The sequence below is a fragment of the Bacillota bacterium genome (genome assembly GCA_040757205.1).
Lineage (GTDB): Bacteria > Bacillota > Desulfotomaculia > Desulfotomaculales > Desulforudaceae > Desulforudis.
This window is the reverse complement of record JBFLXL010000007.1, coordinates 1-113387: the sequence shown is the minus strand read 5'-3', so window position 1 is coordinate 113387 and position 113387 is coordinate 1. Positions and strand designations below refer to the sequence as shown.

At 63.6% G+C, this 113387-nt stretch carries 105 protein-coding genes, 2 tRNA genes and 1 CRISPR repeat array; of the genes, 87 read left to right on the top strand and 20 right to left on the bottom strand.

The features are described 5' to 3' along the window. Nucleotides 1-118: 118 nt before the first annotated feature. A CRISPR array of direct repeats spans nucleotides 119-3692; the repeat unit is 37 nt; unit sequence GTTTCAATGACCGACCCGACGAAAAGGGGACTGAAAG. A gap of 178 nt (nucleotides 3693-3870) precedes the next feature. After that, the gene (locus AB1402_07055; GenBank protein ID MEW6541353.1) at nucleotides 3871-5466 is read left to right on the top strand and encodes an IS1634 family transposase; all 1596 of its coding nucleotides are present in this window, start codon (nucleotides 3871-3873) and stop codon (nucleotides 5464-5466) included. 285 nt (nucleotides 5467-5751) lie between these two features. Further along, a complete protein-coding gene (locus AB1402_07050) occupies nucleotides 5752-7545 on the top strand; it encodes an ATP-dependent DNA helicase RecQ (protein MEW6541352.1) in 1794 nt (597 codons plus the stop codon). Here the strand turns inward: AB1402_07050 and AB1402_07045 are convergent, their stop codons facing one another. After that, the gene (locus tag AB1402_07045; GenBank protein ID MEW6541351.1) at nucleotides 7546-7821 is read right to left on the bottom strand and encodes an amphi-Trp domain-containing protein; all 276 of its coding nucleotides are present in this window, start codon (nucleotides 7819-7821) and stop codon (nucleotides 7546-7548) included. It abuts the gene before it with no gap. 338 nt (nucleotides 7822-8159) lie between these two features. Here AB1402_07045 and AB1402_07040 point away from each other — a divergent pair, with 338 nt between their 5' ends. The 13 genes from AB1402_07040 to AB1402_06980 all read left to right on the top strand — a co-directional run bounded on the left by AB1402_07040 (nucleotide 8160) and on the right by AB1402_06980 (nucleotide 26799). After that, nucleotides 8160-9263 carry a DUF3866 family protein gene (locus AB1402_07040; GenBank protein MEW6541350.1) on the top strand — a complete coding sequence of 368 codons (1104 nt, stop codon included), beginning with the start codon at nucleotides 8160-8162 and terminating at the stop codon, nucleotides 9261-9263. Between the two features lie 137 nt (nucleotides 9264-9400). After that, nucleotides 9401-10030: a stage II sporulation protein M gene (gene spoIIM / locus AB1402_07035; GenBank protein MEW6541349.1), complete on the top strand. Its 630-nt coding sequence runs from the start codon at nucleotides 9401-9403 to the stop codon at nucleotides 10028-10030. Nucleotides 10031-10048: 18 nt separating this feature from the next. Beyond that, a complete protein-coding gene (locus AB1402_07030) occupies nucleotides 10049-10276 on the top strand; it encodes a hypothetical protein (GenBank protein ID MEW6541348.1) in 228 nt (75 codons plus the stop codon). A 58-nt stretch (nucleotides 10277-10334) separates the two neighbouring features. After that, a complete protein-coding gene (xerD, locus tag AB1402_07025) occupies nucleotides 10335-11222 on the top strand; it encodes a site-specific tyrosine recombinase XerD (protein ID MEW6541347.1) in 888 nt (295 codons plus the stop codon). Nucleotides 11223-11312: 90 nt separating this feature from the next. After that, nucleotides 11313-12509, top strand: a complete 1197-nt coding sequence (locus tag AB1402_07020) for a phosphopentomutase (GenBank protein MEW6541346.1) — start codon at nucleotides 11313-11315, stop codon at nucleotides 12507-12509. Then, nucleotides 12506-13828: a thymidine phosphorylase gene (locus tag AB1402_07015; protein ID MEW6541345.1), complete on the top strand. Its 1323-nt coding sequence runs from the start codon at nucleotides 12506-12508 to the stop codon at nucleotides 13826-13828. Before AB1402_07020 ends, AB1402_07015 begins: the two co-directional genes overlap by 4 nt. A 194-nt stretch (nucleotides 13829-14022) precedes the next feature. Beyond that, a complete protein-coding gene (locus AB1402_07010; protein MEW6541344.1) occupies nucleotides 14023-15081 on the top strand; it encodes a 3-isopropylmalate dehydrogenase in 1059 nt (352 codons plus the stop codon). 103 nt (nucleotides 15082-15184) lie between these two features. After that, entirely contained in the window at nucleotides 15185-17536 is a 2352-nt protein-coding gene (locus tag AB1402_07005) for an AAA family ATPase (GenBank protein MEW6541343.1), read from the top strand. A gap of 64 nt (nucleotides 17537-17600) precedes the next feature. After that, nucleotides 17601-21440: a PD-(D/E)XK nuclease family protein gene (locus tag AB1402_07000; GenBank protein MEW6541342.1), complete on the top strand. Its 3840-nt coding sequence runs from the start codon at nucleotides 17601-17603 to the stop codon at nucleotides 21438-21440. Continuing rightward, a complete protein-coding gene (locus AB1402_06995; GenBank protein MEW6541341.1) occupies nucleotides 21433-25512 on the top strand; it encodes a UvrD-helicase domain-containing protein in 4080 nt (1359 codons plus the stop codon). Before AB1402_07000 ends, AB1402_06995 begins: the two co-directional genes overlap by 8 nt. 66 nt (nucleotides 25513-25578) lie before the next feature. Further along, complete coding sequence (locus AB1402_06990) at nucleotides 25579-25731, top strand: DUF1540 domain-containing protein (protein MEW6541340.1); 153 nt, start codon at nucleotides 25579-25581, stop codon at nucleotides 25729-25731. A 173-nt stretch (nucleotides 25732-25904) separates the two neighbouring features. Next, nucleotides 25905-26351: a DUF188 domain-containing protein gene (locus AB1402_06985; GenBank protein ID MEW6541339.1), complete on the top strand. Its 447-nt coding sequence runs from the start codon at nucleotides 25905-25907 to the stop codon at nucleotides 26349-26351. A gap of 223 nt (nucleotides 26352-26574) precedes the next feature. Further along, nucleotides 26575-26799, top strand: a complete 225-nt coding sequence (locus AB1402_06980) for a hypothetical protein (protein MEW6541338.1) — start codon at nucleotides 26575-26577, stop codon at nucleotides 26797-26799. A gap of 234 nt (nucleotides 26800-27033) precedes the next feature. Here AB1402_06980 and AB1402_06975 read toward each other — a convergent pair whose 3' ends face one another. Together AB1402_06975 and AB1402_06970 are read right to left on the bottom strand one after the other, a co-directional pair. Beyond that, entirely contained in the window at nucleotides 27034-27975 is a 942-nt protein-coding gene (locus AB1402_06975) for a DUF4367 domain-containing protein (protein ID MEW6541337.1), read from the bottom strand. Continuing rightward, nucleotides 27965-28543, bottom strand: coding sequence for an RNA polymerase sigma factor (locus AB1402_06970; protein MEW6541336.1), 579 nt, complete (start codon nucleotides 28541-28543; stop codon nucleotides 27965-27967). The genes AB1402_06975 and AB1402_06970 overlap by 11 nt, the downstream gene beginning before the upstream one ends. A gap of 438 nt (nucleotides 28544-28981) precedes the next feature. On the opposite strand from AB1402_06970, the gene AB1402_06965 reads away from it, so the two are divergent. Continuing rightward, nucleotides 28982-29248, top strand: a complete 267-nt coding sequence (locus tag AB1402_06965; protein ID MEW6541335.1) for a hypothetical protein — start codon at nucleotides 28982-28984, stop codon at nucleotides 29246-29248. Nucleotides 29249-29289: 41 nt separating this feature from the next. Here AB1402_06965 and gap read toward each other — a convergent pair whose 3' ends face one another. Beyond that, on the bottom strand, nucleotides 29290-30288 hold the full coding sequence (gene gap, locus AB1402_06960; protein ID MEW6541334.1) for a type I glyceraldehyde-3-phosphate dehydrogenase: 999 nt from the start codon (nucleotides 30286-30288) through the stop codon (nucleotides 29290-29292). 257 nt (nucleotides 30289-30545) lie between these two features. Here gap and AB1402_06955 point away from each other — a divergent pair, with 257 nt between their 5' ends. The 6 genes from AB1402_06955 to AB1402_06930 all read left to right on the top strand — a co-directional run bounded on the left by AB1402_06955 (nucleotide 30546) and on the right by AB1402_06930 (nucleotide 38287). Then, nucleotides 30546-32783 (top strand): adenosylcobalamin-dependent ribonucleoside-diphosphate reductase, encoded by a 2238-nt coding sequence (locus tag AB1402_06955; GenBank protein ID MEW6541333.1) that lies wholly within the window; start codon nucleotides 30546-30548, stop codon nucleotides 32781-32783. A gap of 237 nt (nucleotides 32784-33020) precedes the next feature. Next, nucleotides 33021-33986, top strand: coding sequence for a SpoIID/LytB domain-containing protein (locus tag AB1402_06950; protein MEW6541332.1), 966 nt, complete (start codon nucleotides 33021-33023; stop codon nucleotides 33984-33986). A 287-nt stretch (nucleotides 33987-34273) separates the two neighbouring features. Continuing rightward, nucleotides 34274-34516: a FeoA family protein gene (locus AB1402_06945; GenBank protein MEW6541331.1), complete on the top strand. Its 243-nt coding sequence runs from the start codon at nucleotides 34274-34276 to the stop codon at nucleotides 34514-34516. A gap of 2 nt (nucleotides 34517-34518) precedes the next feature. Further along, nucleotides 34519-36591, top strand: a complete 2073-nt coding sequence (gene feoB, locus AB1402_06940) for a ferrous iron transport protein B (GenBank protein MEW6541330.1) — start codon at nucleotides 34519-34521, stop codon at nucleotides 36589-36591. Nucleotides 36592-36680: 89 nt separating this feature from the next. Then, nucleotides 36681-37079 carry an iron dependent repressor, metal binding and dimerization domain protein gene (locus AB1402_06935; protein ID MEW6541329.1) on the top strand — a complete coding sequence of 133 codons (399 nt, stop codon included), beginning with the start codon at nucleotides 36681-36683 and terminating at the stop codon, nucleotides 37077-37079. Between the two features lie 170 nt (nucleotides 37080-37249). Continuing rightward, nucleotides 37250-38287 carry a tetraprenyl-beta-curcumene synthase family protein gene (locus AB1402_06930; protein MEW6541328.1) on the top strand — a complete coding sequence of 346 codons (1038 nt, stop codon included), beginning with the start codon at nucleotides 37250-37252 and terminating at the stop codon, nucleotides 38285-38287. Here AB1402_06930 and AB1402_06925 read toward each other — a convergent pair. After that, nucleotides 38284-39960, bottom strand: a complete 1677-nt coding sequence (locus AB1402_06925; GenBank protein MEW6541327.1) for a Na/Pi cotransporter family protein — start codon at nucleotides 39958-39960, stop codon at nucleotides 38284-38286. The two genes, AB1402_06930 and AB1402_06925, sit on opposite strands and share 4 nt — an antisense overlap. Before the next feature lie 429 nt (nucleotides 39961-40389). On the opposite strand from AB1402_06925, the gene AB1402_06920 reads away from it, so the two are divergent. Beyond that, complete coding sequence (locus AB1402_06920) at nucleotides 40390-41157, top strand: carbohydrate deacetylase (protein MEW6541326.1); 768 nt, start codon at nucleotides 40390-40392, stop codon at nucleotides 41155-41157. 9 nt (nucleotides 41158-41166) lie between these two features. On the opposite strand, the gene AB1402_06915 is transcribed toward AB1402_06920, so the two are convergent. From AB1402_06915 to AB1402_06905, 3 genes are read right to left on the bottom strand one after another with little or no spacing between them, the layout of a single operon-like run. Further along, a complete protein-coding gene (locus tag AB1402_06915) occupies nucleotides 41167-41730 on the bottom strand; it encodes a VWA-like domain-containing protein (GenBank protein MEW6541325.1) in 564 nt (187 codons plus the stop codon). After that, on the bottom strand, nucleotides 41670-42032 hold the full coding sequence (locus tag AB1402_06910; GenBank protein ID MEW6541324.1) for a hypothetical protein: 363 nt from the start codon (nucleotides 42030-42032) through the stop codon (nucleotides 41670-41672). Before AB1402_06910 ends, AB1402_06915 begins: the two co-directional genes overlap by 61 nt. A gap of 11 nt (nucleotides 42033-42043) precedes the next feature. Next, entirely contained in the window at nucleotides 42044-42922 is an 879-nt protein-coding gene (locus AB1402_06905) for a hypothetical protein (GenBank protein MEW6541323.1), read from the bottom strand. A gap of 551 nt (nucleotides 42923-43473) precedes the next feature. Here AB1402_06905 and AB1402_06900 point away from each other — a divergent pair. Both AB1402_06900 and AB1402_06895 read left to right on the top strand, forming a co-directional pair. Next, the gene (locus tag AB1402_06900) at nucleotides 43474-44316 is read left to right on the top strand and encodes a fumarate hydratase (GenBank protein MEW6541322.1); all 843 of its coding nucleotides are present in this window, start codon (nucleotides 43474-43476) and stop codon (nucleotides 44314-44316) included. 42 nt (nucleotides 44317-44358) lie between these two features. After that, nucleotides 44359-44919 carry a Fe-S-containing hydro-lyase gene (locus tag AB1402_06895; protein MEW6541321.1) on the top strand — a complete coding sequence of 187 codons (561 nt, stop codon included), beginning with the start codon at nucleotides 44359-44361 and terminating at the stop codon, nucleotides 44917-44919. Between the two features lie 11 nt (nucleotides 44920-44930). On the opposite strand, the gene AB1402_06890 is transcribed toward AB1402_06895, so the two are convergent. The 4 genes from AB1402_06890 to AB1402_06875 form a co-directional block, all read right to left on the bottom strand. Next, nucleotides 44931-45359, bottom strand: coding sequence for a hypothetical protein (locus tag AB1402_06890; protein MEW6541320.1), 429 nt, complete (start codon nucleotides 45357-45359; stop codon nucleotides 44931-44933). A gap of 63 nt (nucleotides 45360-45422) precedes the next feature. After that, on the bottom strand, nucleotides 45423-45872 hold the full coding sequence (locus tag AB1402_06885) for a DUF3795 domain-containing protein (GenBank protein MEW6541319.1): 450 nt from the start codon (nucleotides 45870-45872) through the stop codon (nucleotides 45423-45425). 57 nt (nucleotides 45873-45929) lie between these two features. Continuing rightward, a complete protein-coding gene (locus tag AB1402_06880; protein MEW6541318.1) occupies nucleotides 45930-46085 on the bottom strand; it encodes a hypothetical protein in 156 nt (51 codons plus the stop codon). A gap of 265 nt (nucleotides 46086-46350) precedes the next feature. Beyond that, nucleotides 46351-46435, bottom strand: a tRNA-Leu gene (locus AB1402_06875). 364 nt (nucleotides 46436-46799) lie between these two features. Here AB1402_06875 and AB1402_06870 point away from each other — a divergent pair. Further along, nucleotides 46800-47183: a recombinase family protein gene (locus AB1402_06870; protein ID MEW6541317.1), complete on the top strand. Its 384-nt coding sequence runs from the start codon at nucleotides 46800-46802 to the stop codon at nucleotides 47181-47183. Nucleotides 47184-47354: 171 nt separating this feature from the next. Beyond that, the gene (locus AB1402_06865; protein MEW6541316.1) at nucleotides 47355-48056 is read left to right on the top strand and encodes an endonuclease III domain-containing protein; all 702 of its coding nucleotides are present in this window, start codon (nucleotides 47355-47357) and stop codon (nucleotides 48054-48056) included. Nucleotides 48057-48058: 2 nt separating this feature from the next. On the opposite strand, the gene AB1402_06860 is transcribed toward AB1402_06865, so the two are convergent. Continuing rightward, nucleotides 48059-48250, bottom strand: a complete 192-nt coding sequence (locus AB1402_06860) for a hypothetical protein (GenBank protein MEW6541315.1) — start codon at nucleotides 48248-48250, stop codon at nucleotides 48059-48061. Between the two features lie 178 nt (nucleotides 48251-48428). Then, entirely contained in the window at nucleotides 48429-49928 is a 1500-nt protein-coding gene (locus AB1402_06855; protein ID MEW6541314.1) for a metallophosphoesterase family protein, read from the bottom strand. A gap of 161 nt (nucleotides 49929-50089) precedes the next feature. On the opposite strand from AB1402_06855, the gene AB1402_06850 reads away from it, so the two are divergent. From AB1402_06850 to surE, 11 genes are all read left to right on the top strand, one after another. After that, nucleotides 50090-51832 carry a hypothetical protein gene (locus AB1402_06850; protein MEW6541313.1) on the top strand — a complete coding sequence of 581 codons (1743 nt, stop codon included), beginning with the start codon at nucleotides 50090-50092 and terminating at the stop codon, nucleotides 51830-51832. A 64-nt stretch (nucleotides 51833-51896) separates the two neighbouring features. Continuing rightward, nucleotides 51897-52817, top strand: coding sequence for a D-alanine--D-alanine ligase (locus AB1402_06845; protein MEW6541312.1), 921 nt, complete (start codon nucleotides 51897-51899; stop codon nucleotides 52815-52817). Nucleotides 52818-52912: 95 nt separating this feature from the next. After that, nucleotides 52913-53518 (top strand): deoxyribose-phosphate aldolase, encoded by a 606-nt coding sequence (gene deoC / locus AB1402_06840; GenBank protein MEW6541311.1) that lies wholly within the window; start codon nucleotides 52913-52915, stop codon nucleotides 53516-53518. Between the two features lie 122 nt (nucleotides 53519-53640). Then, on the top strand, nucleotides 53641-54774 hold the full coding sequence (locus tag AB1402_06835; GenBank protein ID MEW6541310.1) for a tetratricopeptide repeat protein: 1134 nt from the start codon (nucleotides 53641-53643) through the stop codon (nucleotides 54772-54774). A 189-nt stretch (nucleotides 54775-54963) separates the two neighbouring features. Then, a complete protein-coding gene (gene queD, locus AB1402_06830; GenBank protein ID MEW6541309.1) occupies nucleotides 54964-55353 on the top strand; it encodes a 6-carboxytetrahydropterin synthase QueD in 390 nt (129 codons plus the stop codon). 5 nt (nucleotides 55354-55358) lie between these two features. Further along, nucleotides 55359-56021 carry a 7-cyano-7-deazaguanine synthase QueC gene (gene queC / locus AB1402_06825; GenBank protein MEW6541308.1) on the top strand — a complete coding sequence of 221 codons (663 nt, stop codon included), beginning with the start codon at nucleotides 55359-55361 and terminating at the stop codon, nucleotides 56019-56021. Further along, a complete protein-coding gene (locus AB1402_06820; GenBank protein ID MEW6541307.1) occupies nucleotides 56022-56585 on the top strand; it encodes a DUF366 family protein in 564 nt (187 codons plus the stop codon). It begins immediately after the preceding gene. Nucleotides 56586-56587: 2 nt separating this feature from the next. Beyond that, nucleotides 56588-57322, top strand: a complete 735-nt coding sequence (locus AB1402_06815) for a 7-carboxy-7-deazaguanine synthase QueE (GenBank protein ID MEW6541306.1) — start codon at nucleotides 56588-56590, stop codon at nucleotides 57320-57322. Nucleotides 57323-57352: 30 nt separating this feature from the next. Further along, nucleotides 57353-57913, top strand: coding sequence for a GTP cyclohydrolase I FolE (gene folE, locus AB1402_06810; GenBank protein MEW6541305.1), 561 nt, complete (start codon nucleotides 57353-57355; stop codon nucleotides 57911-57913). 242 nt (nucleotides 57914-58155) lie between these two features. Then, the gene (locus AB1402_06805) at nucleotides 58156-58335 is read left to right on the top strand and encodes a YpmA family protein (protein ID MEW6541304.1); all 180 of its coding nucleotides are present in this window, start codon (nucleotides 58156-58158) and stop codon (nucleotides 58333-58335) included. A gap of 14 nt (nucleotides 58336-58349) precedes the next feature. After that, nucleotides 58350-59123 (top strand): 5'/3'-nucleotidase SurE, encoded by a 774-nt coding sequence (surE, locus tag AB1402_06800; protein MEW6541303.1) that lies wholly within the window; start codon nucleotides 58350-58352, stop codon nucleotides 59121-59123. Here the strand turns inward: surE and spoVB are convergent, their stop codons facing one another. After that, nucleotides 59124-60698, bottom strand: a complete 1575-nt coding sequence (gene spoVB / locus AB1402_06795) for a stage V sporulation protein B (GenBank protein ID MEW6541302.1) — start codon at nucleotides 60696-60698, stop codon at nucleotides 59124-59126. Between the two features lie 199 nt (nucleotides 60699-60897). Between spoVB and fusA the strand changes: the two genes are divergently transcribed. Further along, nucleotides 60898-62919 (top strand): elongation factor G, encoded by a 2022-nt coding sequence (gene fusA / locus AB1402_06790; protein MEW6541301.1) that lies wholly within the window; start codon nucleotides 60898-60900, stop codon nucleotides 62917-62919. A 168-nt stretch (nucleotides 62920-63087) separates the two neighbouring features. Here fusA and AB1402_06785 read toward each other — a convergent pair whose 3' ends face one another. From AB1402_06785 to AB1402_06775, 3 genes are all read right to left on the bottom strand, one after another. Continuing rightward, nucleotides 63088-63375 carry a hypothetical protein gene (locus AB1402_06785; GenBank protein ID MEW6541300.1) on the bottom strand — a complete coding sequence of 96 codons (288 nt, stop codon included), beginning with the start codon at nucleotides 63373-63375 and terminating at the stop codon, nucleotides 63088-63090. Nucleotides 63376-63647: 272 nt separating this feature from the next. Then, nucleotides 63648-64115 carry a hypothetical protein gene (locus AB1402_06780; GenBank protein ID MEW6541299.1) on the bottom strand — a complete coding sequence of 156 codons (468 nt, stop codon included), beginning with the start codon at nucleotides 64113-64115 and terminating at the stop codon, nucleotides 63648-63650. Between the two features lie 110 nt (nucleotides 64116-64225). Next, nucleotides 64226-64301, bottom strand: a tRNA-Trp gene (locus AB1402_06775). A 156-nt stretch (nucleotides 64302-64457) separates the two neighbouring features. On the opposite strand from AB1402_06775, the gene AB1402_06770 reads away from it, so the two are divergent. From AB1402_06770 to AB1402_06535, 48 genes are all read left to right on the top strand, one after another. After that, complete coding sequence (locus AB1402_06770; GenBank protein ID MEW6541298.1) at nucleotides 64458-65612, top strand: D-alanyl-D-alanine carboxypeptidase family protein; 1155 nt, start codon at nucleotides 64458-64460, stop codon at nucleotides 65610-65612. Between the two features lie 104 nt (nucleotides 65613-65716). Further along, nucleotides 65717-66052, top strand: coding sequence for an anti-sigma factor antagonist (locus tag AB1402_06765; protein ID MEW6541297.1), 336 nt, complete (start codon nucleotides 65717-65719; stop codon nucleotides 66050-66052). A gap of 35 nt (nucleotides 66053-66087) precedes the next feature. Then, a complete protein-coding gene (gene spoIIAB, locus AB1402_06760; GenBank protein MEW6541296.1) occupies nucleotides 66088-66534 on the top strand; it encodes an anti-sigma F factor in 447 nt (148 codons plus the stop codon). Beyond that, nucleotides 66518-67291, top strand: coding sequence for an RNA polymerase sporulation sigma factor SigF (gene sigF, locus AB1402_06755; GenBank protein MEW6541295.1), 774 nt, complete (start codon nucleotides 66518-66520; stop codon nucleotides 67289-67291). Before spoIIAB ends, sigF begins: the two co-directional genes overlap by 17 nt. A gap of 88 nt (nucleotides 67292-67379) precedes the next feature. Next, complete coding sequence (locus tag AB1402_06750) at nucleotides 67380-67574, top strand: dodecin family protein (protein MEW6541294.1); 195 nt, start codon at nucleotides 67380-67382, stop codon at nucleotides 67572-67574. Nucleotides 67575-67620: 46 nt separating this feature from the next. Further along, nucleotides 67621-68082: a stage V sporulation protein AC gene (gene spoVAC / locus AB1402_06745; protein MEW6541293.1), complete on the top strand. Its 462-nt coding sequence runs from the start codon at nucleotides 67621-67623 to the stop codon at nucleotides 68080-68082. 12 nt (nucleotides 68083-68094) lie between these two features. Then, nucleotides 68095-69111 (top strand): stage V sporulation protein AD, encoded by a 1017-nt coding sequence (spoVAD, locus tag AB1402_06740; GenBank protein MEW6541292.1) that lies wholly within the window; start codon nucleotides 68095-68097, stop codon nucleotides 69109-69111. Nucleotides 69112-69129: 18 nt separating this feature from the next. After that, nucleotides 69130-69486 carry a stage V sporulation protein AE gene (spoVAE, locus tag AB1402_06735; protein ID MEW6541291.1) on the top strand — a complete coding sequence of 119 codons (357 nt, stop codon included), beginning with the start codon at nucleotides 69130-69132 and terminating at the stop codon, nucleotides 69484-69486. 285 nt (nucleotides 69487-69771) lie between these two features. Beyond that, entirely contained in the window at nucleotides 69772-71127 is a 1356-nt protein-coding gene (locus AB1402_06730; GenBank protein ID MEW6541290.1) for a TrpB-like pyridoxal phosphate-dependent enzyme, read from the top strand. Nucleotides 71128-71229: 102 nt separating this feature from the next. Continuing rightward, entirely contained in the window at nucleotides 71230-72552 is a 1323-nt protein-coding gene (gene lysA / locus AB1402_06725; GenBank protein MEW6541289.1) for a diaminopimelate decarboxylase, read from the top strand. Nucleotides 72553-72667: 115 nt separating this feature from the next. Continuing rightward, nucleotides 72668-75292: a CBS domain-containing protein gene (locus tag AB1402_06720; protein ID MEW6541288.1), complete on the top strand. Its 2625-nt coding sequence runs from the start codon at nucleotides 72668-72670 to the stop codon at nucleotides 75290-75292. Next, nucleotides 75292-75957, top strand: a complete 666-nt coding sequence (locus AB1402_06715; GenBank protein MEW6541287.1) for a site-2 protease family protein — start codon at nucleotides 75292-75294, stop codon at nucleotides 75955-75957. Before AB1402_06720 ends, AB1402_06715 begins: the two co-directional genes overlap by 1 nt. A gap of 27 nt (nucleotides 75958-75984) precedes the next feature. Beyond that, nucleotides 75985-76968 (top strand): tryptophan--tRNA ligase, encoded by a 984-nt coding sequence (gene trpS, locus AB1402_06710; protein ID MEW6541286.1) that lies wholly within the window; start codon nucleotides 75985-75987, stop codon nucleotides 76966-76968. Between the two features lie 136 nt (nucleotides 76969-77104). Continuing rightward, complete coding sequence (locus tag AB1402_06705; GenBank protein MEW6541285.1) at nucleotides 77105-77755, top strand: DUF2953 domain-containing protein; 651 nt, start codon at nucleotides 77105-77107, stop codon at nucleotides 77753-77755. After that, a complete protein-coding gene (gene ytfJ / locus AB1402_06700) occupies nucleotides 77719-78126 on the top strand; it encodes a GerW family sporulation protein (protein ID MEW6541284.1) in 408 nt (135 codons plus the stop codon). Before AB1402_06705 ends, ytfJ begins: the two co-directional genes overlap by 37 nt. Before the next feature lie 227 nt (nucleotides 78127-78353). Further along, complete coding sequence (locus AB1402_06695) at nucleotides 78354-78953, top strand: nucleoside recognition domain-containing protein (protein MEW6541283.1); 600 nt, start codon at nucleotides 78354-78356, stop codon at nucleotides 78951-78953. Continuing rightward, complete coding sequence (locus AB1402_06690; GenBank protein MEW6541282.1) at nucleotides 78947-79483, top strand: nucleoside recognition domain-containing protein; 537 nt, start codon at nucleotides 78947-78949, stop codon at nucleotides 79481-79483. The genes AB1402_06695 and AB1402_06690 overlap by 7 nt, the downstream gene beginning before the upstream one ends. 118 nt (nucleotides 79484-79601) lie before the next feature. Continuing rightward, nucleotides 79602-80318 (top strand): pseudouridine synthase, encoded by a 717-nt coding sequence (locus AB1402_06685; GenBank protein MEW6541281.1) that lies wholly within the window; start codon nucleotides 79602-79604, stop codon nucleotides 80316-80318. 54 nt (nucleotides 80319-80372) lie between these two features. Further along, complete coding sequence (locus AB1402_06680) at nucleotides 80373-80858, top strand: hypothetical protein (protein ID MEW6541280.1); 486 nt, start codon at nucleotides 80373-80375, stop codon at nucleotides 80856-80858. A 32-nt stretch (nucleotides 80859-80890) separates the two neighbouring features. Continuing rightward, a complete protein-coding gene (aroH, locus tag AB1402_06675; protein MEW6541279.1) occupies nucleotides 80891-81256 on the top strand; it encodes a chorismate mutase in 366 nt (121 codons plus the stop codon). Between the two features lie 30 nt (nucleotides 81257-81286). Beyond that, nucleotides 81287-82399, top strand: a complete 1113-nt coding sequence (locus AB1402_06670) for an HD domain-containing phosphohydrolase (protein ID MEW6541278.1) — start codon at nucleotides 81287-81289, stop codon at nucleotides 82397-82399. A 26-nt stretch (nucleotides 82400-82425) separates the two neighbouring features. Next, nucleotides 82426-83532: an HD-GYP domain-containing protein gene (locus tag AB1402_06665; GenBank protein MEW6541277.1), complete on the top strand. Its 1107-nt coding sequence runs from the start codon at nucleotides 82426-82428 to the stop codon at nucleotides 83530-83532. Between the two features lie 171 nt (nucleotides 83533-83703). Further along, nucleotides 83704-85170, top strand: coding sequence for an anthranilate synthase component I (gene trpE, locus AB1402_06660; protein ID MEW6541276.1), 1467 nt, complete (start codon nucleotides 83704-83706; stop codon nucleotides 85168-85170). Next, entirely contained in the window at nucleotides 85167-85760 is a 594-nt protein-coding gene (locus AB1402_06655; GenBank protein MEW6541275.1) for an aminodeoxychorismate/anthranilate synthase component II, read from the top strand. The genes trpE and AB1402_06655 overlap by 4 nt, the downstream gene beginning before the upstream one ends. After that, entirely contained in the window at nucleotides 85757-86788 is a 1032-nt protein-coding gene (gene trpD / locus AB1402_06650) for an anthranilate phosphoribosyltransferase (GenBank protein ID MEW6541274.1), read from the top strand. The genes AB1402_06655 and trpD overlap by 4 nt, the downstream gene beginning before the upstream one ends. Next, a complete protein-coding gene (trpC, locus tag AB1402_06645; GenBank protein ID MEW6541273.1) occupies nucleotides 86773-87549 on the top strand; it encodes an indole-3-glycerol phosphate synthase TrpC in 777 nt (258 codons plus the stop codon). Before trpD ends, trpC begins: the two co-directional genes overlap by 16 nt. A gap of 174 nt (nucleotides 87550-87723) precedes the next feature. After that, complete coding sequence (locus AB1402_06640) at nucleotides 87724-88341, top strand: phosphoribosylanthranilate isomerase (GenBank protein ID MEW6541272.1); 618 nt, start codon at nucleotides 87724-87726, stop codon at nucleotides 88339-88341. Next, the gene (gene trpB, locus AB1402_06635) at nucleotides 88341-89522 is read left to right on the top strand and encodes a tryptophan synthase subunit beta (protein ID MEW6541271.1); all 1182 of its coding nucleotides are present in this window, start codon (nucleotides 88341-88343) and stop codon (nucleotides 89520-89522) included. Before AB1402_06640 ends, trpB begins: the two co-directional genes overlap by 1 nt. Continuing rightward, complete coding sequence (gene trpA, locus AB1402_06630) at nucleotides 89519-90322, top strand: tryptophan synthase subunit alpha (protein MEW6541270.1); 804 nt, start codon at nucleotides 89519-89521, stop codon at nucleotides 90320-90322. Before trpB ends, trpA begins: the two co-directional genes overlap by 4 nt. 105 nt (nucleotides 90323-90427) lie before the next feature. After that, entirely contained in the window at nucleotides 90428-91516 is a 1089-nt protein-coding gene (gene hisC / locus AB1402_06625) for a histidinol-phosphate transaminase (GenBank protein MEW6541269.1), read from the top strand. Nucleotides 91517-91519: 3 nt separating this feature from the next. Next, nucleotides 91520-92533: a 3-deoxy-7-phosphoheptulonate synthase gene (gene aroF, locus AB1402_06620; GenBank protein ID MEW6541268.1), complete on the top strand. Its 1014-nt coding sequence runs from the start codon at nucleotides 91520-91522 to the stop codon at nucleotides 92531-92533. Between the two features lie 35 nt (nucleotides 92534-92568). Continuing rightward, the gene (locus AB1402_06615; GenBank protein MEW6541267.1) at nucleotides 92569-93663 is read left to right on the top strand and encodes a prephenate dehydrogenase; all 1095 of its coding nucleotides are present in this window, start codon (nucleotides 92569-92571) and stop codon (nucleotides 93661-93663) included. Nucleotides 93664-93975: 312 nt separating this feature from the next. Beyond that, a complete protein-coding gene (gene aroA, locus AB1402_06610) occupies nucleotides 93976-95265 on the top strand; it encodes a 3-phosphoshikimate 1-carboxyvinyltransferase (GenBank protein MEW6541266.1) in 1290 nt (429 codons plus the stop codon). Nucleotides 95266-95365: 100 nt separating this feature from the next. Further along, nucleotides 95366-96067, top strand: a complete 702-nt coding sequence (gene cmk / locus AB1402_06605) for a (d)CMP kinase (protein ID MEW6541265.1) — start codon at nucleotides 95366-95368, stop codon at nucleotides 96065-96067. After that, entirely contained in the window at nucleotides 96068-96649 is a 582-nt protein-coding gene (locus AB1402_06600; GenBank protein ID MEW6541264.1) for a lysophospholipid acyltransferase family protein, read from the top strand. It abuts the gene before it with no gap. 14 nt (nucleotides 96650-96663) lie between these two features. Then, complete coding sequence (locus tag AB1402_06595; GenBank protein MEW6541263.1) at nucleotides 96664-98712, top strand: bifunctional 4-hydroxy-3-methylbut-2-enyl diphosphate reductase/30S ribosomal protein S1; 2049 nt, start codon at nucleotides 96664-96666, stop codon at nucleotides 98710-98712. Between the two features lie 135 nt (nucleotides 98713-98847). After that, nucleotides 98848-99564, top strand: coding sequence for a DUF1614 domain-containing protein (locus tag AB1402_06590; protein ID MEW6541262.1), 717 nt, complete (start codon nucleotides 98848-98850; stop codon nucleotides 99562-99564). Next, nucleotides 99554-100747 carry a stage II sporulation protein P gene (spoIIP, locus tag AB1402_06585; protein MEW6541261.1) on the top strand — a complete coding sequence of 398 codons (1194 nt, stop codon included), beginning with the start codon at nucleotides 99554-99556 and terminating at the stop codon, nucleotides 100745-100747. Before AB1402_06590 ends, spoIIP begins: the two co-directional genes overlap by 11 nt. 18 nt (nucleotides 100748-100765) lie before the next feature. Beyond that, nucleotides 100766-101218: a DUF3189 family protein gene (locus tag AB1402_06580; protein ID MEW6541260.1), complete on the top strand. Its 453-nt coding sequence runs from the start codon at nucleotides 100766-100768 to the stop codon at nucleotides 101216-101218. Nucleotides 101219-101236: 18 nt separating this feature from the next. Then, nucleotides 101237-101620 carry a hypothetical protein gene (locus tag AB1402_06575; protein MEW6541259.1) on the top strand — a complete coding sequence of 128 codons (384 nt, stop codon included), beginning with the start codon at nucleotides 101237-101239 and terminating at the stop codon, nucleotides 101618-101620. Between the two features lie 23 nt (nucleotides 101621-101643). Beyond that, a complete protein-coding gene (locus AB1402_06570) occupies nucleotides 101644-102969 on the top strand; it encodes a DUF512 domain-containing protein (protein ID MEW6541258.1) in 1326 nt (441 codons plus the stop codon). A 136-nt stretch (nucleotides 102970-103105) separates the two neighbouring features. After that, nucleotides 103106-104425, top strand: coding sequence for a ribosome biogenesis GTPase Der (gene der / locus AB1402_06565; GenBank protein ID MEW6541257.1), 1320 nt, complete (start codon nucleotides 103106-103108; stop codon nucleotides 104423-104425). Further along, the gene (gene plsY, locus AB1402_06560; protein ID MEW6541256.1) at nucleotides 104422-105018 is read left to right on the top strand and encodes a glycerol-3-phosphate 1-O-acyltransferase PlsY; all 597 of its coding nucleotides are present in this window, start codon (nucleotides 104422-104424) and stop codon (nucleotides 105016-105018) included. Before der ends, plsY begins: the two co-directional genes overlap by 4 nt. 164 nt (nucleotides 105019-105182) lie before the next feature. Further along, a complete protein-coding gene (locus AB1402_06555) occupies nucleotides 105183-108029 on the top strand; it encodes an AIR synthase-related protein (protein ID MEW6541255.1) in 2847 nt (948 codons plus the stop codon). After that, complete coding sequence (gene purQ / locus AB1402_06550; GenBank protein ID MEW6541254.1) at nucleotides 108026-108799, top strand: phosphoribosylformylglycinamidine synthase I; 774 nt, start codon at nucleotides 108026-108028, stop codon at nucleotides 108797-108799. The genes AB1402_06555 and purQ overlap by 4 nt, the downstream gene beginning before the upstream one ends. 13 nt (nucleotides 108800-108812) lie before the next feature. Next, entirely contained in the window at nucleotides 108813-109859 is a 1047-nt protein-coding gene (locus tag AB1402_06545) for an NAD(P)H-dependent glycerol-3-phosphate dehydrogenase (GenBank protein ID MEW6541253.1), read from the top strand. 271 nt (nucleotides 109860-110130) lie between these two features. After that, complete coding sequence (locus AB1402_06540; GenBank protein MEW6541252.1) at nucleotides 110131-111279, top strand: iron-containing alcohol dehydrogenase; 1149 nt, start codon at nucleotides 110131-110133, stop codon at nucleotides 111277-111279. A gap of 96 nt (nucleotides 111280-111375) precedes the next feature. Further along, a complete protein-coding gene (locus tag AB1402_06535) occupies nucleotides 111376-112059 on the top strand; it encodes a rhomboid family intramembrane serine protease (protein MEW6541251.1) in 684 nt (227 codons plus the stop codon). A gap of 3 nt (nucleotides 112060-112062) precedes the next feature. On the opposite strand, the gene AB1402_06530 is transcribed toward AB1402_06535, so the two are convergent. Then, nucleotides 112063-112710, bottom strand: a complete 648-nt coding sequence (locus AB1402_06530) for a hypothetical protein (protein ID MEW6541250.1) — start codon at nucleotides 112708-112710, stop codon at nucleotides 112063-112065. A gap of 119 nt (nucleotides 112711-112829) precedes the next feature. Next, a complete protein-coding gene (locus AB1402_06525; GenBank protein ID MEW6541249.1) occupies nucleotides 112830-113147 on the bottom strand; it encodes a carbohydrate-binding protein in 318 nt (105 codons plus the stop codon). Nucleotides 113148-113387: the final 240 nt, after the last annotated feature.

Genomic DNA, 113387 nt, shown 5'->3' with positions numbered 1-113387 from the left:
CATCCAAAAGTGGCCGGTTAAAACCAGAATAGGTGGCCGGTTTGCTCCGGAATAGGTGGCCGGGAAAAATCGGAATGGGTGGCCGGATTACTCCGGAATAGGTGGCCGGATTACTCCGGAATACGCAACCGACCCGACGAAAAGGGGACTGAAAGTGCTCGTGAAAGCATCAACGAACCCACCGGCAATGCGTTTCAATGACCGACCCGACGAAAAGGGGACTGAAAGTCCCTGACATTTCGGTGCTAAAATTGGTGCAAACGCAGAGTTTCAATGACCGACCCGACGAAAAGGGGACTGAAAGAGGGTGTAGCCGTGACGATTTGCAATCCCCTCGAGCTGTTTCAATGACCGACCCGACGAAAAGGGGACTGAAAGACACAACATCCAGCCCACTCGTGTCCGTAAGCGGCGTTTCAATGACCGACCCGACGAAAAGGGGACTGAAAGGCCAACGCAGCCAAAACTCGGTCAACCGTTCCGTGTGTTTCAATGACCGACCCGACGAAAAGGGGACTGAAAGAAAATGCCGTGAGCAGTGACTTCAACAGAACCTCGCCAGTTTCAATGACCGACCCGACGAAAAGGGGACTGAAAGAGATTGGAGCCCGGCTTTCCATCACCGCCGAAAATGCGTTTCAATGACCGACCCGACGAAAAGGGGACTGAAAGGTTGGTCAGCTCAACAAATTACGACATCATCATTCCAGTTTCAATGACCGACCCGACGAAAAGGGGACTGAAAGGGCCGGAGCCGCCGGTCTGGCCGACACCGCCAACGGTGGTTTCAATGACCGACCCGACGAAAAGGGGACTGAAAGCTTGTCATAGCGGTGACCGGCCAACGCAGCCAAAACTCGTTTCAATGACCGACCCGACGAAAAGGGGACTGAAAGACAATCACCCCTTCTACCTCCTGACCAATTGTCTCAAGTTTCAATGACCGACCCGACGAAAAGGGGACTGAAAGAAAACCGGGACTCCTTTTCCAACTCGTTTCAAAATGTGTTTCAATGACCGACCCGACGAAAAGGGGACTGAAAGTGGAGGCGCGCCAAGTGGTCAGGCACGGCCATGTCAGTTTCAATGACCGACCCGACGAAAAGGGGACTGAAAGAGAGAGGGGCAGGGGGGGAGAGGGGGAGGCGGAGCCGTTTCAATGACCGACCCGACGAAAAGGGGACTGAAAGAAAGGCCGGAATGATGATGTCGTAATTTGTTGAGCTGTTTCAATGACCGACCCGACGAAAAGGGGACTGAAAGGCGAAACCAAGCGTCCGGGCATCGGTGCCCAGGCGGTGTTTCAATGACCGACCCGACGAAAAGGGGACTGAAAGAAACGAGGAGCCGGGGAGGGAAGGGAGACCAGGGGGTTTCAATGACCGACCCGACGAAAAGGGGACTGAAAGCGTCAGCACCACGTTGTCGGCGGTGGTCTTGGTGAACGTTTCAATGACCGACCCGACGAAAAGGGGACTGAAAGAAATCAACCACCCGAGCCCGGAAATGGCGGCGAGCGCAGTTTCAATGACCGACCCGACGAAAAGGGGACTGAAAGTTTCCGCATCCGCAATTCGCCCTTCCTGCATTGCCCGGTTTCAATGACCGACCCGACGAAAAGGGGACTGAAAGAATCGACCAATCTCTACCCGGTGATCCTGCTGGCCCGTTTCAATGACCGACCCGACGAAAAGGGGACTGAAAGCAACGGTTACTTCGGCGGCCGGGTCGAGGTCCTAAAACGTTTCAATGACCGACCCGACGAAAAGGGGACTGAAAGGCCGCAACAGCGAGTACGGCGAGTAAGGCGGTACCGGTTTCAATGACCGACCCGACGAAAAGGGGACTGAAAGGGTTTGGGTGCGCGGGCAACGCGATTTCGTGCTTGCGGTTTCAATGACCGACCCGACGAAAAGGGGACTGAAAGTAACACAAGCGGGGAGGAAGCCGAGAAGGGGCCGGGGGTTTCAATGACCGACCCGACGAAAAGGGGACTGAAAGTAGTGTGCACACTTCCCGCCGCTGGTGACAGAAAATTGTTTCAATGACCGACCCGACGAAAAGGGGACTGAAAGATGGTGTTCGTACCGGTGGGAATGCTTGGAATTGAGTTTCAATGACCGACCCGACGAAAAGGGGACTGAAAGGTCGAATTCCGGAATGGGGAATTGGTCGGAAATTTCGGTTTCAATGACCGACCCGACGAAAAGGGGACTGAAAGAATATCCCACCGTCCCTTCCCGTTTGGTGGAAAATGTTTCAATGACCGACCCGACGAAAAGGGGACTGAAAGTAGTGTGCACACTTCCCGCCGCTGGTGACAGAAAATTGTTTCAATGACCGACCCGACGAAAAGGGGACTGAAAGATGGTGTTCGTACCGGTGGGAATGCTTGGAATTGAGTTTCAATGACCGACCCGACGAAAAGGGGACTGAAAGCCATGTTCCGGATGGATTCAAAGTTCTTGTAGAGGTGTTTCAATGACCGACCCGACGAAAAGGGGACTGAAAGGCCTGACCGCCGGCCGCGGCGATAGCCGCCAGGCCCTCGTTTCAATGACCGACCCGACGAAAAGGGGACTGAAAGGGCCGCCCAGGATGAACCCACGGGCCGCCAGGCCGGTTTCAATGACCGACCCGACGAAAAGGGGACTGAAAGGGGACAGCAACGGTGTCAACGAGATAGTCGCTCGCCGGGTTTCAATGACCGACCCGACGAAAAGGGGACTGAAAGGCTTCGAGGCCGGTCGTTTCGGCCAGGCCGTGGTAAGTTTCAATGACCGACCCGACGAAAAGGGGACTGAAAGTAGATATTTATTGTCACCGTCGTCGGCCCGGCGGAAGTTTCAATGACCGACCCGACGAAAAGGGGACTGAAAGACCGTAAGCCAGGCTGACGACTGGTGCGAGAGCTGCACGGTTTCAATGACCGACCCGACGAAAAGGGGACTGAAAGTAACCGGCGACGAACCGCACCGTGACCGGATTAACGTTTCAATGACCGACCCGACGAAAAGGGGACTGAAAGGGCTAGCCGTTGAGGCACATAGTTCACTCCTGACGGCTGTTTCAATGACCGACCCGACGAAAAGGGGACTGAAAGCCGGTGTGGCTCTCACCAACCCCTGCCGCGCCCAAGGTTTCAATGACCGACCCGACGAAAAGGGGACTGAAAGCCGTGCAGAGCGCGGCGGGCATGCGCTTTGCGGCGGGGTTTCAATGACCGACCCGACGAAAAGGGGACTGAAAGTCGACAAGAAGCTCTGGCCCATTCCGATGACCGACAGTTTCAATGACCGACCCGACGAAAAGGGGACTGAAAGATTGCCTCTTTTGCTGCGCTTTCCAGAGCGCCTGGAGGTTTCAATGACCGACCCGACGAAAAGGGGACTGAAAGTAAATTCCAGGTAAATTCCAGGTTGAAAACGACTGGTGTTTCAATGACCGACCCGACGAAAAGGGGACTGAAAGGCCGAATATGCATCACATATCATCTTCTTCCAACCCGGTTTCAATGACCGACCCGACGAAAAGGGGACTGAAAGAGATAATAGCTGGTTGTACGCTTGGGGAGCTAATTCGTTTCAATGACCGACCCGACGAAAAGGGGACTGAAAGCTAGCGGAGTCTCGGTGCGTGTGACAGCGGAAACGTTGTTTCAATGACCGACCCGACGAAAAGGGGACTGAAAGTTCCAGGTGCCTTCAGTCAACCTTGTGTTTGACACCTGCACCTAAAAACCGGGTGCCACGGGACGGCCAAACCCTTGATATACCTGAGTAGGGTCTTTGAAAAATGCAAAATGGCGGTGCCACGTATTCCAGTATTTGTCTAGACAAGTGCCGTTTCCCGTGTTACAATAATGGTGTCATGTTTGCACGTACTAAGACCCTCAAGAATAAGGACGGCTCCGTCCGCCAATACCTGCAGATCGTCGAGAATCGTCGCGAGAACGGCAAGACCAAGCAAAAGGTCCTTTGTACCCTCGGCCGACTGGAAGATCTGCAGGACGGTACCCTGGACCGCCTCATCGACTCCCTGGCCAAATTCACCGAGAAAAGAGTGGTCCTAAACGGCGCCCAGGAGCTATTCGCCGCCTGGAGCAGGGAATACGGCCCGGTCATGGTGTTCCGCCGCCTGTGGGAAAAGACTGGCCTGGCCGCCATCCTGGATAACCTCGTCACCCAGACCAAGATCGAATTTAGTGTCTCCGAAGCGGTGTTCGCCATGGTCTTAAACCGCCTCATGGACCCGCAGTCCAAGATCCAGGTGTCCCAGTGGGCCCACGAGGTGGTTTGCGAGCCCCGGTTTGCCTCTCTAAAACCACACCATTACTATCGGGCGCTGGACTTCTTGGCCGAGCGCAAGGGCACCATCGAAGAACAGCTCTTTCTGATGGACACCGACCTTTTCAGCCGCAACCTGGACATCGTCTTTTTCGACACCACCTCCACCTATTTTGAAGGACGGGCGGAGGGGGAGTTGGCCCAGTACGGGTATTCCAAGGACCACCGGCCCGACCGCAAGCAGGTGCTTATCGGCCTTTTGATGACCCAGGACGGCACCCCAATCGCCCACGACGTCTTGCCGGGTAACACCAGTGACGTCAAGGCCTTTCTCCAGACGATCGAGAACTGCCGCCACCGCTTCAACATTCGCCGGGTGATCATGGTCGCCGACCGGGGCATGGTCTCCAAGAGCACCATCCGGGCCCTGGAGGAGGCCGGGTACGAGTACATCGTCGGCGCCCGGATGCGCCGGGCCAAGGAAGCCGCAGAGGTGCTGCGCCGGGGCGGCCGCTACCAAAAAGTCAGCGCCAACCTGGAGGTCAAGAGCGTGGTCGTGCTTGACGACGACATCCTGGACGAACGGCGCTACGTGGTCTGTTACAACCCGGAGGAGGCCGCGCGTGACGCCAAGGTCCGGGAGGAACTTTTGGCCAAGCTCAAGGAGAAACTGAAAGAAGACGCCAAGAGCCTGATCGGCAACTCCGGTTACCGCAAGTACCTGACCATCGACAAGGAGCACGTGACGCTAAACGAGGATCGCATCCGCGATGAAGCCCGTTACGATGGCAAGTACGTCCTGCGGACCAACACCGAGCTGCCGGCGGCCCAGGTCGCCCAGGCCTACAAGCAACTCTGGATGGTGGAGCAGGCCTTCCGGGAACTAAAAAGCCAACTGGACCTGCGGCCTATGTACCACTGGACCGACACACGCATCCGCGGGCACGTGGCGATCTGCTTTCTCGCCTTCTACCTGGAGTGCCGGCTCCGCCAGCTCCTGCAGGTCGCCCGGCCGGATCTCTCCTGCAGCAAGGTGCGGCGGGACCTTGAGAGCATCAAGGCCGTACGCCTGACGATCAACGGCAAGGACTTCATCGTCCGCACCCAGATCCAAGGAGATGCCTACTGGGGTTTCAAGGCCGTGGGCCTTCGGGTGCCATCTCAGGTAATGGAGCTATGATCACCCCCCAGGGGAAGTGTGGTGGTACGCCTCGTACTCATGCCCGCAAAGCCTTGATATGCGGGACTTTCTAAAATTGAAGTGTCAAACACGAGTCAACGAAAATTGAACCAGTGCGCTCACCGAAAATTGGACCACCTTGTCGTCAACTGCTCATTTTTTATTTCCAGTTATCTCCCCTTAGATGAGTTGCTCCCCTGGTCTGCGATGGCAAGAGGAATTGAAACTATTGAGCACCGTCCGAAAACAGCAGGACATTCCAGGTAATTGGTGTATCATGTCAGTATGGCCACGAATCCCCTTCTGCACGAAACCTTATCCCGGCGGTTCGGCTTCAATCAGTTCCGTCCCGGCCAGAAGGAGGTCATCGAAGCGAGCCTGGCCGGAGAGGATGTCCTGGCCGTCATGCCGACCGGCAGCGGGAAGTCCCTCTGCTACCAGCTCCCGTCCTTGCTGCTTCCCGGCCTCACTTTGGTGATTTCCCCCCTGATCGCCTTGATGAAAGACCAGTTGGACAACCTGCGTGCGAAGGACTTCGGCCAGGCCACCTTGCTTAACAGCCAGATCAACCCCAATGAGTACCGGCAGAGAATGCGCGGCCTTCTGAACGGTGCGTTCAAGCTGGTCTATATTGCCCCGGAGCGGCTCCGAAACAGAAGTTTTCTGGAGTTAACCAAGGAAATCCCGCTCGATCTCCTGGTGGTGGACGAGGCCCACTGTATTTCCCAGTGGGGTCACGACTTCCGGCCGGACTATCTCTGGATCCGGAATTTCTACGAACAATTGCCGCGCCGCCCCCGAATTTTGGCGCTTACCGCCACGGCCACGCCGGAGGTGCAACGGGATATCCGCGCGCAACTTGGGATTCCGGGGGCCATGGTGGTGGCGGCGGGGAGTGACCGGCCCAACCTGTATATTTCCGCGGAAAGGGTGGACGGTGAACGGGAGAAACAGGGGTCACTGCGGGAGTTTTTGCGGCGGCAGCCGGGCAGCGGCATTATCTACGCCGCCACCCGCAGGGAGAGCGAAGCGGTGGCGGCCTGGGTGCGCGACGCTTTGGAAATTTCGGCCGAATGTTACCACGCCGGTCTGTCCTCCGAGAGGCGCAGCGCCGTACAGGAGGCCTTCATCAAGGAAGAAGTCAGGGTGGTGGCCGCCACCAACGCCTTCGGCATGGGTATCGACAAGGCCAATATCCGCTTTGTCATCCACTACAGTCTGCCGGGATCACTGGAGGCCTACTACCAGGAGATCGGCCGGGCCGGACGCGACGGCCTGCCGGCCGAGTGCCGGCTGCTGTTCTCCTTGAAGGATAAAAGCCTGCAGGAATGGTTCATTGATCAAAGTACGGTCACCCGGGACGACCTGAATCTGTTCTGGCGGACCTGTGGCCGGTTTGTCGACGGGGGACGGTCCGTCGTACCAACAGCCGAGTTGGAGCGGGCGGGCTTGAGTGAGACGAAGCAACGGCTGGTGGTCGGTATGCTGGAACGGCTGCAGGCGATCAGGCTGGCTGACCGCGACGAGGACAGCCTCTATGTGGAGCCGGGGAAGCGCCCGCCTCCCGGGGCGGTGGAGGCCGCGCTGCAGGAGGTGGAAAACCGGTCGTCTCACCGCAAGGACAAGCTGGCGACCGTGGTGAACTGGGCCAATACCACCCGCTGCCGCAGGACGATGCTGCTGGCGTATTTCGGCGAAGAATCCGGGGGGAGCGCGCCGCGCTGCTGTGACAACTGCCTGGCGGCGGCCGCGGGTGAGCCGGAGCTTTCCCGGGAGCCACTGCTCGTATTGGCCTGTGTGCGCGCGCTGCCTCGGGGCGTCGGCAAAAAGAAACTGGCCGACATTCTGCGGGGGGCCAACCCTCCCGGCCTGTCGGCCTACGGGTATAACCACCTGATTTACTACCGGGCCCTGGGGAGCAGAAGCGGCCAAGCGGTCCTGGAGCTGATCGACCGTCTGCTGGCGGACGGCCACCTCACTATTGAAGGCCGGGAATACCCGGTGGTGGCCTTGACCGCCGCGGGCCGGGAGGCCCTGAGGAAAGGCAAGCCGGGCTCGCCGGGCCCGTTTTCACGATGACTAGTCGTCCTGATCAGGTTCCTCGTCCTCTGCGCCCGGCGCGGCCTGTGCCCGCCACTTGATCTCAATTTCCAGTTCGTGCTCGTCGTCCTCGACCTCGTACTCGATCTCGAGCATCGCTTCCCCCGGCGGGCGGACCTCCACCCGGCGCTCGTCCTGGGTCAGGACCAAGACCCCCTGCTCCAGGCCGTCGGCCGCCGCCCGCAAAAAAGCGGCGATCTCAGAAAGGGTTTTGTGTTCCTCGCTCTCGAACAGCACTTCTTCCGGTGATCCCATGCCAGATACCTCCTCATTACTTGATTACCAGAAATTATAACCCATTTGCCGGAACATTTCACCATGCAAACCCGCCATGCCCCACCCGCCCCCGCCCCACCCGCCACCGGTTGCGGGAAACAACCCCTTTCCACGGCTTCCACGGCCAAAGCCGAGGGAGTCGCTCACGACGATCGATTCCTCGCCGCCACCGGAGGCAAAAAGGGGCTAGGCCCCTAACACTTTTTTCGGAGGGGTTCCCTGAAAATCCCGGTCGGTTCCGTCCCCCCGCATACTTTGCGTTTCCGGCATCCAGGAATATACTGTATAAGACAAGCTTTCTCCGGGGGGATGCGCCGTTGATCAGAATGCGGCCGGGGCGGGTCGTGGGAGTGGTGGAAGAGCGCCCGGGGGTGTCCGAGGTGCTGGTGGAGGTCGAGGGCCGGGTGGAGCGAGCGGTCAACTACGACCATGTCACCGGTTCGGTGGCGGTGGGGGACCGCGTGGTCCTGAACACCGGGGCGGTGGCACTGGAACTCGGGACCGGGGGCGTGCACTTCGTGATGGTGAACCTGGCGCGGCTGGAGCACGACGGACCGAAGGCGGGCCACATCATGAAGCTCAGGTACACGCCGTACCAGGTGCCGGTGCTGGCGGTGGAGGAGGACGCGAGCCCGCACGCGGAGCGGCTGCGGGATTCCGCGGGGCTGGACGGGCTCCCGGTGGTGGCGGGCTCCCTGCACAGCATGCTCGGGCCGTTCGCGGCGGCGGTGGGGGAGCTGGCGCCGGAGCTCAAAGTGGTGTACCTGATGACCGACGGGGGGGCGCTGCCGCTGGCATTCAGCCGGCTGGCGGGCCGGCTCAAAGAGGCGGGGCTGGTGCACGCGACCGTGACCTGCGGGCACGCCTTCGGGGGCGACTTCGAGGCGGTCAACGTCTACAGCGGGATGCTGGCCGCGCGGGAGGCGGCGGGGGCGGACATCATCCTGGCGGCGATGGGGCCGGGGATCGTGGGGACGGCGCAGGCCTTCGGGTTTACGGGGATCGAGCAGGGGGAGCTTGTCAACGCGGCGGGAGTGCTGGGCGGGGTGCCGATCGCCATCCCGCGGATCAGTTTCGCCGACCCCCGGGAGCGCCACCGGGGGGTGAGCCACCACACCCTGACCGCCTTAGGGAAGGTGGCGCTGGCGCCGGCCCTGGTGGCCCTGCCGCGCCTGGATGACGCTCACGCCCTGGCCGCTCTGGAGGCGCAGCTGTCGGCGGCCGGGGTGAGCGCGCGCCACCAGGTGGTGATCGCCGACGGGAGCGCGGCGCTCTCCGGGCTTGAGCGCCACGGGCTGAACGTAACCACCATGGGGCGGGACCGGCACGCCACACCCGAGTTTTTCCTGGCTTGCGGCGCGGCGGCCCGGCTGGCGGTGGACGTCCGCTCACGCTGCCTTCAACGTCCACGCCGGTCATAAACGCCTTCTTTGGCCCAGCCCTTCGGGCAGCTGCACGTTCAGCCACTGTCTTCAACGTCCACGCCGGTCATAAACGCCTTCTCCGGCCCATAAACTGTCTAGCGGGACAGGTTTGGGCGGGGAAGGAGCAGGTGTATGTGGCCAGGGTCATGTGGCGGTTCCGGCTGGCGGCGCTCCAGGGCTACTGGGTGGTCTACCTGGTGGTGGGTTTTTGCTTTTTCGGCGGTCTTTTCGCCGGGGGCTGGGCGGCCAACGGGCTGGAGCGCGAAACGGCCGGGGAGCTGCAAGAGTACTTGGACCACCTCTTTCTAAACGCCTACCACGCCGACTTCAACGCCCGGGAGACTTTCCTCGAGGTCGCCTACAACAACCTCTTGTTCAGCGCCCTAATTTTCCTGGCCGGAATCACCGTGATCGGCATCCCGGTGATGCTGGCCCTCGTGGCCGTCCGCGGGTTCGCGCTCGGGTTTGCCATGTGGTTCGTGACCGGGGAGATGGGCGGCTCCGGGGTGCTCTTGGTGCTGGCGGCGATCGTGCCCCAAAACCTGCTTCTGGTGCCCGCGGTCTTTTTCGCGGCGGCGGCGGCGGTGTCGTTCGCGCTTTTGCTTGTCCGGCGCGGGTTTAATCCGGAGGTCGGGGTGTGGTCGAACTTTTTGCGGTACGCGGCGATGCAATTGGGCGCGGCGGGGGTGCTGGTGAGCGCGGCGTTCGTGGAGGCCTACGTCACGCCGCGGCTCGTGGGGCTTTTGATGTCCCTGCCGGGCTAGAGGGGAGGGAGTGCGCATTTGTTCATCGTGGTCATTTCCCGGGTCAAGCGAAAACTGCTGTTCGCCTTGCGGCTTTGCCTCTTGGTGCTCATCTTCATCCTGCTGGTGATCCAGATCTACGGGGTGTTTAAAACCGGGGCCGCGCCGCCCGCGGACCCGGTGACGGCGGCACCGGGCGGGGACGCGGGCTACCTGGACCAAATGATCGAGTGGCTCAAGGAATACTACCGGGAGAATCCCCGGTAGGATTTTTTTTGCTGGTGGCGAAAAAAATAGTAATGTGACATTATGGGTGGCAAAAAACGTGGACGAGCAGTTGGCGCTTTTCCTGAATCACCTGAACGTGGAGCGGGGCTTGTCCGAGAATACGCTGGCCGCTTACCGGGGGGACCTGCGACAGTTCGGCGCCTTCCTGGCCGCCCAGGGCGTGCGCGACCTGAGCGCGGTGCAAACGCGCCACATCACCGCCTATCTCCTGGAGCAAAAGCGCGAGGGGCGGCGCCCGGCCACGGTGGCCCGGCGGCTGTCGGCGGTGCGGGCATTCTTGAAGTTTTTGGCCGCCGAGGGAGTCTTGGCCGCCAATCCGGCGGAGTACACCGGTTCCCCGAAGCGGGCCCAGCGGCTGCCCCGCGTGCTGCGGGTGGACGAAGTGGACCGGCTCCTGACGGCCCCGGATACGGCCAATCCCTTGGGCTTGCGGGACCGGGCCCTGATGGAGGTCCTGTACGCGAGCGGGCTGCGGGTATCCGAGGCGGTGAACTTGAAGACCGGCGACCTCGACCTGCGCGGCGGCTTGGTGCGTTGCCTGGGGAAGGGCGGCCGGGAGCGCGTCGTGCCGGTGGGGGGCGAGGCGGTCCGCCTGGTGGACGAGTACCTGTCGCGCTCGCGCCCCGTGCTCCTGAAAGGGCGGCGGACCAGGTTTTTGTTCGTGAACCGGCGGGGCCGGCCCCTGACCCGCCAGACGGTGTGGAAGCTCATGAAGCGTTACGCGCGCGAGGCGGGGATCCAGAAAGAGATCACGCCGCATACCCTGCGGCATTCCTTCGCCACGCACCTTTTGGAGAACGGGGCCGACCTCCGGGCGGTCCAGGAGATGCTGGGCCACGCCGACATCGTCACCACGCAAGTATACACGCACCTGACTTCCCGGGGCCTGCGCGCCGTTTACGACCGCACCCATCCCCGGGCTTAAGAGGGGGAAGCGCTCATTTTAACCCCCGTGAAGCGGGATCTGCTGCCGGTCGGCAATCCGGCAGTGGCTGAACTAGAGGAGAGAGCGCCGTTGGTCCCTGTGAAGCGGGTCATCTTGATCGTACTGGACAGCGTCGGGGTGGGGGCGCTGCCGGACGCCGCCGCGTACGGCGACGCGGGCACGAACACCCTGGCGCACACCGCCCGGGCGGTGGGCGGGCTTTCGCTGCCGCACCTGGAGGCGCTGGGCCTGGGGAACATCGTCCCGGTGGCGGGCGTGCCGCCGGCCCCGCGCCCGCGGGCGGCCTACGGCAAAATGGCCACGCTCTCGGCCGGAAAGGACACCACCACCGGGCACTGGGAGCTCGCCGGGCTGGTGCTGGACCGGCCGTTCCCGGTGTACCCGGAGGGCTTTCCGGCGGACGTGATCGCGGCCTTCGAGGCGGCGATCGGGCGGCCGACCCTGGGGAACCGGCCGGCCTCGGGCACAGCGATCATTGCGGAGCTGGGCGCCGAGCACGTGCGCACCGGCGCGCCGATCGTGTACACCTCGGCGGACAGCGTGTTCCAGGTGGCCGCCCACGAGGAGGTCATCCCGCCGGAGGAGCTTTACCGCATCTGCCGGGTGGCGCGCGCGCTTCTGACCGGCAAGCACGCGGTCGGGCGGGTGATCGCCCGGCCGTTCGCGGGGGCGGAGGGCCATTTCGTGCGCACGGCGCGCCGCAAAGACTTTTCGCTGGCGCCGGGCGGGGAAACCGTCCTGGACGCCTTAAAGGCGCGGGGCCACGCGGTGGTGGGCGTGGGGAAGATCGGGAACATCTTCGCCGAGCGGGGGCTGACCGCGAGTTTTCCGACCAGGGACAACGAGCAGGGGGTGGACCGGACGCTCGTGGTGCTGCGGGAGTTTTCGTCGGGGCTGGTGTTCACGAACCTGATCGAGTTTGACATGCTCTACGGCCACCGGAACGACGCGCACGGTTACGCGGCGGCGCTGGCGGCGTTTGACCGGCGGGTGCCGGATTTGGTGGGGGCGCTTGCGCCGGGGGACCTTTTGGTGCTGACCGCCGACCACGGGTGCGACCCGACCACGCCCGGCACCGACCACACGCGCGAGTACGTGCCGCTTCTGGTGCTCTCGGCCTCCGGCCTGGCGGGCGGGGTGGACCTGGGAACGCGGGCCTCGCTGGCCGACGTGGCGGCGACGGTGGCGCAAGTGTTCGGTTTCGGGTGGCCGGTGGGGGAAAGTTTCTACGGGCGGCTCGTTTTGGAAGGAGGCGGGGAGCGTTGAGGATGGTGGACCTGATTCTGAAAAAGCGTGCGGGGGGCGAGCTTTCGGAAGACGAGACCGGGTTTTTGATCGGCGGGTTCGTGGACGGCACCGTCCCCGACTACCAGATGGCGGCCTTTTTGATGGCGGTGTACTTCAAGGGAATGAGCTTCCGGGAGATGGCCGCCCTGACAGGTGCCATCGTGGCGTCCGGGGAAACGGTCGACCTGACGGCGATTCCCGGCATCAAGGTGGACAAACACAGCACCGGCGGGGTGGGGGACAAGACCACCCTGGTCCTGGCGCCCCTGGTGGCGGCCTGCGGCGTGCCGGTGGCCAAGATGTCGGGGCGGGGCCTCGGGCACACCGGGGGCACGGTCGACAAGCTGGAGTCGATCCCGGGTTTTCGGACGGATCTCGGTCTGGCCGAGGTGGCGGAGCAGGTGCGGGAGATCGGGCTCGCGGTGGGCGCGCAGACCGGGGAGTGGGCGCCGGCCGACCGGATGTTGTACGCCCTGCGGGACGTGACGGGCACGGTGGACAGCATCCCGCTCATCGCCGGCAGCGTGATGTCCAAGAAGATCGCGGCGGGCGCGGACGCGGTGGTGCTGGACGTGAAGGCCGGCGCCGGGGCGTTTATGCAGCGGACGGAGGAGGCGCTCGAGCTGGCGCGGGCCATGGTCCGGATCGGCCGGCGGCACGGCCGGCGCACGGTGGCCCTGGTGACGGCGATGGACGAGCCGCTGGGGTGGGCGGTGGGGAACGCCCTGGAGGTGCGCGAGGCGCTGGCGGTGCTGGCGGGCTCTCGGCCCTCGCCCGCTGATTTGGTGGAGCTTTGCCTGGAGCTGGCGCGGCACATGGTATTCCTGGGCGGCCGGGCGGGGAGCCTGGGAGAAGCAGGGGCGCTGGTGCGGGCGGCGCTGGCGTCCGGGGCGGCGCAGGAGAAGATGCGGGCCTGGGTGCGCGCGCAAGGGGGCGACCCGGCGGTGGTGGACGACCCGGATCTTTTGCCGGCGGCGCATAAGCGGCAGGAGGTGCGGGCCGAGCGCGGCGGCTGGGTGGCGGGAATCGACGCCCGGGCGGTGGGGCGGGCGGCGCTCGCCTTGGGAGCCGGGCGCACGAAAAAGGACGAGCGCGTGGACCCGGCGGTCGGGGTAGTCTTGCACCGCAAGGTGGGGTCGCGGGTGGAGGCGGGCGAGGCGCTGGCTACCCTGCACGGCGCGGGGCGGGGCGGGGCCGAGGCTGAGGCGGCCGCCCTGGTCCGGGAGGCCTACGTCCTGGCGGCGGAGCGGACCGCCCCGGGGCCGCTGGTGCACGCCGTGGTCGGGGATGAAGAATAGCAGTAGGGTGCCAACCTGCTGAACAACGAGGTGTGGATCGACCGCGTGGTCAGCCGATGAAGAATAGCAATAGGGTGCCAACCTGCCTGAGGGAGCCTGGCGTTCGAGGGCGCACCCCATGGTGGGAGATGAAGAATAGCGAAGGATGCCAGGAATACGAGCGAGGGCAACTCGAGGAGGGGCGAACAAAAAAGATGCAAAAGACGTACAAGATCGCGGTGATTCCCGGGGACGGCACCGGCCCCGAGCAGGTGCGCGAGGGGTTGAAGGTGTTGGGGGCGGTGGCCGGCCAGGAGGGCTTCGCGCTCGACACCAAGGTGCTGGACTGGGGGGGCGAGTACTACCTGCGCACCGGCGAGGTGCTGCCCGCGGACGCGGTCGAGCAGCTCAAACGCTACGACGCCGTCTACCTGGGGGCGATCGGGCACCCCGAGGTGCGGCCCGGCATTCTGGAGAAGGGCATTCTGCTCCGCCTGCGGTTTGAACTTGACCAGTACGTCAACCTGCGGCCGGTGAAGCTCTACCCCGGGGTGGAGACGCCCATCGCCGGGAAAGGGCCGGCGGACATCGACTTCGTGGTGGTGCGGGAGAACACCGAGGGCTTATACGCCGGGAGCGGCGGCTTTTTGAAGCGGGGCACCCCGGACGAGGTGGCCGTCCAGACCTCGATCAACACCCGGAAAGGGGTGGAGCGCTGTGTCCGGTTCGCGTTCGAGTATTGCCGCAAGCGGGGCGGGCGGCGCAAGGTGACCTTATGCGGCAAGACCAACGTGCTGACGTTTGCGTTCGACCTGTGGGAGCGGGTGTTCCACGAGGTGGGCGCGGAGTACCCGGACATCGAGCGCGACTACGCCCACGTGGACGCGATCTGCATGTGGATGGTGAAAAACCCGGAATGGTTCGACGTGATCGTCACCGACAACATGTTCGGGGACATCATCACCGACCTGGGGGCGATGATCCAGGGCGGCATGGGGATCGCCGCCGGGGGGAACTTAAACCCCGAGGGAGTGTCGATGTTCGAGCCGATCGGTGGGTCGGCGCCCAAGTACAGCGGGCAGAACGTGATCAACCCGCTCGCCGCGGTGTGCGCGGGGGCGATGATGCTGGAGCAACTCGGTGAGGCCAGGGCGGCCGCACGCGTCGAGCGGGCGGTGCAGAAGGTGTGCGCCGAGCACCTGAAGAGCCTGGCGGCCGGCCGAATGGGCTACGGCACCGACGCGGTCGGCGACCTGGTCGTCAGCCACCTGTGAGCGCCCGGGTGCGGACGGTGGACGGTGGACGGGGTTGGAGGGGCAGGATTTGGTCGTAGCGCATAGAACATGGAATTCAAAATGCTTGTGACGTGATCTGACCATGCGCTTGCTATACCTTACGGACACCCACATCCGCGGTGACAACCCGCCTCACCGCCGCGACGACTTTCCGGCCACGGTCCGCGCAAAACTCCTGGAGGTCGCTGGGCTCGTGCGCGCCCTGGAGGTCGACGCGCTGTTGCACGGCGGGGACTTCTTCGACCAGCCGTCGCCGGAACTCGCGGTGGTCGGCGACTTCATCCGGATCTTCATCGGGATGGGCGTACCCATCTACGTGGTCCAGGGGAACCACGACATCTTCGCCTGCAACCCGGACACCCTCGAGCACACCATGCTCGGGCTCTTGGACTCGGTAGGGACGCTGCACGTGCTGCGCCGGGGGGAGAGGGTCCACCTGGAGTCGCGGGGGGTGCGCGTTCAACTGACGGGCACCCCTTTTCACTTCAACATGGACCGGGTGGACCAGCAGGGCGACTACTGCGTGACCAAATCAGACTGTGACTACGCCGTCCACCTGGTCCACGGGATGCTTCTGGACAAACCCTTCTTCCCGGGGACGCCGCACACCCTGGTGCGCACGATCGCCCCCCACACCGAGGCCGACTACACGCTGGGAAGCCACGCCCACTTCGGCTATCCGGACGTGGAATGGGAAGGCCGCTGGTTCATCAACCCGGGTTCGCTGGTCAGGCTCTCCGTCCAGCCGGGCGACGTCCGGCGCACGCCGCAGGTGCTGCTTTTGGACTTTTCCGGTCCCCGCCCGGTGCACACCAAGATCCCGCTGCAGACGGCCCGGCCCGGCCACGAAGTGCTGGACGCCGGGCTGGCCGCGGCGGCGGCGGGGCGTGAAGGGGCGGAGGCCGCCTTCGGGCGGCTTGAGCGCCCGGAAAGCTGCACTTACCTTGAGCCGGCCGAAGTGCTCCGGGACGTGGCGCGCGCCGGCGAATTCGCGCCCGGGGCGGCGGCGGAGGCCGCCCGGTGCTTGGCGCAGGCCGGGGCGGAGCGGCGGGAGCGGGGGGCGCACCTCACGCACCTGGTGCTGGAGAATTTTCAGTCGCACGTGTACACCGAGCTTGAACTCGCCCCGGGGCTGAACGTGGTCCTGGGCGAGACCGGCCAAGGCAAGAGCGCCATCGTCCGGGCGCTGCGCTGGCTGCTGTGCCGGGAGCCGGCCCAGGACGGGTACGTGCGGGCCGGTGCTCGGTTTTGCCGGGTGACCGCAGTCTGCAGCGACGGGCGGCGACTGGTCCGGGAACACCGGCTGGGGACATGCCCGGACCGGGGTACCCGCGCGGGGCACCCACGCGGAGTACCCACGCCAGTGGGTCGGGTCGGGTCGGGCGGCGACTCAATGGGACAACCGTACCACCCAAACCCACAAGACCGGGGTACCTGCGTTAGCGGGTCGGGTGGCGACGACGCGGCGCCGCTGGGCGGGCCGTTTGCCGACGGCGATGATCCGCCCTGGTGCGGCGCGCTGCTGACGCTGGACCAGGAATACACCATTTGCCTGAACGTGGCCCAGGAACGCGAGGGACCCTTCCTGCTGGGTCTGCCGGGCGGGCTGCGGGCTCGGGCGCTGGAACGGATGTCCGGGGCGGCGCTTTTCGAGGCGGCCAGGAGAAACGTTGCGACCGGCGGCGGGGGTGTGGATCAGGAAGCAGTAGCGGCGTTGCTGAACCTGGCGGCCGGGCGCGCCCGCGACGAGGCCCTGGCGCGGGCCGAGGAAGTGGTCGCCCGGGCGCTGAGTTTTGTGTTCGACGTCCCGATGGCGTTCAAAATTACGCTGCGGGACGAGCGGGAGCCGGCGGCGGCCGACTTTCTGGTGAGTTCCGGCTGGGCCAAAGACCCGACCCGACCCGACTCACCGGCGAGGGTGTCCCGCGAGGGTGCCCCGGACTCGACCCGACCCACTGGCGTGGGTGCCCCGCGCGGCTACCCCGACTGGCGTGGGGGCCCCACGTGGGCACCTCCGGGTACCCCGACTGACCCGCTTCAGGGGGCACCCCCGGGTACCCCGGGGGACGGTTGGGGCACCCACCGAAGTGGGTCGGCGGACCTTAATGTGCACGGTGGCGGGGTGGCAGACGTGGTGTCGCTCGCTTTGCGGGTGGCCTTTTTGGAGGTGGCCCGTCCAATGGTGCCCGGGCCGCTGGTCCTGGACGAGCCGGCGCAGCAGGTCAGTCACCGGTTTTTATCCCGGGTGGCCCGTCTGCTCAAAGGCTTTTCGGACTCGTTCGGCCGCCAACTGATCGTCACCACCCACAATCAGCCGCTCTCGGGCACCGCGGACGCCGTGTTCGTGCTGCGGATGGAGGCGGGAACGAGCACGGTGCACGACCGGGGCAGCTCGATCCGGGCGAGCAGTTGGCGGGCGCGGCCGCCGGAGTAGCGCAAGGGGGACAACGTACGAAGGTTGCGAGAAGAGCGGATACCGGGAGAGGGGGTGAGGGGTCTTGACGTTGCGGTTTATTCTGGGGCGGGCCGGTAGCGGCAAGACCCGCCTTTGCCTGGACGAGATCCGCGAGGAACTGCGGCGGGGCACCCAGGGGTACCCGCGCGGGGCACCCACGCGGGACACCCACATCAGTGGGCCGGGTCGGGTCAGTGGGTCCCCCGACGGGCCGCCGCTTGTGCTTCTGGTGCCCGAGCAGGCCACCTTCCAGACCGAGTACGCGCTCACCCTCACCCCGGGCCTGTCCGGGATGTTCCGGGCCCAGGTCTTGAGTTTCCGGCGCCTGGCCTGGCGGGTGTTCGCCGAGGTGGGCGGGGCGGCCCGCCCGCACATCGGTGACGTGGGCAAGCGCATGCTGCTCGCCCGCATCCTGGCGCGCCGCCGCGGCGAGCTGCGCCTCTTCGGCCGGGCCGCCGGGCGGTACGGCTTCTCCGGCACCCTGGCGGGCGCGCTCTCCGAACTCAAGACCTGCCTGGTCACCCCCGAGGCCCTGGAGCGGACCGGCTGCATGCTGCCCGGCACCGTCGAGACCTACTCCCTGCAGGCGAAGCTCGAGGACTTGCGCCTCCTCTACGCCGATTTCGAGCGCGAACTCGCCGGCAAGTATGTCGACCCGGACGACTACCTGACCCTGCTCGCCGCCCGGCTCGGGGAGAGCCCGACGCTGCGCGGCGCCGAGGTGTGGGTGGACGGGTTCGCCGGGTTTACGCCGCAGGAATACGCGGTACTGGCGGCACTCCTCAAAACGGCCGCCCGGGTGAACGTGGCGCTCTGCCTGGACCCCCGCTCCCGGCGGCGCGAGGACCGGGACCTCTTTCAGGTGACCCGGGGCACCCGGGCGCGCCTCGCCGAGCTGGCCCGCAAAAACGGGGTGAAGCTCGCCCAGCCGGTGGAACTGGCAGCCTCCCCCCCGGCTCGCTTCCGGGCGAACCCCGCCCTCGTCCACCTGGAGCGGGAGTTCTTTCGCCGCCCCACCCAGAAGTTTGCCGGTGCGCCGTTCGAGGGGACTGTGCCTGTCCCCCTTTCGAATCTGCGCCTGGTCGCGGCCGCGAGCCGCCGGGCCGAGGTCGAAGGAGCGGCCCGGGAGATCCTGCGCCTGTGCCGGGAGCGGGGCTGGCACTGGCGGGACTTCTCCCTGGTCGTCCGCAACCTGGCCGATTACCACGAACTCGTGGCCACGGTGTTCGCCGACTACGGCATCCCGTGCTTCATCGACCGAAAGCGCCCGGTGCGCCACCACCCGCTGGTGGAGCTCATCCGCTCGGCCCTGGAGACGGTGACCGGGAACTGGGCCTACGACCCGGTGTTCCGGTACCTGAAGACCGACCTGGTGCCGGTCTCCCGCGCCGACGTCGACCTTCTGGAGAACTACGTCCTGGCCCACGGCATCCGGGGGGGGGCGAAGTGGGCGGACGAAGCCGACTGGCACTACGAACGCCCGCACGCCCTCGGCGGGGACATCCCGACCCGACCCACTGGCGTGGGTGCCCCGAACCGGTACTTGCGGCGGAAGGTGAACCGGGTCCGGCGCCAGGCCGCGCGCCACCTGTTAGATTTCCAGCGCCGCGTGCTTTTCGCCGCCACCGCCCGCGACTTCACCGCCGCCCTGTACGACCTCCTGACCGCCCTGAGCGTCCCGCGGCGCATCGAGGCGTGGAGCCGCGAAGCCGAGGCCGAGGGGCGGCTGGAGGCCGCCCGCGAGCACCGGCAGCTCTGGGCCGGGGTGGTGGCGCTTTTCGACCAGGTGGTGGAGGCGCTCGGCGACGAGGCGCTGACCGCCGAGGAGTTCGGGCGGGTGCTCGACTCCGGGATGGACGGGCTGCAACTCGCCCTGATCCCGCCGGCGCTCGACCAGGTGCTGGTGGGCTCGCTGGAGCGCTCCCGCAACCCGGACGTCCGGGCGGCGTTCGTGCTCGGGGTGTCCGAGGGCGTCCTGCCCGGCCGCCACCGCGATACCGGCCTTTTCACCGACCGGGAGCGGGAGGCGCTGCTCGCCGCCGGCCTCGAGGTGGCGCCCGACGCCCGCCGCAAGGTCTACGAGGAGCAATACCTGGTGTACATCGCTTTGACCCGCGCGAGCGAGTACCTCTGGGTGAGCTACCCCCTGGCCGACGAGGAGGGGAGGGCCATGGCCCCGTCCAGTGTCATTCCCCGGCTCCGGGAGCTTTTCCCCGGGCTCGGGGAAGAAACGCTGGCCCTGGAACCCGATGGGAGCGCACCCGGGGCAGACCTTCCCTACGTCACGGCGCCCGGCCGCACCCTGGGCTTTCTGGTCACCCGCCTCCGGGACTGGAAAGCGGGCGTGCCGGTGGACCCGGTGTGGTGGTCGGTGTTCAATTGGTTCGCAGACAACGGCGACGGCCGCCGGGAGCGGTGTGCGCCCGCGCTCGCCGGCCTTTTCTTCGAGAACCGGGAACCGCCGCTGGACCCCGACTTGGCCCAGGCGCTCTACGGCGGGGCACCTGCTCAGGGTCCTCGTGCGGAGCGCCCAAGCGGGGCACCCACGCAGGACACCCACGCCAGTGGGTCCGGTCAGGTCGGGTCGGGTCAGGTCGAGTCGGGCGGCATCGGTTCGGGTGGAGTCGAGTTGGGTCAGGTCGGTTCGGATCAGGTTGGGTCGGGCGGCATCGGTTCGGGCGGGGTCGGGCTGGGTCAGGTCTGGTCGGGTGGGGTCGAATCGGGTCGGGTCGGGTCGGATCAACTGGTGGTGAGCGTGTCCCGGCTGGAGAAATTCCGGGGCTGCCCGTTCGCCCACTTTGCCCGCTACGCGCTCCGCCTCAAGGAACGAGAGGTCTGCCGGCTGGAGGCGCCGGACATCGGGCAGTTCTTCCACGAGGCCTTGCGCACGTTCGACGGCCGGCTGCGGGAAAGCGGCGTGGAGTGGCACGCGCTGGAGAGCGCGGAGTGTGAGCGGCTGGCGTCCGAAGTGGTGGAGGAGCTGGCGCCCCGTCTGCAGAGCGAGATCCTTCTAAGCACGTCCCGGCACCGGTTTTTGACCGGCAAGCTCAAGCGCGTGGTGCAGCGCACGGCCGGGGTGATGGCCGCCCACGCCCGCCGGAGCGCCTTCCGGCCGGTGGCGGTGGAAGTGCCGTTCGGGCCGGGCCAGGCGGTGCCGGGGCCGTCCTACCCGCTCCCCGACGGCGGCCGGGTAGAGTTGGCCGGGCGGGTCGACCGGGTGGACGTGGCGCACACGCAAGAGGCCGCCTACCTGCGGGTGATCGACTACAAGGCCGGGCCCCGGAGCCTGGCGCTCGACGACGTGTACCACGGCTTGAACCTGCAGCTCCTGGTGTACCTGGACGCCTGTCTCGGGGGGGCGCCGGTGCTGGTCGGCCGGGAGTGCCTGCCGGCGGGGGCGTTCTACTTCCGGGTGCAAAACCCGCTCCTGAGGGGCGGGAAGCCGCTGTCGGCGGCGGACGCCGCGGCGCAGCTCCTGAAGGCCTTCCGGATGCAGGGGCTGGTGCTGGGCGACCCGGCGCTCCTGCGCCTGATGGATGGCGCCGTCGCGGGCGAGTCGCTGATCGTGCCCGCCGGGTTGAACAAAGACGGCACGGCGAAGAAGAAGGCGGCGGTGGTGAGCGCGGCGCAGTTCGAACGGCTCTTGGAGCACGTACGCCGGATGATCGTGGAAACGGCGGCCCAGATCCAGGGCGGCGCGGTGGGCATCGCCCCGTACCGCAAGGGCGGGGTTGGTGCCTGCCGGTACTGCGCCTTCAAGCCGCTCTGCGCGTTCGACCCCTTGCTGGCGTCGAACCGCTACCGGCTGCTGCGCCGCTTGCCGCCCGCCGAGATGTGGCGCCTGCTGGGACCGGCCGGGGAGGGGGAAGCGGCGGATGAGTGAGCGGAACTGGACGAAGTCGCAAAGGGAGGCCATCGATTGCCGCCAGGTCAACCTCCTGGTGGCGGCGGGTGCCGGCTCGGGGAAGACGGCGGTGCTGGTGGAGCGGGTGATCCGGCGCATCTCGGATCCGGACGCGCCGGTGGACGTCGACCGGCTGCTGGTGGTCACCTTCACGAACGCCGCCGCCGCCCAGATGCGCAAGCGGGTGGCCGAGGCGTTGGAGCGGGAACTGGAGAGAAACCCGGGGACGGCGCTCCTGGAGCACCAGTTGCGGCTCTTGCCCCAAGCGGACATCACCACCGTCCACTCGTTCTGCGCCGAGCTGCTGCGCCGGTACTGCCACCTGATCGACCTCGACCCGGAGTTCCGGGTGGCCGACGAGACCGAGGCCGCGATCATGCGGCAGGAAACCTTGGATGAGTTCTTCGAGGCGCAGTACCAGGGGATCGCCGACGACCCCGACCTGGAGTTTCTGGTGGAGGCGTACGGGGGCGAGCGGGACGACCTGCATTTACAAAATTTGGTGCTGGGCCTGCACCGCTTCGCGCGTTCGAACCCCTGGCCCCGGGCCTGGCTCGAGCGGGCAGCCGCCTTCGGGACGGCGCCGGCCGGCCTGGACGGGGACGAGCCGCTGGCGCGGGGCCTGCGGGAGCTGGTGGCCTCCGCCCTCGAGGCGGCGGCGTTTGAATTAAAGACCGCCCTGGAGGCGGCCGAGGCGCCGGGCGGACCGGCGGCCTACGCTGACGTCCTGGCTGCGGAGATCGAAGGGGTGGAAGGCTTAACGGCCCTGGTGGGCGGGGACTGGGAGAGTTTGCGCGCCGCCTTTTTGGGGTTTGCGTTCACGCCCAGGCTGCCCGCGGCCCGCGGCCCCGTGGACGAAGTGTTGAAGGGGCTTTGCACCGGCGGCCGCAAGAAAGCCAAGGGGCGGGTCGACGGCCTCAAAGAGGCGTTCTTCGAACGCGAACCCGGGGAACTCCAGGAGGAGATGGCGGCGCTCGGTCCGGCGATGTGCCGGCTGGCCGAGCTCACGGCCGACTTCGGGGAGGCGTACCGCACCGCCAAGCTGGCGCGAAACCTCGTGGACTTCGCCGACCTGGAGCATTACGCTCAGCAGATCCTGCTCGACCCGGGCTCGACCCCGGAGGCACCCATGCCGTCGCCGGTGGCGGCGGGGCTCCGGGAGTACTACGCCGAGGTGCTGGTGGACGAGTACCAGGACATCAACGCCGTCCAGGAGCTGATTCTGCGCCTGGTGTCACGGCAGGACGACGCGGCGCCGAACCTCTTTATGGTCGGGGACGTGAAGCAGAGCATCTACCGGTTTCGGCTGGCCGAACCGGCGCTCTTTCTGGAGAAGTACCGGACGTTCGACGCGGCGCCGGACCGGGGCACCCACGCGGGGCACCCACGCCAGTCGGTCGGGTCGGGCAACCGGCGGATCGACTTAAGCGCCAACTTCCGGAGCCGCGCGTCGATCCTGCACGCCGTGAACGCGGTGTTCCGGCGGATCATGACCCCGGCGGTCGGGGAGTTGGCCTACGATGCGGCGGCCGAGCTGGTCCCGGGCGACCGGGACACCCTCGTCAATCGGGACACCCACGTTAGTGGGTCGGCCGAGATCGAGTCGGGGCACCCAGGTGAGTCGGGGCACCCAGGTGAGTCGGGGCACCCACGTGGGTGGGTCGGCCCGCCGGTGGAGGTGCACCTGGTCGGGGCACCCGCGTCAGTCGGGGTACCCACTTCAGTGGGTTGGGAGGCCGCCGGCGCGGCGGGGGCGGAGAACGAGGCGGAGGCGGAGAACGTTGCCGGGGGTTACGAAGGCGGCGCCGGGGGTTACGAAGGCGGCGCCCCGGAGGAGCACCCGGACGACGAGGACCTGAGCACCGTGCAGCGCGAAGCGCGGCTGACGGCCGGGATCATCCGGCGCCTAGCGGCGGGTGGCGGCGGGGATGAGCACGGGGTGCCCTACCGGGAGATCGTGGTGCTGATGCGCGCCGTGACCGGCAAAGCCGACATCTATCTCGAGGAGTTCCGGCGCTTGAACATCCCGGCCTACGCGAAGGTCGGCACGGGCTACTTCGAGGCCGTGGAAGTGGAGACCGTGCTCTCCCTCTTGAAAGTGATCGACAACCCGCACCAGGACATCCCGCTGGCCGCAGTGCTGCGCTCGCCCCTGGTGGGGCTCGGGGCGGCGGAGTTGGCCCGCATCCGGCTCGCAGACCAACAGGGCGATTTCCTGCAGGCGGTGAGGGCGGCGGCCGTCGCGCCGGGCCCCCTGGGCGAGGTCCTGACCGCCTTTCTGGCACGCCTGGAGAAATGGCGCTCCCAGGCGCGGCGCGGGTCGCCGGCCGACCTGATCTGGGACGTGTACCGCACCACGGGCTACTACGACTACGCCGGGGGGCTGCCGGGCGGGGCCGGGCGGCAGGCCAACCTGCGGGCGCTGTACGACCGGGCCCGCCAGTACGAAGCGACCTCCTTCCGGGGGCTGTTCCGCTTCCTGCGCTTCATCGAACTGCTCCGGGAAGGGGACCGGGACCTGGGGCCGGCCCCGGCCCTGGCCGAGAGCGAGAACGTGGTCCGGATTATGAGCATCCACCAGGCTAAGGGACTGGAGTTTCCGGTGGTGATCCTGGCCGGGCTGGGCCGGCGGTTCTACATGCCCGACTTGAACGGGGAGATGCTGCTGCACAAGGACCTCGGGCCGGGGCCGTACTTCGTTGACCCGGCGGCCCGGGTCAGTCATCCGACCGCGGCGTGGCGCGTGGTGCGCGAGCGTCTGCGCCGGGAACAACTGGCCGAGGAGATGCGCATCCTGTACGTGGCGATGACCAGGGCCCGGGAGCGGCTGATCCTGACCGGCTCGGCGGCCCGGCTGGAGCAGGCGGTGCGCCGCTGGAGCCACGCGGCCGGGGGCGGCGGGGCGGCCCTGCCCGCGCCGGTGCTGGCCGAGGCCGCCAGTTGGCTGGACTGGGTGATGCCGGTCCTGACGGTGCATCCGGACGGTGAACCGCTGCGCCGCCTGGCGTCCGGGTGCCGGCCGGCGGTGGAGGTGCCGGGGGACCAGTCCCGGTGGGAGGTGCACCTGCACGGGCCGGAGAGCCTGGAAGAGGCGGCGGCGGGGGCGGACCCCGGGGAACCCGGGGGTACCCGGGGGTACGCGCTCGGGGCAGCCACGCCAGGCACCCACGCCAGCGGGTCGGGCCGGGCCGGGTCAGATCAAGTCGGGTCGGGCCGGGCCGGGTCAGCCGGGGTACCCGCGCGGAGCACCCACGTCAGTGGGTCGGGTCGGGCGGCGGTGCTGGAAAGCGTGCGCCGGATCGAGCCGGTGGCGGTGCCCGCCGTGGACGGCGGCCTGGACGAGGCGGTGCGGGCGGCGCTTTCCTGGAGCTACCCCGCGCCGGCCCTGGCGCTGTGCAGCGCCAAGGTGGCGGCCACCGAGGTCAAGCGCCGGTTCGCGGCAGCCGAGGCCGGGGAGGAGGCCGTGCCGGCCGCCTTCCCGCACCGCGCGCCGCCCGCCCGCCCCGCATTTCTGGAGGCGGCGCGGGGGCTCTCGCCGGCGGCGTTCGGGCGGGCGATGCACCTGGTGCTGCAGCACCTGGACCTGGGCGGGGACTTGAGCGCGGACGGCATCCGCGCGCAGGTGGTTCGGCTGGCGGCGCGGGAGCTGCTGACGGAGGCCGAGGCCCGGGCGGTCGACGCCGGAAAGCTCGCCGGGCTTTTCGCGGGCGGGCTGGGGCGGCGGTTCTCCGGGGCGCTGTGGGTGCGCCGGGAGTGGCCGTTCTGCCTGGCCGTGCCGGCGGAAGAGGTCTATCCGGAGCTGGAGGGCTGGCCGGAGGAGCGGGTGATGGTCCAGGGGATCATCGACTGCCTGTTCGCCGAACCGGACGGCCTGGTGCTGGTGGACTACAAGACCGGCCGGGTGGAGCCGGGCGGCGAGGCCGCGCTCGTGGAACGCTACCGCGGGCAGATGGCGCTGTACGCCCGGGCCGTGGAGGCGATTCTGGGGCAGCGGGTCAAGGAACGCCACCTTTTTTTGTTAATGACCGGCTCCACCCTGATTATCCAATAATATGCATAATCGGTCCACCCCTGAAGAACACTAAACCGGAGTTCAAGTAAAGGGGGTGACATTCCAGTGCCTAACGAAATCAAATGCACGGTCACCGAGTGCGAATACAACCAGAACGTGAAGTGCGACGCCCCGATGATCCAGGTGGACCGGAACCACGCAAGCAACGCGAAGTCCTCGGACGAGACCAAATGTGAAACCTTCAAGCGGAAAAGGTAACGCGGAAAGACCGGCCTCCCCAAAGGCCGGTCTTTCTGACAACATGGGGGCGGACACCCCCAGAACCCGACAAGAACACCCCTTGTTCCCGGGAGGAGATTGCGGCGTCGGCGCCGTATCAAGAACGGAGCGGGGTGTTCATTTTAGTGGATTCCGGGGGGAGCCTGAGGCCTATGAAACTGATTATTGACGCGGACGCCTGTCCGCGCGGGGCGCTGGAGGTGTGCCGGCGGCTGGGCCGTGTTTTCGGCGTGCCGGTCTGGACCGTGGCCGGTTTCAACCACCGGATCGAATCGGACCGGCACATCGTGGTGGGGGACGCGCCTGAGGAGGCCGACATTGCAGTGGTGAACGCGACGCGGGCGGGCGACGTGGTGGTGACCCAGGACTGGGGCCTCGCGGCGTTGGTTTTGGGCCGCAAGGCGGAGGCCGTGTCTCCGGACGGGCGGGTGTACCGCCCCGAGGCGATGGCCTTTCTGCTGGAGGAGCGGGCGCTGAAATCCCGCTTCCGGCGGGGGGGCGGGCGCACCAGGGGGCCGCGCCGGCGCACGCCCGCCGACGACCGGCGCCTGGAAGCCGCCCTGACCAGAATGCTGCGTGCCGGAAAGGCCCGGATGTAGCGGGCTAAGGTCTTTCAGCCAACAAGTGGCAGCGTTTTTGTGGAACTCCAGAGGCGCTAAGGTTGTCTGTTAAGTTAAACCCCGTCGTGGACGAGTCCGGCCGGCAACAATAAAACAGACACCCATGCCGCTCTAGCGGCACCAGCAGAAGGATGAAAATACCCTCACCCTGACCCTCTCCCAGAAGGAGAGGGGATTTTCAGGGTAGTGGCCGAGGTAGACAATGCCTAGCAGCGCTGAGGAATTCAAAGTACTGATATACAACTCCAGGAACCTCATGGAGACACTGCGCCTGGAAGAGCAGGAGATCAGCCCCATGCAAAGGGTCAGGCTCATGTTCCAGTTGCGCCTGGCCTACAATCTCACGCTCAAACAGTGCCCCGACAAGCGGCTGGCCCGGGAACTGAAGGGAATCATTCAAGCGTGCGAGGAACTGCTCAGTTCCTAAAAAGAAGATGCTTTAAAAAAGTCACGCCCGGCTTTGTCAGGCTGAGCCTGTTTCAGTGCTCACGAACCAGCCGGTACGCTCCGCGCCGATCCGACCCACGGCGTGGGTGCCCCACGCGGGTGCCCCGCGCAGGTACCCCGGCTTCGCCGCATCAAGGCGTGCTTGTTTGTCCGTTAAGCCTCTCTTAATCGGCCTTACCGTCCGCTTTCCGGCCGGCGTGCTCCCGGCCCGGGCTCAGAGCGCTTCCGCGATTTCTTTCATCTGGTTTGGTGAAAGCTGCCCCCACATCCTGAATACAACTTCGCCCTCAATCCACTGGATGACGCACCATTCTTCCCCACGGACGACGATCTTGCCGGGGAACCCGTTTACGGTCACCCGCTCGGAAACGCCGTCCAGTATGGGCGGTTCATCAAAGGCATGACCGTTTTGCTGCTGCTCGACACGCAGATACTTGCCTTCCGGGTGATCGTAGTACAGGATCACCTTGCCGGTCTCCACGCTGTGTGCCTCATAGGTGATATCGGCCAGCCGGAACCGTTCCGGCAGCAACCGGGGGAACCTCACCGGGTAGGGCGCCGCCGCTTTTACCTCGTCGATGGTGAGGCCGCGCCGGACGGCAGGCTCTCCATCGACGGTCCGGAGCTCCGATTCGGGCGGCGCGTCCTGGGTTTCGACCGGCTCACTTCCCGCGGGCGTCTCCGGAAGAGCCGCCTTCATCGGGTCTGCTTCCAGTTGCGGCGCTCCGGGCGCGGGATCGGCCGGTTCGCCGCCGCCGGTGCTGAAGAGTAGAGCCCCCCCCTTTTCGTCCGGCGCGGTCGAAGCCAACCTTTCCTCGGCAGTGTCTTTCGCCACCTCGGCCTTTTCGGCCGGAGGGGCTTTTTGCGTCAAAGCAACCGGGGTGAACAACCGGCCGGCAATACCCGTCAGTTGCTCGGAAAAGGCCAGAGGTGCCACCAGGATGGCCAGCATCAGGCAATAGGCGGCCAGGCCCAGCCTGGAGAAGGACCAGGGACCCAGGTTCACCCAACCTGCACGGCGGGGCTTGGCGTCCAGATGCCGGCGAAGGCGCTGCCACTGCGCGTCAGGCCGGGACTCGGGGGCCGAGGCCATACGGTGTTGGACCGCCTTGCGCATCAATTCGTCCCAACTGTCTTCACTCCATTTACTGGACACCTGGTTCACCTCCTTCCGGTTCCGGTTCGGCGAATCCGGATTCCCGGAGCACGCTCTCCAGCACCGCGCGGGCTTTCCGGAGCCGGGTCTTCACCGTGCCCTCCGGAATATTCAGGGTTTCGGCAATCCTCTTGGTGGTCATTTCAAACTGGTACTTGAGCAGGATCACGTCTTGGTACTCGGCGGCCAAGCCGCCGATCGCGGCGCTGATCACCGCGTGTTCCTCCCGGGCCACCACTTGGAATTCCGGCAACTCTTCCCGGGGGGCGGGCAGATGGACGTCCTCCTCAGAAGACCACGCCTGCCGGCGCCGGCGCCTTAACTCGTCGCGGGCCTGGTTTACGGCGATTCGGATCAGCCACGATTCGACCCGGGAAGGGTCCTTCAACTGCTCAATTTTATCATAAGCTTTCAGAAAAGTATTTTGGACCACGTCCTCTGCCAGCATGTGATCGTGCGTAACGAAGTAAGCCGACTTGTAAACCGTCTCGCGGAACTGGTTGAACAGTTCCTCGAGGGTCTGGATGTCGCGCGCCATCAGTCTTCGTTTCAGCAGTTCAAACGCCATTCGCCTATTCACCCGGAGATTGTTTCGTGGTGGGACGCGCAAAATCCTGTTTTTGACGCGGCGGCGACAATTGCGCGTCCGGTCGAGGTTTTCGGGTGCCGGCGTTCCTTCTCAAGGCTGCCTTTACAGTTCAAGACGTTGCCGGACCGTTTTTGGTTCTAGCCTAGAGAATCAAGTAACTACCAAGCCGGCCCGGAAGTATCGGGCCCTGATTGCTCGATGACTGGGAATTGCCGAGGGATTCGCTCACGACGATTCAGCGTTGCTCAAGCGGGAAAGAAATCAAGGCCTGTTGGGGGGAGTATTGGGACGGCAGGTTTGGATGCCGGCCGGAGTCTTTGGCTTTCGGCTTATCTGATGGCAAACAATGGCCGGAGTTTTGACCGCCGGTTCGATACATAATATATCGGTAAACAGACAGAAAAGGAGAGGAGCATTTTGATCGGCAGTGACCTGGTACGGGGAATGATCAAGCTCTACCTGAACGGGTACCTGTCTTACGAGGAGATTTCGGGTTGGGCGGCCAACAAGTACAGGAATACGGAGTTCGTTGCCGACGCCGGGGAGGCGGACAGCGAGGTCCTGTTCGACGTGTTGTCTCAGATGATGGAAGGCAAAGACGGAGGCCGTCGCCTGGATACCGAGGATTTCGAGGGCTTTCTGGAGCGGCTTGACCACGAGCGTGGCTTGAGCGTTTATGACTGAAGCGGGGACGGTGCTCGATGCCCGTCCCCGGCTCATTGCGGCTACCTCGCGATGTGGGCCGCCAGGTCCAACATCCGGCAGGCGTAACCCCATTCGTTGTCATACCAGGACACCACTTTGACCAACTGATCGACTGCCGCCGTCAACAGCCCGTCCACAACGGAGGAGTGGGTGTTTCTGATGATGTCGCAGGAAACCACCGGGTCCTCGATGAAATCCAGGATCCCCTGCAGGGGCGGTGTCTTGGCGGCATCGCGCAAAACGGCGTTGACCTCTTCGGCGTTGACCGGGGTTTCCACCTGGAAAACGGCGTCCAGCACCGAGACCACCGGAACGGGCACCCGGAAAGACAGTCCCTCAAAGTGCCCCTTATACTCGGGTAGGACCAGGCCGACGGCCTTGGCGGCGCCGGTGGTGGTGGGCACGATGGAAAGGGCGGCCGCCCGGGCCCGCCGCAGGTCCGAATGCGCCGAGTCCAGCAGCCGTTGATCGTTGGTGTAGGCGTGGACGGTTGAAACCATGGATGAACGGACCCTGAAGTGCGACCCCAGCACCTTGGCGATCGGGGCCAGGCAATTGGTGGTGCAGGAAGCGCCGGACACCACCGTGTCCGTGGCCGGATCGTAATCCTGCTCGTTCACCCCCATCACGATGGTCCGTCCCGGACCTTTGAGCGGGGCGGTGACCACGACCCGGGACGCCCCGCCGGCCAGGTGCCGGCCGGCCTCCTGGATGCTGCGGAACCTTCCGGTGGACTCGATTACCACGTCTACGCCGTACGCTCCCCAGGGCAGCTCCTCGGGCGCGGACTTGCCGAAAACCACCGTTTCCTCGTCGTCCACCCAGATCCGGTCGCCGTCGACCCGGAGCTTGGCTTTCAGGTTGCCGTGCGCCGAGTCGAATTTGAGCAGGTGAGCCAGAGTCTTGATATCCCCCAGGTCGTTGACGGCCACCACCTGGACGCCGGGGTGCCGGCGGGCGATCCGGAAGATGCAACGCCCGATGCGCCCGAACCCACTGATACCGATTCGCAAGGTCATTTGCCCGACTACCTCCTCATAATAAGTATGTTTCACACTGTTGATGGGGATCCGGCATTGTTGAAGAAATTGTAACATTGAATTTGAAATGAGACCACCGTCTTTGGTTTTGTATTTCGCTAAATTCTGATGACCAGATTCAAACACCGCTCCGGAGGCGTCCTGCAAAGAATTGACAACGGCGGGCTCAAAAGAGAATAATTAAGGAGTGAGAATCAGACCCGGCCATTATAGAGAAACAGGAGGCGTGCGCTGGTATGGTGGAAATCGCCCAACTCAGTGACAGTGGCCAGAAAGTATTTGCAGCCCGCTACGCGGCAAAAGACGAGCAGGGCCGGGTGACCGAGACCTTTGAACAAGCGGTTTGCCGTCTGGCGCGGACCACCGCCCTGGCCGAGAAGCCGGAAGACCGGGCCGCCTGGGAAGAGAAGTTCGCCGCTTCCATCGGCGGCCTGCTTTTTGTCCCCTCAACGCCCATTTGGGCGAACATCGGGAAAACCGACCGCCCCTGGCAGCCGGGGGCCTGCTTCGTGCTGGCCGTCGACGATTCCCTGGAGTCCATGTACCAGACCCTCAAGGACACGGCGATGGTATTCAAGTCCGGCGGCGGAGTGGGCTACAACTTCAGCGCCATCCGCCCGCGGGGGGCGATGGTGCGGTCCACCAAGGGACAGGCTTCGGGCGTGGTGGAATTGATCCGCCTCTACGACGCCTCCTCCGGCATGGTGATGCAGGGCGGCGTCCGCCGGGGCGCCTCCATGGGCATTTTGAACATCGACCACCCCGAGATCATGCACTTCATCAACAGCAAACGCGGCGGGGACATCACCCACTTCAACCTCTCGGTGGGAGTGACCGGCGCGTTTATGGAGGCCCTGGAGCGGGACGAGGAGTGGCCGCTGGTGTTCAACGGGGAGGTGCACCAGACGGTACGGGCCCGGGAACTCTGGGACCTGATCACCGAGTCCGCGCACGCCTGCGGGGACCCCGGGATTATCTACCTGGACCGCCTGCAGCGGGACAACCCGGTTCCGGCAAAGGAAATCAACGCCACCAACCCGTGTGGCGAACAGCCGCTTTCTCCCGGGGAGTCTTGCCTGCTGGGCAGCGTGAATCTCGCCCGGATGCTGAAAGCCGGCCCGGACGGGTACGTGGTGGACTGGGAACTTTTGCGCGACACGGTGCGGCTGGGGATCCGTTTCCTGGACAACCTCATCGACACGGCCGAGTACCCGCTGGAGTTCATCGCCGAAGCCACCCGGGCCACCCGCAAGGTGGGCCTGGGGTACACCGGCCTGCACGACCTCCTGATCAAGACGGGCCTGGCCTACGATTCGGAAGACGGCCGCCGCTTCGCGAGCACCGTGTTCAAGGCGGTGCAGGACGCGGCGCTCGCCTACTCCCGCGACCTGGCCGACGAGCGGGGCTGTTTCCCGGAGTGGAAACGGAGCGTGTTCCACCCCCGCGAGAAGCGGCGCAACGCGGCCTGCATTACCGTGGCGCCCACCGGGAGCGTGACCACGATCGCCGGTTGCGAGGGCTACGGCATCGAGCCCATTTTTGCGGTGGCCTACACGAAGGACACCGACGTGGCCGGTTCGTTCGAGGTATTCTCGCCGTTGTTCCTGGCGGCCTGTGAGCGGTACGGGGTGGCCCGCGAGGTGATGTCCGAGGTGGCCCGCCGCGGCGGCTGCCAGGGCGTGGAGGGGGTGCCCGCCGAACTGGCCCGGATCTTCAAAGGGGCGCAGGAAATCAGCCCGCGCGACCACATCCTGATGCAGGCCGAAGTGCAGAAATACGTGTGCAATGCAGTTTCGAAAACAATTAATTTGCCGAATTCGGCCACCATTTACGACATCGAAACCTGCTACCGGCAGGCCTATGAACTGGGGCTCAAGGGCATCACCGTTTTCCGGGACGGCTGCAAGCAGGGCGTGGTGACGGTGGGGCGGAAGAAGCGGGAACCCGTGCCGGGCGAGTTGGCCCGAGGCGAGATCATGCCCCGGCCGGAGAACGCCCAGGGGGTCACGCACCGGCTGGACTCCGGATGCGGCAAGATCTACCTGACCGTGAACTACCACCCCGCGACCGGCGAGATCCTGGAGACGTTCATCACCACCGGTTCGGACGGGGGCTGCCTGATCTACACGGAAGCCACTTCGCGCCTGATCAGCCTGGCGATCAGGGCCGGAATAGGGTTGGAGGAGATCATCGGGCAGCTCCAGAGCACGCACGCTTGCCCGTCCTACCAGTTGGCCCGCGGACGCGGCCGGCAGCTTTCTCCGGGCAAGTCCTGCGCCTCGGCTATCGCCCGTAAACTGGTCGAGATCCAGGCGGACTTGGCCCGCCGTTGCAACGGGGGTGAGGCGCCCGCGAAGCGGCCCGCCGATCCGGACGCCGACCTCGAACCGGACCGCTGCGAGATCTGCGGGCTCCGGATGAACCGGGCCGAGGGCTGCTACGTGTGCCCGCACTGCGGGTTCGCCAAGTGCTAGCCTCCAAAAATGGTGGTCGGTGGTCAGTGGTCGGTGGTCAGTAGTCGGGGACTACTGACGGCCGACGACTGACGGCCACTATAAAGTCGGGGCCGGGGCGCTTTCTCAAAAGCCTGGGGGAATTGTAGCCAGAACCGGGGTAACCGGTTCTTTTCTTTTTCGTCCACCCGCCATTATTTGCCTAATTACTACCCCGTCTTTTCTCAAACAATAAGGGTTAAAAGGGGGGTGGAAAGAATGCCGATGGTGGACAAGTACAAAAAGCTCTGGCCGATCGGGGCGGTGATCCTGGCGCTGGTGATCGGAGGCGCGATTTTTGCCTGGACCCAGATGCGGACGCCGCGAATCCCGCCCGAGATCGCCCGGGGGGAACGCCAGGTGCCGGTGCTCCGGGTTTACGATGTCGAAGCCAAGCAACTCCGGGATATGAACTTTGAGGACTACGTCGCCGGAGTGCTGGCCGGAGAGATGCGCAACGACTGGCCGGAGGAAGCCCTGGCCGCGCAGGCCATCCTGGCCCGGACCTTCGCGCTGAAGTTCATCGCCGAAAAAGACTCAAGGTATGAGGGCGCGCACATCTCCACCGACATCGAGGAGGCCCAGGCCTGGAACGCCGCCGAAGTGAACGACCGGATCCGCAGGGCGGTGACGGAAACCCGGGGCGAGGTGGCCATCCACCGCAACCGGTTTATCAACGCCTGGTTTCACGCCCACGCGGGCGGGGAAACGGCCACGGCCCGGGAGGGTTTGAATTGGAAAGGGCGCGAGCCGCCCTACATCCAGTCCATCGATTCGCCTGATTCCGACCAGGCGCCGCCCGACGACGCCAACTGGACGGCAACGTTCTCCAAAGCCCAGGTAGCCCAGGCGGTCCGCACCCTCGGGCAGGACCCGGGGACCGTCGACCGGGTTGAGGTGGTCAAGCGGGGGCCTTCAAACCGGGTAACCCGCCTCCGGGTCGGCCGCGCGGAGGTGCCGGGAGCCGATTTCCGGACCGCCATTGGGAGTACCCAGCTCAAATCGATGCGCATCCAGTCGATTCAGGTGGCGGGCGACCAGGTCACCTTCCGGGGTTCCGGCTACGGGCACGGGGTCGGCATGAGCCAGTGGGGGGCGTTTGAGATGGCCAACCGGGGCACACCGGCCAGAGACATTGTCCAATACTACTTCAACGGCATCAGGATCGAGAAACTCTGGGAATAGGCGCCGGGGGAAGCGTCAGCCTGCACTATTTTCAGCAACGGTCGGCGGCGGAATCGAGAAACTCTGGGAGTAGGCACTGGGGGAGAGGGAGCGGAAAACGCGCACTCTCCCCCGGTCCGCTTCAAACCCTCGTCATCCACGTACTAAAGCATCATTCACGCCGTCCCGGCGCTGACAAGCTACCTTTTGGGCTCAAAACCATAACATAGCTATTAGGAGGCGTTTGGTTCGGGATAAGATGTTTACCTTGGGCTAAGCGGCAAATCGGAGGAGGCGGCAGTCAAAAAGTGAGTGATGCACGGCGGATCACGCTCAGCCGGTTGGGTGTCAGACGGAAAGGGATAATCAAACAGGTTTTGGGTGGGCCCTGGTGTCAACGGCTGCTGGATCTGGGACTGGTTCCGGACACCCCGGTCGAAGTCCTGCGGCGGGCACCCATGTCCGGTCCGGTGGCGTGCAGGGTACGGGGTTTTTGCATCGCCCTGAGGAGTTCGGAAGCCGACCAGATCCTGGTGGAAGAGGTGCAGTGAGCGTGCGCGATTCTCAGGTCAGGGACGGAGCGCCCGCCGCCGGACGGCGGCACTGTTCGCTGACCATCGCCCTGGCCGGAAACCCCAATATCGGCAAAAGCACGCTGTTCAACGAACTAACCGGCTTGCGGCAGTACGTGGGCAATTGGCCCGGCAAAACGGTGGCCCGGGCCGAGGGTTACCGGAGACACCGGAACGAGTGTGTCCGGCTGGTCGATTTGCCGGGCACCTACAGCCTCCTGTCGACCTCGCCGGATGAAGTCATCGCCCGGGAGTGCCTGTTGAGCGGTGAAGCCGACGCGGTGATCGCCGTGGTGGACGCTACCAACCTGGAACGGACGCTGTACTTCGTGCTGCAGTGCCTGGAGATTCACGACCGGGTGCTGGTGGCCGTCAACATGATCGACGCCGCCGAACAAGGCGGGCTGAAAATCGACACCGCCGGGCTTTCCCGGCTTCTGGGAGTGCCGGTCGTGGCCATCGCCGCGGCGCGGCGCAGGGGCTTGGATGAACTGCTGCTCCGGGTGGTCGATCTGGCCCGTGGTGACCACTTACCGCCCAAACGGGATTTCTACGGACCGGCGGTTGAAGAAGCGTTCCAGCGGACCGAGAGGGCGCTCGCCGCCTGCGGCTTGCCCGATGAGGCCGGGGATGGTCCGCCGCGGCGCTGGCTGGCCGGACAATTGCTGAAGGGGAACACCGATGCGCTTGACGGGCTGGATCCGGTGCGGCGGGAAGAATTGCGGCGCGAAACGGACTTGATCAGGGCTGCGTATCAGGGGGACCTGAGCACCGACCTGGCCCGGGAACGGTATGAGTTTGTCCACCGGGCCACCCTGGAGGTCATCCGGAGGGACGGACGCGAACGACCGGATTTGACGCAGCGCGTTGACGAAATCGTGACCCACCGGTGGTTCTCCTTCCCGGTGATGCTGGCGGCTCTGGGCGTGATCCTCAGTATCACCATGTTTGGGGCCGAACCGATGGGTGCGGTGCTGGAAGCGTTCTTCGTGTGGTTGGCCGGTGCGGCAGCCGTGTTTATGATCACGGTGAACGCTCCTTATTGGATCGCCGGGCCGCTCGTGGAGGGGGTGATTGTCGGCGTTGGCGCGGTGGTGTCGGTGATGCTGCCCACGATGGCCATATTTTTCGTTTTGTTCGCCCTGCTCGAGGACAGCGGGTTCATCCCCCGCATTGCGTTCAACATGGACCGGCCGATGCAGGCCGTGGGTTCACAAGGCAAACACTGCCTGACCTGCATGATGGGCTACGGCTGCAACATCCCGGGGGTGATGTCCAGCCGCATCCTGGAGGGGAATCACCGCTTGATAGCCGTAATCACCAACAGCCTGATCCCCTGCAACGGGCGCATTGGAATCATGCTGCCCCTGGCTTTGCTGTTTTTCGGGGCCCCCGGCATCCTGGTGGTGAGCGCCCTGTTCGTGATCAGCATGGGCACGGTAATGGCGAGTACGTTTTTGCTGAGCCGCAGCGTATTAAAAGGACCTTCCCCGACCTTCGCGATGGAGCTTCCGCCGTACCGGAAGCCGCAGTTCGGCCGGGTCATAATGCGCACCGTTCGTGAACGGGTGCTTCACGTGCTGGTGCGGGCTGCTTCCATAGCCGCGCCGGTTACGGTCCTGATCTGGTTCATGGGCAATTACCCGGCCGGAGCAGGCTTTGAGCACACCCTGGCCGGGCGCTTGGGCGCCGTCTTGGAACCGGCCGGCCGCTTCCTGGGCCTGGACGGAGGCATCTTGACCGCCATCCTGTTCGCGGTCCCGGCCAAGGAAATTGTGATCGGAACGCTGGCCATCATGAACGGGTTGGCCGCCAATCTGTCGGGGTCGGCCCTGCTGGAAGGGGTGTTGGCCGCCAACTGGACCACCCTGACGGCTTTCAATTTCCTGCTGTTCTACATGCTTTGCATACCCTGTGTCTATACGGGGGTGACGATTTACCGGGAGACCAAAAGCGTCCGGTGGACCGCCTGGGCGATGCTGCTGCCGCTGTCCTGGGGGATACTGCTCACCTTTACCGCCCACCGCGTGGGGATTTTCCTGGGCCTTGGCTAGGCGCTGTTCCGGGCCGGACTGCTGCCGGCCCTGCGGTTTTTCGGTTGGTTTGTTCCGGCTTCTGACTTCTATTTTAGGGGTGGACGGCTTTGCTGACCTATACGATGGAGGACTACGTGGAAACCATCTACCGGCTGCAGACCCGCCGCGGGTACGCCTGCGTGACGGATATCGCCGGCTGCCTGGGGGTGAAGCCGCCTTCGGTGTCCCGGATGCTGGGCAAGCTGGCCCGGAAAAACCTGGTGGTATACGAGAAATACCGGGGTGTGGTGCTTACGGACGAGGGGCTTTTAGTGGGGCGTTTTCTCCTGGAAAGGCATCTCCTGTTGACCAGGCTCTTGGAGGTAATTGGTTTGCAGGACGCCAGTGAAAAGATGGTGGAAGGGATCGAGCACTTCATCAACGCGGAAAACCTGCGGCGGGTCAAGTATTTCCTGGAGATGGCGGAGCAGTATCCGGGAGTTTTCGCTGGCTCCCGCGCAGAGTAAACCCTTCGGGTTTAGAGTCCTTGATCAGTCCCGGCAGGTGTCCGTTGGGCACGAATTGAATTGTAGGTTTTAGACGGGCATATTCCCGGATTGGGCTCGGAAAACTAGGGTGATGAAGCTTCGGCCGGGGAGGAGTGGGTGTGTCGCCAGCCAGGAGATTCTCGGCACAAATGGCCATCATCAGCCGTTTCGTGACGATGGTGCTTCCCGACGTGGACCGTGAACTGGCGCAGTGGCAGGCCAGGATCGGAGGGTGCCCGCAAACGGAACTGGCCCGGCAGGCCGCCTGCAGCATCCGCCTGAAGCGTTTTCACGCGCAGGGGGGCAGCGTGTTTGCCCTTGCGGCCGGCGGATACCGGCGGGACCTGGTCCGGCTGATTGTCGCCCTGCAAACCATCAGCGACTATCTGGACAACCTCTGCGACCGGGCCGGCTGTCAGGACCGGCACGCCTTCCGTATGCTCCACGAAGCCTTCCTATGTGCCGTCGACGACCAGCGCAGCATCCCCGACTTCTACGAACGCTATCCCTTCGGCGGTGACGGCGGTTACCTGCGTTCCCTGGTGGATGTCTGCCGCGGGGTGACGGCCAACCTGCCCGCCTACCGGTTGGTCCGGGAAGACGTGCTGAGGCTGGCCGGATTGTACTGTGACCTGCAGGTATACAAGCACACCGAACCCTGGGCGCGGGAGCCCCTGCTGATTTCCTGGTTCAACCGGCACCGCGCCCGCTATTCGGGCATCGACTGGTGGGAATTCGCGGCCGCCACGGGCTCCACGCTGGGCATTTTCGGCCTGCTGGCGTCCGCGACGCGGCCGGAACTGGAGCGGCGGGAGGTGGACGCGCTGGTGCAGGCCTACTTTCCATATGTCTCGGGCCTGCATATCCTGCTGGACTACTTTATCGACCAGGAGGAGGACCGGCAGGGCGGGGAGCTGAACTTTTGCGCTTACTACCGCGATCCCGAACTGTGCGGCCGACGCCTGCATCACTTTCTGGCCGAGAGCATGGAGCGGGTGTCAAAGCTTAAACCGCCCGTTTTCCACCGTACGGTGGTGAAAGGCCTTTTGGCGCTGTACCTCTCGGACCCGAAGGTGCGGCGCCAGGGGCTGGAGCCTGTTTCGGAAATGCTGTTCACGAGCGCCGGGACGGACGCCCGGTTGATGCACCGCGTGTGCCGGAGCATGCGCCGGATCGGCCTGATCTAGGAATCCATGACCTGCTCGGATGCGGCCGCCAAGCCCTCCTCCGCCGCCGTTTCCCCCAGTACTTCCTCCGCGATGGCCAGCGCGATATTCCGTACGTGCTCACTGATGCGCAGGTAGGCGTTGATCAGGTCCAGATGTATGGAACTGGTGGCCTCGGATTTTTGCACCCCGATGCGGAGACGGTGGATGTGAAACTGCCGCAGGCTCCGCTCCATGGATACGATCTTCGGCTGCAGCTGCACCGCCAGCCGGGCCAGGTGGGCATTGCCGGTGACCAGCGCGGTCGCGGTTTTCTCCATCAGGTTGCATACCCGCTGGTGCATGATCGTCAGTTCTTCCCAACCCGACTCCGAAAAGTCACAGCCCCCGTGTATCTTACACTCGGCCAGGTGGGCGATGCTTTTCTCGATGATGTCGCCGATGTGTTCAAGGTCGGTGATGATGTGGATCAAGCCCATAGCCCGGCTGAACTCCTGCCGGGAAAGGGGCTGGCGCAACACGTTGGCCAGGTAGCTCTTGGTCGCCCGGGATAGGTTGTCGACCTTCTCCTCGGCGTAAAGGATGGTTTCCAGGAGGTCCCGGTCGTTCTTCTCGAACACCTGGTTGGCGTTCACGGTCATGTTGTGCACCAGGTCGAACACCCGGACGATTTCCCGGGTGGCCAGCCCCAGGGCCAAGGACGGGCTGGAGGTGATGAGTTCCTCGTCCAGGTACTTGGGCCGCATGTCCAGGGGGCAGGTCTCCTCGTCCGAGCGGATCCGGTTCAAGAAGGCGGCGAACTGCCCGGTGAAGGGCAGGAACAGGAACGCGATCGTCAGGTTGAAGAAGGTGTGCACGTTGGCCACTTGACCGGCGATGGAACCCGTGATGAGCACCATCAGGTGGGCGAACTGGTTCACGAATGGCAGAAACAGGAGTACACCCACCACTTTGAACAGGAGGTGGGCGATGGCCACCCGCTGGGCTTCCCTTGACGATCCGAGGCTTGACAGCACCGCGGTGAAAGAGGTGCCGACGTTGGCCCCGAACAGGAGATAGACGGCGGCGTTCAGGGTGACCAAATCCTGCATGGCCATCAGCATGATGATCCCGACTGCGGCGGCACTGCTGTGGATCAGGAAAGTGAAGAGCGCGGCGGCGAGGACGGCCAGGAGAGGGTACGCGCTCATGGTGGCCAGCAGGCTGACGAAGACGGGCTCGTCGCGCAGGGGGTACATCGCGTCGCCCATGATCTTCAAGCCGAGGAAAAGAAGGCCGAAGCCCAGGAACACCTGACCGATTCTGCGGTAACGGTCACGCTTGGTGAAGAAGATAATGGTGGCCCCAATGCCTACTATCGGGAGGGAGATCTCGGTCACCTTGAGGGCGATCAGCTGGGCGGTCACCGTCGTACCGATATCGGCGCCCAGGATTACCGGGAGAGTCTGTTTGAGCGACATCACCCCGGCGCTGGCCAGACCCACCAGGAGAACGGTGGTGGCGGTGCTGCTCTGAAAGAGGATGGTCACGGCCGCCCCGACGGAGAGGCCGACGAAACGGTTTTGGGTCAGGGAGCTCAGGATATTGCGCAGTCTGTGGCCGGCGATCTTCTGCAGGCCCTCACGCAGCACGAACATGCCGTAAAGCAAAAGCCCCATGCCGCCCAACAGGCCGAAAATCACCGTGACCCACACTGAGGAACACCCTCCCTTCCCTGATGTGAAGAATAGCACAAGCAGGAAACCCCGAGAAGAACCGAGAAGCTAATGAAAGCGGGGATGCCCCCTCAAGACCCAGTCAACTGAAGGTGGCTGACCGGCAATCGCCGATTCGACACAAGTCGGCTGTTCTAAGCATTCTATCCGTTAATCCGGGACTCGTCAACCGGCCGGTCAGTTTGCTAAAGCAGGTACTTGTTCACGGAGGTCAGCAGGGGGCCTTTGATCTGATGTCGGCAACCAAGTATGGGATGCGCCCGTCGAAAGATGGAAGGACAAAGCTTCAAACTTGATCAGGGTTCCAGGGCGGCACCCGGGGTTTCTCCCCGGGTGCCGCCCTGGTGCGGGTAGACTTTTGCGGTTGATGATATAATCAGGCTAGACCGGGTTAGGGAGCGTGAGGCCATGAACCTGATTATCAACGCTGACGATCTGGGGGTCACCGCCGGTGTGAACCAGGCGATACTGCTTTGCATGCGGCGCGGGATCGTGAGCAGTACCAGCCTGATGGTCAACCAGGACGGCACCGCGGCCGCGATCCAGTACCTGCGGAGCGGCCTGATCCCCCGGACCGGAGTGCACCTGTGCATCTCGGCGGGACGGCCGCTTCTGCCTCCGGGCCGGATTCTCTCACTGGTTGACGAGCACGGGTTTTTCCACCGCCCGAGCCGGTATGCTGAACTGGAGATCAACCCTCTGGAGATTGAAAGGGAGTTTGAAGCGCAAATCGAAAAGGTACTGTCCGGAGGGGTGACGGTCACCCACCTGGACACCCACCACCATATTCAGCGCCACCCGGTGGTGCTGGAGGCTCTGATCACCGTCGCCGGCCGCTACGGCCTCCCGGTGCGCCACCTGGACCCGGTCATGCGTGACCGGATCCGGGAGCGGGGCGTGGCCACCCCCGACCATTTTTGCGGTGAGTGGATCGGCCGGGCGGCCTCCCGTGAAAACCTATGCCAAATGATTCTGCAGGCCCGGGAAAACGGTCACCGGCTGGTGGAACTCATGACCCATCCCGGTTTTGCAGACGCCGCCTTGCAGACCAGGAGCTCCTACGTCGGTGAACGGCAGAAAGAACTGGCTGTTCTGTGCGCCCCGGAAACCCGCGATTGGCTGGCGTCCGAGGGGGTCACCCTCAGCAACTACTCCGCCTGCCGAACCAGGCAATGACCGTTCCGGTTAGTGGAAGTGGATGATCCGGGTGTGCGGGAGATGCGGCCGGCGGTCGCTGGTCAAAAAGATCAGGCCGGCGGCCTTTCTGGACACCGTCTGGTAGAGCTTTTGGGTTTCGGCGTTTTTAAGGTCGCCGATATGGCCGTCCGAGATAATCACCACCACGTCCTGGGTCCGCATCCGCCGCTGCAGATGGCCCAGGGCCGGGGCCAGCACGGTGCCGCCCCCGCCCCGAAGCCCCGAGTGAACCCGCGCTTGCACCTGCCCCGGAGTATGCATCTTGATTTCCGGATAGACTGCGGCATCCCAGGGCAACACCCGCAATTCGCACCGGAAGAGCCGGGAAAGGGCCCAGACCTCTGCCACGAACTGGGCCAGCGCCCTTTGGGTGATTGAACCGGAACAGTCCACCAGGAGGCAGTAAACCTCATCGCTGGAGGCGCGGCGCAGTTCCTCGACGCTGATGGGCACGTTCCGGGCCCACAGCATTTCCCGGACCACGGGAGCGGTCACCGGGTTGTCGGCGGCCTCGTGATAGCCGTGCCGGAAGAGCATTTCGTTGACCACCATGTCCGGTCCGCCGCCACGTTGAACAGCGCCCGGTCACGCCCCTGAGCCGTCCACGGATGGCGGAAAGCGAGGTGCAGGGCCTCGTGCACCAGGACAAAGGTCTTGGTCTCACGGTTGCGCAGTTTGCCCCAAAACTCCGGATTAACAATGGTCTCCCCGCTGGGCGTGGCCAGCACGGTGCGCACGCCTTCACTGACGGAAATGCGCATTTTGCTCAACAAGAGGGCCAGGTAGGGCGTCCTCAGGAAAAGCAGCGCCTTCAAATCCTCCAGTTCCACGCGGATGGCCTGCGTATCAAGCATCGGGCCCACCGCTATCCCAGTAACTCGCCGATCGCGGCGTAGGCCTGCATGACCGGCTCGGATTGGGCACACATCTCCAGGAAAAGAGCATCGTTCCACGGATGACTCAGGTGGCTGGAAATCAAATACCAGAGCAGGGTCAGGTACTCGCGGCTCTGTCCGGCCATCACGTCCAGGAGGGGGACGCAACCGGTTGCGTGGGGCCGGAGCAGCGCACGGGCCTCCATGATATCGCTCCCGGCCGTGCCGCCGGACACGGCCGAGACCGCGGCGACCAGCCCCTGGCCCACGACCACTACGCCGATGTAGCGCTGGTCGACATCAAGGGCGGCAAAGAGGGTGGGGTCTTGGACAAAGGTTTCGTAGGCGGGGACGTTGTACTCCAGGAAGGCAAAGAACTTCTGCCCGACTTCGCGGCCGAGGGCGGCGGTGCACAAAGCCCGCAGCGCCGGGCGGTCCAGGCCGGCCTCAACGGCCGCCGGCAGGTCGCGGGCCAGGCTGGTGTAGCTTCGCGGTGTCGGGTAGCTCTCCAGCGTTTCGCCCTCCGCAGGAGCCCGGCAGAAGTCCTGCGGGAAACGCTGGAGATAGGCGAACACGTGCTTGTGACCGCCGGGATGGTTGATGTTCATCCAGCGCATCCACTGCTCGATCCGGGGCGGTTCGACCGTGATCTGGTACACGCGGTTTAAGAGGGGGGCGGGCAGCGGGTTGGCCAGGACACTGTCCTCCGGCCGGTTGTCGGCGGCGACCACGTGCACGCCGGAGCCAAACCCGACAAAACCGGCGGCCCGGTCCTGGATGAGTTTGTAGGCTGCGGCGAGCACGTCGGGCCGCTGAACATTGGTAAGCTCATCCAGGAAGAGGATCCCCGGCACTTCAGCCAGCAGCACCGCCCACTGCGGCGGATGGTATACGAGTTGCCGCCGTTCCCCGATGCTGATGGTCGCCGGGCGGCGCCCCGGAGCTGAAAATCCGGCCCTGAGCCCGTCCTGAGCAGCAGTTCGGGACTGCAGTTCGGGTGTCCCAGGGCCAGATGCTGTAGCCAGAGACTCGGGCTCACCGTGAAGGAGCGCAAGACCGCGGCGACGTGCGGGGCTTCCACCATAAGGCAACACCTTTATTAGTGTATTAGCCGAGGGTTGTCAAACTATGCAAATTTGCAAATTTTGTGGCGATTTGGAAAAAACACCGCAGGGGCTGGCGATACATTCCCCCCCCCCACGGGATGAAGATGGTCTCGTATCTTAACAATTACGGCGGGCGGACAGTTCCTCCACCGCCGGTACTATCGGCGGCGGAAGGACCAACCACCGAACGGCACCGGTTGTTGCAGGGTAAGCAGGTGAGTGTAAGGTTTAAGCAGTGGGGGCTGGCCAGCGGCCGGTCCCCCGGGTTATAATAAACCCGCGTTATAAATACCCGGGTAAAGAAGGAAGTACTAGTGCGCACCCTGGACTGCAAAACGGTCGTTGAAGTGACCTCCCGCCTCTGCCGGGAAGCAAACTGCGTGCTCGAACCGGACGTGGTCGCCGCCCTGGAAATGGCCCGCCGGGAAGAAATTTCGCCAACCGGAAAGGACGTCTTGGGACAGCTCCTCGAGAACGCCCAAATCGCGGTCCGTGAAGAAATACCGCTCTGTCAGGACACCGGTATCGCCGTGGTCTTTGTGGAGGTCGGCCAGGACGTGCGGCTTGTGGACGGCAGCCTGGAGGAAGCCGTGGTCCGCGGTGTGAGAGAGGGCTATGAGCAGGGTTACCTGCGCAAGTCGGTGGTGGCCGACCCGCTGAACCGGGTCAACACGGGCGACAATACCCCGCCGGTCATCCACTGGCGGGTGGTTTCCGGCGACCGCCTGAAGATCTCGGTGATGCCCAAGGGCGCAGGCAGTGAAAACATGAGCGCCCTGAAAATGCTCAAACCGGCCGAAGGGCTGGACGGGGTCAAGCGGTTCATCCTGGAGACGGTGTCGTCGGCCGGGCCCAATCCGTGTCCCCCGCTGGTGGTGGGTGTGGGTCTCGGGGGAACCCTGGAGAAGGCGGCTTTGCTGGCCAAGGAGGCGCTGCTGCGCCCGGTGGGGACCAAAAACCCCGTTGCTGAACTGGCCGGGCTGGAGGAAAGCCTGCGTGTTTTGCTAAACGGGTTGGGCATCGGCCCGATGGGGCTGGGGGGCCGCGTCACAGTCCTGGCCGTCCATATTCTGACCTATCCCACCCACATCGCCATGCTGCCGGTGGCGGTGAACCTGAACTGTCACGTGGTACGGCACAAGACGGCCGTACTCTAGTGCCGGTTCCGGGACGGCCGTCCCGGTGAGGAGGCCTTTGGAGTGTCCGATCCCAGACGCATCATTCTCCCGTTGACCGATGAACTGGTGGCCGAGTTGCGGGCCGGTGACCGGGTGCTCTTAAACGGCACGTTGTTGACGGCGCGGGACGCGGCCCATATAAAGCTGGTGGCGCTGATTGAACAGGGTGCTCCGTTGCCCGTGGATTTGTACGGCCAGGTGGTGTACTACGTTGGACCGTCGCCGGCCCGTCCGGGCCGGGTGATCGGCGCCTGCGGTCCCACCACGTCCGGGCGCGTGGATTCCTACACGCCCGCTTTACTGGCCCAGGGCCTGAAAGGCATGATCGGCAAAGGCTTCCGTTCGCCGGAGGTGATCGCCGCCTTAAAGGAGTACCGCGCGGTTTACTTTGGGGCGGTGGGCGGCGCCGGTGCCCTGCTTTCCAGATGCGTGCGGGCGGCACGGGTGGTCGCCTATCCGGAACTGGGGCCGGAGGCCGTGCACGAGCTGGTCGTCGTGGACTTCCCGGCGATCGTGATCAACGACATATATGGCGGTGACCTGTACCGCGAGGGACGCCGGCAATACGCGGTCAACGATTGAGGCGGGGGGTTTTAGCCTCCGCGGGCGAAAAGAACTTCGATGATTGAAAAGTAGCCCGGGAGTTCGACGTCGCGCTCCGGGAAGTCCACCGGCACCAACTCCGACTCGGAGCCGACCAGGAAGCGGCAGTTGAACTCGGTCCGCGGCCACACCGCACGGTGTCCGGGGGCGAAGGGAATCCTGGCGGTCACCTTCTGCAGGGCCGCCAGGGAATAGGCGCGCAGTTCGATCTGCACGGCCGATACGGAAAGCACCAAGAGCTTGGCGTGGCTGCAGACGTAGTATTTGGCCAGAAACGACCCGTCCAGTTGCTGAATCCGGGCGGCCTCGTACCAGCAGAACATGCCATCCCGGGGAAGGGAGCGGGCCAGGAACTCCTTGACCGCCGGACCTCCATACCACCTCCCGGCAGCTTCCAACAGGCCCTCTTTTTGCTGCATGCGGCAAGTCACCTCTTTTTGCCCAGTCCCTCCGCCTGGTATGGCACCCCACCGTTTACCCCATCAGTAGCGCGGTTTCTTCTTCTGCTCGTGGTAGTAGGCCTCGACGCCGATCTTAGCCATGCGGTCGTTCATCCACCGCCAGCGCCGCAGCAAATCCGGATCGAATTGATTGCGTTCACAAGGGTACTCGGCACATTGATAACAAAAATCCACGCCCTGCTCCCGAAAACAGGTCTTGGCGGCGCAGGGAGGAAAACGGCCGCCCCCGGCCCGGCAGCCGGGACACGAGGCAGCGGCCATCATGTTCAGTAATTCCTGGAACCGGGCATAATCCTGAAGGGCGGAGACAACTCCGCACAGCCGGGACGCCACCGGCTCAAAGTTGCCCAGGCGATCCAGGAGGGCGGCCGCCAACGCCTTGATCTCGCCCCCGGCATAGCCGAAGCAGCGCGCGCAGTCCAGACCGCAAGGAGCCAACTCCTGCAGAATGATGGCGTAGTCCGTCTTCACTGTCTCCCTCCTTTCCATATGGGGCTCCCGAGCTCCGGCGGGGCTTTGGCGGAGAGCCTACCGGCCGAAGTACCATAGAAGCGCCACCAGAACCACAACCCCGGCGTACAGGAGGACTCTGACGCGGTCCTGTGCTCTTTTCCTGGCGGCAAGTTCCTTTCTGCGGCGTTCTTTGCCGTTCTCTTTGTACCAATCCCGGTCATGAATGCCCATTTCCGAGGACTCCTTAACCTGATTCCGGTAGGGCCTTGTAACTCTGATTCGCTGACTGCCGCCCGATTTCAGTGAACCGGTTTGCTTTCCAAAAGAAATGTTCTACATCCGGACACGTGTTCCTTTAGCCGCCGAAAAAGCAACTTGACCATGTTCGGGCGAACGCCGAGAACCGGTCCGAACCTTTTCCCGGCCATTTGCCGCAGGACCCCGGAAAGCCAAAAGTCAGGGCGGCCTCTCACCCTGACCATTCAGTGCATGGGATTGGTGTCGGAGGGGGGACTTGAACCCCCACGGGAGTACCCCACACGCCCCTCAAACGTGCGCGTCTGCCATTCCGCCACTCCGACGTTTTGTATGCTAGTAACAGTTTAGATGCCGGGAGGCGGTTTGTCAAGGCGGGCCCCGGCTGCGCACCGGCCGTGCCGGACCGCCGCGGAATTGCGGGCACTCCGCCGGTGGGTTCGTTAAACCGATTGGGAAACGAAAACGCAGAGCAGAATAGAAAAAGTTAACTGCAAAGATTCGGGGCTCAATCCGGTCCGGTGCCCAAGCTCCTTCCGTATATTATTAGCAAAACTCCAGCTTTGGCGGCGGCTGTCGCCGGCATTGCAGCAATAAGTTAGCGGAAAAACCAAAGATTTGGCATTGCATTTACCCCAAAGGACTGTTAATTTGGGGACAACCGGAACGAGTTGAAAAGGAGTGCGAGGTATGACGGCCATTGTGTATGCCCGTCGGACCAAACCCTCAACGGATGCATTTTCTTTGGACTCCCAGATCATCGAATGTAAAGACTACGCGTTGAGAGTAGGCTGCACGGAAGTGGAGGTCTTCACCGATGAGGGCCTGTCAGGTTGGACTTTGGATCGTCCGGGCCTTCAGGCGGCCTTGGCCCGGATTGAGGAAGGCGGCGTATCGTATTTCATTTTTTTTGAGTTGGATTGTCTTGCCCGAAGACTCCGGGACCAGATGCTCTTGATCAAGACCCTGGAAGATATGGGACTGCAGGTCGCAGGGGTCCGGACGCCCATTCCCCATCCCGTTTCGCTGATTTGTCTCCCGCAGGGCTATCAGAGCGGCTACAAAATTAACTAGCGGCGCACGTATATTTGGAATACGTAACGGGCACAATCAGGTCATAAGGGTGCGATAACCCGAAGGCAAGTAAAGACTATGAATTTAGTTCTCCAAAGCCTGAAGTTCATCGCACCCTTGTTTTTTGTGTTATAGTAGCGGGGAGACCTGACCCCGGACCGGAGGGGGAGCTTGCGGGAGTTTCTGCGGGAAGTCTACGAACGGCTGTACGCGCACTTCGGGCCGCGGCGCTGGTGGCCGGCGGACTCGGCCTTTGAGGTGATTGTGGGCGCCATCCTGACCCAGCAGGTGTCCTGGAAGAACGTAGAAAAGGCGATTGCCAACTTAAGGGCCGGAAACGCCCTGTCGGTAAGGATGATTCTGGCCCTTCCGCATGTGGAGCTTGGTCTTTTGATCCGGCCCACCCGTTATTACAACCAGAAGGCCCAGCGGTTGAAAGATGTCTGCCTGATGATCAACGAGGAGTCCGGCGGGGACACCATGCGGTTTCTCCAACAGGAGCCCGGATCCTTGCGGCGGCGGCTGCTGGCGGTGCGGGGGATCGGGAGGGAAACCGCCGACTCGATCCTGCTCTACGCCGCGGGCCGGCCGGTGTTCGTAATTGACCACTACACGCACCGGATTCTGCAGCGCCTGGGGCGGGCCCACGGCCGCGAATCCTATGATGAATTGCAGCGCTTGTTTGAGGCCCATCTCCCGCGCGACCCGGCGCTTTTCAACGAGTATCACGCGCTGCTGGTGGCGCACGGACACCACCTCTGCCTGAAAACCAGCCCGCGCTGTCCGGAGTGCCCGCTGGCCGATCTCTGCGCGTACGCGCCTCAAGCCGCGCCGAAAGGCGGCCTGCCGGTCCGTGGCCCGCGGCCGGTTTAGGGCTAGGCCTTGAGCCTTTCGGAAACCGTCCGGTCGAGTTCAGCGAGCGAAACGCGTTTTCCCAATAGTTGGCCGTCCACCGCGATGTTCGGGGCCGCCGGCGCCTCCCGGTTGCCGCCGTCCATCCGGTCCTGCGGCCGGACTACGTCCACCTGAATGGAGTCCCCATACTTGTCTTTGACTTTCCCGGCCAAAGCTTGAAGGCTCCTTCACGTCGCGCCTGCCACCTGGTTGGAGTAGACAGTGATGTTGACCATGGTCTGGTCCCTCCTCGAAAAATGACAAGTTTTTCTTCCTTATCGTTTCCGGGGACCGGACGGGCTATACGGGGAACGGGCCGCCGGGCGGCCCAGGAAGCAGCTGCCAGAAGCCTTACGGGCCGGTATGGGCGGCCGGGCGGGCCGGCAGCCCTTGGATGGCGGTGCCGTTTTCGGTGTCGGGTGGGCCCATCAGCCGCCGTTCCACCGTAAAGCGGCCCGACAGGGAGTGGTGGGTGATGAAGTCGGCCACTACCGGAGTGCGGTCGGTGCCGTCGAAGTGGATGATTACGGCCGCGTAGGGAATCTCCGAGGCGGACTGCAGCCCGCGCAGGCCGGCGGCGCCGGTGCTGCCCGGATTGACGTGCCAGGAGCCTTCCAGGTTCTCGAAGATGGTCCGGTGGGTATGGCCGCTGATCAGGATCGGTATCTCGCCGGCGAAAGCCCGGGCCACGTCCGGGTGGTGCACGAGCAGGATGTCCGGCTTCGTCTCCGCCCGGTCGAGTTCGTCGCGCAACTGGTCGATCTGTTCCTGCAAAAGCAGGCGCTCCTCGTCGGCGTCCGCGGCCGTCACCGCGTCGCCGTACGCCCAGGGGTCGGGAGAGCCCAATATCTTGAGGCCCTGGACGTCCTCGACCTTGCCGTTCAGCACCCGCCCGTTGGGCAGGCCCCGCACGAAATCTATGACCCCGGTCGAATCGTGGTTGCCTGGGGCGAAGACGTAAGGCACGCCCAAGCCGGCCGGTTTGGCCGCCGCCTGCGCCTCGAGCGGCGAGCCGAAATCGGTCAGGTCTCCGGCATCGAGGACCATGTCCACCTGGAAGTGGTGCACCAGGGCCTGGGTGAAGTCGAGACCGACCGGGTTGTTGTGGATGTCGGCGATCACCAGCACCCGCCGGGTGCTTTCCTCGCTGGTGGTTTCCAGGAGGAACAGGCGGTCCACCTGTCCGGCCAGGATCTGGATGTTGTTTACCAAGAGGTCGGTTTTGTCCTGGAAGTCCTGCAGTTTGTCGAGCAATTGGTCGGCGGTGTGCATGACCCGCGGCGCGGCGGCGATCAATCCGTGATACTCCGGTTCCCGGAAGACCGACCGGTCATAGGTGTGCAGGGTCAAGCCCAGGATGAGCGCGATGAGCAGGGTGCCGGAGACTCCGGCCCGGATGAGGCGGGTCCATGGGGGGCGGGCGAGGGCCCAAAAGACGACAACCGCCCCCAGGGCCCCTGCGGCGGCCTGCCGGGCGGCGAAAGCCGTCAGCGACTGCTGGGATTTGGCCTCAAAGTTATTGATCAGGTTTGAATCCACCTGGGGATACAGTTGCCGGCCGAGAATGTCCGGCCGCACACCCTGGACGGTGATATGGATCTCGACCGGGGTGGAGTGCGTGTCGGCGGTCAGGCTGCCCACCGGCGGAATCTCCAGCACCGTCCGTCCGTTCAGGGCCGGACGCAGCTCGCCCCGAAAGGAGACGCCCTGCACATCGTACACCGCCGGGCCGAAAACGGTCACGAAGAGGACCGCCCCAACAACAACGGCGAACAGTTCGACGGCGGTCAGGCGCCACCCGCGACCGGTGAGTTTGCCGGAAATCCGGGCTATGTACCCGCGCAAGGTCAATACCTGTCCCTTCACCCTCGCCAATCTGCGTTAAACATACCACGGCCCCGGGAACGGACGCAAATTGCAGTATATGGCAGGAAGGCCCGCTTGAACGGCGGGTGGCGCCCGCCATGCGGGCTGCATAGCATGGCAATGCATCGCGGGCGGGGGGAGTGACTTTGGCTTTGACGGTCTCTTGGTCGCGAATAAGGGCTTTTCTGACCCGGGTCTTGCTGATCCCGTTGCTGCCGCTGTTGGGCTGGGGACCGGCGACGCACCCGCTGCTGAACAAGTGGGCGCTCGAGCGGGCCCACGCCGAGCGGAAACGGGGCAACAAGAAGATCAACGGCGAAATCCTGGCGCGGCTTTCTGCTCACCGGGAGACCTACATGTTCGCCGGTAACAGCACCGACGTGATTTCGCTGGACCATCTCAAATCCGGTGGGAAATCCATCTACGATTATGCGCACAATTACTACCCCGATCACGCTGGGGGCAGTCCTGTTTTCGGCTACCAACTGATCGATGAGTGGCGGGAGGCGGCGCTCGGCCACCGGGAGATCACCTACCCGGAGCGGGACTTCGCGGTCGCCTGTGGCTGGCTTTCGCACCAGTTGGCGGATTGGTACGCCCACTACGCCCCCATTGACCGGCAGGGGAGGCTCGTTTCAGAGACCGGTGCCGCGCCGGACGGACACGCCGTTTTCTCGGGGTACTCCAACGCGCACCGGGCGCTGGGTGCCTGGTTCTTACCGGAGATCCTGCACCGGTACCGCCTGATCGACCACGCGCTGATCGAATTCGCCCACGATTTCCTTTTGCTGGTCGGCGCCGAACCCTTAAGGCGGCACAACCGGGTGGAACTCTTCCACACCTATTCCGCTGATGGAAAGCGCCGCAACCTCCTTACGGCCGCCTCGGAGCGCTACCAGGGAGTGACGGCCAGAATTTGGCCGGAAAACGTGGACGCGTGGAAAAAAGACTTCAACAGCCTGATCCGGGGCCAATTGGTGTTCGTCGAGTTGCTTTTGCACCGGAATCCCTGGCTGGCGGAGACCGTGCGGCGAAGTCTCGATCCGGCGGAGACCGGGCAGCCGGACTACCTGGAGTTATGCGTGGCCAAGATCGTCGATGAACTCTTCTGCAAGAGTTTTGCCGAAATCAGTGAACTCGCCCGGCGCTCCGAATGCCGACCGGGGGGTTCAACCCCGGCGGTCGAAATCCGGGAGTTCGGGCGCTCCGGTACGGTCCTGTTTGAGATCTTCCGCCGCGTGGGCGAGTACGTGAGCCCCGAACTGACGCGGCGGTTGACCAGGTGTGAAGACGGGGCGAACTTGCGCCTGCTGTGGGGGCTCGTGGACGTACGGGCCTGCCTGGTCAGGGAGTTGGCGCGGCACGGGGCGGCCCGGGGGTTTTGGGGGCTCGCCCAAAGCGTCTACCCGGATCCGGCGCTCTGGGGTTTCCTCGAGGAGCTGATGCGGGGCGCCGACGACCTGGAGGCTCCGAGAGAGCGCTTCCGCCGGGCGTTGCAGCCGGTGGTGGAGCTGGCGGGTCCCGCGAATCTGAATGAAGAAGAGCGGTTACGGCGGATGCTGGAAGCGGGGGAACTCCGGGTGCAGATCGTGCCGGGGATCGCCCTGGACCGACCGTTGCCGGAGAAAGAGATCAACCCGGTCACCGTGCGTTTTTGGATCAACAACTATCCGGTGTCGGACTTGGCCCGGTTCTTCGAACTTGATTCGGGCTGGGACGGATTTAGGCTGATGTTGCGGTGCCTGGTGCGCGAGCCCCTTTGCTCCGGGCGGCATTACCTGTACGTTGACGCCGCGGACAACGCCGGCACCGAGGCACGCGCGCTGCGGCGCGAGATCGGAATCGGCGGCGGTTGGCGGCAAAGGAATTCAGCGCCGGAACCAGAATAGACTCTTGGCGAAGTTTTTTTGAGTCCAGGCAGCCGGCAGTAAATTCTTGTGAGGTGATCCCTGCTTGGTGCGTAGGATTGGGGTGTTGATGGGCGGCTTGTCGGCGGAGCGGGAGGTCTCGCTGAGAAGCGGCCGGGCGGTTTGCGCCGCCCTGGAGTCCAGGGGATACGAAGTGGTACCGATCGACGTGGACCGGGACGTGGCCCAAACGATAAGGGAGACCGGGATTGAGTTGGCCTTTATCGCCCTGCACGGTCCGCTGGGTGAGGACGGAGCCGTCCAGGGGCTCCTGGAGTTGTTGGGCATTCCTTACACCGGTTCGGGGGTCCTGGCCAGCGCCCTGGCGATGGACAAAATCGCGACCAAGAAGATGCTGGCCCACGCCGGGCTGCCGGTGCCGGAATTCCGGAAAGTGGAGGCGGGAGACGCCGAAGGCGTCCGGGCGGCGGTCGCCGGACTGGGCCTGCCCGTGGTGGTCAAGCCGCTCGCACAGGGCTCCTCGCTCGGGGTGTACATCGTCGACCGGGAAGAGGACGTCGGCGTACGCATCGCGGACGCCGCCGCCTATGGGGGGCCGCGTGTTCTGCTCGAGAAGTTCATCGCCGGGCCGGAACTCACCGCGGCGGTGCTCGGCAACCGTGACCCGTGGGTGCTGCCCTTGATTGAAATTGTTTCGGCAACGGGAAAATACGACTATGAGTCCAAATACACCCCGGGCTTGAGTGAGCACCTGATCCCGCCGCGCGTGCCCCGGGAGGTCCAGGAACGGGTGTCGGACCTGGCGTTGAGAGCTTACCTGGCCCTCGGTTGCCGGGGATTTGCCCGGGTGGACCTGATCGTGCCGGGTGACGAGGCGTATATCCTGGAGATCAACACCATACCGGGTTTGACCGACGTCAGTCTGTTCCCCGATGCCGCGCGGGCGGCGGGAATGTCGTTCGCCGACCTCGTTGAGCGCTTGGTGCTGCTGGCCCAGGAAAGATAAGCCGCAAATTTTAGGAGGAGATCGAAATCGACAGAGAAAAATTTTGCCGGGCCATCGACCACACCCTGCTGAGGGCCGACGCCGTTCAGGACGACGTGCGCAGCTTGTGCCGCGAAGCGCGCGAGTTCGGTTTCGGAGCGGTGTGCGTGAATCCTTGCTTTGTGTCCCTGGCCGCCCGGGAGTTGGACGGGTCCGGGATCAAGGTGTGCACCGTGATCGGGTTTCCGCTGGGCGCAAACGCCATTGAAACCAAGGTGACCGAAGCCCGCCTGGCGGCCGCCGACGGTGCCCGGGAGATCGACGTCGTGCTGAACATCGGCGCCTTAAAGGAGGGTGACTCCAAATACCTGATGTCCGAAGCCGATAGGGTCATCGAGGGCGCGCGGGATTTGGACCGGGAAATCGTGGTCAAACTCATCGCGGAGACCGGGTTTTTAAACGAGGACCAGAAGCTGCTGGCCTGTTGGGTGGCCACGGGTTCGGGTGCGGACTACGTCAAAAACGGCACCGGCTATGGGCCCACCGGAGCCCAACTGGACGATATCGGTTTCCTGAGAAAGTCTGTCGGTCCGCATTTCGGCGTCAAGGCCGCCGGAGGAATCCGGGACCTGAAGACGGCGCTGGCGTTCCTGGAAGCCGGAGCCGACCGTTTGGGGACAAGCGCCGGCAGGCGGATAATGCGGGATTGGCCGGCCGGATGACCGTTGTCGAAATACAAAGCTTTCCCCCGGTCTTTGTTGCAATAAATATGCCATCAATGGGAGGATAAGGAAAGACGAGTGGCGAAAAGTATTGTGCAAAACGGGGGAAGGGGCTTTGCGGAATGCGTTGGGTATTGATAAGGAATCCGTGGACGCGGGCCAAGAAAAGCATCCGGCGTGCCAACGTCTGGCACCAGTCCAGCCGGGCGCTAAGGCGCTTGGGCGCGGAGCGGACGGCGGCGCACCTGCTTGAGCGGGCACTGGAGGCCCAGCCGGACCGAGGGGAATTGCACCTGGACGCCGCCCGCTACTGCTTGAAGTCCGGACAGTTGGAAAAGGCGGCTTGGCACTGCCGACGGGCCAACCTGCTGATTGACGAGAACTTCATCCAGTGGCTGGAACGCGCCTGCCGGGAGGACGACGGGGCCGTGATCGGGGATCGTTTGGTGGCTCTCGGGGCGCTGGGAAACTGGTATTTTCAGACCGGTGACTTCGACAAGGCGGTTGATTTTTACTCCCGGGCGCTCAGTGGGGGGCGGATCGACGCCACGGTGCTGAACAACAAGGGTCTTTGCCTGCTCCAGTTGGGCCGGAACCAGGAGGCGTTGCCTTTGTTTCAACAGGCCCTGGCCCAAAAAGCGACACCCGAGATCCTGGTGAATTGCGGGTTGGCTTTAAACCGCTTGAAACGCTATGCGGAAGCCTTGAGTTGCTACGAGAGGGCGCAGCGCAAAAACCACTCCTCTTTGGAGCTGTTGATTAACAAGGGATACACGTTGTTCCACCTGAAGCGCTACGACGAGGCCGTTCTTTGCTTCGAGTTGGCCCAAGCCGTAACCCCTCAAGATACCGTTGTTTTGAACAACCTGGCGGCCTGCTACCTGAAGGTGGGCCGGTTTGACGCCGCCTCCTCCTCCTACCGTACCGCGCTTGAGGGCGCACCGCACGATGCGGCCTTGCACAACAATTACGGGCTTTGCCTGGAGCGGCAGCAGCAGTATGCGGAGGCGCTGAATCATTACGAGCGTGCTCTCGCCTTGGACGAAAAGGAGCGGGAGACCTTTTTGGCAAACAAGGCCCAGTGCCTGGTCCGGCTCGGCCGCCATGAAGAGGCCGCCGTCATTTGCGATTCGTTGTTGCAGGGCGCTCCCGAGAATCGTCTTTACTGGGGTCTGAAGGCCGACGTGCTCGCCGCCGCGGGCGCCGCAGACGAGGCGGTCGATTACTACAACCGGGCCCTCGGGCTTACCGGTTAGCAATCCTCCTTAAAGGCAATGAGGAAATCCCTTGCGGGAAAACCGTGTTTGGTGTACCTGGCCTGACGCCCTCCGGGGCGTTTCTTTGTTGGGCGGCTTTTTCCCTGGAAGGAGTATCCGTGAAAAGGGGCGAACCTAAAATAACGGTTTGCGCCACTTGCCATACTAGTCTTCACGGGAGGAATGCGGATGTTTGAACTGCGCGTCCGTTCGTCCTTTGCCGCCGCCCACCGCCTGCACGAGTATCCGGACCGGTGCCGGCGGCTGCACGGCCACACCTGGGAAGTGGAGGCCGTGGTGGCCGGCCCGGAACTGAACGCCGCCGGGATGCTGGTGGATTTCACGCTGCTCAAGAACGAACTGCGGCAGGTGGTGGGAGCCCTGGACCATTGCTACCTCAATGAATTGGCGGCATTCGGCCCCGACCGGCCAGAGAAGAACCCGACGGCCGAGAACATCGCCCGTTACATATTCACCGAGTTGAAGGCTCGTTTGGCCGGTATCGGGCCGGCCGGGGTCCTGACCGCGGTCACGGTCTGGGAGTCGGCCAAGGCGGCCGCCACCTACCGGGAGGGATGAACTGGATGAAGGGGATCGTCTTGCTGTCCGGAGGCGTGGACTCGGCCGTATGTCTGGCCTTCGGCGTGCGCAGCCTGGAAATCGCCCTCTGCCTGACGGCCGATTACGGCCAACTGGCGGCCGGGCGGGAAATCGCGGCCGCCGCGGCCCTGTCGGCGCACTACGGGATTCGGCACCAAGTGGTTGAACTTCCGTTTCTCAGGGACATCGACTGCTCGGCGCTTACGGGGCGAGCAGGACTTCCGGAACCCGACGAGGTGGAGCTGGACGACCCGGTGCGGTCCGCCGAGACAGCCCGGCAGGTTTGGGTCCCCAACCGTAACGGCCTGCTGGTGAACGTGGCGGCGTGCTACGCCGAAGCCTTGGGCTGTGAACGGATTATCGCCGGGTTCAACCGTGAGGAGGCCCGGAACTTTCCGGACAATTCCCCGCAGTTTCTGGACGCCGTCAACCACTCCCTGGCTTACTCCACGCTGTCCGGAATCCGGGTCACCAGCTATACCCAGCAGCTCGACAAGGTGGAGATCGTCGCTCTGGGACAGCGCCTGGGGTTGCCTTGGTCTTATGTCTGGAGCTGCTACCGCGGCGGGGCCCAAGCCTGCGGCGCGTGTGAAAGCTGCCGGCGCCTGGAACGGGCCAAGAGGAGCGCCGGCGAGGTGAGGGTGTAAATGCAGTTCTTAGTACACAAGCAGGTACTGGAATATGACGGCAGCCAGTTGTCGTCACTCTGGGCGTTGCGCGGATTCAACCTGCAAGGAGACAGCATTGTCACTTTCCGCGGCCCGTGCCGGGTTGACCTCGACGCCCTGGTGGACATCCGGGACCGTCTTGACCGGGCGCCGATCTACAGTCCGGACATGCTGCACTTTATCGTGGAGCATTTCGACCTGGACCTGGAGAAAACGGTCTGCCGCCAGCGGCTGCTGATGGTGATTGTCAAGGACTTGGTGGGCGAGATGACCGGTGTGTCGTTGCGCCGGCTGGGTGACGACCTCTGGGCCGGAAACCGGAAACTCTCCGTTTCCATCGCCACCCTGACGCCGGTGAGCACCATGATTCACGCCGGGCTCAACGTCGACACCACGGGGGTGCCGGTGCCCGCCGTGGGGTTGGGCGAACTCGGACTGGACGAGGATTCGATCTGGTCGCTTGCCCAGCGGACCAGTTACGGTTACGCCGATGAGATGAGGAGTTGTATTTTGGCGCGGTGCAAGGTGCGTGGCGTTCCATGAGCATGGCGGCTCCCATAACGGAGGTTTTTACCTCGGTTCAGGGTGAGGGCCCTTACGTGGGCTGCCGGCACATGTTTGTGCGCTTTGCCGGCTGCAACCTTGAATGTACGTACTGCGACACGCCGGCTCCGGCCGGGCGCCGGTGCCGGGTGGAAAACAGCCCGGGCCGGAAGGTCTTTACCTGGCATCAAAACCCGGTCACGGTGGAAACGCTGCTCGGCTGGACCAGCCGGGCGGTTGGTCCCCGCTACCACGCCCTGGCACTGACCGGGGGGGAGCCGCTGCTGCACGCCGGCTTTCTGGAGGCCTTCCTGGCACGGTTTTGCGAACATGGGGGCCGGTGTTACCTGGAAACGAACGGTACCTTGCCGGAAGCCATGGAGCGGCTGACCCGGCTGGTGGACATCGTGGCCATGGACGTCAAACTGCCGAGCGTGACCGGCTTTCCCTTTCCGCTGGCGGAACACCGGCGGTTTCTGGAGGCGATCGGCCCCGCGCACGTTTTCGTAAAGGCGGTGGTGGGCTCCGAGACCACGGACGCCGAGTTGGACGCGGTTTGCGGACTGCTGTCGGCAGGTGCCCGGCCGGTCATGCTGGTGCTGCAGCCGGTGACCCCTTTCGCCGGCGTACGCCCGGCCCCGCCGGAGCGCCTGCTGGAGATGCAGGAGCGGTGTTTGGACCGGCTTCCGGAAGTGCGGGTCATTCCCCAGGTGCACCGTACGCTGGAAGTCCTTTGAGTAAGTAAGCGTTTTTAAGGAGGCGCGCCGGTGAATTTGGAGAAGATCGAACAGGCCGTGGCCATGATTATCGAAGCTGTCGGGGAGGACCCGAAGCGGGAGGGGCTCCGGGACACCCCGCGCCGGGTGGCCCGAATGTACGCCGAGGTGTTTTCGGGGCTTTCCACCGAACCGGAGGAAGTCCTGGAGCGTTTCTTCACCGAAAACCACGAGGAATTGGTCCTGGTAAAGGACATCCCGCTGTTCTCAGTCTGTGAACACCACCTCCTGCCGGTGGTGGGCAAGGCCCACGTGGCTTACATACCCCGCCGGGGTCTGATCACGGGTTTGTCGAAACTGGCCCGGGTGGTGGACGGCTACGCGCGCCGGCCGCAGTTGCAGGAACGTTTGACCGCGCAGGTCGCCGATGCTATAATGAGAAGGCTTGAGCCCCACGGGGTCCTGGTGGTGATCGAGGCCGAACACATGTGCATGACCATGCGCGGGGTGAACAAACCCGGTGCCCAGACGGTGACGTCCGCGGTGCGGGGTATTTTTGAGCGCAACGCCAAAACGCGGATGGAAGCGCTGACCCTGATCAAAGGATGCTAGGAGACCGCTGCAAAAAACTCGCGCCTGGCAAAAAAGAGGTGTGAAGTGAGAAGTTAGAAGCGGGATGCTTGATAGAATTCGCAAAACGAATTCTATCAGAATTCTCACCTCGCACTTCCCACATCTCACTTCTGGAACGTCCAGCTTCGCCGTATCAAGCCATGCTTGTTTTTCGCGTCCTCCAAGCGTTTAGAACGATTTCTGGTTTTGTAACACTCTCCTAGAGCGGAGGAGAATGCGCCGTGAAGGAAGGCGGGTCCGCGGGAAAACTGGAGTTGATCAGTGCCCGGGCTTTTGAGCCGTACGACCAGATGTACCGCGTGGTGGACTTCCTGAATAAATCGCTGAAGGACCGTGATCTGGTTTTCGGCCTCTCGAAGGACGAGGACGGAAAGATGGTCGTTGCGATCTATAAGACTTAGACGGGAGAGTGGGTATGCGGATACTGCTGACCAACGACGACGGGATCTTCGCGCCCGGTCTGGAGGCGTTGCGCAACGCACTGTCAGACCTTGCCGAAACCGTGTACATCATCGCTCCGGACCGTGAGCGGAGCGCCACCGGCCATTCCATTACCGTGCACCGGCCGATCCGGGTGCGGGAGGCCTGTCATGTCGACGGCAACTGCTGCGGTTGGATTGTCGACGGTACACCGGCCGACTGCGTCAAACTGGCCCTGGAGTCACTCCTGCCTGAGACCCCCGACCTGGTGATTTCCGGTATCAACCCCGGTCCGAACCTGGGTACGGACGTACTTTATTCCGGCACTGTTTCGGCGGCCATGGAGGGACTGATCAACGGGGTGCCGTCCCTGGCCATTTCCCTGGCCAGTCACCGGGAAGCGGAGTTTGAAGAGGCCGCCGCCTTCGCCCGCCGCCTTTTGCCGTTTTTGTTTCAACACCGGGAGATGTTCACGGCCAACACCCTGCTGAACATCAACGTGCCCGCCGGAAAGCCGGCCGGCGTCAAGCTGACCCGCCTGGGGAACCTGCGCTACGCCGACGCCATCGACCGGCGGGTTGACCCCCGGGGACGGTACTACTATTGGATGGCCGGGAAACCGTTCAGTCCGGACGGTTACGATCCTGACACCGACATAGGGGCCGTGAAGGACCAGTACATTTCCATCACCCCGGTAAAGATCGACCTCACCGACTACGAGGCCCTGGACGCCCTCAAAAAGTGGCCGGTTGACTGGAATGGCAGTTAGCTAGTTCCACCGGCCGGGCCCGCGTCTCAAGAGGTCGCGCATGAGGCCGCCCAGCCTGGTGCGCTCCTCGCGCGCCAGCGCACCGGTTAGAATCACCACCGCCGTGTATGCCGCCAGCCCGCCCGATATGGCCAGCATAGTACCGAAGACACTATCCGGCGCGGGGCCGACCCATTGGATCACCGCGACCATCGCCAGAGCGCCGAGCGCGGTTTTCCCCAAACTGTTCAGGTAGTCCGGACGGTAGCCGGTAAGCCGGTGGATGTCGCGAAGGTTCAACAACGCCATGACCGCCAAGTGGGCGGCCAGAGCCAGGGCGGCGCCGTTCACCGCCAGGCCCGGCATCGCCGTCAGGTAGTAGACTCCGGCGATTTTGAGCACCGAGGCGACCAGGAGGTTGACCAGCGGCTGCATTGCCTTGCCCAACCCCTGCAGGATGCCGGTGGTGGTCTGGATGATGTACAGGAACGGTCCGCCGATCGCCAGGAACTGCAGGATCACTCCCGCTTCGGGATATCCGAACAGCAGGCCGCAGATGTGCCGGGGCAAGGTCAGAAAGAGTACGGCGCTCGGGATGCCGATCAGCAGGGTGAGACGGAGGGCCGAACCGACCCGGCTGAGCAGCAGGGTCGAATCTCCCCGGGCGTGCGCGTTGGAGATAGCGGGCAGGAGGGCGGTGGCCAGCGAGATCGTGAGGATTCCGGGTGTGAACAGGAGGGTCTGGGCCATTCCGGCCAGCTTGCCGTAGACGGCGGTGGCCTCGGCGGTCGAGAGGCCGGCTGCGGCCAGGCGTTTGGGAATCATCACCGCGTCGATCGACAAAAGGGCGGTGGAGAACACCCGGGAAACGGTGACTGGTCCGGCAACGCTCAAGATCCGGCGGGAGGTGACCACCAGGTGTTCAAAGGACGCCGCCGTCCGGGTGCCGCCGGCCACCGCCGGCCGCCGGGTGAGGAAGATCAGGAGCATAAGCAAAAAGCCGGACAACTCCCCCAGGACCACCCCGGCGGAGGCGCCGGCCGTGGCCCAGGCGATGCCCTGGGGCATGAGCAGGTAGGCCAGGACCACGCCCGAGACCACGCGCACCGACTGCTCCACCGCCTGGGTGACCGCCGTAGGTGACATCTGCTGCAAACCCTGGAAAAAGCCCCGGAAGGCTGAACACACCGCAACGATTAGTATCCCGGGGGTGAGTACCTTGAAAGCCAGGTGGACGTCCGGATTGTCGAACACCATCGTTAAGAGCGGCGTACCGAAGAGGAACAGAATGATCGAAAGAATCAGCGCGGAACCGAAGACGTAGCCCAGGGAGATTTGGAGAATTCGGTAGGCGTGGGCGAGGTTGCCGCGGGCGGATTCCTCGGCGACCAGCTTGGCGATGGCCACCGGTATCCCCGCGCTGGCCACCACTAGAAAAAGAACGTATACCGGATAGATCATGCTGAAAAGCCCGATGCCTTCAGCCTTCAGCAGGCGGACCATCAAGATCTGGTAGATGAACCCGAGTATGCGGTTGAAAAGGCTGGAAGCGGTGAGGACCAGCGTCCCTTGGGCCACCGACTGCTTTTCGGACATCGCTCTACGCCCCTTGATTGTGCCGGTTAATGTTTATGTGGGGTGGGCCGAGCCTATGTGAAGCCTGGAAAAGTTGGACGCGCCACAAGGAATTCACAGGATGGCGGTAGAACTAAATACCGCTTTGCGGTCTTTGATAGAGTGAGAATAGAAGCATTTCTTCCAGGAAATCATAATATTGACAAGAGGGGGCTGTCGCGTGAAGAATTACGAGGCCGGAAGGATTCGAAACGTGGGCCTGATTGCCCACGGCGGAGCGGGAAAGACTTCCTTGGTGGAGGCGATGCTCTTTAATACCGGCGTCACCACCCGTATCGGGCGCGTGGAGGACGGTACCACGGTAGGGGATTATCACCCGGAGGAAATCAAGCGGGGGATGACCGTCCACACCAGCATCATCCCCGTGGAGTATAGCGGGTTTAAGCTCAACGTACTGGACACACCCGGGTTTTTGGACTTTGTCGGTGACGTGAAGGCCGCGCTGCGGGTGGTCGACGGGGCGCTGGTCGTGGTCAGCGCCGTGGACGGCGTTGAGGTGATGACCGAGATCACCTGGGATATCGCCGCTGAACGGGGACTGCCCCGCATGGTGTTCATCAACAAGCTGGACCGGGAAAACGCCAACTTCTTTAAGGTCTTGGACGAACTGAAGGAGAAATTCGAGGCCCGTTTCGTGCCGTTCCAGCTCCCCATCGGCAACGCCGAAACCTTCGAGGGCGTGGTCGACATTGTGGACGGCAAGGCCTTTAAATACGCCAACGGAAAGCCCGAGGAAACTCCGGTGCCCGAAAACTTGGAACCCGTGGTGGAGGAGTACCGGGAGCAGTTGATCGAGGCCGCCGCTGAGGCGAACGACGACTATATCACCAAGTACCTGGACGGTGAAGCGCTCACCCCCGAAGAAGTGAATCTGGGATTAGCCGAGGCGTTCAGAGCCGGCAAGCTGGTGCCGGTATTCACCGGGTCGGCGGTCAGGAACATCGGGGTGGACTTGATCACAGCCGCGGCGGCCCGGTACTTCGCGCCTCCCGCGCTGGAAACCGGCAAGCAACTGGCCGCACTGGTCTTCAAGACGCTGACCGATCCCTACGTCGGGCGGATGAACTTTGTCCGGGTGTATTCGGGAGAACTGAAGAGCGACAGCAGCGTATTCAACGCTAACAAGGAGAAGACCGAAAAAATCGGACAGGTATTGTATGTGCGGGGCAAGAACCAACAGGGCGCGGAGGCGGTGCCGGCCGGCGATATCTGCGTGCTGGTGAAGCTTCAGGAAACGGGTACGGGCGACACCCTGACCACCAAGGATAACCCGCTGGTCCTGGAAGGGATCGACTTCCCCTCCCCGATGTTGTCCCTGGCCATCAGCCCGAAGAGCAAGGGTGACGAGGATAAACTCTCCACGGCGCTGGCCCGGATCGTCGAAGAGGAACCGACGGTCCGGATCAAGAAAAACGCGGAAACGAAGCAGACCGTCATCACCGGGATGGGCGAAGCCCAACTGGACATCATCGTCGACCGGTTCAGACGGAAGTACGGGCTGGACGTGGTGCTCGACCCGCTGCGGATTCCTTACCGGGAGACCATCCGCAACGAAACCAGGGTCGAAGGGAAATACAAGAAACAGACGGGCGGCCGCGGGCAGTACGGGCACGTTTGGGTCCGCCTGGAACCCCTGACCGACGGCACCGATTTTGTCTTCGACGAAGAGGTGTTTGGCGGTTCCGTGCCCAACGGGTTCTTCCCGGCGGTGGAAAAAGGCATCCGGGAAGCAATGCAGGAGGGCGTGGTGGCCGGTTACCCGACCACCGGGATCAAGGCGGTGCTGTATGACGGCTCCTACCACCCGGTGGACTCCTCGGAAATGGCGTTCAAGATCGCGGCTTCGATGGCTTTCAAGAAGGGTGTGCTGCAGGCCCAGCCGGTGCTCCTGGAACCGATTATGGAGGTGGAGGTGACGGCGCCCGAGGGGTTCATGGGGGACATCATCAGTGACCTTAACGGAAAGCGCGGCCGCATCCTGGGGATGGAGCCGGAAGGGAAGCGGACCAGGATTCGAGCCACCGTCCCGTTGGGCGAACTGGCGCGTTACGCCATCGACCTGAAGGCCATGACCCAGGGCCGGGCGTCTTTCACCATGCAGTTCGGTTCCTACGAGGAAATGCCCGCCCACCTCGCGGAAAAGGTGATCAAGCAGGAAAGGCAAGCCGCCGAAAACAAGTAGGGGGTCAAACAAGCAGGGGGCCCAGGCCCCCGGAATAACAAAACGGGGCAGAAACGCGGCAGGAGGACCGAAGCCCTCCTGCTTTCGTTTTCGTGATGCCCTTCGTTGCCCGCGATCCCAGTCCGATAGGGCGGCAAAGGCCTTCTGGCGGTTGTAGTGCGGCAGTTTTTAGGGACCGGGATTATCGTTGTCACCGGTTCGGGGTTTGGCATTGAACCAAGCGTGACCGCAGCGCCGGCAACGGGTCTTTTTTTTGTCGGGGTCGGCCACCCGCAGGATAAGCACCACCGCGAGCGCAATCGTCGCCATTCCGGCCAGCGGGTTGACGAAGATCATAATGTAGATTCCGAACCAGAGCAGCATGACAATGGCAATCGCCAGCGTGTAGCCCGTGCGGGCCACATGTTCCGAACCGCACCGGGGGCATTGCTGGGTTTCCTCATCTGGATGGGACAACCAAACCGCCCCTTTGCCGACAAGTGGGGACAAACCCTTACAAGATCTCAGATGCAGGCGATGATTAATTAATTGGAGACCAACTCCCAACTCCTCGAGGACGCAGGTTAAATGCCCGACAAATGACCGGTTATGGGTTTCTTCCAAAGAGATCGTGGACACCTGCCTTTTGGAGAGCATGCCGGAGCCAAGGGAACACCGGCATACGGCCGAGCGGGTGGGCAAACACGGCCCATCAAAAAACGAAAAACCCGGCGTTTTGGCCGGGTGCTTTAACGGATGGCCCTTTCCTCCTGAGTGGAAAGGCGATTGTCCAGGCGTTTAATGTCGTCCCAAACTGCACTTAGTTCTTTCTTGATGATAGCAACGTCCTTCTGGATTTTATTAACGTCTGTTCTTAACTCCTGCTGGCCTGTTCTTAACTCCTGCTGGCCTGTTCTTAACTCCTGCTGGCCTGTTCTTAACTCCTGCAGGTCTGTTCTTAACTCCTGCTGGCCTGTTCTTAACTCCTGCTGGCCTGTTCTTAACTCCTGCAGGTCTGTTCTTAACTCCTGCAGGTCTGTTCTTAACTCCTGCTGGCCTGTTCTTAACTCCTGCAGGTCTGTTCTTAACTCCTGCAGGTCCTGACGGACAGGCTTTAATTCTTCCTGTACAATGGACCGGACCTCCTGCCGGACGGACTGCATTTCCTCTTTGATTATACCGCGCAGCATGGCAGTTAATTCGTTACCATTGGACATCGATAACACCTTCCTCTTTGTCGGCGACGTGTTCCAGCAGGTCCCGGGGCTGGACATCTGTTTACGGCTCTCATTATGAAAAATCCCTAGGGCTGAAATCCTAAAAATAATGGCGGGGGAGGCAGGAATCGAACCCACAACCTTCGGTTTTGGAGACCGCTGTTCTGCCATTTGAACTACTCCCCCGCGCAATCTTGATTATAAGCAGCAGGGACGAAAATGTCAAGCAAACCGCCGCCGGCGCGGGCGGCTTACAGGTACTTCCAGGCTGGTTTTCAGGCCGGTATACGATGCCGGTAACTAAACATACTAAGGGGCAACAAGAACAAGGGAGGGCGTACCGTGCGTCAACGCTTTGTGCTGAGTGTCATCGTCACCCTGACCGTGTTGCTCGTGTTTGCCGGTTCTGCCGCCGCAGCGGTAAAGGCCTCCGGGCAAGGCCCGGAAACGGAGGCCGAATCGGCGGTCCTGCTGGAGCCGGTGTCCGGCCGAATACTGTATGAAAAAGAACCCAACAAGGAACTGCCCATCGCCAGCGTGACCAAAATTATGACCATGCTGCTGGCCGTCGAGGCCCTGGACAGCGGCAAGGCTAAACTCGACGACATTATTGTCACCAGCGAACATGCGGCGGGAATGGGCGGTGCTCAGATCTACCTGGCGCCGCAGGAGGAAATGAGTTTCCGTGAACTGCTCATCAGCGTGGCCACCGGTTCGGCCAACGACGCCAGTGTCGCCATCGCGGAGCACATCGCCGGGAGCGAAGAGGCGTTTGTGCAGATGATGAACGAACGGGCGGCGGAACTGGGGGCAAAACACACGCATTACGTCAATCCGACGGGCTTGCCGGCCGAGGGGCATTACTCCTCCGCCCACGATCAGGCGGTGATCCTCCGGGAGGCAATGAAACACCCGGTGTTCCGTGAAGTATCGGCCATCAAGGAATACGACCTGCGTGGGGGAGAATTCAAGCTTTGGAATACCAACAAGCTCCTGTGGTGGTATCCGGGGGCCGAGGCCGGCAAGACCGGTTGGACCAACGAAGCCAAGTACTGCATGGCGTCCAGCGCCAAAAAGGACAACCTCCGTTTGATTGCCGTGGTGCTTGCGGTGCCGGAAACAAAAGGCCATTTTCGAGAGTCCGTCAAGCTTTACAACTGGGGCTTCGCCAGGTTTGAGGCGGTGGTCCTGGCCCGGGAAGGCGAATTGATCAAGACGCTGCCCGTGGACAAAGGGGTTCACACCGCCGTCGACCTGATCGTGCCGCACGAAGTTTGTGCGGTGGTGTCCCGGGGAGAAAAAGAGGGCGTTGACTTTCGCGTGGAGCTGCCCGCGCGCCTGACGGCCCCCTTGAGACAGGGCGAAGCTCTGGGCGCTTACGTGGTGTTGCAAAACGGCAGGGAAGTGCTCCGGGTGGGCCTAGTGCCGGCGAAGGACGTGCCCGAGGCTTCGTTCGCGCAGCAGTTCATGCGGATGACCGAGAGGATCTGCGGTTGAGTTCGGCCCGGGAGATTTTCCGCCCCAGCTGGAAACTTTTAGCAGGAAATCCGGTTCAGCCCGGCGAAGGAGTCCGGCAGCACGTGGGCGGGGAGGAGTCCTTATTGCTTACCGTTGACCACCGCGGGAATGCCCTGATCGCCCGTCTCTCGGGTGAACTGGACCTCCAGGTCGCCGACGAACTCCGGACCAGGTTGGACCGGGCGCTGGACGAAACGGCCACGGCCAACCTGGTTTTTAACCTTGAGGCGGTCTCATTCGTGGACAGTTCGTGTTTGGGGGTGATTCTCGGCCGGTACAAGAGGATTTCCGGCGGAAGCGGGGAAATGGTTTTTGTTTCTGCACCTCCGGGAGTCCGGCGGGTGCTGGAACTGTCAGGTCTTTTGCGGATCGGGCGGGAGTATGCCACCGAGGAGGAAGCCCTGGCCCAGATGGGGTAGGTAATGGGGTAATGGGGTAGAGGAGGACGGTCGGCTTGGATTATCACAATTTCTTGCGTTTGGAGTTCTACAGCCTACCGGTGAACGTGGGGCTGGCCCGGGTGACGGTGGCTGCCTTTGCCGCGCAGCTCAACTATACAGTCAGTGAACTGGACGACATCAAGGGTGCGGTGTCCGAAGCGGTTTCCAACGCCATCATCCATGGTTATCAAGGGGCGCCGGACCAGTTGGTCAAAGTGACCGCCGTAGTCCGGGGGAATGAGCTGGAGATCGCCGTTGAAGACGGCGGCAAAGGGATCGGGAACCTGGCGGAAGCCCTGCGCCCCGGTTACACGAGCGGGGTGGAGCGCCTTGGGCTGGGTTTTTCCTTCATCCGGTCGTTTATGGATACTCTTGACGTGCAGACGGTGCCCGGCCGCGGCACCAAGGTGCTGATGACCAAGCGGGCCGGATTGCCCGGTGGCCATGCGCACGCGAATTGACCTCAATATTCCCAACCACCCCCTGCTTAAGGACCGGGAGACCCGCCGCCTGTTGCGACTGTCCCAGCAAGGCGACGTGTTGGCCCGGGAAACACTGATCAACGCCAACCTGAAGCTGGTCTGCAACGTTATCAGGCGCTTCGAGGGGCGGGGCTACGATCCCGACGACCTGTTCCAGATCGGCTGCATCGGTCTCATGAAGGCGATTGACAAGTTCGACCTGCGCTTCAAAGTGAGGTTTTCCACCTACGCCGTCCCCATGATCATCGGGGAGATCCGGCGATTTTTGCGGGACGACACCCCGCTGCGCGTCAGCCGTTCTTTGAAGGAGCTGGCCTGGAAAGCGCAGTCGGCGCGTGAACAGCTTCAAGCGCGGCTGGACCGCGACCCCACTATCGGCGAGCTGGCCGAGGAACTGGGCATCCCCCGCGAGGAACTGGTGGGCGCGCTGGAGGCGGCCCAGTCCCCAACCTCGTTGTACGAAATTCTGCACCAGGACGAGGGAGATCCGATCCACGTTATGGATCAGGTTCAGAACAAGGAAGGGAACGAAGGCGCCTGGGTCGAGCGGATCGCGCTGCATGAACTCCTGGACGGCCTGCCGGAACGGGACCGGCGGATCGTGGTTTGGCGCTTTTTCGAGGACAAAACTCAGGCGGAAGTGGCGCGCAGCCTGGGGCTTTCCCAGGTGCAGGTGTCCCGCTTGGAAAGGGAAGCCCTGAAGAAACTGAAAAACATGGCCGGAGCCGAGCTTTGAACCGCGGGAATAATCCCGGCGGGGCACCGGCATAATAAATCTGGTTTTAGGGTTCACCGCATCTATCGCACGAGGAGGAACAAAGAACATGCAGGTGAAAGTGGCGGAGTTGGTGGCCCAGTCCAAGAAGAGCTGGGATGACGCGGTACTCAGCGCGGTAGGGGAAGCCGCCCAAAAGATCGGTAACATCACCGGGGTCGAGGTGGTGAACATGACCGCGGATGTGCAGGACGGCCGGGTGGTCGAGTACAAGGCCGACCTGAAGATCGCCTACGTGGAATAGTCCCGGTAACGACCGGTAAGCTTTAGACAGGCGGGGTGTCAGGGTTTTGAACGTTGACTTCACCAAACCGGCCGGGATCCAACGCAAGCACTACCGGAACTTCACCGACCGGATCAACCCCAAACCCAATGTCCTGGTGAACGCAATCTGGGCGTTCGTGGTCGGGGGGCTCGTCTGCGCCGTCGGTCAGGGCTTATTGAGCGCGTTTTTGGCGGCGGGGCTGCCCGTGCTGGAGTCCGGAACCATGACGGCGGTGGTGCTGATCTTTATCGCCGCCTTCCTGACCGGGTTGGGGGTGTTCGACGATATCGCGAAATACGCCGGTGCGGGAGTGATCGTGCCGATCACCGGTTTTGCGAACGCGATGGTGGCGCCGGCCATGGAAGCGCGAAACGAAGGGCTGGTCCTCGGGGTGGGTGCGCGGCTTTTCACCATCGCCGGTCCGGTCCTGGTATTCGGAATTGTGACGGCCTGGCTCACCGGGCTCTTCTATTTCTGGTTCAGATGACGGAGGATACGCATGCCTGCCGCCAAGAAGAAAGGCCTGCAAACGCTCGTTTTCCAGAACCCCCCGGTGATCGTGGCCAGCGGTACCGTCGTGGGTGGCAAGGAGGCCCGGGGGCCGCTCGGGAAAACCTTTGACCTGGCCATTGACGATCCCTATCACGGGGAGAAGTCCTGGGAGCACGCCGAGCGCCGGATGCTCGAGGACGCGGCGAAGACCGCCCTGAAAAAAGCGGGCCTTGGTCCGCAGGGAATTGACTTCTTCCTGGCCGGAGATCTGGAGAACCAGATCCTGGCCTCTTCTTTTGCGGCCCGCAGCCTGGGCATCCCCCACCTGGGGCTTTTCGGCGCCTGCTCCACCTTTTACGAAGGGCTGATTATCGGCGCCGTGCTCATCGACGGCGGCTTCGCGGAGAAAGTGCTGGTGGCCGCGTCTTCGCACTGCTGCACCGCCGAAAAGCAGTTCCGGTTTCCGACCGAACAGGGGGTGCAGCGCTCCCTGGCGCAGAGCTGGACGGTCACCGGCGCGGGCGCCATGGTCCTGGCGTCCCAAGGGGCCGGTCCGGTCATCACCCACGCCACCGTCGGAAAGGTGATTGACCTGGGTCAGAGTGATCCCACCAACTTTGGGGCGGCAATGGCCCCCGCCGCGGCCGATACCATCGTCCGGCACTTTCAGGACACCGGGCGGCCGCCGGAGTTCTACGACCTGGTGGTCACCGGGGACCTGGGGATCTACGGCCGGGAACTGGCCCAGGGGCTGATCGGGGACCACGGCTACCGGGTGGAGGGCCGGTATACCGATTGCGGAATACTGATCTACGACCACGACACGCAGGATACCCACGCCGGGGGCAGCGGTTGCGCCTGTTCGGCGGTGGTCACCGGGGGTTATCTGCTGCAGCAGCTTCAGGCCGGGAAACTCCAGCGCTTCTTGGGCGTGGGCACCGGTGCGCTGCTGAACGCCGACTCCCCCAAACAGGGAGAAACCATTCCGGGAATCGGCCACGGGGTAGTAATTGAGAGACGGTAAGGAAGGGGCGGCGGCCCGGTGATTTTCCTGACGGCCTTCATAGTAGGCGGCCTCATCTGCGTGGTGGGCCAACTGCTGATGGACCTGACCAACTACAAGGTGACTCCGGCACACATCCTGGTGGGGTTTGTGACCACGGGCGCCGTCCTCTCGGCGCTGGGTCTCTACCAGCCGCTGGTCGAACTGGCGGGCGCGGGGGCGCTGGTACCGCTCACCGGTTTTGGGCACATCCTTGCGCAGGGGGCCATCAGAGGGGTTGAGAAGGACGGGTTGCTGGGGGTGTTCGCCGGGGGGGTGGAGGCGGCCGCCGCCGGCGTTACCGCCGCCGTGGTTTTCGGCTACTTCTTTGCGATCCTGTTCAAACCCAAGGGTTAGACAACCCACAGCCGGTCTTTTAGATCAGCACCATTCGCCGTGCCTCAGGGCTCCATATCATCTGCCTGCCGGCAGCCATTGCGCTTTTCAGCCAAAGGAGCCCTGCTCCGAAAATACAGAGCAGCGGTTTAGGTGATTTTCATCCCAAGTGGTGCCGCGTGCGGTATGGCTGTTTAAATTTCTCAAAATTTCGAGACCGCGAGGGGCGTATGAAGTTCGCCCTTGCAGAAGCTTGTCAGAGTCAGTAAAATGAAAATGAGTTTTTTTGAGAGGAGAGGAGTTTTAGTGACCCAAACCAAGATCCTGTTGTCGGAAGCCGAGATCCCGGAGGCCTGGTACAATATTCAGGCCGACCTCCCCAACCCGGTTCCACCGCCGCTGCACCCAGGCACCAGGCAACCGATCGGGCCGGAGGACCTGGCCCCCATTTTCCCGATGGAACTCATCATGCAAGAGGTTTCCACCGACAAATGGATCCCGATCCCAGACGAGATTAGGGACATCTACCGTCTCTGGCGGCCCACCCCGCTGATTCGCGCCTTGCGCCTGGAGAAGGCGCTCGACACGCCGGCACGCATCTACTTCAAATACGAGGGCTACAGTCCGGCGGGCAGCCACAAGCTGAACACCGCGGCACCGCAAGCCTACTACAACAAGCGGGCGGGCGTGAAAAGGCTGGCCACCGAAACGGGTGCCGGGCAGTGGGGCAGTGCGCTCGCCATGGCCTGCCGGTTCTTTGGACTGGAGTGCACCGTGTATATGGTGAAGGTCAGCTACCGGCAGAAACCCTACCGCCGTTCGCTGATGCAGATCTTCGGCGGCGAAGTCATCCCGAGCCCCAGTGACCGGACCGAGGCGGGCCGGGCGGCACTGGCCGCCAATCCGGATTCTCCGGGCAGCCTGGGATTGGCGATCAGCGAAGCGGTGGAAGACGCCGCCAAGCGTGCCGATACCAACTACGCATTGGGAAGCGTTTTGAACCACGTACTGTTGCACCAGACGGTCATCGGCCTGGAGACCAGGACCCAGCTGGCCAAGACCGGCGAGCAAGCCGACATCGCCATCGGCTGCTGCGGCGGCGGAAGCAACTTCTCCGGCTTCGCCTTTCCGTTCGTGGAGCAGATCATCAAGGGTGAGGCCGCGCCGCGGTTGCTGGCCGTGGAACCCACGGCCTGCCCGACGCTGACCCGGGGCAAACTGGCCTACGACTTCGGGGACGTGGCCGGATTGACGCCCCTGATTCACATGTACACCCTGGGCAAGGACTTCATGCCCCCCGGCATTCACGCCGGCGGCCTGCGCTACCACGGGGACGCCCCGCTCTTGTGTCAGGCGGTCAGGGACGGTTTCATCCACCCGGTGGCCTACGGTCAGAAGCAGGTGTTCGAGAGCGCGGTGTTGTTCGCGCAGACCGAGGGCGTCGTCCCGGCGCCGGAGTCGGCACACGCCGTGGCCTGCGCGGTCGAGGAAGCGATTGCCTGCCGGGAAGCCGGAGAGGGCAAGACGATCGTATTTTGCATGAGCGGGCACGGTTACCTGGACCTGGCCGCCTACGACGATTTCCTGGCCGGGTCGCTGCAGGACTACCCCCTGCCTGAGGCCGAGCTGCAGCACTCCCTCGCCGGGCTGCCCCAAGTATAGTCCCCGACGAGGGTATGCGCAAGGCCCGGTCTTACTTGCTGCAGCACTCCCTCGCCGGGCTGCCCCAAGTATAGGAATCTTTTTTCAGGCCGGGAGGCGGACATGAGACTGCACGGCACCATGCGGGTCAACGAAAAAGGCCACCTGGAAATCGGGGGCTGCGACACCATCGATTTGGCCCGGGTTTTCGGGACGCCCCTTTACGTGCTGGATGAAGCATTGTTTCGAGAAAACTGCCGTTCGTACCGGCGGGCCTTTGCCGGAGGCAACGGCGGGGTGCTCTACGCGGGGAAGGCCCTCCTGACCCTTGCCGTTTGCCGGTTGGTCGAGGAAGAAGGGTTGGGCTTGGACGTCGTCTCCGGCGGCGAGCTCTACACCGCCGTCCAGGCTGGTTTCCCGATGGACCGGGTCTATTTTCACGGCAACAACAAGACGGCCGACGAGGTGCGGGTAGCGCTTCGTCTTGGCGTGCACCGGTTCGTGTGTGACAGTATCGACGAACTTGACCTTCTGGGTCGCTTGGCGGCGGAGCAAGGCCGGGAATGCAGCCTTTTGCTGCGCCTGACCCCCGGGATTGAGGCCCATACCCATGATTACATCCGAACCGGACAGATCGACTCGAAGTTCGGCTTGGCCATTTTGAACGGTCAGGCGCTGGAAGCGGTCCGCCGCTGCCTGGAGCATCCGGCTTTGAGGCTGCGTGGACTGCACTGCCATATCGGCTCGCAGATCTTCGAACTGGAACCGTACGCCGACGCCGCCCGGATCCTGCTGGCCTTCGCCGGCCGGGTGCGGGACGTGACGGGCTGGGTGATTGAAGAGCTTGACCTGGGCGGTGGTCTGGGCATCTACTATGGTCCGGGGGATGACCCGCCGGCTGTGGAGAACTTGGCCGAAACGATCTTTGGTGCAGTTGCGCGGGCCGCAGCTGACGAAAACCTGCCCATTCCCAGGATATTGGTTGAGCCCGGGCGGTCCATCTCCGGCCCGGCGGGGACAACGTTGTACACCGTAGGCACGGTCAAAGAGATTCCAGATATCCGGACCTATGTGGCGGTGGACGGCGGGATGGGAGACAACCCCCGCCCGGCTCTGTACGGAGCTAAGTACGAGGCGTGCTTGGCCAACCGGATGAACGGGCCCATTCACACCGCCGGCGTCTCACTGGCCGGCCGCTACTGTGAGTCGGGGGACGTATTGATCCGGCAGGCGTACCTGCCGCCGGTGCGGGTCGGCGACCTGGTCGCCGTTAGTTGCACCGGGGCTTACACCTACTCGATGGCGGGCAACTACAACCGGTATCCCCGTCCGGCAATGGTTCTGGTCCGGGACGGGAGCGCCGAGTTGATTGTGCGCCGGGAAAGCTACGCCGACCTGATCCGAAACGATGTTCTGCCGGCGCGGTTTCGCACCAGAGAGGCGTAGCGGCCGGCATCCGGTGAACGGAACGGAACAGGGTTAAGGGATGGGGCGCCCGGCGCGGGCGCCCCTGGCCTAATGCCGCCCGGGGAGTTTCCAGCTGCGGGGTGAACGGCAATTCATGAAAGTGATCACAACCCACACCAATACTGATTTCGACGGTCTGGCCGCGATGGTGGCCGCGCAGAAGCTGCATCCGGACGCCGAACTGGTGCTCCCGGGCAAAATGGCCCAGAATGTCGAGGAGTTTGTCGCGCTCCACATGGATATCCTTGAAATCCGGAAACCGAGCGAAATCAGGTTTTCCGACGTGAACTTCCTGATCGTGGTGGATACCATGCAACCCAACCGCCTGGGACGCCTGGCGGAGATTTTGAAGAACCCCAGGCTCCGGATTCACGTCTGGGACCATCACCCCCGGATGGAAGGCGACCTGAAGGGTGAATTGGAGATCGTTGAGCCGGTAGGCGCCGCAACCACGCTGCTGGTCGAGGAGATCAAGCGCCGCGGGGTTCCGGTCTCGCCCTACGAGGCCACGGTGCTGGCGCTTGGTATTTACGGCGACACGGGGTGTTTGATTTTCTCCAGTACCACCGACCGGGACGCGGAGTCGATCGCCTTCCTGCTGGCCCAGGGAGCGAATCTGGGCGTGGTGGCCAATTTCCTGGGGCGCCCCCTGACCAACGAGCAGAAAAACCTGCTGCGGGACCTCTTGATTTCGGCGGAGAGACATTATGTCAACGGCGCCCGGATTCTGGTGGCGCGTACACGGGTCAGTGAATTCGTCGGCGGCCTGGCGCTCTTGACGCATAAGCTGGCCGAGCTTGAACAGCTGGACGCCGTTTTTTGCGCGGTGGCCATGGAGGACCGGACCCACATCGTGGGGCGCAGCACGCTTCCGGAGGTGAACGTGCGGGACATTCTGGCCCACTTCGGCGGCGGCGGGCACCACGCGGCCGCCTCGGCCACCGTAAAGAGCACCGACGTGGAAACGATCACGGCGGAACTCCTGCAGGTGGTGGGAGAAATGGTGGTGCCGCCGCTTTTGGCCGGGGACATCATGACTTCGCCGGTGAAAAGCGTGCCCCCCGACATCGCGGTCTCCGAGGCCAACCAGATCATGCTGCGCTACGGACACCGCGGGATGCCGGTGGTGTCGGACGGCGCTCTGGTCGGGATCATTTCCCGGCGGGACGTGGAGAAGGCCCAGCGGCACAACCTGGGTCACGCACCGGTCAAAGGTTACATGAGCAAAAACGTGATCACCGTTTCACGGGATACCCCGGTTACCGAAGTGCAGGCCGTAATGATCGAGAACAATATCGGCCGGCTGCCGGTTGTGGATAACGGGTACCTGATCGGGATCGTTTCCCGGACCGACATCCTAAAGACGCTGCATCCCCAGTTCAAACCGCGGTTTTCCACCTTGTACGTAAAGACCCGCGTCCCGTCCTACTACCGGGACGCGGCCGACCTGATCCGGCGCCGCCTCAAACCCGAACAGGCCGATCTTCTGACGGTCGCCGGCGAGGTTGGTTCGGCCACCGGTTGCGCCGTCTACCTGACTGGAGAAACGGTCAGGGATGTGTTTCTGGGTTCCCCGGGCCAAAATCTGGAGCTGGTGGTGGAGGGTAACGGGCCGGCCTTTGCCGAAGCACTGGCCCGGAAGGCCGGGGGGCGGCTCGGCGCTGACGACCGGTCGGGGTATACAATCGCCCGTAACGGGCGGAAAGTGGCCATCGTGGCCTTGCGGACCGGGTTTTTTGAGCATGGTTCGGAACTGCCCAATAACAAAGTATCCGCCCTGCGGCACGAACTCTACCGGCGGGATTTCACCGTGAATGCCCTGGCCGTGGGGGTGAACCCCGACCGCTTCGGTGAAGTGATCGATTATTTCGGCAGCCGTGACGATCTGCACCACGGGGTGGTCCGCGCCTTACACAACCACAGTTTCGAGGAAGACCCGGTGCGTCTTTTGCAAGCGGTCCGCCTGGAGCAGCGGTTTGGTTTCAATATCGAACGGGAGACGCTGAAGCTGATCCGGGAAGCGGTGAGTGACAAGCTTTTGTCCCAGGCTCCGCCCGACCGGATCTGGGCCGAGTTCCGGCGTTTGCTGAAGGAGCCGCGGGTTCCGGCCATATTGGCCCGGCTGGCCCAGCTCAATCTCTGGCCGTCGTTGTTTCCGGACATCCTGTACTGGGAAGTCCAACCGATGATCTCGGGAATACCCAAGGCCCTTGACAGTCTTGGTTCCTGGAAAGTGCCCCAGCCGGCCGAGCCCTGGCTATGCTACTTGATCGCCATCCTGCACTGGCAGAACCTGGTCGTTGTTGACGAGCTCTGCCGGTCGTATCAGCTGCGCAAAGGTCAGACCGACAAAATCCTGTACACGATTGCCGGCTGGCGGTCCGCGGTATCCAGGCTGTCGGCGGCAAAAGCGCCTGAGGCCCGGGCTGCGGCGTTAAACCTCGTGAACCTGCCGCGCGAGGGCTACCCGATCGTGCTGCTCATGCTGGAGAAGAAAGCCTGGAAAGAACGGTTCCGGGAAGCCCTGGCCGCACTGTACAAACATAAACCGGTGATCACGGGCAAAGATATTAGGGACTTGGGTTACCGGGAACAAACCGGCATGAAGAGGATCAGGGAAGCGGTGTGGCGGGCCAAATTGCGCGGTGAGGTGACCTCCCGGGAAGGGGAATTGAACCTGGCCCGGGAGACAATGATGGATTGGGGGGACCGCTCGTAATGTTCGGGGCCAATCCCGTGATTGCCGTTCTCGTCATCGTGATCGGCGTGGTCTTTCACGAGGTCGCGCACGGCTGGATGGCCAAGAGGCTCGGCGACAGGACGGCCGAGCGTGCCGGGCGCCTGACGCTTAACCCGATCCCCCACCTGGACCCGGTCGGGTCGATCATCCTCCCGGCGGCGCTGGTGCTCCTGAACGCCGGCGTGGTCTTCGGCTGGGCGAAACCGGTGCCGGTGAACCCGCACAACTTCCGGGGCGACATCAAGCGGGGAATGATGCTGGTTTCGTTTGCCGGACCGGGTTCCAACCTGCTGCTCGCCGCCGTCGGCGCGGTGCTTCTGGGCCTGCTCATGGGACTGCAGGGGATCGCGGCCGTGACGCAAACGCTTTTTGGCAATTTTCTTCACTCCCTGATTTTGATCAACCTGGTGCTGGCTTTCCTGAACCTGCTGCCGGTTCCGCCGCTGGATGGGTCCAAGATCCTGGCCGGAATCTTGCCGGGGCGGCAGGAATGGCTCTACAGCCTGGAAAAATACGGCTTCGCGGTTTTGATCGTGCTGCTGGTCACCGGTGCCATCGGCATCTACCTGGCGGCGGTGGTGAAGCCTGCATTTCAATTTCTGTTAAGGTTTGCGGCCGATATCGCACGCTTCTTCGGAAGCTGACCGGGCCTTTAGTCTGGTGAAAGAAGGATGAAAGTATTGCGTATTCTGAGCGGAATGCGTCCCAGCGGCCGGCTGCACATCGGTCACTTGAGCGTGCTCTCCAACTGGCTGCGGCTGCAGGAAGAACACGAGTGCTTCTTTTTTGTGGCCGACTGGCACGCCCTGACCACCGCTTTTGACGATCCGGGCTCCATCGAAGAAAACACCCGGGAGATGCTGGCCGACTGGTTGGCGGTGGGGATTGACCCGGAGCGGAGCACCGTCTTTATCCAGTCCCGGCTCCTTGAGCACGCCGAACTGCACCTCTTGCTCTCGATGATCACCCCCCTGTCCTGGCTGGAGCGGGTGCCGACGTACAAAGACCAGGTCCAGCAACTGGCGGTGAAGGGAAAGGACATCACCACGTACGGCTTTTTGGGCTACCCGCTGTTGCAGACGGCGGACATCCTGATGTACCGGGCCGACGCGGTGCCGGTCGGACAGGACCAACTGCCGCACCTGGAGCTGTCACGGGAAGTGGCCCGCCGTTTCAATCACTTGTACGGGAACCTCTTTCCCGAACCGCAGGCGCTGCTGGCGGAGGAGTCCTTGCTCCCGGGCGTGGACGGCCGGAAGATGAGCAAGAGCTACGAGAATGAAATCAGCCTGAGTGCCGTTCCGGAACTGATTGAGAAACGCGTGCGGATGATGGTCACCGACCCGGCGCGCATCCGCAAGAACGATCCCGGCCACCCGGAGGTTTGCGACGTATACACCTACCAGGAACTCTACAACCGCGACCTGGTCGCCGAAATAGCCGCGTCCTGCCGGGCGGGCACCGTGGGGTGCGTGGCCTGCAAGCTCCAGCTCGCCGGGAGTCTCACCGCATACCTGAAGCCGGTCCGGGAACGGCGGGAGGCGCTTCTGGCCCAACCCGGGGTGATCGACGCCGTAATCGAACGCGGTACCGAAAAGGCCCGGGCGGCCGCCCGGGAGACCATGCGCCTGGTGCGCCGGGCGCTGGGCCTCTGACCCGCCCAGAATTGAAGATTAACTTTGGATGTTCCGGCTCCGCGCAAAGGGCCGGATATTTTTTCGGCGCTTTCCGGGAAAACTGCAAGAAATGGCAGCAGGGATAAAAACCGGCAAGCCGGAGGCGAACCCTTGAATGACGGCCATCATTGTGACCGGCGCCGTGGTCTTGGTCTTGGTTCTGGTACCTTTGTCCCGGATCAGGGTGCACTTAAGGTTCAAGCGCCGCGGTGAGGACGACCGGATCAGAGTGGGCGTGGCCTGGCTGAAGTACCTCCGCTACTCGCTCGATGTGGCCCTGGTGGACCTGCTGGTGCAAAGCCGTCCCGGGATACGGTTCGAAACAAAAAAAGGCCTGCCCGAAACGGTGCCCGCGGGAGACCCCGAAGAGACGACCGTTCCTTTCGGCTCTTTGTTCGCGGTCTACAAAAAATACGGGGGCTATCTGTTCGCCCTCTTTTATCTGGCCGGGCGGACCCGGATCAGGCGTTTTTGCTGGTACACCGAGATCGGTACCGGAGAAGTCCACCATACCGGGCTGGCCGTCGGTGTGGCTTGGGCCGCCAAGGGTACGCTGGTGAGCGGACTTTACGCTCTTTGCGCGCCGGCCGCGAAGCCGGAGTTGGCGGTGTTCCCGGACTACGAGCACCGCCGGTTCCGTACTTCCCTGGACTGCATATTCGACGTGCGCATCGGCCATATTATGATGACAGGCCTTAAGGTTTTATGGCGCAGCAGGGGGGAAAGGATATGGCAATGGAACCGCACCCCATCGAAGGACTTATGAGGACCGCGATGGAGAGCATAAAAGAAATGATCGACGTGAACGTCGTGGTCGGTGATCCGGTGGAAACACCGGACGGAACGGTGGTGATCCCGGTTTCCCGGGTCGCCCTGGGCTTCGCCGCCGGTGGCGCTGAGTTCGAGGTCGACAAGGGTGAAGAGGAGACCGTGTTCCCGTTCGGCGGCGGCAGCGGCGCGGGTGTGTCCGTGCAGCCGGTGGGTTTTCTGGTCATCGGCAAGGACCAGGTGCGCCTGATCCCGGTGGACGCCAACGTAATCGCCGACCGCCTGATCGACTTGGCGCCGCAGGTGCTGGACAAGATCGACGCCCTGATCAAGCGTTCGGAGCCGAAGAAAGAGCAACCGCCGCAGTAGAGCAAGTCCGGCTGTGTGACCCGCTGGTGAACACAGGCCGGCTTGCAGGCCGGTGGTCCTGTACGGTACGACGCTTGGGATCCGTCCTCGGCCCGCTCGTTAACACGGGTTGACTTTTTTTGCCCCCGCGGTAGGGAGAAACCCGCCAGGCCCGCGCGTGGACGGGTTCTACCCTTTTCGCGCCCCTCATAGTAATTCGTTAGTTGACAAGGGAGGGGAGGGAGAGCATGGTCAACTACGTGTGGCTTGCGCTGATGCTGTTGGGGATTCTGGCGGCGGGCCTAAACGGCCGGATCGAGATAGTGACCAAGGCGGCTCTGGAAGGGGCGCAACTGGCGGTAAAGACAGCGTTCGGGCTGATCGCGGTTATGGCCTTCTGGCTGGGGGTCATGAGAATCGCCGAACAAGCCGGGCTGGTGCGGGTACTGGCTTTCCTGGTCCGGCCGCTGGTCCGCGTCCTTTTTCCGAGCGTGCCCAGGGACCATCCGGCCGTAGGGGCGATGGTGATGAACTTAAGCGCGAACATCTTAGGACTCGGCAACGCCGCTACGCCGATGGGGCTGATCGCGATGCAGGAGCTTCAAAGACTGAATCCGTATCCGGACCGGGCTTCGGACGCGATGTGCACTTTTCTGGCGCTGAACACCGCCTGCCTGACGCTGATTCCTTCAACGGTCATCGGGATCCGGGCGCTGTACGGCTCGGCTGAACCGGCCGCGGTGGTGGGCACCACCATTTTCGCCACGGCTTGCGGCATGACGGCCGCCATCCTGGCCGACCGTTTCTTCCGGGGGGTTTACAGGGCCCGGGGTGATCGACTATGCTAGAGCTGGTCGGGGCCGTCTCCAAATGGGCTATTCCGGTCTTCCTCGCCGTGGTCCTGATTGCGGGGGCCGGCCGCCGGGTCCGGGTGTTCGAGGCCTTTGTGGAAGGCGCCGAGCAAGGATTTGGAATGGCGGTCAAGCTCATTCCCTATCTGGTGGCGATGGTGGTCGCCATCAGCGTTTTCCGGGCCTCGGGCGCCATGGACTCCTTCGTGGGGCTGATCGCCCCGCTGCTTGCTTTGGTCGGCGCGCCGGCGGAGATTGTGCCCCACGCCCTGATGCGTCCACTTTCCGGGGGCGCCGCCCTGGGGATCGCCGCCGAACTGATCGAAAAACACGGACCCGACAGTTTCATCGGACTGCTGGTCTCAACGATGCAGGGTTCGACCGACACCACCTTCTACGTGCTGACACTGTATTTCGGGGCCGTGGGGGTGAGGCGGTACCGCTACGCCGTGGCCTCCGGCCTGACGGCGGATTTGACCACCCTCCTGGCGTCCCTCTTCATCGTGGGCCTCGTTTTTGGAGGTTAGAGCGGCGGGAAACCGGGCAAGGTGAAGCCAGGCCGGGGATGAACCGTTTGGTGAGGCTGCACAAGTACCATATATCAGAGTCAATAGGCGTTGATAGTTATTCGGGGTGAACCGTTTGGTGAGGCTGCACAAGTACCTGGCGGAGGCCGGCGTCGCCTCGCGCCGCGCCTGCGAGGAGCTGATCCTGGCCGGGCGGGTGCGGGTCAACGGCCGGGTGGTCCACGAATTGGGGACCACGGTCGATGGCTTTCAGGACCGCGTGGAGGTGGACGGCCGCGAAGTCCGGCCCGAGGCCAAGGTTTACGTTTTGTTGTACAAGCCCCGGGGCTACGTGACCACGGCCCGGGATCCCCAGGGAAGGCGAAAAGTCACGGACCTGGTGGCGGGAGCGGGCGGGCGGGTCTTTCCGGTCGGCCGCCTGGACTACGACAGCGAGGGTCTCCTGCTGCTGACCAACGACGGCGACCTGGCCTACCGCCTTACCCATCCCCGTTTCCACGTCCCGAAGACCTACCGGGTGGTGCTGGACCGCACGCCCGGACCAGCGGCGCTCGGTGCGATCGAGCGCGGCGTTCGCCTGGAGGACGGCCCGACGGCGCCGGCCGAAATCCGCCTGCTTGGGGGTGACGGCGGGGAGGCGCTGGTGGAGATGACCATTCACGAGGGCCGGAAACGCCAGGTGCGGCGGATGTGGGCCGCCCTGGGCTTTGAAGTCAAGAGGCTCAAACGCGTGCGGATGGCCGGCCTCGAACTCGGGAGACTTGAGCCCGGCGGCTGGCGGCACCTGCAGCCGTCCGAGCTGCAAAGCTTAAGGAAACTGGTGAGTTTGGCGTAAACCCGGCAGGATTTCCATTAATCGACTAGAATTGACTTTTTGGAAGAAGAGGCAATGGACGCGAAGGAGGGAGGCCTGTTGGTACGGACCCAAACGGGCCAGGAACTGGTGGAAGCGGAACTGCGGGTCAGGGTGCGTCTGGACTTCAAAGGCGTGTCCCGCCCGGGGAAGCTTTTCTTTGGGGGGAAACCGACGGAGAAGGTGGCGGAGGAGACCCGCGAACAGCAGCTCGCCCTTTTCCGGAACGTTCCGGTACAGGGAATAAGAATCGAGGATATCAGTTTGGGCGGGGAAATTTACACCGTGTTCGACGAACAGGGCAACGTTGAGGTAGCGTATGCTCCGGCCGAGCTGACCCTGGTGGCCGATACCGTTGAGGATCTGGTACGGTTCGTGGTGCGCGATGATTTTCGCCGGATCGAGGTCCTGGAACCCGCCAACGTGGTATTAAGGCGCCTCGATGTCGAGCGGTTGATGTTTCGGGTCAATGAGGAAAACAAGGCGGTGCAGCGCATGTTGGAGCGGAAATACGCGCGTTGACGCCGATCCAGAGGAGGTTTAAGCAGGAATATATGAGTCCGGTACGCGGAATCCGCGGCGCAAACACCGTCGAGGACAATACCCGGGCAGCCATTTTCCAGGCTACGCGGGAACTGCTGGAGACCGTGGTCCGGGACAACGAGCTCCAGTTGGAGGATATCGTCAGCGTGTTTCTAACGCTTACTCCGGATCTGGACGCCGACTTTCCGGCGACGGCGGCCCGGGACATGGGCTGGGACCGGGTTCCGCTCCTGTGCGCCACCGAGATCAATGTTCCGGGAGCCATGCCCCGTTGCCTGCGTGTCCTGATGCACGTCCACACCGGCCGCTCCCAGAACGAGATCAAACATGTGTACCTGGGCCGGACGGCCGCTTTGCGTCCGGACCTCTCTCAATGATGATCTCCGCCTTCCCCTGGGGGTTGACCAATGCGTAGAGTCCCTGTTTCAGCCTTGGTCCCGGGCATGCGGATCGCCAGGGAAGTAGCGGGAGGCCACGGTGAGGTCTACCTCCAAACCGGAGTCATCCTCACGCCAGGGTACATCCGCAAGCTGGCTGAACTCGGCTTTGTGTCCGTATATGTGCGCGATGCTTTGCTGGGTGATCTCCACGTAGCCCAAGCCGAGGACGTAGTGCGCGATGAAACCCGGCGCGAAGCAGTCAGCGGAGTTGCTAACCTCCTCCGGGAAACGGCGGAGTCCGGGGCCAAGGTGATTGAGCCGCCGAGAGAACTGGCCCGGACGGTCAGTGACATGGTGAGTCAAGTTGTGGAGAACCCCTCCCCAACCATCAACATCTACGACCTCCGTGCCCAAAATGAGTATTTGTACCACCACTCAGTCAATGTCTGCGCCCTGGCGCTGGTTATCGGCGCGCAGATCGGCCTCTCCCGGCGTGAGCTGTATGAACTGGGAATCGGAGCGCTGATGCACGACGTGGGGAAGATCAGAGTTCCCGCGGAAATCCTGGACAAGCCCGGAAAACTGAGCGCGGAGGAGTTCGATCTGGTTAAGAAACACACGCTGCATGCCGAGGAGTTGCTTCAGAACAATCCCCCGGCGGCGGCGTTGGCCGGTATGCATCACGAGCGGCTGAACGGCGAGGGTTACCCAAGAGGGCTGAAGGCAGGGGAGATCCCGCCGCTGGTCCAGATTGTCGGCATTGCCGATCTGTTCGACGCCCTGACGGCCGACCGGTGCTACCGGAAGGCCTACCGTCCGGACCAGGCTCTGGAGATGCTGCTGGGGGCCGGAGATTTCTGGTTTGACTTCGATCTGGTACGTGCTTTTGTGGTCAACGTGGCGGCCTACCCGGTCGGCACACTGGTGGAACTGAACTCCAGGGAGATCGGTGTGGTGGTGAGCACGCCCAAGGGGTTCCCGACCCAACCGGTGGTGCGCGTGTTTGTCGCGGCTGATGGTGGTTGGCTGGGCGACGCGCATGATGTCTCCACCCTGGACAAATGCCTGTTTGTAGCCAGGGTGTTGGACGAGGAAGAGATCTCTTTCATCAAGAAGGCTTTGCACAGCGGGCAGGCTTAAAGCCAAAAAACGGAGATGGCCTATCGATGCGAAAGGTACCGGTGAACTACCTTGAACCGGGAATGCGGCTGGCGCGGCCGGTCCTGGGCACCGGCGGCGAGGTGTATTTGGCGGCCGGTGTCACTTTAAGCAGGAAGTACATTCAACGGCTGGAGAAGATCGGCTTTAGCTCCGTTTATGTGGAGGACCGCCTGCTTGACGGGGTGTTCGTGCAGGACGTTATATCGGATAAGACCAGACGGGACGCCATAATGCAGGTCCGAAAATCGCTCATGGAATGGTCCAGGCCCGGAACAAAAGCGATCAATGTTACTCAGGACATTACCCGGGTAGCGGACGCCATTGTCGGCGACTTATTGAAAAACCCCTTCTCCACCGTCAACCTGGTCGATATTCGTACCGAGGGAGCGTACCTCTTTCACCACTCGGTAAACGTGTGCGTGCTGGCCGTCCTCGCCGGAATAAACTATGGGCTCCAAAGAGAACAACTGATCAATCTCGGGGTGGGCGCTCTGCTGCACGATGCCGGGAAAGTACGGGTCCCCGCCGAGATCTTGAACAAGCCGGGATCGCTGACGGCTGACGAGTTTGACCAGGTCAAGCTGCATTGCGCCCACGGGCGGGATATCCTCGGTGGACACCCGGCTTCCAGCGTCATTGCTTACGCCCATCACGAGCGTTACAACGGGGGAGGTTATCCTCTTGGACTCAAGGGAAGGGACATCAACTACCTCGCTCAGATGGTGGGGATAGCCGACATTTACGACGCGCTCACATCCGAACGGTGTTACCGCAAGGCGCACGCGCCCCACGACGCTCTGGAATTAATCGCCGGTTCGGGGAACTGGTGGTTTGACACCAGGTTGGTGCATAACTTCGTGCGCTGCGTGGCGGCCTATCCTACGGGAACTTTGGTCGTGCTGAGTTCCGGGGAAGTCGGGGTCGTAGTCGACACCCCGCAGGCGCATCCCTTCTTCCCTAACGTGCGGATACTGCTCAACGCCCAGAGGCGAAAGGTGCTTCCTTACACCCGGTCGACCGTGCAGGAAAACCTGTGGGTCAGCCGGGTCTTGGACGACGAGGAAGTTCGGACCATCCGGCAAACGTTGGGGGAAATCTTCCAAAACGATTGACAACTCCGCCCGGGTGTGGTATTTATACGAATGTAACCAACCGGTTCGGTAATTGGGACCAGCGTAGCGGAGACAGGGCGAGATAGATGAGCTGAGTTGAGCCTGGTGCGCAAGACCTTGCCGGCGCTCTTCTGAGTGTCGGTTTTTGTATTTTGGGAAGGAGGCGCGGCCTTGAGCGCGGTAAACCCCTCCATCGAACAATACCGGATGCTGGCGGAGACAAATAACCTGATTCCCGTTTTTCAGGAATGGACCATCGACATGGAGACCCCGATTTCCATTTTCAAGCGTCTAGAGCCCCAAGGCCCGTGTTTCTTGCTGGAGAGCGTGGAGGGTGGCGAAAGCCTGAGCCGGTACTCCTTTATGGGCTTCGATCCCTTGTGGACGCTGGAATTGAAGAACGGTGCGGGCGTGATGCGCAGCGCAGCCGGCGAAGAGGCGGTGAGCGGTCATCCCCTCGATATCCTGGCCCGTACGTTGGGGCAGTACCGCTGTCCCGACCTTGATCTGCCCCGGTTTTTCGGCGGCGCCGTCGGGTATTTCGGCTATGACCTGGTCCGCCACCTGGAGCGGCTGCCGGCGAGCGCCCCGGACAACCTCGGTCTTCCGGACTGCAGCGTGATGTTCCCGGAAACGGTGTTGATTTTCGACCACGTCCAGCACACCCTGAAAGCGGTGGTGAACACCATGGTCGGCGATAATCCCGATGCCTCCCACGCGCGAGCCTGTGCCCGGATTCAACGCCTGCGGGAGACCCTGGACGGACGGTTTCCGGAATACGGCGGCCTTCCGGCCACGGGGAACGGGCAGCTTCGGGTGGTGGCGGAGACCACCCCGGAGGCCTTTAAGGCCGCGGTGCGCCGGGCCAAGGAGTACATCGCCGCGGGAGAAATACTACAAGTGGTTCTATCCCTGCGGCTGCGGGTTCCGCTGCAAACACCGCCCTTTGAAATGTACCGGAGGCTCCGGATCATCAATCCCTCGCCGTACCTGTTCTACCTGGACCTGGGCTCCGCCACGGTGGTCGGCGCCTCTCCGGAGATGCTGGTCCGGGTGGAGGGCGGCGCGGTGCGGACCAGGCCGATTGCCGGAACCCGCCCCCGGGGCGCCGGCCGGGCCGGCGACCTGGCCTACGAGGAAGAACTGAAAGGGGACGCGAAGGAGCGGGCGGAGCACCTGATGTTGGTCGACCTGGGCCGGAATGACCTGTCCCGGGTGTGCGCACCCGGTTCGGTGCAAGTCCCCCTGTTTATGGCCGTGGAGCGCTATTCTCACGTGATGCATCTCACCTCGGAGGTCCGGGGGACCCTTGAGTCCGGACGAACCGCCCTGGAGGCGCTGGGGGCCGTGTTCCCCGCGGGCACGGTAAGCGGCGCGCCGAAGGTGCGGGCCATGGAGATCATTGAGGAACTTGAACCCTCCCGCCGCGGTATCTACGCCGGGGCGGTCGGTTACCTGGGATTGACCGGGAACCTGGATACCTGTATCGCCATCCGCACCGCCGTCGTCCGCGACGGCCAGGTCTATATCCAGGCCGGGGCGGGCATCGTCGCTGATTCCGATCCGGACCGCGAGTACCAGGAAGTGATGCACAAGGCATCCGCCTTGATTCGGGCGGCACAGGGGGCCTTAACGTGATTCTGATGATTGACAATTACGACTCGTTCACCTACAACCTGGTGCACTACCTGGCGGAATTGGGCCGGGAGGTGCGGGTGGCGCGCAACGACACCGTCAGGCTGGCGGAAGTGGACGCCCTGGCGCCGTCGGCGATCGTGATTTCTCCCGGGCCGGGATCCCCCGACAGCGCCGGGATATCACTGGAGCTGGTGAAGCATTGCGCCGGCCGGATTCCGATCCTGGGCGTTTGCCTGGGCCACCAAGCGATCGGTCAGGCCTTCGGTGGGCGGGTGATCAGGGCGGCACGCCCGATGCATGGAAAAACGTGCCCGGTTGAACACGACGGAAAGTCGATTTTCCGGGGATTGCCCTCGCCCTTCACGGCCACGCGATATCATTCCCTGATCGTGGACGCGGGGAGCCTGCCGCCCTGTCTCGAAGTGAGTGCCCGCTCACCCGAGGGGGAAATCATGGCCTTGCGACACCGCCGCCATCCGGTCGAGGGAGTGCAGTTCCACCCGGAATCGATTCTGACCGAATGGGGACGGGAGTTGCTTGCCAATTTTCTCGGTCTGGAGACGGGCCGGAGGGGAGGGTTTCGGAATTGATCCGGGAAGCGCTGCAGAAACTGGTCGGCGGGGAGGACCTGGAGCAGCACGAAGCGGAAGCGGTCATGGCCGACATTATGGACGGCCGGGCCACGCCCGCGCAGATCGGCGCGTTGCTGGCCGGGCTGCGCCTGAAGAGAGAGACGGCGGCGGAAATCAGGGGCTTCGCCCTGGCGATGCGGGCGCGGGCCGAACCGGTGCCGACGCGGCACGAACTGGTGGCCGACACCTGCGGTACCGGCGGTGACGGCGCCCAGACTTTCAATATCTCCACCACCGCCGCCTTCGTCGTGGCCGGCGCCGGAGTGCCGGTGGCCAAACACGGCAACACGGCGGTCTCCAGCCGGTGCGGCAGCGCGGACGTCCTGCGCCATCTGGGGGTGAACCTGGACTTGACCCCGGCCGAGATGGGAGCCTGCCTCGACGAGGTGGGGATCGCCTTTCTTTTCGCGCCGCACCTGCACCGGGCTATGCGGCACGCTGCCGGACCGCGGCAGGAACTCGGCATCCGGACCGTGTTCAACATCCTGGGGCCGCTGACCAACCCGGTGCGCCCCCGGATTCAGGTGCTGGGGGTGTTCGACCCGGCGGTCGCGGAGTTGGTGGCCGATGCCCTGTGCGGCCTGGCCGTGGAACGCGCATTTGTGATCCACGGAGCCGCCGGTCTTGATGAGGTATCCCCGGCCGGCCCGGCCAAGGTCTGGGAAGTGCGCCCCGGTTCGGTGCGGGCGGGGGTCCTTGACCCGGCGGAACTGGGGTTTGCCCGGGCCGGTGTCGAGTCACTGTCCGGCGGTTCCCCGCCGGACAACGCCCGGATCACGCTGGAAATCCTGCAGGGCACCTCCGGGCCGCGGCGGGACGCCGTGCTGTTAAACGCGGGCCTGACGCTTTTGGCCGCGGGCCGGGCCGGGGACATGGCCCAAGCGGTGCGCCTCGCGGCCGAGTGCTTGGATTCCGGGGCGGCCCGGGAGCGATTGACGCGACTGATTGAATTTACGGGGCGGGGAAAAGCATGCTGGACCAGATAATCGCCTCCAAGCGTAGCGAGGTGGAGACGCTGCGGCGGAGAACGTCACTGGCGGCCTGGCGGGAGGCGGCCGCCGCCGCGCCGCCCACCCGGAGCCTCAGCCGGGCGCTGCGGGCGCAGCCCGGGGTGTCCCTGATCGCCGAAGTTAAGGGCCGTTCCCCTTCGGCCGGAGTGATCCGGGCCGCCTTCGACCCGGTGGAAATCGCCGGCCTTTACGAGGGCGCCGGGGCCGCCGCCGTTTCCGTGCTTACGGACCGCACCTATTTCGGCGGCCGTCCGGAATACCTTTCGGCAATCCGGCAAAGCGTGGCCCTGCCGCTGTTGCGCAAGGATTTCATCATCTCCGGGCACCAGGTTTACGAGTCCCGCGTGCTGGGCGCGGACGCGGTCCTGTTAATCGCCGCCGCCCTGGACGACCACGAACTGAAAGACCTCATGGAACTGACCGTGGCGCTTGGCATGGAGCCTCTCGTCGAAGTCCATACCCCGGGGGAGCTGGAGCGCGCCACCGCTGCGGCGGCGAGTCTGGTGGGGATCAACAACCGGGACCTGGGCACTTTCCGGACCGATCTCAAGCACACCCGGGAATTGGCGGCCCATCTGCCGGCCGGGGTGACCAAAGTCAGCGAGAGCGGCATCCGCACCCGGGAGGACATGCTGACGCTGGCGGCCTGGGGTGTGGACGCCGCCCTGGTGGGGGAGGCCCTGATGCGGGCCGGCGACATCGGGGCCCGCGTCCGGGAACTCCTGGGGACGGCCTGATGGTTCAAGGACGCCGTATGCCGGGCTTATTGAATGAGCAAGCGACATGCAAGAACAAAGCCGCCGCAGATGTGGCACTCGTACAACAGGCTTATTGAATGAGGAAGCGACAGGAGAAATCAAGGAGGGCGGCACCACAAGTGAATAAGTCAAATGCCTGGCACCTGGGAGGCGATGACCCTGGTTAAAATCTGCGGGATTACCAACCTTGATACCGCCCTGGCGGCGGCGGCCGCCGGCGCAGACGCCCTAGGCTTCGTGTTCGCTTCGGGGAGACGCCGGGTCGCACCGGAAACGGCACGCGACATCATCCGGAGACTGCCCCCGGAAGTGCTCACCGTGGGGGTTTTCGTGGACGAAGATCCGGAAACGGTCCGTGGAATCGCTGCGTACTGCGGGCTGGGGGCGCTCCAATTCCACGGGCGGGAAAGTCCGGACTACTGCCGGGATTTTCAGGTGCGGGTAGTCAAAGCTTTCGGGGTGACCAGGAGTTCCGCCGGGGACCTGGAGCGGGACAGCGCCGCGTATCCGGTCTGGGCGCTGTTGCTGGACACCGCCGCAGGGGGGCGGCCGGGCGGCACGGGGCGGGTGTTCGACTGGCGGCTCGTGGAGTCCCTGAAGTTCTCCCGGCCGGTCATTCTGGCGGGGGGCTTGAATCCCGAAAACGTCCAGGCGGCGATCACCGCCGTCCGCCCTTACGGGGTGGACGTTTCCACGGGGGTCGAAACCGGGGGGGTCAAAGACCCGGAGAAAATTCGCCGTTTCATTACACTGGCAAGGGAGGCGGGATGATGCTGCCGGATGAGAAGGGGTACTACGGCGCTTTCGGGGGCCGCTACGTTCCCGAGACACTCATGTCGGCGCTTGAGGAGTTGGGGCAGGCCTATCAGAGCGCCCGGGCGGACGAGCGGTTCCAGCAGGAGATCGACTACTACCTGAGTCACTATGTGGGCCGGCCGAGCCCCCTGCACTTCGCCGCGAACCTGAGCCGTTACGCCGGAGGCGCCCGTATCTACCTCAAGAGGGAGGACTTGAACCATACCGGGGCGCACAAGATCAACAACACCCTCGGCCAGGCGCTGCTGGCCCGGCGGATGGGGAAAAAGCGGCTCATCGCCGAGACGGGCGCCGGACAGCACGGCGTGGCCACCGCTACGGCGGCCGCGCTGTTTGGGTTTTCCTGCACCATCTTTATGGGCGTCGAGGACGTGCGGCGTCAGGCGCTGAACGTGTTCCGGATGCGGCTTTTGGGCGCCGAGGTGGTTGAGGTGGCCGCGGGGAGCAAAACCCTGAAAGACGCGATGAACGAGGCCATCCGCGATTGGGTGACCAACGTGGAACACACCTACTACCTGATCGGTTCGGTGGCCGGGCCCCACCCGTACCCTTTGATGGTCCGGGAATTCCAGTCGGTGATCGGGAGGGAGACGCGCCGGCAGGCCGTTCGGCTGACCGGTGGTCTGCCGGACTACGTGGTGGCCTGCGTTGGCGGGGGCTCGAACGCCATGGGCATGTTCTCGGAGTTCCTGGGGGAACCGAAGGTGTGTCTGGTCGGCGTGGAGGCCGGGGGGCTCGGCCCGGAAACGGGCCGCCACGCGGCGACCCTGTCCCGCGGTCGGCCGGGGGTGCTGCACGGTTCGCTGAGTTACCTGTTGCAGGATGACCACGGCCAGGTGCTGCCGGTGCATTCGGTCTCCGCCGGGCTGGACTACCCGGGGGTGGGCCCGGAACTGAGCTATCTAAAAGATTCGGGCCGGGTCCTCTTCACCGCCGCCACGGACGCCGAGGCGTTGGACGCTTTCCGGCTGCTCTGCCGGACGGAGGGCATCCTGCCCGCGCTGGAAAGCGCCCACGCCGTCGCCGAGGCGGTGAAGCTGGCCCGGACGCTGACGCCGGCGGCGTCGATCGTCGTCAACCTCTCGGGCCGGGGGGACAAAGATGTCGAGACGGTGGCGGGGGAGGTGCGGCCATGAGCGGCGGGCGGATCGCCGTCGCCTTCGAGCGGCTGCGCGAGCGGGGGGAAAAGGGGCTTATCACCTTTGTAACTGCCGGCTACCCGGATTTGGAGACGACCAGGAGCCTGGTGCTGGCGATGGCGGATTCGGGATCCGACGTGATTGAACTAGGGGTGCCGTTTTCCGACCCGCTGGCGGACGGTCCGGTGATCCAGCGGGCCTCACAGGCCGCGCTGGCAACGGGTACAACCCTGGCCGCGATCCTGGCGCTGGTACGGGAACTGCGGCGGGAGACCGATGTTCCTTTGGTGCTGATGAGTTATTTCAATCCCATTCTCAGCTTCGGGCCGGAGCGGCTGGCTTCCGCTGCCGCCGGGGCCGGCGCCGACGGCCTGATCATCCCGGACCTGCCGCTGGAAGAAGCCGGCCCGGTGCTCGCCCTGGCGGATGAATACGGGCTGGACCTGATCCCCCTGGTGGCGCCGACCTCCACGCCACGCCGGATCGCCGCGATCGCCGCGCAAGCCCGGGGCTTCGTGTACTGCGTGTCGGTGACGGGCGTGACCGGTGCGCGGGCCGGCTACTCCGAAAAGCTGGCGGGGGTGTGCCGGACGGTGCGGGAGCATACCGGACTGCCGGTCGCGGTCGGCTTCGGCATCGCCCACGGAGACCAGGTGCGCGCGCTGGCTCCCCACGCCGACGCTTTGATCGTGGGCAGCGCCGTCATCGAATTGATCCAAGGCACGGATAAGAACGGGAGCGTCAACAGAGTGGGGAGTCTGGTGCTTGAACTGAAACAAACACTACGGAAATTATAGGTTGCGTGCCTCCGGGGTTGGTGGTAACATTTTTTATAAACTATTTCGGAGCCGCAAGATGTATCCTTAGTCGACAAAGAGGTTCCGTCCCGGGGAGGGAGTCGGTTGTCTGAACTGGCGCGGGGGAACATCCTGGACCTGGCGGTGTACCGGCCGGGCAAGCCCATTGAGGAAGTACAGCGGGAACTCGGCCTCACGGAGGTCGTGAAGCTGGCGTCGAACGAAAACGCCGTCGGAGCGTCCCCGGAAGTAATCGAAGTTCTGAAAAACGCCGCTTACGGGGTACACTATTATCCCGACGGGTCGAGCTACCGGTTGCGGCAGGCGTTGGCCGAATTTTACGGCCTCGACCCCGGGCAAGTACACCTGGGCAACGGTTCCAATGAAATCGTCCAGCAGATTTCCCTGGCTTTTCTGGATCCGGGTGACGAAGCACTGATGCCTGTTCCCAGTTTTCCGCGCTACCAGCCGCTGGCCCGGATGATGAACGCCGTGCCGGTGGAGGTGCCGCTTAAGGACGACACCCTGGACCTGGAGGCCATGGCCGCGCGCCTGAACTCGCGCACCAAGCTGGTGTACATCTGCAACCCGAACAACCCGACCGGCACCATCGTCGGCCGCGCGGAACTGGACCGTTTTATGGGCGTTGTGCCCCGGCGCTGCCTGGTGGTGCTGGACGAGGCCTATTTCGAGTACGTTGACGACCCGCGCTACCCGGACGGGCTGGCCTACGTCGCCGCTCTTCCTAATGTGGTCGTGCTGCGCACTTTTTCCAAGATGTACGGGCTGGCCGGGCTGCGTGTCGGCTACGCCGTGGCGCGGCCGGGGATCGTGGACTGCCTGGAGCGGGTGCGCGAACCGTTTAACGTGAACAGCATGGCCCAGGAAGCAGCGGTCGCCGCATTGGCCGGCCAGGCCCACGTGGAGGCGCTCCGGAAGCTGAACCGGGAGGAAAAGGAATACCTTTACCGTGAATTGGTCCGGATGGGGTTGCCCTATGTGCCTACCGAGGCGAACTTCATCCTGTTTGACGTCGGCCGGGACGAAAAAGCGGTGTTTCAAGGCCTATTGCGCCGGGGCGTCATTATTCGGGGTGGGTTCGGTTATCCCACCCGCCTGAGGGTCACCATCGGCACCCGCGACCAGAATCGAAAGTTCATCAAAGCCCTGGAAACGTTTCTGGAGGAGGAGTAAAGGATGGTCATTGTAATGCACCATGAGGCGAGCGAAGCTGAGATTGAGTCTGTCGTGAAGAGAATAGAGTCGGCCGGCTACCGGGCCCACCTTTCCCGCGGGGTGGAGCGGACGATTATCGGGGCCATCGGCGACGAGACCATCCTCGGGGACGCCGGGATCGAACTCCTGCCGGGGGTGGACAAGGTCATCCCGATCATGGCCCCGTACAAACTGGCCAGCCGGGTGATGAAATCCGAGCGCACGGTGGTCGCCATCGGGGACGTGACCATCGGCGGCGACACCGTCCAGGTGATGGCCGGCCCGTGCGCGGTGGAAAGCGAAGAACAGCTTTTTGAGGTGGCGGAAAGAGTCAGGGAGGCCGGAGCCCGGATTTTGCGGGGCGGCGCCTACAAGCCCCGCACATCCCCTTATGCTTTCCAAGGACTGGCCGAGACGGGGCTTAAGCTTCTGGCCGAGACCCGGGCGCGGTACGGTCTGCTGATCGTGACCGAGGTCATGGACGCCCAGACGCTGCCCCTGGTGGCCGAGTACGCGGACATCATCCAGATCGGCACCCGGAACATGCAGAATTTCTACCTGCTCCGCGAAGTGGGCCGGTACAACAAACCGGTCCTGTTGAAACGCGGCCTGTCGGCCACCATTGAGGAGTGGCTGATGGCGGCCGAGTACATCCTGAACGAGGGGAACCCGAACGTAATCCTGTGCGAACGCGGGATCCGCAGTTTTGAGACCTTTACCCGGAATACCCTGGACCTTTCGGCCGTGCCGATCGTCAAGCATCTCTCCCACCTGCCGGTGGTGGTCGACCCCAGTCACGGCATCGGCAAGTACAAGTTCGTGCCGCCGATGGCCCTGGCCGCCGTGGCCGCCGGGGCCGACGGCCTCCTGATCGAAGTCCACCCCAACCCGTCCGAGGCCTTGTGTGACGGGGCGCAGTCCCTGACCCCGAAGAAGTTTGGGAAGACTATGGTTCAGTTGGCACAAGTCGCGCAGGCAGTCGGGCGGAGAGTCTAGCGGTCAGGTTGCCGGCGTTTAAGGAGAGAGCTTTTTTGTTTAACCAGGTGTCCATTATCGGTGTGGGCCTCATCGGGGGCTCTATCGGCCTGGGTTTAAGGGCCCGGGGATTAGCCCGCACCGTGACCGGCGTCGGCCGCGACCCGTCGCGCCTGCAGGAGGCGCTTGCGCGGGGCGCGGTCGATCATTTCACCACCGACCCCCAAACCGGACTGGCCGGCGCCGAACTGGTGGTCATCGCCGTTCCGGTGGCCAGCATCATCCCGGTGTTGCGCTTGGTGGTGCCGCACCTGCGACCGGGAACCATTGTGACGGATGTCGGGAGCTGCAAAGCGGCGGTGGTGGACGCCGCCGCTCGGATCACTCCCGCCGGGGTGCACTTCGTGGGCGGGCACCCCATGGCCGGTTCGGAGCAGGCCGGGATCGGCGGTGCCGACCGTTACCTGTTTGAGGGCGCGTACTACGTCCTCACTCCCACGCCCCACACTGATAGGCGGGCGTCTGCGCGGGTGCGGTTGATGGCGGAGGGGTTGGGGTGCCGGGTGATCGAGATGACGCCCGGGGAACATGACCGGGCCGTGGCCGCCGTCAGCCACCTGCCGCACCTGTTGGCCTGCACCCTGGTGAATACGGTGGCCGGGATGGAAGGTTCGGAACGGGCGCTGGCGCTGGCGGCCGGCGGCTACCGCGACACCACCCGGGTGGCGGCCGGCAGTCCTCCGATGTGGCTCGACATATTCCTGGCCAACCGGGGGATGCTGAAGGCTCTGCTGCACCGGTTCCGCGAGGAACTGAACGTTATTGAAGGCGCCCTGGATGAAGGCGGGGCGGAAGAAATCACCGCCTGGCTCCAAAAGGCACGGGAGAGCCGGGAAGGCCTGCCGGCCCGGGCGAAGGGATACTTGAAAGACCTCCACGAAATCACCATCACCATTTCCGACCGCCCGGGGACCATTGCCACGGTGGCCTCGCTCCTCGGCCGGCACGAAATAAACATTTCCGACCTGGAGATCCTCCGGGTGCGGGAAGGTGAAGGCGGCACCGTCCGCCTGGCCTTCGGCGCCGCACGGGACCGGGACCGGGCCGCCGAACTGCTGGCCGGCGAAGGGATCCCGGTGACCAGGCACTGACCCCCTTGTAGCATGAGTGACCGGGAAAAAGACTCTGACAGCTTTTCCGGTAGCGGGTGCGTCCGTTGGGCGCCCCAGGGGACTGGCTCGGGCAGAAAAATAGGGGACTGTCCCCCTTTTTCGCCCCGGGGGACTGGCTCGTTTTTGGGCAGGCAATCGAATTGGACCCCGGGCAGTTGATGCAGCCAAAAACGTGCCTGTCCCCCTCGGTGACCAGTCCCCCACGGGGAAAAGGAAGGAAAAAAGGGGCCTGACCCCGTTTCCCCCGTTTCCCCTCGGTGACCCAGAATCCAGTTGAGGCGGTGAGTGTTTTTGACCCTGACCGTTACGCCGGCCCGGGGCCTGCGCGGTGAGATCTGCGTCCCGGGCGATAAATCCATTTCGCACCGGGCGGTAATGCTGGGCTCCCTGGCACACGGGGAAACGGCGGCCACCAATTTCCTGCCCGGGGAAGACTGTCTGGCCACCGTGCGCTGTTTCCGGGCTCTCGGCGTAGAAATCGAGGGGCCGGACAAAGACGCCGTCCGGATCCGGGGCCGCGGGCCCAAGGCCCTGACCGAGGCCCCGGACGTGCTCGACGCCGGCAATTCCGGAACCACTATGCGGCTGATGCTTGGGATTCTGGCCGGGCAGCCCTTTTTTAGCGTGCTTACGGGCGACGCCTCTCTGCGGCGGCGTCCGATGGGCCGGGTGACCGGGCCGCTCCGGGAGATGGGCGCGACCATATTGGGCCGCGACAACGCTAATCTGGCGCCGATCGCCGTGACCGGGGGCCGGCTTTCGGGCCTCAAGTATTGGCTTCCGGTGGCCTCGGCCCAGTTGAAATCGGCCCTGCTCCTGGCCGGGCTGTTTGCGGACGGGCCGACGGAGATCACGGAGCCGGTGGCGACCCGGGACCACACCGAGCGGATGCTGAACGCCTTCGGGGCGCGGGTGGCGCGCCGGGGCCGAGTAGTGACGGTATCTCCCTCCCCGGATCTCGGCGGGCGTGAAATCAGAATCCCGGGCGACATCTCCTCGGCCGCCTTTTTCATCGTCGCCGCGCTGATTACGCCTGAGAGCGACCTGGTGCTGAAGGACGTGGGCGTCAATCCGACCCGGACCGGAATACTTGACGCCCTGGCGGACATGGGGGCGCGGATCTCCGTGAGCCGGCCCCGGGAAACCGGCGGGGAACCGGTGGCCGACATCCGGGTCCGGTCAAGCGCCCTGCGCGGCACAGTGATTGAGGGGGCTCTGATCCCGAGGCTGGTGGACGAGATTCCCGTCCTGGCGGTGGCCGCGGCGTACGCCGACGGGGAAACGGTGATCCGCGACGCCGCGGAACTCAGGGTAAAAGAGTCCGACCGTTTGACGGCCACCCGCAACGAACTGAGCGGGCTGGGGGCCGATATCGGGGAGACGCCCGACGGCCTGGTAATCCGGGGGCCGCGGCGGCTCACCGGAGGTGAGTGCGAAAGTCACGGCGACCACCGCATCGCGATGGCGGCTGCCGTAGCCGGCCTAGCCGCGTCCGACGTCACCATCATCCGCGATTCCGGCTGTATCGACGTGTCCTTCCCCGGATTCGCCGACGCATTAAATTCCCTGCGCCTCGAATAATATTCAACAACAGTGATTTGACCGACTACCGACTACCAAACATCCGGTCTTTTTATTATTTCGGGAGGAAATATCGCTTGTTTGTCGAAGTACAACCGTAATGTTGGGTGTGCAAAAGGGGGCCGGGGCGATCGGGAGGGGCGTCACTGCTATTGATGGCCCTGCAGGAGCGGGTAAAAGTACGGTAGCTAAAAGGGTCGCGGACAGTTTGGGATTCACCTATGTTGATACCGGAGCTATGTACCGAGGTATCACCCTTCTCGGGATGCGCGCGGGGATAGCTCCCTCGGACAGCGAAGAGAAGTTGACCGAACTGGTCCGGAGCGCCGATCTCAAGTTCGAGGCGGGTTCCGGGGAGGGCTTGCGGGTTCATCTCAACGGAGAAGACGTCACCCGGGCCATCAGGGAGCCCGATGTGTCGCGCCAGGTTTCTTACTATGCCCGTATACCGTCTGTGCGGCAGGTGCTGACCCTTTTGCAGCGTGAACTTGCCGTGGCAGGCGGTATCGTCATGGAGGGCCGGGACATCGGCACGGTCGTTCTGCCGGACGCCGACCATAAGTTCTTTGTAACGGCCAGCCCGCTGGAAAGGGCGCGGCGGCGTTTGAAGGAGCTGAACCAAGAGGGTTACCGGCTTGACCTGGACCGATTGGTGCGCGAGATTGAGGAACGGGACCGGATAGACAGCAGCCGGTCCTTGGCGCCGCTTTGCGTGGCGCCCGACGCCGTCGTCATCGACACCACCGACCTGAGTGTCGACGAAGTGGTGGCGATGATCGTGGCAAAGGTGGGCAATACATAAGTGTTTTATTGGTTCTGCTGGCACCTGTGCCGGACCGTGCTCCTGTTGCTGCGGCGTTGGGAGGTAAAAGGGGCGGAAAACATCCCCCCGTCGGGCGGGTTGATTGTGGCCGCCAACCACAGCAGCTACTGGGATCCGGTGGTGTGCGGGTGTATGATCGGCCGGCGGATCTACTTTATGGCCAAGGCCGAGCTTTTCCGCATTCCCGTGCTGAAGACCATCATTACGGCGTGGGGAACGTTCCCGGTACACCGGGAGACTTTTGACCGGGAGGCGATCCGCACGGCGCTGGGTCACCTCAAGGCGGGACGGGTGGTGGGTATGTTTCCGGAGGGAACCCGGAGCAAGAGCGGTGAACTGCAAAAGCCACACTACGGGGTGGCGTTGGTGGCTTTGAAGGGGGGGGTCCCCATATTGCCGGTGGCCCTCATTGGAACCAAAGGGGTTTTGGGCAAAGTCCGGGTGCGGGTCGGAAAACCGCTCGCGTTTCCGGAATACGCCGGAAAGAAACCCTCAAAAGAGGCTCTGGAGGAGATCAGCAACCGGGTTATGGGGGAGATCGGCACCCTGCTCAAGGCGTGAGGTGAGATAAGAGCGTGGAAGTGAGGTTGGCCACCAAAGCGGGCTTTTGTTTCGGGGTACACCGGGCGATCGATCTGGCGTTGAAAACGGTTCGCGAAACAGCCCCTCCCATTTACAGCTTGGGACCTTTGATCCATAACCCCCAGGTGGTGGCCCATCTCGCCGGACAAGGAATCGAGGTTGTCGAAGAAATCGAAACGGTGCCGCGCGGAACGCTGATCATCCGTTCCCACGGCGTGGAGCCCAAGTTGTTGGAGAAGGCTCAGGAGTTAGGATTCACGGTGGTGGACGCGACCTGTCCCTTCGTGAAGCGTGCGCAACGGCTGGCCTGTGATTTGAACGACTCCGGACACCAGGTGGTCGTGGTCGGTGACCGGAAACACCCGGAGGTAAGGGGGATTGTAGGCTGGACCAACGGCCAGGCCCTGGTGGTGGAGGACCGGGCGGAAGCCGGTGCCCTGCCTTTCTATCCGCGGGTCGGGGTAGTGGCCCAGACCACGCAGCCGCACGCGAACCTGGAGGCGGTGGTGGAGGAGTTGCGTTCCAGGATGGGGGAGGTATTGGTATGCGACACCATCTGCAACGCGGTGGTGGAGCGCCAGAACGCCGCCCTCACGCTGGCCCGACAGGTGGACGTAATGGTGGTTGTCGGGGGCATCAACAGTGCCAACACCCGCAAGCTCACCAATTTGTGCCGCTCGGGCGGCACTCCGACCTACCACATCGAGACCGGAGACCGGTTGCAGCCCGAATGGTTCCAGGGCTGCACGGCGGCCGGCCTGACGGCGGGAGCGTCAACGCCCGATTGGATTATTGAGGAGGTTAAGAGGCGAATGGAAGAATTGTCGGAGAAGGAAGAGGTTGTCGGTCCGGAGGAACAAGTAAACACGGAGCAGGCTGCCGCGAACCGGCAGGAAAACCAGCAGGAAGAGGCCAGAAGTCCGGAGGAAGAACTTAAGACCACACCGGTGCGGTCCCTCAGGAGCGGGGAGATCGTCAGGGGCGTCATCGTCCAGGTCGGTCAGGACGAAGTTTTGGTGGATGTCGGGGCGAAGTCGGAGGGTGTTGTGCCTTTGCGTGAGTTGTCGTGCTATGATGTCAGCTCCCCCGGCGAGGTGGTTCAGGTGGGAGACGAGATAGATGTGTGGGTGGTCAAGGCCGAGGACAACGAGGGCCGGATCATCCTTTCCAAGGGCCGGGCCGACGCGGTCAAGGCGTGGGATACGTTGGACAAGGCCTTTCAAGGCGAGGAAACCGTCAGGGGCGTTGTCCGCGAAGTGGTCAAGGGCGGACTGCTCGTGGACCTGGGTGTGCGTTCATTTCTGCCGGCATCGCAGGTGGAGAGAGGCTACGTGGAGGACTTGAGCCAGTATGTGGGCCGGGAAATTTCCGCCCGGGTCATCGAGCTGAACAAGGCCCGGAAGAAAGTGATCCTATCCCGGAAGGTCCTGCTGGAGGAAGAGTACTCCCGGAAACGGAAAGACACGCTGGAGACCATCCAGGAGGGTGATGTCGTGAAGGGGGTCGTCCGGCGGCTCACCCAGTTCGGCGCCTTTGTGGACATCGGCGGCCTGGACGGTTTGCTGCACATCTCCGAGATTTCCTGGCACCGCATCAACCATCCGTCCGAAGTGCTGAAGGTGGGGGACGAAGTGGAGGTGCAGGTGCTGCGGATCGACCGGGACAATGAGAAAGTGTCGCTGAGCTTGAAACAAGTCTTGCCCAATCCGTGGGAGCTGGTCGCCGAGAATTACCCCGTCGGCAGCGTGGTCAGCGCCCGCGTGGTCCGCCTGGTCCCGTTCGGCGCCTTTGTGGAATTGGAGCCGGGCGTCGAGGGATTGGTACATATTTCCCACCTGGCCGACTGGCACGTGGCCAAGCCGGAGGACGTGATTGCGGAGGGCCAGCAGATAAACGTCAAGGTCTTAAGCGTGGACGACGAAAACAAGCGGATCCGGCTTTCACTGCGGGAAGTGGAAAAAGACAAGGACTACCAGGACACCCAGGGGAGCGGCGAGGTCACCATCGGAGACGTTTTCGGAGACCTGCTTCAGAAGAATTAACCGGTGCTCAAAAAAGCTCAGGAGCCCTGGCGGCAGAACCGCCGGGGCTTTTTCTGTCTTCCCCGGATTGCATATTTTGGACCGGCTGGGGGAGCATACTTTTAATTCAATCGGCTTCCGGAAGGAGCAGGTGCCATGCAGAACTTGCCGGTGGGTATTATCATCCTGATCGTGGTCTCGGTCCTGATTTACCTGGGGGCGGCGCAGCGGGTATTGGACCGCCTCCGGCTGACCGACAGGGCGGCCTTGTTGATCCTCGGCGCCTTGATCGTGGGCAGCCTGATCGACATCCCCTTCACCATCGGAAACATCGCCTTCGCCATCAACATAGGTGGGGCGCTGGTTCCGGTCGGCCTGGCCGTTTATCTCCTCAGCCGGGCGGGCACCGGGGTTGAGGTGGCCAGGGCCCTGGGCGCCGCGCTGATCACCGCGGTGGTGGTGTTCGGGATCGGTTCCTTCTTGTTTACGGGGCTTCCCGAACCGGCAGGCCGTTTCGCCTTTGTGGACATCATCTACGTCTACCCGGTGGTCGCCGCCGTCATCGCTTACGCCGTGGGACGGTCCCGACGCGGGGCCTGGGTCGCGGCCACTCTGGGCGTGCTGCTGGCCGACGTGTTCCACGGGGCGCTTCTGGCGGCCCGCGGCCTGACCGGCTTGGTCCATTTCGGCGGGGCCGGGGTTTTCGACGTAGTAGTAGTGGCTGGTGTACTGGCCGTGCTGCTGGCCGAAATCGTCGGTGAACTCAGGGAGCGCCTCCAGGGCGGCCCCCGGACCGAGGGTCGGGACCCTGCTTTGCTCGTGAACCTGAGAACACCCGGGGAAGATGAGGAGGGCCGGAAAGATGGGACGTAAACTCGTTGTAAGACTCGTCCTGGCGTGCTTCGTGGTCATTCTGGCGGTCATTGGCTATCTGGAATCGGAAAGAGGGCTGACTGCTTTGACCAGGGCGGAGACAATCAGCCTGGATTTTTGCGACCATGAAGCGGGTCGGTACACAACGGTGGTGGATGAGCAAGGCAAGATAATCACCAAGACCAGCCGGCAAGTGTTCTCCGGTGACGAGGTGATCACCGCCCGGGCGGAACACTACCGGGTGGTCCGGGTGGACAACGGCATTGCCGAGGCGCGCCTGTTGGGTCTGGACCGTGACCTTCTGGCCTGGTCGGACTACTTCAGGCGTTACGGCCACGAATTGGCCTTGCCGGCGCAAACACCCCAAGACGCCCGCCGGGGCGGGCTGGACGTGGCCGTCTACCATTCGCACACCATGGAATCCTACGTGCCCGATTCGGGCACGGCTTTCGAGAACCGCGGGGACATCATCGAAGTCGGCCGGATATTCGCGCAAAGCCTGCGGGAACAGGGATTATCCGTGTTCCACGACACCACCAACCACAACCCCCACGACGCCCAAGCCTATGAACGCTCCCGGAAGACGGCGGTACAGTTGCTGGGGCGCGGTCCGGCCGCCCTGATCGACGTGCACCGAGACGGAATCCCGGACCCGGAGTTTTTCCGCGAGCAGATCCAGGGAGAGACGGTCAGCCAGATCCGGCTGGTGGTGGGGCGGCAAAACCCGAAACGGGACGCCAACATCGACTTCGCCCGCCGCCTGATGGCCCGCGCCAACGAAGCAAACCCCAACGTGGTCAAGGAGATCTTCATGGCGCGGGGCAATTATAACCAGGACCTGATTTCCACCGCCATCCTGATCGAGGCCGGCACCCACACGAACAGCAAGTCGGAGGCCAAAGGCGGGGTGTCGCTTTTAGCCGAGGCGGTTCCGGCCGTCCTCGGCGTGGGCCCGGTCGGCCCCGATCAAGCCGGCGGCGGTGCCGGTTGGCGGGTGGCTTTCGGCATTGCGCTAGCGGTCATCCTGGCGGTGGGTGCGTACCTGGTGATCGCGGCCGGAGGCTGGGCGCAGGCCAAAGAGAAGTTGCACCAATTCTTGAGCCGGGAATTTGATTTCGGGCGGTTGGGCCGGCCGCTGAAGCTGAAGGAAAGGACTGACGACGAAAACAAGCCGGATCATTAGCGTAAAGGAGCCGGGTAGTTGAAGTTTCTTTACCACTGTTTTGGGGGCACCCACTCCTCGGTTCTGGCCGCGGCCGTGCATACGGGGATGCTGGCGTCCGGTGAGGCTCCCGCTCCCGACCGGCTTTTGTCTCTGCCTCTTTTCGACAAGCAGGACGGCAATGACTACGGCCGGATCCACTGCTACGGCGTGGATCCGGCCGGAAACCGGGTTTACGTCATGGGACGCCGCAGGCACGGGGCGGAAACCGAAATGATCCTGGCCGGACTGCACTCGGCGTTTGCCATCCAGACCGGACTTAAAGTGGTCGATTCCACCCCGGCCCTGAATTGGAGCATGCAGTTGGGCGGATTTTTGTCCCGGGCCGTCGGGCTGAAGGCCGTCGGGCGGTTTCTGGTCACCCGGGGGTCACGCGCGGCCTACCGGAAAGTGGTTGCGCTGGTGAACGAAGCCAGAAACGAGGTGCCTTGAAAACTGAAGATCTTCTACGTGCATCATACGCCGTTGGCGGGCCTGTTCGCGCTGGAACAAACGGCCGCCCCCGGTGGCGGGAAGACCCGCTCCGACTCGTTGTCCTTTCTGGATCACCACCACCGGTTCATGTACGCCGGGAAGGACGCGCAGGAGCGGGAGGTGTACGCCGTCTGGGCGCGGACAGACCGAACACTGCTTCCCAGGCTGATCGGCACTTTTTGCGGCATGTTTGACATCGGGCCGGAACAGTACGCCGTGCGGCGGATCACCGTGCCGCCGGGGTCCAGGCTGCGGTTGGCGGCCTTCTGTTACCGGATCGGGTTTTACGGGCTCGGCCGCCGGTTGCTGGAACGGTTGGAAAAGGGGCGCTCTTCCCCCCTCCCGGCCGGTCAGCGTTGACGGATGAAAGGAACTGCGGGATAATGCTGGTAGCAAAGGAGGGGCCAGTATTGTCCGAGGGCTTGGTTGTACAGGCCGTACGGCCGGGCAGCATCGCCGCGGAGCTGGAGTTGTCCCCCGGTGACCGGGTCATTTCCGTCAACGGCGCCGCCCTGGAGGATTTGATCGATTACCGGTTCTATTCAACCGACGAGCGGCTTCGCGTACTGGTGGCCAAGCAGGGCGGGGAGCGATGGCTCCTGGAGATCGAGAAGGAATACGACGAGGACCTGGGCTTGAGTTTCGCCGCGCCCATTCCGAAAATGCACCGCTGCCGGAATCGGTGTCTGTTTTGCTTTGTGGACCAAATGCGGCCCGGACTCCGGTCCTCCCTGTACATCAAGGACGACGACTACCGGCTCTCTTTTCTCGAAGGCAACTTCATCACCCTGACCAACGCGGACGAGAGGGACCTAGAGCGGATCGCCGGCCAGCGCTTGAGCCCGCTTTACGTTTCGGTCCACTCCACGAACCCGGCCCTGCGCCGCCGCTTGATGGGTCACCGCCGTGCCGGGGAAATCGGGCGCCAACTGCGGTTTTTGAAGGCGGCCGGCATCGAGGTCCACACTCAGGTGGTGCTTTGCCCGGGCCTCAATGACGGGGATGAACTGGGGCGCACGGTGAAAGACTTGGCGGCCCTTTGGCCGTCGGTCCGCTCGGTGGGCGTGGTTCCGGTGGGCCGGACCCGGTATCGTAAAGGGCTCTACCCGCTCACCGGTTTCACGGTGTCCGGAGCGCGGTCGTTGCTCACGGCGGTTAGCGCCTGGCAGGAGCGTTATCGCGAGCGGTACGGCAATTCCTTTGTGTATGCGGCCGACGAGTTCTTCCTGCTCGCGGGGTGCGACGTCCCCCCCGCCGCGGCCTACGACGGTTTCCCGCAACTGGAGAACGGAGTCGGACTGGTACGGCTCTTCCTGGACGAGTGGGCGCTGGTTGAACCCGAACTGCCCAACCGGATGTCTCCCCGCCGGGTGACCATAGTCAGCGGGCGGTTGGCTGCGTCCCTCTTCGCGCCGATGGTGGAGCGGCTGAACCGGGTGGAGGGGCTGGAGGTGTGTGTGGCCGCAATCGACAACCAGTTCCTCGGCCGAACGGTCACGGTCAGCGGCCTGCTTTCGGGCGGTGACATCGCGGAACAGTTGGCGGGCGGTGCTTTGGCCGACCTGGTGGTGGTACCGGGAACCGCACTCAAGGACGGCCGGGAATTTCTGGACGACATGACAAAAGCCGAATTGGGCCGGCGTCTCGGAACCCGCGTCGAGGGCGCCGCCGGACCGCGCACACTGGTAAGGCTGATTCTTGACTCTTGATGCTTCACAACAGATGAGGCCGTCAATCAAGTACCAGCAAGTCCGGCCATAGTTTTGATCCTGGTTCTTCATTCTGAATTCTGAATCCTGGATTCTGGTCCTGGAACCGCACAACCAGTCAAGGGGGAACCGGATAGTGACCAAGCCGGTGGTGGCCATCGTGGGCCGTCCCAACGTGGGCAAGTCCACACTTTTCAACCGGATACTGGGCCGGCAGGCCGCCGTGGTCGATGCCGAACCGGGCGTCACCCGGGACCGGCTGTACCAGGAGGTCGACTGGGCCGGAAGGCGGTTTGTCCTGGTGGATACGGGCGGGATCGAAAGCGGGGCGGGCGAGGATATGGCCGGCCAGGTTGCCGGCCAAGCCCGGCGGGCGATTGCCCAAGCCCAATTGATTCTCTACGTTTTGGACGGCAACGCCGGTTTACTGGAAGAGGACGTCCAGGTGGCCGCGCTGCTCCGGCGTTCCGGCAAGCCGGTCCTGGTCGTGGTCAACAAGGTCGATGACTTCAACCGGCCCTTGCCGCTGGGCGACTTTTTCCGGCTGGGGCTCGGCGAGCCGGTACCGGTGTCCGCCGCCCAGGGGCTTAATATCGGGGACCTTCTGGACCTGGTGGTGGCCGAAATGCCGCCCAGAGCCGATGAACCCGGGGGGCCTTTGCCGGTGCGGATCGCGGTGGTGGGCCGGCCGAATGTCGGCAAGTCTTCACTGGTGAACGCCATCCTGGGTGAGGACCGCGTAATCGTCAGTGATATCCCCGGCACCACCAGAGACGCGGTGGACACGTTGTTTCGCCGGGACGGCCGGGAATACGTGTTCATTGACACCGCGGGCATGCGCCGCAAGGCGAAAATCCGGGAGTCGATCGAGCACTACAGCGTGCTCCGGGCCAAAAAGGCCCTGGAGCGCGCCGACCTTGCGCTGGTGGTGCTGGACTTCGCCGACGGGGTGACGAACCAGGACCAGCGGATCGCGGGGCTGGCCGAGGAAGCCGGCAAAGGCACCATTATCGTGGTGAACAAGTGGGACCTGGCGGAGGGGACCGGAGTCTCGGCCCACCGCTATCAGGAAGAAGTGCGCCGGGAGCTGACCTTTATCGGTTATGCCCCGGTACTGTGCGTTTCGGCGGTGTCCGGCCTGGGGATCCCGAAAATCCTCGGTTCGGTCGAAACCGTCATGGGCGAGTACCGGCGTCAGGTCCCCACGAGCGTGCTGAACCGGATCCTGCACGACGCCTTTATGATTTCTCCGCCGCCGGCCCGGAAAGGGAAACGGCTGAAGCTGATGTACTGTACCCAGGTGGCGGCCGGGCCGCCCGCCTTTCTCTTGTTTGTAAACGACCCCGGGCTGGTTTCCCCGGGCTACCGGCGGTACCTGGAGAACGAAGTCCGGCGGGCCATGGGTTTCCAAGGCGTGCCGGTGCGAATTTTGTTCAGGAGGCGGGAGTCAAAATGATGGCGCTGACGGTTATTCTAGCGATCGGGCTTAGTTATCTAGTTGGTTCCGTGCCCACCGGTTACCTGATCGCCCGGTACGTCAAGGGCATCGATATCCGCAGTCACGGAAGCGGCAACATCGGGGCTACAAACGTATGGCGCACACTGGGGCCGGGCTGGGGACTGGTTTCCCTGGCGGGCGACACCACCAAGGGAATCGTCGCCGTCCTCCTCGGGAGGGCGTTCGGCGTGCCGGGCGTGGAGTTGCTTACTGCGGCGGCGGCGCTGGCCGGGCATGGGTGGTCGGTGTTTCTGCGCTTCCAGGGGGGCAAAATCATCGCCACCAGCCTGGGGGTGCTGATCATGCTGCCGCCGGTGGCCCTGGCGACGGCGGCCGCCGTGTGGATCGCGGTGATGGCGTTGACCCGTTACGTCTCCCTGGCGTCTATTATCGCCGTCTCTTCGGTGCCGCTGGCCTTCGCCCTGGGCGGGGCCGGGTGGCGCCACGTATTGTTCGGTTTCTTCCTGGCGCTGGTGGCCGTTTACAAGCACCGGGCGAACATAGACCGGCTCCTGAAGGGGAAGGAGTCCAAGTTCAGTTTCCGCAAGTAACGCTCCTGTTAAGCCCCGCCCAACGCGTGGGATGCTCCCGCGGCCCGGTTCGGGGCCCGGCGCACCGCGCAGCCGCTCGGCGCGCCGACTCTGTTTTTCGGGGGGCATACAAGTAGCACGAAGGCCGGGTGGCGTGGTAGAATTGTCGGGGAGGAATGCCGTCTATGCCGGTACAGGAAGTCCGCACCAGGATCAAGACCAACCTGCCCGATCCCGCGGGTGAAGCGCTGCTGGCCGAGATCAGGTCCGCCCTGGGCCTGACCAGTGTCCGGATGGTGCGCACCGCCCGCGTTTTCCGGTTTGAAGACCTTACACCCGCCCAAGCTGATCTGCTGGCGCAAAGCCTGCTGTGGGAGGAGACCTTTCAGGATTACACTGTAAACCGGCCCCTGATCACCGACGCCGACCGCCTGCTGGAAGTGGCGTACCGGCCCGGGGTGATGAACCCGGAGGCCGCCTCTTTGGTAAAAGCGGCCCACGATCTGGGACTTCGGCACCTGGGGGCCGCCGATTCCAGTCAGGAGTACGCCTTTTACGGGCCGGTCACCCCCGAAGAAATCGGGCTGATTACAAAAAGACTGTTGGTCAACACCACCATCCAGCATGTGGTGACGGCCAAGCCGGAGTCCCTGCGGATTGCCGGCGCCGGCCGGGCGACGGAGATCATCCCCTTGCGCCGCATGGACGATGGCCAACTGATGGAGTTGAGCCGGGACAAGCTCTTTCTGAGCCTGGAAGAAATGCGCCTCATTCAGGATTACTTCCGCCGGGCGGGAAGAGACCCCTCGGACTGCGAGGTGGAGGTGCTGGCCCAGACCTGGTCGGAACACTGCGTGCACAAGACTTTCAAGGCCCGAATCACGGTAGGCGGCCTGGAGAAGAAACCGTTTTTAAAGCGTTTGCAGGAGGCCACCGCGGACGTCAATCACCCGCTGGTACGATCGGCCTACGTGGACAACTCGGGCGTGATGGCCTTCTACGAGGGTTGGGCCGTCTGCGGCAAGGTGGAGACCCACAATTCCCCTTCGGCGATCGAGCCGTACGGAGGCGCGGCCACCGGGAGCGGCGGCGTTTTCCGGGATATAATGGGCACGGGGCAGGGGGCCCGGGTAATCGCCTCCACCGACATGTTCTGCTTTGCCCCGCCCGGCACTCCGTGGGAAGAGATACCGCCCGGCTGCCTGCATCCCCATTACCTGTTGCGGCGGGTGGTGGCCGGGGTACGGGACTACGGCAACCGCATGGGCATCCCGACCAATAATGGTTCGGTGCATTTTCACCGGGACTTTCGGGCCAAACCCACCGTTATCGTGGGTGCCTACGGGATTTTGCCCGAGGCGCGCTGCTCAAAAGGCGTGGCCCGGGCGGGTGATTTGGTGCTGGTCATCGGCGGGCGCACCGGAAGGGACGGCATCCACGGCGCTACCTTTTCCAGCGCGGCCATGACCGAGCGCACAATGGACGTAAACGCACAGGCGGTGCAGATCGGCCACCCGATCGAGGAAAAGCGGATGAGCGACGCGATCCTCGAAGCGCGGGACAAGAACCTGATCCGCGCGCTCACCGACTGCGGCGCCGGCGGCTTCGCGTCGGCGGCGGGGGAAATGGGTGCCGATACGGGCGTGTTGCTCGCCTTGGACGCCGCCCCGCTTAAATACTCGGGGTTGGCACCCTGGGAGATCCTGCTGTCGGAAAGCCAGGAGCGCATGGTGGCGGCCGTCGCCCCGGAGAACCGGCAACCGTTTCAGGAGGTCTGCCGCCGCTTGAACGTGGAGAGCACGGTTATCGGTGAGTTCACCGGCGACGGGCGCTTTCGGGCCACGTACAACAGTGAGACCGTCCTGGACCTGGAGATGTCCTTCCTGCACGGCGGACTGCGCATGCGCGTGTTGGAGGCCGCCTGGGAGCCGCCGGAGCATCCGGAACCCGTGCTGGAACCCCCCGCGCACCCCTCGGACTGGGCGGAGTTATACGGAAGGGTGATGGAGCACCTGAACGTGTGTTCGAAGGAACCGATCATCAGGCTGTACGACCACGGAGTGCAGGGCACCAACGCGCTGCCGCCCCTGGGTGGTGCCGACCTGGACGCCCCCAACGACGCCGTGGTGCTCACCCCGCTGCTGGGCCGGCCTTACGGCCTGGTGATCGCCCACGGCCTAAACCCGGTGCTGAACCTGATCGACCCGTACCACGGGAGCATTTGGGCCGCCGCCGAAGCCGTCTCCAACGCGGTGGCCGCCGGTGCCGATCCGGCGGAAATGACCCTGATCGATAACTTCATCTGGCCGGTGCCGGACGTCGGGCCGCTCGGGGCCCTGGACCGGGCGGTGGATGCCTGCGTGGATTTCTCGCGGGCCATGGGAATGCCATTCATCTCGGGCAAGGACAGCCTGTCCAGCACCTATACCACCGGCGAAGGATTGACCGTCCGGATTCCGCCGGTGCTGTGCGTGTCGGTGATGGGCCGGGTGCCGGACGTGCGGCGGACCGTGTCCGCCGACCTGAAGCGGCCCGGGAGCACCCTGGCGCTGGTGGGAGGGCGCCGCCCGGAACAGTTGGGCGGCTCAGCCTACTACGACCTGCACGGTTTCCTGGGCCGAAGCGTGCCGGAAATCGACCTGGAGGTGCTCCGGTTGGTTTTTGAAGCCGTACACCGGGCGATCCGCGCCGGCGCAGTCGCCGCCTGCCACGACATCAGCGAAGGGGGTCTGGTGGCCGCCGTCGCCGAGATGGCTTTCGGCGGCCGGTGCGGAGTCCGCTTGACCCTGCCCGCCGGCATCCGCCCCGACCACTTCCTGTTCAACGAAACGGCTGGCTGCTTCGTGGTGGAACTCACGCCCGGGCGGGAGCCCGGGGAAGTGTTTGCGCACGTGCCCTGCCTGGTAATCGGGGAAACCACGGCAGACAGCGCCGTCACGGCGCGAGCCGGTGAAAAGGAACTCTTTTCCGTACCGGTGGCGTTCTTGAAGCGCCGGTGGCAGAGACCGATGAAAGAGGTGTTCGGTGCGTGAGACCCCCGGTGTGTATTCTCCGAACCGACGGAACCAACTGTGACGTGGAAACAGCCTACGCCTTCGAGAAGTGCGGCGCCGACCCCCGGTTGGTGCACGTGAACGAACTGCGTGACGGGAGCAGGAAGCTTTCAGACCACGCGGTGCTGGTCATTCCCGGGGGTTTTTCATACGGTGACGACGTCCATTCCGGCAAGATCCTGGCGGTTGAACTGACGTCGTTTCTGCGGGATGCCCTGTTGGAGTTTACGGTCCGGGGCCGGCCGGTGCTCGGAATCTGCAACGGTTTTCAGGTGCTGGTGCGTACGGGGCTTTTGCCCTACGCCCGGCTGGGGGAGATCTCGGCGACGCTGATGGCCAACGACAGCGGTCGGTTTGAATGCCGCTGGGTTCGGATGCGCATTGAAGGCCGGTCGGTTTTTACCCATGGTGCTGAGGGACGTACGGTAACCTACCAGGTTGCTCACGGCGAGGGCAAGTTTTACACCTCCGAAGGCGTGTTGCAAGAACTGGAGAACACCGGCCAGGTGGTCTTCCGTTACGTCGGTCCCGATGGGGACCCGGCTCAAACTTACCCGCACAACCCGAACGGTTCCTTGAACGCAGTCGCCGGCCTGGCCGACCCGACCGGGCTAATCCTGGGGTTGATGCCGCACCCGGAAAGGTCCGTGGAGACGACCCAGAACCCGAATTGGCGCCGGGGCGAGGGCGGCGATCCGGACGGCCTGCCGGTATTTCGGAATGCGGTCCGCTACGCGCGGGAAATGTAGAGGAGTGGTGACGGTGGATAAAGTAGCCGTATTGGGCGCGGGAAGCTGGGGAACGGCTTTGGCCGTACACCTCGCCCGCAACGGTCACCCCGTCTGGTTATGGGCCCGCAGGGCCGGTCTGGCCGAAAACTTGAAAAGCACCCGCGAAAACGTGGCGTACCTGCCGGGAGTGAAACTGCCGGAAACGGTGCGGGTCAGCACCGGGATGGAGGAGGTGCTGGCGGGGAGCACGGTGGTGGTGTTCGCCGTTCCTTCCCACGGCTTCCGCGGGGTACTGGCTGCCGCGCATGCCCACCTGCCTGCGGAAGCGGTCGTGGTCAACGTGGCCAAGGGGCTGGAGGTGGATTCCCTCCAACGTTTATCCGAGGTATACCTTCAGGAATCGGGCGCCGCGGACCTTTCCCGGTACGTCGCCTTGTCGGGGCCGAGTCACGCCGAAGAGGTTGGCCGAAACCTGCCCACGGCCGTAGTCGCCTCTTCGCCCTTCGCACCCGCTGCGGAGGCCGTTCAGGCGTTGTTTATGAGCCCGGGCCTGCGGGTCTACACCAATCCCGACACGGTCGGGGTGGAGCTGGGCGGGGCTTTGAAGAACATCATCGCCCTGGGGACGGGCATCGCCGACGGACTGGGATCCGGGGACAACGCCAAGGCGGCGCTCATGACGCGGGGGCTGGCTGAAATCACCCGGCTGGGGATCAGGCTCGGTGCCAACCCGCTCACCTTCGGCGGATTGGCCGGGGTGGGCGACCTGATCGTCACCTGTACCAGTCGCCACAGCCGCAACCGGCGGGCGGGGATTGAGATCGGCCGGGGCCAGACGCTGGAGGAGGCCCAGGCCGCGGTGCGCATGGTGGTCGAAGGAGTGCGCACCACCCGGGCGGCCCGCTTGTTGTCCCGCATCCACGGGGTGGAAATGCCGATTACGGACCAGATCTACCGGGTGCTGTTTGAGGGCCTGTCCCCGGCCGAAGCCGTAAAACAGCTGATGGGCAGAGGACGCACCCGAGAGATCGAGGAAGTGGCCGGATTTGACGTCTGGTGGTCCAGAAAGAGGTCTTGAAAGCCGTGGAGTTGCCCGCCTCGCGTGACACCGGGTGCCGCGAAGTGGACGTATTGCGGGTCATACGACTCAATGTCCGGAGAAGTCTGAATTCACTCCCGGGCGGTTGTCCGGGAAGAGAGGTTTTCGATTAGTCACACGGCTCAATGTCCGGCCTGGTCTGAATTCACAGCCGTTCCGCGAAAATACTACCAGATATGTGCCCGAAGGCGGGAAATCAAGAACATCGCCACTTTTCTCTAGGTGGTAGTCACCGGAGGAGGAAGATTCTTTGCTTTTTGATATCCTTACGCCGGCCAGGGTGCTTTTCGGGCCGGGCAGCACCTATCGTCTGGGCGAAGAGACGGCCGCACTGGGCAAGAAGGCGCTTTTGGTCACGGGGCGGGAAAGCTTGAAAAAGTCCGGAAACATCGAACGGGTGACCCAGCCCTTGGCGATTTCCGGGATCGAAGTAATCAGCTTTGCGGAGGTGCCGCCGGAGCCGGCGGTGGACGTGGTGGAAGCCGGACGGCGCCGGGCCCGGGAAGAAGGCTGCACGGTGGTGATCGGTGCGGGCGGGGGTAGTGCACTGGACGCCGCCAAGATGATCGCCGGACTGGCGCACGCGGACGGCCCGGCGCTGGACTATCTGAACGGCCGGGAGATCCTGGCCCCCGGTCTGCCCTTTGTCGCGGTGCCGACGACCGCCGGCAGCGGCTCGGAAATGACCAGGACTGCGGTGCTCATTGATCCGCCAACCAGGCGGAAGCAAAGCGTGCGCTCGGACTGGTGGATGGCCCGCACGGTCGTGGCCGATCCCATTTTAACCATGTCCATGCCGCGGAGCTTGACCGCGCAGACCGGAATGGACGCGTTCACGCATGCCGTTGAAGCCTTCACCTCCCGCTGGGCCACCCCGTATACGAACGCGTTGAGCCGGGAGGCCGTACGCCTGATCGCGCAGAATTTCTACACGGCCTGCCACCATCCCGGGCGCCGGGACGCCCGGGAAAGCATGCTTTTGGGCAGCGTACTGGCCGGAATGGCGCTCAACACGGCGCGGGCCGGCGCGGTGCACGCCCTGGCGTCTCCGGTCGGTGCGCGTTACGGCTTGGGGCACGGATTGGTATGCGGGGTGCTTTTGCCTTACGTGGTGGAATTCAACATGGCCGTGGCCGAAGACGAGTACGCCCAATTGGCCCGGACCATCGGCGTGGCTCAGCCAAGCGCTTCGGATTCCGAGGCGGCCGGGCGCTTCCACCATTATGTGGTCCGCCTGTCGGCCCGGCTGGGGTTGCCGGAGAAGCTCGGCGCTCTCGGCCTGACCGGGGAGGCTGTCCCCGAACTGGTTGCCGGGGCGCTTGAAAGCGCTTCTCTGGCGGCCAACCCCCGCAAGGCGACTCGCGCCGACCTGACCGCCATTCTGGAACGCAACCTTTAGGTGCGGGGCGGAAGCGATCACCACGGCCGGTGCCGGGCATACTGGAAGCAAGGTTTTTAAAATCGCGGGCCCGGATCCGGGCAGGAGGGGCTGCTGTTGATACCGCTGCGCGATACAATCCGGACCCGCCGCTTTCCGGTCGTCACCGTTGCCATCATCGTCGCCAACCTCACGGTCTTTTTGTTCTCCATCGCGCTTTCTCCAGGTGAGCTGCAGCGGTTAGTGACTGCTTTCGGAATCGTGCCCGCCCTGCAGATTCAGATGTTTTTACAGGCTCCCTTGGTGCTTGACACCTGGATACCGGTGGTGACCTCCATGTTCCTCCACGGCGGGTGGTTTCACGTGTTGGGGAATATGCTCTACCTTTGGGTGTTCGGGGATAACGTCGAGGATGTTCTGGGGCGGGGGCGGTTTTTGCTGTTCTACCTCCTGGCCGGCTTCGCGGGAGGGCTGGCTCACATCGTGAGCGCTCCCGGCTCGTTGATTCCGACGATCGGGGCCTCCGGCGCGGTGGCCGGAGTGTTGGGAGCGTACTTCATCACTTTTCCGAGTTCCCGGATCCTGGCCCTGGTTCCGATTCTGTTCTTCATCACTTTCGTGAAGGTTCCGGCCGTGCTGTTCCTGTTTCTCTGGATCGGCCTCCAGCTCCTCTACGGGGTTTTGGCCGTCACCGGCCCGGCCAATATGGTCGCGTGGTGGGCGCATGTAGGCGGCTTCGCGGCCGGGATGCTGTTGATGAAGTTCATGGCGGCGGGCTCACGGACGGCCGGCCGACAATAGGTTTTACTGGAGAACCCGGTAATCCGTCTCGACGGTGCGGCCCTTCCAAGGGCCGGTCTGTGTTTTTTCGGTACCCTCGTAGTGCCTGAAGATGCGGTTGCCGATCGCGCGGGCAAAGAAGAAACTGATACCGCCGGCGACAACCACCCCGAAAAGGGGGATCACCCGGCCCAGAACCGAGCGCTGGCTGGCGCGCAACCCCAGGAAAATGAGCGGCCGGTTCATCCCGGTGGCGGCCATCTGGGCGGACAGGTGCCCGGCGGTGATCCGGGCCGCCTTTTTGCCCGCCGACTGCACTCCGGCGGCCATGCCGAAGACCCAGAGGGCTTCCTTCTGTACTTCAACAGCATCAGGGTTGCGGTCGTAGACAATGGCCATCTCCAGCACCAACCGGTAGAGGAGGGCACCCAGTACCATCACGTCCACCATCACCCCGGATAGGATCGCGATCAGCGTGCCGAATCCCGGCACGATGGCCGGCAGGGCGGTGAGCGCCCCGACCGCGCCGCAGGTCACCGCCTTGTCGGTGATCAGTTTTTGGGCCAGTTGACGACGGTCATCCTCGGGATGAAGGCGGCGCAGCATCTCCACCTTTTCCCGGGCGGCCTTGGTCCACCGGTACCGGAGGGCGTCGGAATACACCATCGGCAAACACACTCCTCAAATCTCATCATACCATGGCCCGGCGGCCGGCACAAAAAAGGACGCGTAACGCGCCCTTTTTCTAAGGTGGTGAACCTCGGTTCCGCGTGGCGGTTCAGGTGGGGGGATCAGTATCTGATGTCGGTGGCCCAGTTCCACCCGTTGTTGTTGTCCCAGTTGTTCGCGGCATCCTTGAAGCAGAAGTTGCATTCACTATCGCCCTGCATCGGGATGGAGCAGGCGAATGAGCCGTCGGGTTCACGCCGCATCTCGGCGAAAGAGTTGCTCTTCCAGCCGTCGAAGCCGTAATGAATGAAGACCCGGTCGGCACCACATTTCTGGAGCAACCCCTCGTAACGAATGGTCGCGTGACGATCCTTCAGGCTGGGAGAGGGGATCACGTCAACACGATTGTCCAAAAAGTTGCGGCCTTGGGCTACGTACATTGTATCGACCTCCTTTTAAGCAATAGAATCTGCACGGAGATGCAAAAAATAAGTAGTATTTCGTGTATCACCAACCACAATATTCCAGGGAATAGAGAAAAATTTCACAGGAGCCTGTCAACGGCCAGTGAAAATGTCACCTTAGAACACGCTAATTTGGCCTGAGAAAATGTCACCCCTTAAGATCGTTAAAGTGGCCTGAGAAAATGTCACCCCCTGAAACCGTGCTCCAAGTATACA

Bases quoted from the DNA above. Each gene is read 5' to 3' on its own strand.
- AB1402_06665 (MEW6541277.1), top strand. From the start codon at position 82,426: ATGCGAAAGGTACCGGTGAACTACCTTGAACCGGGAATGCGGCTGGCG.
- aroH (MEW6541279.1), top strand. From the start codon at position 80,891: ATGAGTCCGGTACGCGGAATCCGCGGCGCAAACACCGTCGAGGACAAT.
- AB1402_07055 (MEW6541353.1), top strand. From the start codon at position 3,871: ATGTTTGCACGTACTAAGACCCTCAAGAATAAGGACGGCTCCGTCCGC.
- AB1402_06835 (MEW6541310.1), top strand. From the start codon at position 53,641: ATGCGTTGGGTATTGATAAGGAATCCGTGGACGCGGGCCAAGAAAAGC.
- AB1402_06970 (MEW6541336.1), bottom strand. From the start codon at position 28,543: ATGGCGTTTGAACTGCTGAAACGAAGACTGATGGCGCGCGACATCCAG.
- queD (MEW6541309.1), top strand. From the start codon at position 54,964: ATGTTTGAACTGCGCGTCCGTTCGTCCTTTGCCGCCGCCCACCGCCTG.
- AB1402_06715 (MEW6541287.1), top strand. From the start codon at position 75,292: ATGTTCGGGGCCAATCCCGTGATTGCCGTTCTCGTCATCGTGATCGGC.
- AB1402_06690 (MEW6541282.1), top strand. From the start codon at position 78,947: ATGCTAGAGCTGGTCGGGGCCGTCTCCAAATGGGCTATTCCGGTCTTC.
- AB1402_06640 (MEW6541272.1), top strand. From the start codon at position 87,724: ATGACCCTGGTTAAAATCTGCGGGATTACCAACCTTGATACCGCCCTG.
- AB1402_06920 (MEW6541326.1), top strand. From the start codon at position 40,390: ATGAACCTGATTATCAACGCTGACGATCTGGGGGTCACCGCCGGTGTG.
- cmk (MEW6541265.1), top strand. From the start codon at position 95,366: ATGTTGGGTGTGCAAAAGGGGGCCGGGGCGATCGGGAGGGGCGTCACT.
- trpS (MEW6541286.1), top strand. From the start codon at position 75,985: ATGAAAGTATTGCGTATTCTGAGCGGAATGCGTCCCAGCGGCCGGCTG.
- trpC (MEW6541273.1), top strand. From the start codon at position 86,773: ATGCTGGACCAGATAATCGCCTCCAAGCGTAGCGAGGTGGAGACGCTG.
- AB1402_06880 (MEW6541318.1), bottom strand. From the start codon at position 46,085: ATGGGCATTCATGACCGGGATTGGTACAAAGAGAACGGCAAAGAACGC.
- AB1402_07005 (MEW6541343.1), top strand. From the start codon at position 15,185: ATGCGCTTGCTATACCTTACGGACACCCACATCCGCGGTGACAACCCG.
- AB1402_06815 (MEW6541306.1), top strand. From the start codon at position 56,588: ATGGCGGCTCCCATAACGGAGGTTTTTACCTCGGTTCAGGGTGAGGGC.
- AB1402_06555 (MEW6541255.1), top strand. From the start codon at position 105,183: ATGCCGGTACAGGAAGTCCGCACCAGGATCAAGACCAACCTGCCCGAT.
- AB1402_06695 (MEW6541283.1), top strand. From the start codon at position 78,354: ATGGTCAACTACGTGTGGCTTGCGCTGATGCTGTTGGGGATTCTGGCG.
- plsY (MEW6541256.1), top strand. From the start codon at position 104,422: ATGATGGCGCTGACGGTTATTCTAGCGATCGGGCTTAGTTATCTAGTT.
- ytfJ (MEW6541284.1), top strand. From the start codon at position 77,719: ATGGCAATGGAACCGCACCCCATCGAAGGACTTATGAGGACCGCGATG.
- AB1402_06930 (MEW6541328.1), top strand. From the start codon at position 37,250: ATGGCCATCATCAGCCGTTTCGTGACGATGGTGCTTCCCGACGTGGAC.
- AB1402_06950 (MEW6541332.1), top strand. From the start codon at position 33,021: ATGCCGATGGTGGACAAGTACAAAAAGCTCTGGCCGATCGGGGCGGTG.
- spoIIP (MEW6541261.1), top strand. From the start codon at position 99,554: ATGGGACGTAAACTCGTTGTAAGACTCGTCCTGGCGTGCTTCGTGGTC.
- AB1402_06570 (MEW6541258.1), top strand. From the start codon at position 101,644: ATGCTGGTAGCAAAGGAGGGGCCAGTATTGTCCGAGGGCTTGGTTGTA.
- AB1402_06955 (MEW6541333.1), top strand. From the start codon at position 30,546: ATGGTGGAAATCGCCCAACTCAGTGACAGTGGCCAGAAAGTATTTGCA.
- AB1402_07045 (MEW6541351.1), bottom strand. From the start codon at position 7,821: ATGGGATCACCGGAAGAAGTGCTGTTCGAGAGCGAGGAACACAAAACC.
- AB1402_06670 (MEW6541278.1), top strand. From the start codon at position 81,287: ATGCGTAGAGTCCCTGTTTCAGCCTTGGTCCCGGGCATGCGGATCGCC.
- AB1402_06680 (MEW6541280.1), top strand. From the start codon at position 80,373: ATGGACGCGAAGGAGGGAGGCCTGTTGGTACGGACCCAAACGGGCCAG.
- AB1402_06915 (MEW6541325.1), bottom strand. From the start codon at position 41,730: ATGGTGGTCAACGAAATGCTCTTCCGGCACGGCTATCACGAGGCCGCC.
- AB1402_06820 (MEW6541307.1), top strand. From the start codon at position 56,022: ATGCAGTTCTTAGTACACAAGCAGGTACTGGAATATGACGGCAGCCAG.
- aroF (MEW6541268.1), top strand. From the start codon at position 91,520: ATGGTCATTGTAATGCACCATGAGGCGAGCGAAGCTGAGATTGAGTCT.
- AB1402_06525 (MEW6541249.1), bottom strand. From the start codon at position 113,147: ATGTACGTAGCCCAAGGCCGCAACTTTTTGGACAATCGTGTTGACGTG.
- AB1402_06720 (MEW6541288.1), top strand. From the start codon at position 72,668: ATGAAAGTGATCACAACCCACACCAATACTGATTTCGACGGTCTGGCC.
- AB1402_06980 (MEW6541338.1), top strand. From the start codon at position 26,575: ATGCCTAGCAGCGCTGAGGAATTCAAAGTACTGATATACAACTCCAGG.
- surE (MEW6541303.1), top strand. From the start codon at position 58,350: ATGCGGATACTGCTGACCAACGACGACGGGATCTTCGCGCCCGGTCTG.
- AB1402_06870 (MEW6541317.1), top strand. From the start codon at position 46,800: ATGACGGCCATTGTGTATGCCCGTCGGACCAAACCCTCAACGGATGCA.
- AB1402_07050 (MEW6541352.1), top strand. From the start codon at position 5,752: ATGGCCACGAATCCCCTTCTGCACGAAACCTTATCCCGGCGGTTCGGC.
- spoVAD (MEW6541292.1), top strand. From the start codon at position 68,095: ATGCCTGCCGCCAAGAAGAAAGGCCTGCAAACGCTCGTTTTCCAGAAC.
- AB1402_07010 (MEW6541344.1), top strand. From the start codon at position 14,023: ATGCAAAAGACGTACAAGATCGCGGTGATTCCCGGGGACGGCACCGGC.
- lysA (MEW6541289.1), top strand. From the start codon at position 71,230: ATGAGACTGCACGGCACCATGCGGGTCAACGAAAAAGGCCACCTGGAA.
- sigF (MEW6541295.1), top strand. From the start codon at position 66,518: ATGCGCACGCGAATTGACCTCAATATTCCCAACCACCCCCTGCTTAAG.
- AB1402_06590 (MEW6541262.1), top strand. From the start codon at position 98,848: ATGCAGAACTTGCCGGTGGGTATTATCATCCTGATCGTGGTCTCGGTC.
- trpB (MEW6541271.1), top strand. From the start codon at position 88,341: ATGCTGCCGGATGAGAAGGGGTACTACGGCGCTTTCGGGGGCCGCTAC.
- AB1402_06750 (MEW6541294.1), top strand. From the start codon at position 67,380: ATGCAGGTGAAAGTGGCGGAGTTGGTGGCCCAGTCCAAGAAGAGCTGG.
- queC (MEW6541308.1), top strand. From the start codon at position 55,359: ATGAAGGGGATCGTCTTGCTGTCCGGAGGCGTGGACTCGGCCGTATGT.
- trpA (MEW6541270.1), top strand. From the start codon at position 89,519: ATGAGCGGCGGGCGGATCGCCGTCGCCTTCGAGCGGCTGCGCGAGCGG.
- AB1402_06890 (MEW6541320.1), bottom strand. From the start codon at position 45,359: ATGCAGCAAAAAGAGGGCCTGTTGGAAGCTGCCGGGAGGTGGTATGGA.
- AB1402_06910 (MEW6541324.1), bottom strand. From the start codon at position 42,032: ATGCTTGATACGCAGGCCATCCGCGTGGAACTGGAGGATTTGAAGGCG.
- spoVB (MEW6541302.1), bottom strand. From the start codon at position 60,698: ATGTCCGAAAAGCAGTCGGTGGCCCAAGGGACGCTGGTCCTCACCGCT.
- AB1402_06705 (MEW6541285.1), top strand. From the start codon at position 77,105: ATGACGGCCATCATTGTGACCGGCGCCGTGGTCTTGGTCTTGGTTCTG.
- gap (MEW6541334.1), bottom strand. From the start codon at position 30,288: ATGACCTTGCGAATCGGTATCAGTGGGTTCGGGCGCATCGGGCGTTGC.
- AB1402_06780 (MEW6541299.1), bottom strand. From the start codon at position 64,115: ATGTCCAATGGTAACGAATTAACTGCCATGCTGCGCGGTATAATCAAA.
- AB1402_06985 (MEW6541339.1), top strand. From the start codon at position 25,905: ATGAAACTGATTATTGACGCGGACGCCTGTCCGCGCGGGGCGCTGGAG.
- AB1402_06995 (MEW6541341.1), top strand. From the start codon at position 21,433: ATGAGTGAGCGGAACTGGACGAAGTCGCAAAGGGAGGCCATCGATTGC.